The sequence below is a fragment of the Nocardia sp. MDA0666 genome (assembly GCF_003023875.1).
GTDB classification, from domain to species: Bacteria; Actinomycetota; Actinomycetes; order Mycobacteriales; family Mycobacteriaceae; genus Nocardia; species Nocardia aobensis.
This window is the reverse complement of sequence record NZ_PYHT01000009.1, coordinates 114,115-222,516: the sequence shown is the minus strand read 5'-3', so window position 1 is coordinate 222,516 and position 108,402 is coordinate 114,115. Positions and strand designations below refer to the sequence as shown.

The window sequence follows — 108,402 nt, the reverse complement described above, 5'->3', positions numbered from 1 at the left end:
TCAGATGTGTATAAGAGACAGGGCTGATCGTCGATCTGGTGCCCAACCACGTCGGCGTCGGCGATCCGCGGCGCAATCCGTGGTGGTGGGATGTGCTGCGCAACGGCAAGAATTCGAAGTTCGCGCACTTCTTCGACATCGACTGGAGCCCGGGCAACGGCGCGGGCGGGCGGCTCGCGCTGCCGGTCCTGCACAGTGAGAACGATCCGGCGGCACTGACCGTCGACCGCTCGGGCCCCGAACCCGTCCTCGCCCTGCGCGATCTGCGCTTCCCGATCGCCCCGGGCACCGACGGGGAGAACGCGCTGCGCATCCACGACCGCCAGCACTATCGCCTCGTCAGCTGGAAGGCCGGGATCTGCAGCTATCGGCGATTCCTGGCGGTCTCCGAACTGGCGGCCATCCGGCAGGAGGAGCCGGCGGTGTTCGACCTGACCCATCGCGAACTGGCCGCCTGGTGCGAACACGATCTGATCGACGGGGTGCGTGTCGATCATCCCGACGGATTGTCGTATCCGGCCGCCTATCTGGCGAAACTGCGCCGGCTGATCGGTCCGCAGCGGCTGCTGATCGTGGAGAAGGTGCTCGGCCGGAACGAACCGCTCGACGCCACCCTGCCCGTGGACGGCACCACCGGATACGAAGCGCTCGCGGAGGTCGGCGGCATCTTCGTCGATCCGGCCGGGGAGCACGCGCTCACCGAACTGTCGCGACGGATATCTGGGCACGGCAGCGATGCCGCCTGGATGGCCGACACCGAACATCGCATCAAACGCGCGGTGGCCGAACGACTGCTCGTTCCCGAGGTCCGGCGATTGGTCGGCGCGGTGAAGCGCGACGCGGCGGTGAACGGATTCGATTCGGCGGCGATCAGCGATATGGCGCTGACCAATGCCACCATCGAGGTGCTGTCCTATATGCCGGTGTACCGCACCGACTACGCACCCCTGTCCGGTGTGCTCAGCACCGTCGTGGCCGAGGTGCAGCAGCGCAACCGGGAGCTGACCGCGCCGCTGTCGGTCCTGGTGCGGGCGCTGGCCGCCGGCGGAGAAGCGGCGCGGCGGATGCATCAGGTCGGCGGCGCGGTCGCGGCGAAGGCGGTCGACGACACCATGTTCTATCAGGCGGCACGTCTGGTGTCGCTGCAGGAGATAGGCGGTGATCCGAGCCGGTTCGGCCGGTCGGTGCTGGAATTCCATCTGGCCAATGCCGAACGCGCGGTGCGCCGCCCGACCACGCTGACCACGCTGTCGACGCACGACACCAAGCGCGGTGAGGATGTGCGAGCGCGCATCACGGTGCTCTCACAGGTGGCCGACAGCTGGGCGAAGGCGGTGGGCGCGTGGCTGGAACTGGCGCCCGCACCGGACGGGCAGACCGCGATCTTCCTGCTGCAGAACATGTTCGGCGTGTGGCCGGTCGACGGCCGCCGCCCGGCCACGGTGCCGCGGTTTCGCGAACGCCTGCACCTGTTCGCCGAGAAGGCGGTGCGCGAGGCGGGACTGCGTTCCTCGTGGGAGGAGCCCGACGTCGACTTCGAGGCGGAGGTGCATCGCTGGCTGGACACCGTGATCGACGGGCCGGTCGGCGCCGAACTGGGTGAGCTGGCGACCCGGCTCGCACCGCACGCGTGGTCGGATTCGCTGGGGCAGAAGCTGCTTCAGCTGTGCGGCCCCGGCATTCCCGACGTGTATCAGGGGTGCGAGCTGTGGGAGGACTCGCTGGTCGACCCGGACAACCGGCGGCCGGTCGACTTCGGGCATCGCCTGGCGATGCTGCAATCACTCACGGGCACACCGGAATTGGACAACTCCGGGGCGGCGAAGATGTGGATCGTCGCCTACGCCCTGTGGTTGCGGCGGGAGCGGCCGGACTGCTTCGTCGGCGGCTCCTACACACCGCTGTTCGGCAGCGGCGACCGCAGCGAACACCTGGTGGGGTACGCGCGCGGCCGCAGCGGCGAGGCGCCGCAGGTGATCGTGGCCGCGACCCGCTACAGCGTGGCCCTGGCCGAGGGCGGGTGGGCCGATACCGTCCTCGACCTGCCCTCGGGCACCTGGACCGACCGCCTCACCGGCCATACGTTCACCGGCCGCACCCGGCTGGAGAAGCTGTTCGCCCGCCTGCCGGTGGCGCTGCTGGTGCGCTGAGGCCGGAGCGAACCCGGATCAGTACGCCGAGAACACGCTGTCGATCGTGCCGTAGCGGTGCGCGGCGTAGTTGCAGGCGGCGGCGATGTTGGCGACCGGGTCGTAGATGTCACCCGAGGTGCCGTCGACGTGGTAGGCGGCGAAGGTGGGATCGATGACCTGCATCAGGCCCTTGGACGGGATGCCGGCCGCGGCGTTGGAGTCGTAGAGGTTGATGGCACGCGGGTTGCCGCCCGACTCGCGCATGACGTTGCGGTAGATGCCGTCGTAGCTGCCCGGAATGCCGTGCTGACCCATCACGAAGAGCGCGTGCTTGATCCAGCCGTCGAGGTTGTCGGCATAAGTCTGCGGGACCACCTGCTGCAGCGGCTGCGGCAGGTTCTGCAGGAATTGCTGAGCCTGATCCTGCTGCGGCTGCGGCAGTCCCTGCGCCCACTGCTGGGCACTCTGCTGCAGTTGCGGCGGCACAGCCGGGGCGTCGGCGTGGGCCGCGACGGGAACCGTGACGACGGCGGCCAGGACGGCGAGGGGTAACAGTCTTCTGATCTGCATGGCGATACGAGCTCCGGGTATGTCGAACGGCGGTGGGACCATCGCGACGATTCACAGAACAAAAGCCCGCTCGCCGCGGCGAAAACAGACCGTCGGCCTGCTTCCTGGCGAGTCACAGAATGATTGCGGCAAGTTAACGTAAACATAACGCCAAATGAACAGCAGGTTTTATTACGCTGAGAAAAATCAGCTGGACCTGCGGTGATGTGTGTAACGGATCACACGCCGGTTTTATCTCGATCAGATCACGCACCATCGCCGCATGCCGAGCCGAGATCGCTCCACACCCTTAAGCCGCTGAGACACAAGCGAACCCGGGCGCCTACCGAAAGCGCCCGGGACAGGTTTCAGCGGCCGGGGATCGCCCGGCTCGAGACCACTCCACATGCCGGAAAACACCGCCATGCCGCCACCGGGTTCCGAGGCGGCACCCCGCCGAGCGTCGAGAACCGGTCATTTCCGGCAGCAGCAAACGGCAGCTCACCTGAGCCGCGGCACCGCGCCGCCGGCGAACGCGCTGGGCGAACGCCGAAGGCACGCGGTGACTGTCAGGCGGCGGTGCCGGCGACCGAGCCGCTGCCCGCCGGATGCTCTCCGCCCGGCACATGCTGTTCGGCTGCCAGGTGGTGACCGTCGACGCCCTCGTCGTGCTCGCCGACCGGCAGGGTGGGTAGCGGTCCGGCGAGTTCCTCGGCCCAGCGGACGACGTTCGGCGGGCGGTAGGTCGCGCGCGGCGCGGCGCAGTCGGCGAGGTAGACGAGCCGATCACCGGGTGCGCACAGACGGCGCCAGGAATCGGCGTAGAAGCGGGGGTTGCGCGGATGCAATGCCCACCCCACGCGATTGAGGACGCGGTAGAAGACGGTCAGCGAATCATGCGCCCGCGGAGGCGAATTCGGCGTCGAATCCGCCACGGCGACAGTCGAATCCGGCGCGGCGGCCGATTGCGCCGGGGTACCGCGGCTCAGGAGCTGTTCGACGCGCTCGTCGTCGAAACTCAATCCGGCCCTGCGAGCCTGGTCGACCATCCAGCGCAGCGTGATGTCGGAGAGCCGGCTGTCGGCGTAGCCGCCGCCGATATCGGTGTGCACTCCCTCGAACCACACCTGCTGCACCCGGTCGGCAGTGACCGGGCCGCTCTCGGGGTCGTCGTTGACCTCCCACAGGCAGGGTGCGTACATCCGGCGGCGCTCGTCGATCGCCAGCGCTTGCCGCGCGTACCGCACATTGCGCGACAGCCGCACATCGTGGAAGCGGTAGCGCCACGAGGTCAGCAGCGGCACCCCGAGCGCGCCGACGGTGTCGAAGACGCCGACGAAGTGGATCGGCACCGGATAGACGCAATGCCGCTCACGGAATTCGATCCACTCCGGCCGATCCGGTCCGTCGGGATCCAGTTTGCGCTGGCGGTAGATCGCCAACGCCTCCGGATACGTCCGCTCGATCATCGCGTCGGCGGTGAGCAGCCCGAGCCGGTTGACCATCCCGACCAGGCTGCGGGCGGTATAGGCCCCGCGACTGAAGCCGAAGACGTAGATCTCGTCCCCCGGCTCCCAATTCAGGGCGAGCTGCCAGTACATCGTGGACAGATTGGCGTCGAGTCCGAGCCCGAACGCGCCGCCGAGCAGTTTATCGGCCAGATAGCCGCGGGAGCCGGGGCCGTCGACATAGAAAACCCGTTGTCCCACATGGTCGCCCGCGTCGGTGACGGCACTCGACCGCACCGACTCGGCGATCTTCACAACATTGGAGACCGTCGGAGTGCTCTCCGATCCCCACGTGCCGTCACAGCACACAACCAAACGCTTCATACCGGTAATCCTCCCGCCCCGTACCGTGTCGCTCGCGAGTAGCGAACTACTCGAATCATCGCGCAGCGCGAGTGATTACGTTAATGCTCGCTCGCATCGAATGTCGGGGATGCGAGTAGTGGGAGGCCACCCGCTCGCGATCAGCCGGCAACTACCTACGGCGGCGTTCGACGACGAAGAGAACGGTGACGAGGAGAACGGTGACGAGGAGAACGGTGACGGTGAAGGGAATGATGACGGCCGACCGCCCTCGTCTCGGTCGACCGTCATCGGCGAGACGGGGAGCGGCCCGAAGACCGCCGACCGCCGTGACGCACCGATCTGCCCTTGTGGACCGTTCGTCTCTCGCAGCCGGGTTATCGCCGCCGGGCCCGCGCGGCGTTACCGGGGCCACTCGAATCCCTTCCGGGGCTATCGACCGCGGCGGTGAGATTCGCCACGGTGATGCGGGAGGTTGGCGGCGATTCCGGCGGACTCGCCGCGAACCGCCGACCGCGAATTGCACGCATGTAGTTCCCTGGCGCCGGGTGTCGGTCCGGTCGACTAGGATTCCTCGCGTGGCCGACTCGGGATTCGTACATCTGCACAATCACACCGAGTACTCGATGCTCGATGGCGCCGCCAAGATCACGCCCCTGTTCAAGGAGGCGGAGCGGCTCGGGATGACCGCGGTCGGGATGACCGACCACGGCAATATGTACGGCGCCTCGGAGTTCTACAACTCGGCCAAGAAGCAGGGCATCAAGCCGATCATCGGCATCGAGGCGTACATCGCGCCCGAGTCGCGGTTCAACACCAAGCGCGTGCAGTGGGGTGACCCGAGCCAGAAGAGCGACGACGTCTCCGGTTCCGGCGCCTACACGCATATGACGATGGTCGCCGAGAACGCGACCGGTCTGCGGAATCTGTTCAAGCTGTCGAGCCTGGCCTCCATCGAGGGACAGCTCGGCAAGTGGGCGCGTATGGACGCCGAGATCATCGCCCAGTACGCCGAAGGGATCATCGCGACCACCGGCTGCCCGTCCGGCGAGGTGCAGACGCGGTTGCGACTGGGCCACGACCGCGAGGCCCTGGAGGCCGCGGCCAAGTGGCAGGAGATCTTCGGCAAGGACAACTTCTTCCTCGAGCTCATGGACCACGGGCTGTCCATCGAGCGCCGGGTGCGCGAGGGCCTGATCGAGGTCGGCAAGAAGCTGGGCATCCCGCCGCTGGCCACCAACGACTGCCACTACGTGCACGAATCCGACTCCACGAATCACGAAGCGCTGCTGTGCATTCAGACCGGTAAGACGCTCTCGGACCCGACCCGCTTCAAATTCGACGGCAGCGGCTACTACCTGAAGTCGGCCGCGGAGATGCGCGAGATCTGGGACGGCGAGGTCCCCGGCGCCTGCGACAACACCGTGCTGATCGGCGAGCGGGTGCAGTCCTACGAGGACGTGTGGACCCACCGCGACCGGATGCCGAAATTCCCGGTTCCCGAGGGTGAGACCGAGGCGTCGTGGCTGCGCAAGGAAGTCGCGCGCGGCCTCGAGTACCGCTTCCCCGACGGTGTCCCGCAGAAGTACCTCGACCAGGCCGAATACGAGATCAACGTCATTCTCGAGATGGGCTTCCCGGCCTACTTCCTCGTCGTCGGCGACCTGATCAATCACGCTCGCGAGGTCGGGATCCGGGTCGGGCCCGGGCGTGGTTCGGCCGCCGGCTCGCTGGTCGCCTACGCGCTGAAGATCACCAACATCGACCCGCTGCCGCACGGTCTGCTGTTCGAGCGATTCCTCAACCCCGAGCGTGTGTCGATGCCCGATATCGATATCGACTTCGACGATCGCCGCCGCGGTGAGATGGTCCGCTACGCCACCGAGAAGTGGGGCACCGACCGGGTGGCCCAGGTCATCACCTTCGGCACCATCAAAACCAAAGCGGCGCTGAAGGATTCGGCCCGCGTGCTGTTCGGCCAGCCCGGCTTCGCGATCGCCGACCAGATCACCAAGGCGCTGCCGCCGCCGATCATGGCCAAGGACATCTCGGTGTCGGGTATCACCGACCCCGAGCACGAGCGGTACAAGGAGGCCGCCGAGGTCCGCACCCTCATCGAATCCAATCCCGATATCGCCAAGATCTACGACACGGCGAAGGGACTGGAAGGCCTGATCCGCAACGCCGGCGTGCACGCCTGCGCGGTGATCATGTCCTCGGAGCCGCTGACCGACGCGATCCCGGTGTGGAAGCGAGCCCAGGACGGCGCCATCATCACCGGCTGGGACTATCCGTCGTGTGAGGCCATCGGCCTGCTGAAGATGGACTTCCTCGGCTTGCGCAACCTCACCGTGCTCGGTGACGCGATCGACAACGCGAAGGCCAACCGCGGTGTCGACGTCGACCTGGACGCGCTGCCGCTGGACGATCCGAAGACGTTCGAACTGCTCGCCCGTGGTGACACGCTGGGTGTGTTCCAGCTCGACGGTGGGCCCATGCGCGATCTGCTGCGGCGCATGCAGCCCACCGCCTTCGAGGACATCGTGGCCGTCGGCGCGCTGTATCGCCCCGGCCCGATGGGCATGAACGCGCACAACGACTACGCCGACCGCAAGAACGGGCGCCAAGAGGTCAAGCCGATCCATCCGGAGCTGGAGGAACCGCTCAAGGACATCCTCGGTGAGACCTACGGTCTGATCGTCTACCAAGAGCAGATCATGCACGTCGCGCAGAAGGTGGCCGGGTACTCGCTCGGACGAGCCGACATCCTGCGCCGCGCGATGGGTAAGAAGAAGGCCGAGGTGCTGGCCGCGGAGTTCGAGGGCTTCGAGAAGGGCATGCTGGAGAACGGTTTCTCCAAGGCCGCGATCAAGGCGCTGTGGGACACCATCCTCCCCTTCGCCGGTTACGCGTTCAACAAATCGCATGCCGCCGCGTACGGCCTGGTCTCCTACTGGACCGCCTACTTCAAGGCCAACTATCCGGCCGAGTACATGGCCGCCCTGCTCACCAGCGTCGGCGACGACAAGGACAAGGCAGCGGTCTACCTGTCGGACTGCCGCCGCCTGGGCATCACGGTGCTGCCGCCCGACGTCAACGAGTCCGAACAGAACTTCGCGCCGGTCGGCACCGACATCCGTTTCGGTCTGGGCGCGGTGCGCAATGTCGGCACCAACGTGGTGGCCTCGATCATCGCCGCCCGCACCGAGAAGTCGAAGTTCACCGACTTCTCCGACTACCTGAACAAGATCGACACCATCGCCTGCACCAAGAAGGTCACCGAATCCCTCATCAAGGCAGGCGCTTTCGACTCGCTCGGCCATCCGCGCAAGGGCCTGCTGCTGGTGCATTCCGACGCCATCGACGCGGTGATGGCCACCAAGAAGGCCGAGGCGATCGGACAGTTCGACCTGTTCGGCGGTCTCGACGACGGTGACGATTCGATCTCGTCGGTCTTCGACGTCAAGGTGCCCGACGAGGAGTGGGAGTCCAAGCACAAGCTGGCCCTGGAGCGAGAGATGCTGGGACTCTACGTGTCCGGCCATCCGCTCAACGGGGTGGAGCATGTGCTCGCCGCCCAGGCGGATACGCCGATCCCGGCGATTCTGCAGGGCGACGTCAAGGACGGCGCGCAGGTGACCATCGGCGGCATCCTCGCCTCGGTGACCAGGCGCGTCAACAAGAACGGAATGCCCTGGGCCTCAGCGCAATTGGAGGACCTCACCGGTGGTATCGAGGTGCTGTTCTTCCCGCAGGCCTATTCGGTGTACGGGATGGACATCGCCGAGGATGCCGTCGTGCTGGTGAAGGCGCGCGTCTCGGTGCGCGACGACCGGATCTCGCTGATCGCCAACGATCTGGTGGTGCCGGATCTGTCGTCGATCGGCATGGAGAAGCCGCTGGCGGTGACGATCCCGACCCGGCTGTGCACGCCCGACAAGGTGAACGCGCTCAAGCGGGTCCTGTCCAGCCACCCCGGCACCGCCGATGTGCACATCCGCCATGTCGGATCGCGGGAGAAGACCACCCTGCTCAAGGTCGCCGACAACTTGCGGGTGTCGCCGTCCTCGGCGCTGATGGGTGATCTGAAGGCGCTGCTCGGGCCGGGCTGCCTGGCGAGCTGAGGACGGGCGCTGATGGCCCGCGGGGTCAGTCGGTGTGGTGCGGGCGATCCGCCACGACTCCCACGATCCAGCGCAGTGCCGCGAATCCGGCGCCGACCAGTACGGCGAGCTGCGCCGACCCGGTGATCAGGCCCAGCATCAGCGCGAGCAGCAAACCCAGCGCGACGGCCTCGAGTTTGTACACCGGCCACGGCACACCGGCGAGCCGCACCGTATGCGTGGCACGGCGGACCGGGCGAACGATGGGGCTGACCGCTGTCATGTCGTCAGGTTACACGTATCCCGAAGTTCGGACCACCGAACATTTGCGGCGATCCGGTCACGAACGACGCCGGGAACACATCCGCGGGCCTCGAGTGTTATGCCGGGCATGCCACTCACCGGAGAATACGCACCCAGCTCGTCCGACTGGTCCCGCGAGCAGGCCGAGAAGTACGAGGCCTCCAACGGAACACAAGCCAACACCCTGCTCGACCGGGGAATTCCGATCATCCTGGTCACCAGTGTCGGCGCCAAGACCGGCAAACTGCGCAAGACTCCGCTGATGCGCGTCGAGCACAACGGCGAGTACGCGGCGGTCGCTTCCCTCGGCGGCGCCCCGAAGCATCCCGTCTGGTACTACAACCTCAAGGCCAATCCGACCGTCGAACTGCGCGACGGCGATGTGGTCAAGGACTACACCGCGCGCGAGGTGACCGGCGAGGAGAAGGCCGTGTGGTGGGAGCGCGCGGTCGAGGCCTACCCGGACTACGCCGACTATCAGAAGAAGACCGACCGCGAGATCCCGGTCTTCGTCCTGACCCCGAAGTCCTGATTCACCGGTCCGCGATCACCGCTGCGACGCCTGGCCCTCGGTCCGGGCGTCGCCGGTTTCCGGGCGTACCGGACCGCTGGGGAAACTGCCGCGCGCCGCACCTACCGCGACCGATAGCATGTTCGGGTGTCTGAACCGCTGGATGTCGTAGAGAAAGTATCCACTCCGCTGCCCGAACTGAGCGCGGACGAGATCGACGCGGCCGCCAAGCGAATTTCCGACATCGTCGAGCCGACCCCGCTCCAGCGAATCGAGCGGTTGTCGGCGGCCACCGGCGCGAACGTCTACCTCAAGCGTGAGGACCTCACCGCGGTCCGCTCCTACAAGCTGCGCGGGGCCTACAACCTGATCGTGCAACTCGATGCCGGCGAACGCGCGGCCGGCGTCGTCACCGCCAGCGCCGGCAATCACGCCCAGGGTGTGGCCTTCGCCTGCCGCGCGATGGGGATCCAGGGCCGCATCTACGTGCCGACCACCACACCCAAGCAGAAACGCGACCGCATCCGCGCCCACGGCGGCGAATTCGTGGAGTTGATCGCCGTCGGCGACACCTTCGACGCGGCGGCCGCGGCGGCTGCCGACGACGTCGCCCGCACCGGCGCCACCATGGTCCCGCCGTTCGACGACGCCCGCACCGCGGCCGGACAGGGCACCGTGGCGGTGGAGATCCTCGAACAGCTGCCGACCGCCCCCGATCTGGTGATCATCCCCGTCGGCGGCGGCGGTTGCCTGGCCGGTATCGGCACCTATCTGCGCGACCGTTCGCATACCACCGCCATCCTGGGCGTCGAACCGGCGGGCGCGGCCTCGATGACGGCCGCGCTCATCGCGGGCGGCCCGGTCACGCTGCCGCAGATCGATCCGTTCGTCGACGGCGCCGCCGTGCGGCGGGTGGGCGAGCTGCCCTATGCCACGGTGTCGAAGTTCGGTGGGCGCGTGGTGTCACATGCGTCGCTGCCGCTGCTCATCGGCACCGAATCCCCCCGGGGCGCAGGCTCTTTCCGGATGATGCAGGTCGACGAGGGCGCCATCTGCACCGCCATGCTCGAGCTGTATCAGAACGAGGGTGTGATCGCCGAACCGGCGGGTGCGCTGGCGGTGGCCGCGCTGGCCGAGATCGACATCGAGCCGGGGTCGACAGTGGTGTGCCTGCTGTCGGGCGGCAACAACGACATCTCGCGCTACGGCGAGATCATCGAACGCTCGCTGGTGCACCGGGGCCTCAAACACTATTTCCTGGTGAACTTCCCGCAGGAACCCGGTGCGCTGCGCCGCTTCCTCGACGAGGTGCTCGGCCCCGACGACGACATCACCCTGTTCGAATACGTCAAGCGCAACAACCGGGAGACCGGGGCCGCGCTGGTCGGCATCGAACTGGGCGCGCCCTCCGGCTTGGCGGCACTGCTGGCGCGTATGGACGATTCGCCGATCCAATGCCAGCAGCTGGATCCGGACTCCCCCACCTACCAGTACCTCACCTGATCTCTCCCGTCGAACTGCCCTGTGCCGCGGAATATCCTGCGGCACAGGGCAGTTCGACGTTCAGCGTCCGATCACGCGGCGCGGCGCTGCGACGTGCGGCGGCCGTCGCGCATGGCCCGGGCACCGCGCATCACCAGCGGCAGCACCCAGGCCGCGGCCAGCTGATCCCAGACGAACGACTGGGGCGTGAACCGGTTGTGCACGAAGCCGACCGACAGACCCAGGCGCGGTTCCGCCCAGCCGAACGACCCGGCCAGCCCGATATGGCCGAACCCGGAGGAAGCCCCCGGGATCGGGAACGTGTGATACCCCAGATGCCACATCATCGGGAAGTAGAACAGGGCGTGATCGAGCCGGTGGGTCTGCACGCGCCGGATATGGCGCATGGTCTGCGCCGACAGATACCGGCGACCGGCGATCATGCCGTCGTCGGCGAGCACACCGTAGACCGAGGCCAGCGCGCCCGCGGTGAACACGCCGTTTCCGGCGGGCATTTCGGTCGCGAGGATGGACGGCTCGTCACCGTCGAAGAGGGCATGCACGCCCGGCAGGAACAGCGCACGCGTCGCGGCGCCGGCCGGCCCCGGAAAACGCCCGGCCTGCCCGAGGAGCAGAGCGCCGAGTGCAGTGCCGGCCACGGCCAGCCGGGAACCGGCGAGCGCGGCGACGGCGGTGTTCGAGTCGGGCGTCGGGCGCCCGAGATGCAGGCCGTCGATGCCCAGCGGCTCGGAGACTTCGGTACGGAACAGCTCGCGCATACTCGTACCGGTGACCGCGCGCGCCAGTCCCGCCAGCAGCCATCCGTAGGTGAGAGCGTGGTAGGCCGGAACCCCCAGCAACCGGTCCGGCGCGGCGGCGGCCAGGCGGTGTTCCATGAGTTCGTGGTCGAGCACCTCGTCCAGTCCGCCGGCGACACGCGGCAGCGAGGACAGTCCGGCACAGTGAGTGAGCAACTGCGCCACCGTGATTCGCGATTTGCCCGCCGCGCCGAATTCCGGCCAGTATTCGGCCACCGGAGCGGAGTAGTCGATCAGGCCGCGATCGGCCAGGCGATGGATGACGGTGGAGGCGATACCCTTGGTCGCGGAGAACGCGACGCTGCCCGTCTCGCGGGTCCAGGGCGTGGTGAGATCGGAGTAGCCGGTCCACACATCGACCACCGGCTCACCGTGCCGAAGCACGGTCAGACCGCCTCCAGCTCCGGCACGGCCCCCGACAATCCGTGCGAAATTGCGCACCAAGGGTTCGAACTCGACCGCGGCCGAGCCACGCACACCTGCGGGCAGAGCCGCAGAACCTGCGGGTAAAGCGTCGTTGCTCACAAAGCCTACGGTACGGGCGTACCGTTGTGCGGGCAACGGCGTTGTCCGCACGGTGACACCCCCGAGACCGGTTCGACGCGGACCGCACACGGCGCGGATCCGGCCTGTGACCTCCCCGGCCGCTTCGGCATCCCTGTCGTGACCTGCCGAAACAGCCCTGCGCCCACGACGGTGTGTCATGGTTGAGACATGCGATCGTCGCGGTCTGAGAGCTCCGATCTGCCGGGATCCCGCAGCGGGGCAGGGACACCGCCGACATCGCGGCGGCATCGGAACCTGATCGCGGTGGTCGCCACGCTGCTCGCCGTGGCCCTCGTGGCGGCCTGTTCGAGCTCCGACAAGGTGACCGCGACGCCGCGCCCCGCACCGGTGACCGGCGACTGGAACGGGGTGCTGCCGCTGCCGAATCAGCAGCTGCCGATCGGGGTGAGTTTCACCGAAGACGGTGGGAGCGTGATGGTTCCGGCACAGGGCATCTTCGATCTGCCCCTCGAACAGGTCGATATCGCGCCGGATGCGATCGCCTTCACGATCCCCGGACTGCCGGGCGATCCACACTTCAACGGCCGCTACGACCGTCGCACCGATGTCGTCACCGGCACCTTCACCCAATCCGGTCACGATCTGGCGCTCACCCTGCACCGCGGGAAAGCGCCGGCCCCGCCGCGCCCGCAGGAGCCCCGTCCGCCCTGGCCGTACCTCTCCGAGGACATCGGCTACCGCAGCAGCGACGGCACCCACATCGCCGGGACGCTCACCCGGCCGCGAGGTCCGGGACCGTATCCGGCGGTCGTCCTGGTCTCCGGCAGCGGGCCCCAGGACCGCAACGAGGAGATCGCCGGGCACAAACCGTTCCTGCTGCTCGCCGATACGCTCACGCGCGCCGGATACGCCGTCCTGCGCACCGACGATCGAGGCGTGGGCGGCACCGGCGGACAGCTCGACACCTGCAGCTACACCGACCTCACCGACGACATCATGGCCGGGCTGGGCTATCTGCGCAGCCGTCCCGATATCGACGGCAACCACATCGGCCTGCTCGGCCACAGCGAGGGCGGCTATCTGGCACCGCTGGCCGCCACCCGCCCCGACAGCCGGCTCGCCTTCGTGATCATGATGGCCGGGCCCGCGGTGTCGGGCTCGGAGGTGCTGCTCGCACAGAACCAGCTGCTGCTGCGCAGCGAGCACGCCGACGCCGACGCCATCCGCAAACAGGTCGGCTACATCACCACGCTGACGACGTTGATCCGCGCCGGTGACGACGAGCAGGTCCGCCGCTTCGCCACCGAACACAACGACTCGCTGCCGCCGGAGCAGCGACAGCCACAATCGGCGCTCGATCAGCTGACCACGCCGTACTTCCGAGCGCTGGTCGACTACGACCCGGCACCTGCCCTGCAGGCGCTGCGCATTCCGGTGCTGGCCTTCTACGGAACCAAGGACATGCAGGTTCCCGCCGCCCAGAGCGCCCCTGCCGCCCGGGCGAACCTGGCGGGCAACCCGAATGCCGACGTCCACGTCTTCGACGGACTCAACCATCTGATGCAGCCGGCCGACACCGGCAGCCCGAAGGAATACCCGACCATCGAAACGACGATCGCGCCCGAGGTGCTGAACTACATCACCACGTGGCTCGGCAAATACGTCACACCGGTGCCGTGACGGGTCGCGTGGACGCTCAGACGAGGTGGAGATACGTGTCGCCGCTGAACACCGTGCGGTAGATGTCCCAGCCGCCACTGATCTTCTTCCCACCTTCACCGTGTTCCCATGTGGCAGTACCGTCCCGCCAGCCGTCGTGGCGATACCAGTGCAGATCACCGTTCGGCTTGATGCCGTAGATCGCGCCGTCGTAGCCGGCGAACACCGTGTCGTAGATGTCCCAGCCACCACTGATCTTGATCCCGCCGGCACCGGCCGTCCACCTGGCAGTACCGTCCACCCAGCCGTCGTGGCGATACCAGTGCAGATCACCGTTGGGCTTGATGCCATAGATGACGCCGAGGTAGCTGCCGAACACCGTGTCGTAGATGTCCCAGCCACCACTGACCCTGTTACCGCCCGCACCGGCGGTCCACCTGGCAGTACCGTCCACCCAGCCGTCGTGGCGATACCACCGCAGATCACCGTTCGGCTCGAGGCCGTAGATCACGCCGCGACCGATGCTGAATACCGTGCGGTAGATGCCCCAGCCGCCACTGATTCTGTTGCCACCCGCACCGGCGGTCCAGTATGCGCCGCCGTCCTGCCACCCGTCGTGGCGATACCATTGCAGATCACCGTCGGGTTTGACGGCGTAGATCACGCCGCTGTCGCGGCCGCTGAACACCGTGGGGTAGATGTTCCAGCCGCCACTGATCTTCTTCCCGCCCTCACCTGCCGTCCAATAGGCGCCGCCGCTCTGGACGCCGTCGTGGCGGTACCATTGCAGATCGCCATCCGGCTTGATTCCGTACAACGCAGTGCCGACAACCGTGGTCATTTCCGTTCCTACCTTTCTCTGTCACGAGTGAGATTGCTGTCGTCATGTCGACGACGTTGCGGCTGCCCGGCCAACCTTCGGCGATAATTTCAGGACGCCGGGCCGCGAACACCCGTAGTCGACTACTCGTTTTCGGGACATAGCCGACAAATTGCGGCCGTCGGCATACGTCACCCCCGGTGCCCCGGCGGGTAGCGGCGCGCAGAGCGACTTGACACAGTGAGGGGGTGGGAATCTACAGCGAGCGGGTGCTGCCGCGGTTGATCGATCGGGTGTGCGGAGTGGCGGCCAACGAGCGGTTGCGCCGCCGGGTGTGCGCCGGGTTGCGCGGCCGGGTGGTGGAGATCGGCTTCGGCTCGGGACGCAACGTGCCGTTCTATCCGGCCGGGGTGAGTCGTGTCAGCGCCGTGGAACCCGCGGATCTGGGGTGGCGGCTGGCGGCTGACCGGGTCGCGGACGCGCCGGTGCCGGTGGAGCGGGCCGGGCTGGACGGACAGGCATTGCCGTTCGCGGACAACAGTTTCGACTGCGCGCTGTCGACGTGGACGCTGTGCACGATTCCGGATGTCGCCGTCGCGCTGCGGGAGGTGCGGCGAGTGCTGGTGCCCGGCGCCACTTTCCATTTCGTCGAGCACGGTCTGGCACCGGATCCGAACGTGCGCAGCTGGCAGCATCGGCTGGATCCGATCCAGCAGGTGATCGCGGGTGGCTGCCACCTGAACCGCGATATTCGCGGATTACTGGAGGAGGCCGGCTTCGAGATCATCGAGCTGGATCGGTTCTACGATTCCCCGGCACCGAAGACGTTCGCCGCACTGTCGCTGGGTATCGCCGTCTCGCCCTGACAATGCGATATCGGAAAGAGCCGGCGGCCGAAGCGAATTCGGCCGCCGGTGACGCACTACCGGTCTTCGCCGGTCGCCGCGGGCCAACCGCCGTACGGTACGGTCAGCAATTCCATATAGTGACCGCTGGGGTCGAGGAAATAGATTCCGCGACCGCCGTCGTTGTGGTTGATCTCGCCTTCCCGGCTCTGCTGCGGATCGGCCCAGAACGGCAGCCCGCGTTCCCGGATCTTCGCGTAGGCCGCGTCGAATTCGGGTTCGGAGACCAGCAGGGCGTAATGCTGCGGCTGAATCTCGGTGATATGCGGCGGGACTCGGGCGAAGTCGAAGGTGACGCCGTTGTGCACGGTGACCGGTATGAACGGACCCCACGGCGTTCCCACACTCAACCCCAGAATATCGGCCCAGAATTGCGCCGATTCCCGATTGTCACGACAGCCGACAATGGTGTGGTTGAACTGGATGGACAGGATTTCTCCTCTGATAGTGACGATCCCGACCCCGGACCGGTACTCGTCGGCCTACGGGAGCATCGCCACGAATCCGACATTAACCCAGCGCGTCCCGCCGTGCCAAGCGCCGGGATCGCCGCAGCGCGTCCCCGGTGAAGACCGCCAGAGCCGTCCAGATCAGCCCGAATCCGATCCAGCGCGAAGCCGGCATCGGTTCGTGGCCCACCAGCACACCCCACGCCAATTGCAGTGCGGGAGTGAGATATTGCAGAATCCCCATGGTCGACAGCGGCACCCGCGACGCCGCGAAGGCGAACAGCAACAGCGGAATCAGCGTCACCGGTCCGGTGGCGACCATCAGAGCGGTGTGGCCGGCGCCGTGCCCGAACTCGGCGTCCCCGCGCACGCCCAGCGCGATGACGACCGCCAGCGCGAACGGCGCGGACACGACGCCCTCGGCGGCGACGCTGCGCATCGGGTCGAGCCGGATCACCTTCTTCACCAGACCGTAGGTGGCGAACGAACAGGCCAGGACGAGCGCGATGATCGGCGGCTTGCCGTAGTCGACGGTCAGCACGACCACCGCGGCCCCGCCGAGCCCGAGCGCCACCCACTGCGGCCACACCAGCCGCTCCCGGAACAACACCACGCCGAACAGGACGGTGACCAGCGGGTTGATGAAATAGCCGAGCGCGCATTCCACCACGTGCCCCGAGGTCACGCCGTAGACGTAGGTGCCCCAGTTGATCGAGATCGCCGCCGCGGCGACCGCCGCCAAGCGCCACGTGCGGCCGTCGATCGCCCCCAGTTCGCGCAACCGCCCGGCCGCCAGCAGCAACGCCAGCACCACGACCAGGGTCCACAGAATCCGCTGCGCCAGGATCTCCACCGGCCCCGCGAAGTCGAGCAATCCGAAGAAGGCGGGAAACATTCCCCAGATCAGATACGCCCCGGCGCCGACCGCCACCCCGCCACCGGTGAGCGACCGCCCGAGCCGCCGCGCCGAGCCGACCGCGCCGGACATCTCCTCCATACTGCTCACCGCTCCACGCACCCGCACGAGCGGCACGCTACTTCCGTCCGGCAACATCTGTCGAGCAAGTTTTCCGACAGCGCTCGCGTCAGTGCGGAAGGGACAGGGTCTGCTCGTGCGGCAGCCGGACCACGCCGTCGAGGTAGCGGTGGCAGCGGCCGGTCAGCAGCACCCGGGAGCCGCTCACCGTGCACCGCAGGCGGCCGGTGCGGGCGGACAACTGGCGGGCCGACAATTCGCTGCGGCCGAGATCGCGGGCCCACAGCGGTGCCAGCTGGGCATGCGCCGAGCCGGTGACCGGGTCCTCGTCGACGCCGACGCCGGGGGCGAAGAAGCGGGAGACGAAATCGCAGCGGTCGCCGGGCGCGGTGAGGATCACGCCGCGCCGCAGCGCCGGGAAGGCGGCGAAACGGGGGCGAGCCTGGCGCACTTCGGCTTCGGTGGCGACCACGACCACCTCGTCCTGGCCGGTCAGCACCCGCACCGGCCGCACCCCGAGCGCCGCGATCAGATCCGGATCCGGGACGGTGTCCACCGATTCCACCAGCGGCAGGTCGAGCTCGAGCTCCGCGCCGTCGCGTTCGACGCCGAGCCAGCCGCTGCGGGTGAAGAAGTGCAGCCGGTCCGCGGTGGGATGCATATCGTCGAAGATCTGCGCCGCGGTGGCGAGGGTCGCGTGCCCGCACAGGTCGACCTCGGTGGCCGGAGTGAACCAGCGCAGCCAGAACGCCGGGCCGTCACCGGGCGGCAAACCGGCCTCCACCGGCAGCGCCGAGGTGTAGAAGGCCGTCTCGGACAGCCGGTTCTCCTCGGCCAGCCGCTGCAGCAGCTCGTCGGGCAACCAGCCCAGCAGCGGCATCACCGCCGCCGGATTACCCGTGAAGGGCGCATCCGCGAACGCATCGATCTGATGCAGCAGGACCTCCATACTGCCGAAGGTACCCGCGTTGCGAATCGATGCGTGGCACAAGGACGTTCACGGCGCGCCATACCATGTGACCAGTTGACGCGCCGTCGCGGCTCAGTCCTTGTGCCCCAGGGGCTTACGGCCCGGTGAATCCGGGAACAGGTGCCGCTGTTCGCCGGTCACCATCGCGGTGATCCACCACGCCACCTCCACCAGCACGATGCCGACGGCGCCGCAGGCGAATGCCACCCCGGTCAGCTCCGCGTTCGACGGGTCGAGTTTGAAGAAGTGGCGGGTGAACGGCACCGTGAACAGGATCAGATAGCCCGCGACCGAACCGGCGATGAGCAGGATCTTCCACCAGTTCCACGGCCGCGCCACGATCGCCAGCACCCACACCGCGATCACCAGCAGCGTGATCAGCGCCGTCGTGCCGATCTGCACCTCACGTGCCTCGGTCGGCAGGCTCTGGTCCGCACTCCAGTAGGCGATCAGGTAGGCGATGAAGGTCATCACCCCGATCACCGTGCCGGAGGGTATCGCCAGCCGCAGCACGCGCGGCACGAAACCCGTTCGCGCCCTTTCGTTGTTGGGGGCCAGCGAGAGGATGAAGGCCGGGATGCCGATGGTGAACCAGGCGGCGATGGTGACGTGGCGCGGCAGGAACGGATACGACAGCGGGGCGTAATCGAAGATCTGCGATCCGATGCCGGCCACGCCGACCAGGAAGGCCAGCAGGACCGAGTACACGGTCTTGGTGAGGAACAGGTTCGAGACGCGCTCGATATTGCCGATCACCCGCCGGCCCTCCCCCACCACGTACGGCAGGGTGGCGAAACGGTTGTCCAGCAACACGATCTGCGCGACCGCGCGGGTGGCCGGACTACCCGAACCCATCGCGACACCGATATCGGCGTCCTTGAGCGCCAGCACGTCGTTGACGCCGTCGCCGGTCATCGCGACGGTGTGCCCGCGCGACTGCAACGCCCCCACCATGGCCCGCTTCTGATCCGGGCGGACGCGGCCGAAGGTGGTTTCGCGGTCCAGCACATCGGCCAATTCGCCCTGGGCGGTGGGCAATCGGCGCGCGTCGACGGCATGGTCACCGCCGGGCAGGCCGAGCGAGGACGCCACCGCACCCACCGACACCGCGTTGTCGCCGGAGATCACCTTGATCGAGACATCCTGGCCGGCAAAGTAATCCAGTGTCTCGCGCGCATCCGGGCGCACCTTCTGTTCCAGCACCACCAGCGCCTGCGGCGTCACCGTGCCCGGCGCGTCCGGATCGTCGACGGGCCGGTCCGAGGAGGCCAGCAGCAGCACCCGCAGACCCTGCGCGCCGATGTCCTGCGCGGTGGCGGCGATGCCGGAATCGGGATCGAGCAGCACGTCCGGTGCGCCGAGCAGCCAGTTGCCGTGCTCGCCGTAGGAGAGGCCGCTCCACTTCTTGGCCGAACTGAACGGCGCGACCGCGGTGGACGACCAGCCCGGATCCTCCGTCATGGCCTCGGCGATGGCGAGCACGCTGGCGTTGGGACGCGGATCGTCGTGGGCGAGCGCGGCCAGCACCGAGCGCAACCGCTGTTCGGGAACATCGCCGACCACCCGAAGCTCCGACAGCCGCATCCCGTTCTCGGTGAGGGTGCCGGTCTTGTCCGCGCACACCACGTCGACCCGGGCCAGGCCCTCGATCGCGGGCAACTCCTGGACCAGGCATTTGCGCTGACCCAGCCGCACGACGCCGACCGCGAACGCGATCGAGGTCATCAGTACCAGGCCCTCCGGCACCATCGGGACGAGCGCGGCGACCATACCGTTGAGCGCGTGCCGCCAGCTCTGGTGGCTGGAGAACAGCTGGTTGTAGATGGTGACCAACCCCGCCGGAATCAGCAGGTAGGTGATCACCTTGAGGATGGTGTCGATACCGCTGCGCAGTTCCGAGTCGACCAGGGTGAATTTCGACGCCTCGTCGGCCAGTTGCGCCGCGTAGGCATCCTTGCCGACCTTGGTGGCCCGGTAGGCGCCCGATCCGGCGACCACGTAACTACCGGACATCACCTTCGCGCCGACCGTCTTGTCGATCGGATCGGCCTCACCGGTGAGCAGGGATTCGTCGACCTCGAGCAGTTCGCATTCGACGACCTCGCCGTCGACCACGATCTGGTCACCGGGACCCAGTTCGATCAGATCGTCGAGCACCACATCCTTCGGGCCGACCTCGGTGGCGGCGCCGTCGCGGCGCACCACCGGCTTGGCCTGGCCGACGATGGCGAGTTTGTCCAGGGTCTGCTTGGCGCGCAGCTCCTGCACGATGCCGACCACGCTGTTGGCCACGATCAGCAGGCCGAACATGCCGTCGATGATCGATCCGGTGGCCAGGACCAGCACGAACAGGACGCCGAGGATGGCGTTGATCCGGGTGAACACATTGGCCCGGACGATGTCGGCAACCGATCGGCTCGCCCGATCCGGCACGTCGTTGGTCTGCCCGTCACGAACGCGCTGTGCGACCTCGGCCGCGGTCAGACCCGGTGCGCGCGCTTGCTGCTCGGTGATCGACATGTCCGACAGCCTAGAGCGTTTCCGGCGAATCGGACGGCACCGGTCCCGGGCCCCGAGACGGGCAACCATCCGGCATCCGGCGGGCGCGGTGCGCGGTTCAGCGATCGACGATGCGGCGGGTCAGCGCGACCAGATCGTCACCGCGCAGCCGCGGATATCCGTGCAGCAGCGCGACCCACTGCGGCGGGATCGCCGAGGCGCCCCAGCGGGCGCCCAGTAATCCGCCCGCGATGGCGGCGGTGGTATCGGTATCGCCGCCCGCGCGCACGGCCGCTTCGAGCGCGGCCGGCAGGGATTCGGTATGGGTGATCGCCCACCACGCCGTCTGCAGCGCGTGCACCACCCAGCCGTTCTTCGGAAAGTCCGCAGGAGTGCCGGATTCGGCCTCGTCCAGCAGCGCGGCCCAGAAATCGGCGTCCACGAAGGCCAGGCCGCCGCGCACGCCGTCGTAGTCGCCGTAGAGCACGGCATGCCGGATCGCCCACGTCCACAACACGCACGCCTCGCCGGCCCGCACATCGCTGTGGGTGAGTTCGCTCACCGCCCGGGCGGCGCGGGCGCAGTTGTCCGGATCGTCGAGATAGCACAGGGCCACCGGCGCGGTGCGCATCAGCGATCCGTTGCCGCCGGTGAGCCCGTCGAGTTCGAAGGAGCGGCGGCGCATATCGGCCGCGTCCGCACTGCGCCACTGCAGCACCTGACTGGTCTGATAGCCGACGTCCTTGGGGCGGCTGTCCCACCAGCGCACGAACTGGCGGGCGACGGCGTCCAAACCCGCCGGGTGGTGCAGCGCACCGTGTTCGGCCGCCGCGAGCGAGACACCCACCGCCATCGCGGTGTCGTCGGTCCACTCCCCCGGCTCCCACCGCAGTGAACCGCCGCCGCGCATCTCGATCACCGAATCCGCTGCCGGATGGGTGAATTCGTAGCCGGCGCCCAGTGCGTCACCGGCGGCGGTCCCCAGCAGCACCCCCTGCGCCCTGTCCCGCAGCCCCGCGTCTCGATCCACCGGCACATCCTCTCCCCTCGCCTGCCTCGATTATGCCCGGTGGCACCGACAGGGCCGGTCCCGATTCAGTGGTCGGGGATCGGGCCGTCGTCCGGTCCCGGCGCCACGACCTCGACGTGTTCGGGCAGGAGCGGTAAGACCGCGAACGCACCCGCGGAGGCATCCGGCGGCAGCGCCTGCACACTGCGAATCTCGTTGCGGGAGGCCAGACCTCGCAACTGGGCGAGGGTGCCGCGGACCACCAGATTCACCGCGCAGGCGCAGCCGGAGTGCAGGCGCGCGGCCAGCACCGCCGCGAGGCGCCGGGTGCGGTCGTCGTCGGCCCGCACGTGATCCATCGCGCCCGCGGCCGTCGCCTGCGCGGCCCGCAGCGCGTCGGTCCCGGCCGGAACCGGCACCGTGATCACCGGGGTGTACACGCGGTCGATCGGAACGTGGTAGAGGACCTGCGAAATACGCAGTCCCGCGCCGATGTCGACGACGGCGTCGGTGGTCAGCGCGGTGCTCGCGGTCGCCAGGGCCCAGCGGGGCGCGGTATCCGCGCCGGACAGCGACTCGTGCGCGCGCTCGAGATAGCCGGCGACGCGTTCGCCGGAGTCCGGCCCGAGCCGGTCGGTGCCGAGGATCGACACTCGCGGCGGCCGCGCCCAGCCCAACGCGACCACGGCGATCAACAGCACCACCACGACCATGAAACCGGCTGCGGCGCGCCACTTCTCACTCACCGGCCACATCCGTCACACCGTGCGCAGCACATCCAGGGCATGCTCCAGATCGTCGGGATAGTCGCTGGTGATCTCGATCCAGCGGCCGTCGGCGGGATGGGCGAAGCCGAGACTGCGCGCATGCAACCACTGCCGCTGCAGACCCAGCCGCTCGGCCAGCCGCGGATCGGCGCCGTAGGTGAGATCACCGCAGCAGGGGTGGCGGATCGCGGAGAAATGCACGCGGATCTGATGGGTGCGCCCGGTTTCCAAGTGGATGTCGAGCAGGCTCGCGGCCTGGAACGCCTCGACGGTGTCGTAATGGGTGACACTGGGCCGGCCGTCGGCGGTGACCGCGAACTTCCAGTCGTTACCGCGGGCTCGCCCGATCGGGGCGTCGATGGTGCCGCTGGACGGATCCGGATGTCCCTGCACCAGCGCGTGATACCGCTTGTCGACCGTGCGCTGTTTGAAGGCCCGCTTCAACACCGTGTAGGCGTGCTCGGACTGCGCCACGACCATGACCCCGGAGGTGCCGACGTCGAGCCGGTGCACGATGCCCTGGCGTTCGTGTGCGCCGGAGGTGGAGATGCGGTAGCCCATCGCGGCCAGCCCGCCCACCACGGTGGGACCCGACCAGCCGACTCCGGTGTGCGCGGCGACGCCGACCGGTTTGTCGACCGCGACGATGTCGTCGTCGGCGTAGAGGATCTTCATGCCCTCGACCTGCGTGGCCTCGACGGTGAGTTCTCGTTTCGGTTCGGGGAACTCCACTTCCAGCCAGGCTCCGGCCACGAGCCGATCGGACTTCCCGGCCGCGGTGCCGTCGATCTGCACCGAACCGTCCTCGGCCAATGCGGCGACCGCGGTCCGCGACAGGCCCAGCAGCCGCGAGAGTCCGGCGTCGACCCGCATGCCGTCCAGACCGTCGGGGATAGGCATGGCTCGTGTCTCTCTCATTCGCCCGCCTTCCCGTCATCGTCGTGGCCGGCGCGGGTGCCGTCGGGTTCGAAACCGAACACCGTCAGCACCACCAGCAGAATCGCGCCGCACACGATCGAGGAATCGGCGACGTTGAACACCGGCCACCATTTGGTGACGGCGATGAAGTCGATCACATGCCCCTGCAGCGGGCCGGGCGAACGGAACAGCCGGTCCACCAGATTGCCCAGCGCACCACCGAGAACCAGGCCGAGTCCGATCGCCCAGCTCAGCGAGCGCAGGGTGCGGCCGATACGGATCACCCCGATCACGACGGCGACCGCGATCAGGGTCAGCAGCCAGGTCATGCCCGTGGCCATCGAGAACGCCGCGCCGGAATTGCGGATCAGGGTCAACCGCACCACGTCGCCGATGATCGAAATCGGTTCGCCGGGCGTCATCTTCGCCACCACCAGGGCCTTGGTGCCCAGATCCACGGCCAGCACGACGGCCGCGATCAGCAGCAGCCACGGCAGGCGGCGCGGGAAGGCCGCCGGGGCGCCGGACATCCGCGCGGCCGCCGAATCCGCACCGGTTCCAGCGGCGCTCGCGGTCGCGTCTCTGCCGCTGCGGTCCGACGCGGGCCCCTCCTGAGCTGCCGAGTCCGAGCCGCCCGCTGCCGGAGCGGAACCCGCGCCGTTGTCGCGCGCGCCGGATTCGTCGTCGCGATCGGCGCCCCGATCCACCGCGGACTCGCGCGGGGGTTCGTCGGGATCGTCGAGGTGCTGCTCACGCGGCCGGTCCGTATTCACAGCTAGCCATCATTCCTTATCACGTCACCACCGGTTCGCGGTGCCGTCACCCGGCACGTGGCCGGGCCGGAGTCAAAGCTGTTTTTCAGGAACCGGTCGTACCCTGATCGGCGTGACGGTGTTGTCTTCCCACTCCTGCGCCTCGGTAACCGGTCTGCGCCCCGCGGGTGCGTCCGGCCGGGGCCCGAATCCGCGTGCGGCGCGCTCGGGAGTGCTGTTGATGGTACTGGCGGTGACCCTGTCCGCGCTCGGCGTCGGTTGCAGCGACGGGACCGAGGCCACCAGCGACGCCGAGGTGGAGCCGTCGGGTTTCGGCAAGGAGGTCACCCTGCCGATCTCCGCCGCGGTCGCCACCCTGGTCACTCCGGGCGAGGAACCGCACTCTCAGCTGCGCCCGGCCGTCCGGCCCGGCACGTCCCAGCAGGTGACCCTGCGCACCGACCACCACTTGGAGCAGCAGATTTATGATGGGCTCCCCAACGACTTCTCGTCACCAACCATCGAGATCCCGCTCACGGCGCATGCAGGGCGCGACGGTGTCGACCTGACCGTAGGCACAGCCACCTCGCCCGATCCCACACTGGCAGAGCAATTACTCCATGCCGACGGCTCACATGTTGGATTTGTGATGAGCGATGCCGGCGCGATCACCAGGCTCAGTTTGACAACGACACCCGACACTCCCGAGGCCGCCCGGGCGGCCCTGGAGCGCGCATTGGTCCAGGTCGTGTACCACTCCCTGACTTTTCCTGCCGAACCGGTCGGACCGCACGCGGTGTGGACGGTGCACCAGCAGGTGGTGGGAGACCTCCAGCCCAACGAAGCCAATCAAGTGACGACGGCGACACTTACCAGGCGCGAAGGAAACGTGCTGACTATCGCGCTGGATATCACGCAGACACCGAAATCGACTGAGTGGCAGTTGCCCAACAACACAGGCTCGCTGGACATCGTCAACTACGTGATGCGCGGGACGGGCACAATCGTGGTCGACCTCGGCCTTCCCTTGCCGGTTGCCGGTTCGGTGACCATCGACGGCGGTCTGGTTTACCGGGAATCGCACAGCGGTGGACTGCTCCGACAGGACATCAGTACCCGGGTTCAGTGGGGCGGATGAGGCGTACATACTGGGTGCTCCCGCTGGTGTGCCTGTCAGCATGCGCGTCCTCGCACACTGAGGCGACGTCGAATCTCGGTCCTGTGGTCGACCCGCCTCGGGTAACCGCACCGCCCGTCACCGATTCTGCAGAGTTGCAGGCGAAGTTACTCGGCCCCGCAGACCTGCCAGCGGGCTTCACACACCTCGAGGACGGCTCCGGTAGCAATGGAGCGACGACTCCTGATCTTTCCCGAACGGACCCGGCCCAGTGCTCGAATGTCCTACGGCCGGTGGGGGACCAGTTCTCCGGCGCCATCTCGCGAGCGACGACGAGTTACTCGGATCCGAACTTCGCCAGCATCGATATCGACGCCGCAAGCTACGCCGACGATGGTGCGGCGCAAGCTTTCTCGTCGATCCAACAACTCCTCCGGCAGTGCACCGAGTATTCCGGCACCGACGCGGATCGGAACTCGCTGAACTATCGGATCGACAAATTCCAGCAGCCCCCCATCGGTGATGTGTCTGCCGCATTCGAAGTCTGCACCAGCAGTCAAGGTATGTCACTGTACTCGGCGGCGACTTTGATCATGGTGGGTAGCAGCGTCGTGCAGATCGCCGAATCTGCACCACAACCGATCGATCCCAGCGCGTTCCATGACCTGGCCGAAAGACAGGTTCATCGCTTCAAAGGCATCCAAGGCCCGTGACCTTGCTGTCGTAATTCATGACTGCGGTAGAGCTGGTACTCGCTCGCTCCGTACGAGTGAGCGAGTACCAGCGAAACGGTCCCTATCGGCAAAGATCCGGATTGACAAACCCGCCGCGATGCGGCGCCTCTGTTTGAGCCTTGTTCTTTGCGTCTTGCACAGCCTCCGCCGGGGTCCGACCATGACCAGTAGCGGTCAGGGCACCCGCGGGACTGCCGTCGTTCAAGAATACCGGGCATGTGACGGAGACCTCGACGTCTGCTGACGCTGTTCCCACCCCAATGCTTCCCAGGATGCCGACAGCAAGAGCTCCGGTGAGCCCCACGATGCGGGCGGCGCGTCCGAGCACCGTGGTGTTGGCATTAACAGCAACCATGGATCATTCTCCCCTAACAGATCATTTTCTCACCGGTGATGCTGCCGCCGATCGCGATCAACCACCTTCACGGTGACGACGGCGACGCCAACATCGTTACGGCGCAGGCCTTTCTGTTCCTGCGGTCTGTTAGACGCACCGGATGCTGAAGCGGTTCCCTGGTCCGCCTCAGCCCCAGGCGGTGTTGATGTGGCCCGGATTCCACATGCCGCCGTGGGTCTCCCGGGTCACCGTGGGCACCGCGGCGGTCGCGGACGTGTCGCGCGGGGTCAGCCGCTGCAGTTCACCCCAGTCCCGGCGCCAGTCGTCCTTCAGATAGGTGGCCAGAGTTTGCGAGCTCAGCAACTGCTGGCTCCAGCCCAGCGGGCCGCCACCGTCGTGGCTCTCCCACAGTGTGGTGTCGTGTGCGGCGGTGCGGTCGGGCAGGATGCGCCAGTGCGGAACCTGCGCGATCCCGTCGCGGTGGTCGTAGGGCCGCTGGCACGGGAACTGCAGTCCGACCGCCCAGTCCAGCAGTACCGGACTGTGCGAGCCCACCATGTCCTGCAGGGTCGTGGTGCGCGGGACACGTGGCGGTGTCAGCGCCAGCCACTGGTTGGGATCGCGGCTGCTGTCCTGGGCGACGATACGGATCACATCGGCCTGCGGCGGGATCTGACCGAACGGCACCCGCAGGTTGCGCCACGACGGCGTCGGCCCGATATCAACGGGGATCACCGAGCCCAGCGGATGCGCCGCGGTCGGTGAATCGCTGGTGCCGTATTCGATCTCGACCCGCTGGCCGGGGGTGACCACACCGTCCTTGTCGATCGAGCGGATGCGCCCGGCCGCCGTGATCGCCACGATCCCGGTGCGCTCGGCGGCCGGAGGCAGCCGGTACCAGCCGGTGGTGAGTTCGGCCGGATCCTGCTGGCCGGCGGTGCCCAGCTCCGGAGTGGTAGCCGAGTCCAGGCCGTACGGCAGTGGCGCACCGGCGGTCTGGGTGCCGGCCTCGCCCTGGTTCTTCCCGCTGTCGAAGGCGCTGGAGATACTGCTGCTGTTGGTCGGCTCTCCCTCCGGGGTCAGATCGCCGACCCCGTTGGGCACGAATCCGGTGGCGCCGGCGGTGAACGTCGTCTGCGGATCACCGGTCAGCGGCGCCAGCATCGAGGCGTTGGGATCGGTTTCGACGAGTACGTCGTCGGCCAATCCGCACGGTTTACCCAGTACCGCATCCACATTCGAACGGGCCAGCGAGAACGCCGGATACTGGGCGACCGCGCCCTTGGCGAACGAGGCCATCTCGAACACCACCAGCAGCGCCGCGGCCACGGTCAGCGGCGGAATCTTCGCCCAGCGCCACGCCGGTCGCGAAATCCGGTGCGGCGTACCGGGTTCCGGTGCGCGTACATGCCACCATCCGGCCAGTGCCAGCAGTACCACGGCCACGGCGAGGAAGAGCTTGCTCAGCCCGAAGCCGTGGATCGAGGGCGGCTTGTCCCACCACGGAATGCCGTAGCTGGACACGTACCACCATTCGTTGACGCTGGTGAAGATCTGCGCCATCACCAAGGCGACCACGGCGCCGAACAACGCCCGGTTGCGCGGTGAGCGCATCACCCGCGGGCCGACCGCGACCGCGGTCAGCACCGCTACCGCACCCGCGAGTCCGGCGTATACGCCGTTGTGGTGGGTGAATTTGGTGGGCGTGGTCGCCATCAGCAGCATCGACGCGAAGGTGATGCCGAGCAGCCGCCGCGCCGGCCCGCCCGCGGTGGACGGGATCCGCCCGCCCTTGCGCAACAGGACGAACACGCAGACCAGCAGGCCCAGCCACATCGCCACCATGCCGAAGCGGCGTCCGATCGACCCGTCGGCGGTCGGCATGAACAGCCACTGATAGTTCAGGTAGTCGTTGTACCAGGGGTCGGACGGGCCGACCGCGGTGTGCACGCGGCGCATCTCGAACATCGCCGAGAGCGGCTGCACCGAGAACGCGAAGGCCAGCACCAGGGCTCCGGCCGCCGCCAGCGGCGCGAGCAGGGAACCGTAGCCGTACAGCACGGCCCAGCGGGAGCGCTGCTCACCCGTCTGCGGATCGGCGGCCAGCTCGCGCGCCCGGGCGCTGCCGAAGCGGAACACCGATCGCATACCGGCCAGCAGCGGCGCCACACAGATCACGCCCGAGGGCGCCGCGGTGAAACTGAACGCCGCCACCAGAATCGCGATCGCATACGGCAGCAGACGCCGGGTCGCGATGGCACGTTCCACGAAACACCAGGTGAGCAGGACGCAGACCGCGATCACGGGTTCCGGTCGCAGGCCGTTGTTGTAGGGCAGCCAGACCGCCAGGAAGATCAGCGCGCCGGTCCACACCGCCACCCGGTCGTGCCGCACCGCCACACCGAGGCGCGGAATCACCTCCCGGCTCAGCGCCAGCCAGGTCACCACACCGGCCAGCAGCGTCGGAATCCGCATCCACGGACTCGCGGTACTGATCTCGGTCATATGCGCGATGATGTCGTACGGCGGTGTGCCGACCGGATTTTCGGGCACGCCGAAGAACCGGAAGTAGTTCGCCATATATCCCGACACCAGCGACGCGCGCGCCATGCCGAACTGATAGCCGTCGTCGGAGGTGGTCGAGCCGATGAAATGCCAGATCACCAGTCCGCCAAGGACCACGGCGTCGACCGGGCCGAAGCTCCACCACCGCTGCGGCAGCCAGCGCCGGATGCGGCGGCCGTCGAGCCGGTCCAGGCGGAACAGCGCGGCCAGCGCGATGAGGGTGAACGCCACCGCCAGCACGGTCGCGATCCGCTTGAGCACGGTGGGCACCACCGAGAATCGGCTGTCGACCTGGGCGGTGACGCTGGTTCCGGCGGCCCGGGTCAGGTCGCTGTACACACCCACCAGCTGGGGGCGCCAATCCCCCTGCAGCGTTACCGGTTTCACGTCGGCGCCGGTGAAAGTGGCTGTGGTGTGCGAGATTTCGGAATGCACGGTGAAGGCGCAGTCGCCGCCGAGCCGGTCCACCGGCACACTGGCCAGAGACTGGTTGCGCAACACCGCTTCGAACTGGCCGGGCTTACCGTCGGTTCCGGGCCGGACCCGCGCGACGAAACCGTATCGCTCCAGGTCCGGGGCACCGGACGGCATGGTCGCGGTCAGTGTGGAGCCGTCCGCGGGCAGCTGTGCGAGCGCCGCGCACGGGACGGTGGCGTCGAAGGTCAGCGGGGCGTAGGAGACCAGCGGCGCGTCGATGCCGCGGGTGGAGCCCTGCTGCGGCCACGACAGGGTGGTGTGGTCGACCTGCACCGGCAACAGCGGTACCGCGATGGCGCACAGGGCGCCCAGAAGTCCGGCGATCAGCGCGATCGGCTGGGCCCAGCGAGCGAGTCGTGACCGGTCGACCCGGTGTCCCTGTCCTGCCGCGGGCGTGTCGTCCGCCCTCACCATCGTGTCGGTCACGGAGGCAGATGCTAGCGCGGGGCCTCCGGAACGAGCGAAGTCGTCCGACGTTTCTCAGTCTTTGTTCAGTTTCGTTGTGCGTCCGTCACGGCATAGCGCCTAGTCATCGCGCCGCGTCGTCACGCTGGGAACGCCTCGGGCCGGCGTTCCGCTCGGAACGCCGGCCCGGGCCGGTACGACGAGATCTACTCGCACGCGGGCGACTGCTGGCCCAGGTTCTTCAGGCCGGCGCAGGCCCAGCTCTTCTGCAGCTTCCAGCTGTTGTCCTGGGCGACGAACGGCACGTCGGCCTTGGTCGGCGCACCGCCGTTGACGGAGAAGTCCACCTTCGCGGTCAGCGTGTCGCCACCGAGATACGCCACATCGGTGACGTTGATCTTGGCGTTGTTCTGCTGGTACGCGTCGGTCAGCTTCTGCATCATCTCGGGATCCTTGGCCAGGGCGTCCTGACCGTCCTCGAGCCACTGGGCCTTCTGCGCGGCCGGCACGCCCGGGTCCAGCGCCTGCGCCAACTCCGAGTTCAGATCGGCGACCGTGGGCACCGGCGGCACGTTGGCGGCCGAGGTGGCGGCGGCCTTGGTCGTGGTGGACTTGTGGCTCGAGTGCTTGTCACCGCTGCCGCAGGCAGACATGCCGAGCGCAGCCACGACAGCCAGGGTGGCGACCGCGATGCGTCCAGTCATCTGAAGCTTCAATGCTCGTCCTTTGCGTTCGAGTTGGTCTGGTTCCGTTCACGTGACAGCTCCCACCCGACCGGCGGCAGTGCACGAGTGGCCTCACGCTACCCGCCAAATTTCAACGAAGACTAAGGAGCGGATCGGCCGGGGTGAGATCGTCATCGTCGGCAGCGAACGTATACGCCGGGCCCGGCCCTGTCGAGCGGGTCTCGAATCGGACGGTGACCCGCCCGTGCCCGCTGCCCTGTACCCAGCCGTGGCCATACCGGGGATGGCCGACATCGCGTCCCGGATACCAGAACTCGGTGGTGTAGGAGCGGGTCGGCGGCGGCACGACCGGCTCATCCGCCGGCACCGAACCGGCGATCGGTTCCTCGAAGACCGCGTCGCCCACCGCACCAGTGTCGCGATCCAGCTCGGGGAACAGCGATTCCTGCCGCACCGCCGACAAACCACCGAATCCCACGCCCACCAACCGAATCGAGCCCAATTCGACGGGATCGATGGCCGAGCGCTGGGCCGCCGCGGTGAGCGTGGCCGGATCGGTGGTGGCGTAGGGCAGGGTGAGCGAGCGCGTCACGATGCTCATATCGCTCTTCTTCAATTTCAGGACCACCGTGCGAGCCGCGCGGCCGTCGCGCAGCAGCCGCCGGTACGCGGCCTCGGCCATCGCCTCGATCGCCGGACGCAGCTGCGCCAGCGTGACGATGTCGGTCTCGTAGGTGGTTTCGGCGCTGATCTGTTTGGCCTCCGCCCGCTCGGCGACCGGTCGTTCATCGATACCGCGGGCGAGGCGGTGCAGCGCCGCGCCGACACTGCCACCCAGCAGCGACGCCGCCTCCGGTTCGGGCAGGGCCGCGAACGCGCCGACGGTTTCGATGCCCACCGAACGCAGCCGGTGTTCGGCCACCGGGCCGATCCCCCACAATTTGCGCACCGGCAGCCCGGCCAGCAGCGCCTGCTGTTCGGCCGGTGAAATCACCCGCACCCCATCGGGTTTCGCGAGTCCCGACGCGATCTTGGCCAATTGTTTGCCGGTGCCGGCGCCGACGGAGGCCACCAGCCCGGTTCGCTCCCGCACCGATTGCCGCAGCTGCTCGCAGAATTCGCGCACCTGCGCCGCGTTCGCGCCGGCGAGTTCGGCGGGCTCACCGAACGCCTCGTCGAACGACAGCGTCTCGAGCACCGGAATCCACGAGCGCAGGGTCTCGAAGACCTGCCCGCTGACTTCGCCGTAGACCACCCCGCGCGGCGGGATCACCACCGCGGTGACGCCGACCAGCCGGCGCGCCTGATGCATGGGCATCGCCGACCGGGCGCCGAAGACCCGCGCCTCGTAGCTGGCGCCCGCGACCACGCCCCGGCCGCCCATTCCGCCGACGAGTACGGGCCGGCCGCGCAATGTCGGACGGGTCAGCTGTTCGACCGAGGCGAAGAAGGCGTCCATATCGATGTGCAGCACCCAGCGCCGCGCCGCCACCGTGTCGGCTCCGAAATTGCTGTCGGGTTCCTGTGCGTGCAGATGCACTGCCGACCCGCCCCCGGCACCCGCATCGACCCCGGTGGATGCCCGCTGACCAGGCACGAGATTGCCGGTAGCCGCGTCGGGGGCAGAGTGCATACCCGGAAATCTACGCGTGGGGACCGACATATCCGGCAGCGGAAGTGTGTGATGATCGGTTCATGACCATCCGCAAGGCAGTGATCCCAGCCGCCGGCATCGGCTCCCGCCTGCTGCCGCTGACCAAGGCCATCCCCAAGGAGATGCTGCCGGTCGGCGACAAACCGGTGATCGAGCACACCGTGCGGGAGCTGGTAGCCTCCGGCATCACCGATATCACGATCGTGGTGAGCGGCGGGAAGTCCCTGATCCAGGACCATTTCCGTCCCAATCCGGCACTGGTGGCGCAGCTGCGCGCCGACGGTAAAGCCGCCTATGCCGACGCTGTGGAAGAGGTCGGCGAACTCGGCCGGCTCGGCCACATCACCTATCTGGACCAGCACGGCCCCTACGGCAACGGCACGCCGGTGCTCAACGCCGCCCGCGCGCTGGGCGACGAGCCGATGCTGGTGCTGTGGCCCGACGACGTCTTCGTCGCCGAGGTGCCGCGTGCGCAGCAGCTCATCGACGCCTACAACAAGACCGGCTCGCCGGTGCTGGCGTTGATGCCGATGGATCCCGCCGACTCACAGCGCTACGGCGTGCCGGTGGTGGAGGATTCCTACGAGCCCGGCCTGATGCGCATCAGCGGGCTGCGGGAGAAGCCGAAGCCGGAGGACGCGCCCTCGGCCTATGCCGCGATCGGCGGATACGTCGTCACCCCCGGCATCGTCGACGAGCTGCGCAAGCAGGTCGACCAGTGGTACACCCACCACACCGGCGAGGTGTATCTGACGGACGCCATCAACGTGTTCGCCGCCTCGAACCCGGTCTACGGACAGGTGATCCGCGGCCGCTGGTACGACACGGGCAATCCGGCGGACTATCTGGTCGCCCAGTTCGCCTCCGCGCTCAGCCACCCCCAGTACGGGCCGCTGCTGCGCGATCTGTGCAACGAGTGAGGCCCTGAGCGCCGCGACGATTGTCGCGGCGGAGATCCGCACCCGCCGCCTCCGGGGACGGGCGTCGATGACGTGCGGCGTTCAGCCGCCGTCGGCCGCGTTGTAGCGCTCCAGATAGGCGGCGAGCCGGGCGACGTCATGGTCGTCCCAGTCGCGGAAGCGTTCGTTCACCGCGGCACTGCGCGCCCGCTCCGAGTCGGCCGCGACGCGCCGGCCCTCCGGCGTGGCGTGCAGGACGTGGTTGCGGCGGTTGGCCCGGTCGACCTCCTTGACGAGGTAGCCCTGCTTCTCCAGCGCCGCCACCTGTCTGCTCATCGTGGACTTGTCGAGCACGAAATACTCGGCCAGTTCGGCGGCGAGGCAGCCGTCGCGCGCGATCACCAGATCGAGAATGCTGTAGGCCACCAGCGGTAGTTCCGGATGTAGTTCGGCGGCGCGCCCGCGGGCCCGACGGGCGAACGCGGTGAGCTCGCGCTGGATTGTCTGAATCGCCACACTGCGGGACGGGTATGGCTGCGACCCCTTCATGGTTGTATAGTACAACAAACAATAGTTGTATTTACCAACCTTTGGAGTGACGATCATGTCCCTGCACCAGCTTCGGCACATGGCCGGGCATCTGCTGACCCCGTTGCTGATGTGCCTGGGCATGGGGCTGGCCTACCTGGGCGCCTTCCACCAGCCCGAACCCAACCATGTGCAGGTCGCGATCGTCGGCGACAGCCCTCAGGTCAAGGTGATGGCACAGACACTGAAGAACCGGGCCGGTGACGCGCTCGACGTCGTCACGATCGCCGACCGCGCCGACGCCGTGAACCGGTTGCAGCACCGCGATCTGGCCGGCGCCTTCGTCCCCGACGCGCAATCCCCCGAAGTGCTTGTCGCCGAGGCGAATTCGGATACCACCGCCATGGCCGTCGAGACGATGTTCGGCGCCGTGACCGCCCAGCAGAATCTGCCGCTGCGCACGACCGATATCGCGCCCACCACCTCGGGCGACCCGACCGGACAGGGGCTGTTCTTCGTCCTCGTCGCGCTCAGCATCGGCGCCTACGGCAGCGTCGCCGCGATCAGCGTCGCCGGCGCGGGCACCCGCATGGCCGTGCGGGCGCTGACCGCGGTGGTCACCTCGTTCGTCGTGAGTGTGATCGGCATCGTGCTGGCCGGACCGGTCTTCCATGTCGTCGACCACGACTACGCCTCGATCTGGGCGATGGGCTGGTTGTACGCCGCGGGCATCCTCTTCATCGGCATCGGCCTGCACCCGTTCCTGAAGCGCTGGACCACGCTCGCGATGATGGTGCTGTTCGTGATGCTGAACTTCACCACCTCCGGCGGCGTCTACCGCCCCGAACTGCAGAACGGCTTCTTCGGCGCCCTGCACTCGTTCTGGAACGGCGCGGGCTTCGTCGAGGGCGCCCGTAGCCTGCTCTACTTCGACGGCAACGGCGGCCTCGGTGGCCGGATCGCGAGCCTGGCGCTGTGGTTCGCGGCCGGTGCGGTGCTGGTGGTCGTGGGTGGCGCCTACGAACGGCGCCGCGCCGCCGTGCAGTCCACGGCGCATGTTCCGGCGCACGCGGCCACGCCCGGCGCCGCGCACCCGGCGTCACACGGACCCGCCACGCACTCCGCCGTACCGGCCCCCAGCGGAATCCCGGTCGAAGCACCCCGCCCGACCGAGAAGGCCGCCGGAGATGTCGACGAGGACGCCGAGGAGGAGATCGAACAGGCGGTCGGCGTCTGAGCTCGCGTCGCCGCGTGAGCAGGTCCGCAGTCGTTCGCGATTCGGGACGCGTTCACGCCGCCGAGTAGTCGGCAAGTGCCCGGGCCGCGATACGAGAATCCGCAGCCCGGGCACTCGACTCAGAAGAAGCGGCGGATCGCGTAGATGTCGAATTCGCTCAGCGGTGTCAGTCCGATCGGCACGCCGGGCCCGTAGGCGTTGAGCAGCATCCCGCCGCCGGCGTAGATGCCCTCGTGAGAGCCGTCGGTATTCACGATGACCACATCGCCGGGCATCATCGCGCCGAACGGCACGGCACTTCCCGCGGTGGCCTGTTCCCAGGTGGTGCGCGGCAGCATGATGCCGACCTGCCGGAACGCCCACTGCACGAGTCCGGAGCAGTCGTAGGCGTTGGGCCCCGTCCCGCCCCATTCATAGGGCTTGCCCGCCTGTGAGCCGGCAACGCTGAGGGCGATCGACGCCCGCGGGCTGGGCAGCGGTAGCGCCGCCGAACCGCTGGCGCTGCCGGAGGCCGATCCGCTACCCGAACCGGAGCTGCTGCCCGAGTCGAGGGATCCGGAGGAACTGCCGGTGTCGGCCGGTGCGGCGGTGGCCGGACCTGCCCACATCGAGACCGAGGCGGCCGCGGCGATCGCGGCCAGAAGATAGCGGGTGTATCTACGGCGCGAGGATCCGCGCACAGATGACGGTGCCATGTGCTCGCCCTTCGGTATGACATGCATCCACCACGGCACACCGACCGGCGATTACACAGCACACAGCATGGACTTGGGATGGCCGCTTCCCCACGGGCATCTCAGCCGGTCAACTACCTGGTAGTGCAGTTTCAGCGGGGGTCGATCCGGGAAAAACGCCTAAGCTCAACTAAAGAGTGATGGTTGCTGTGACATAGCTGTTTTAGCGCAAGTCACATGCACACCACAAGTACCAATCCGCAACCGTGATCCGTTCCGGCCTCACATGACACATCCCAGGTCATGCCGGGAATCGGCGTACCACACGCCGCGCCCGCACTTGTCGCCACCCTCGAAGGCGGAGTGTAACCCCCGTCTACCTGGGTATACATGTTCCCGACCGGAGAAGGATCGGGCAGTGCCGAAACGAGCCCGGTCCGACGAAGCGGACCGGGCTCGTTTCGGGATTCGGGTGCTCAGGCCTTGGTGATCGCGGCGCGCACACCGCCGACCACATCGGCCGCCTCGGCGCCCGCGGGCGCGAAGCTCAGCTCGGTGGCGAGGATTTCCCCGGCGATGAGGTCGCGGTGCGTGCGTGCCCACTCCGCGCGCTCCTGCGGCACCTCCAGCACCACGGTGATGCGGTCGGAGACGTCGAGGCCCAGCGACTTGCGCGTCTCCTGCAGATCGCGGATCAGGTCGCGGGCCCAGCCCTCGGCCTCGAGTTCCTCGGTGACCTCCGAATTCAGCACCACCAGGCCGGCGTTGCCGGGCAGCGCGGCGGTGGACTCGGGTTCGGCCGCCACCAGACGCTGGGTGTACTCCTCGGGCAGCAGCGCGATGCCGTCGTCGTGGCCGGCCACCAGCGCCGTGACCACCCCGTCGTCCTCGCGCCACTGGCCGGCCTTCACCGCCTTGATCACGCCCTGGACGTCCTTGCCCAGACGCGGACCGGCGGCGCGGGCGTTGACGACCAGTTCGAACCGGCCGTGCGCGGCCACATCGGTGGTCAGGTCCACCTTTTTGACGTTGACCTCGTCGGCGACGAGATCGGCGAACGGACGCAGCCGTTCCGCGTCGGGCGCGGCGATGGTGACCTCGGACAGCGGCAGCCGCACCCGCAGGTTCTGCGCCTTGCGCAGGCTCAGCACGGTCGAGCACACCGACCGCACCTCGTCCATCGCCGACACCAGCTCCGGATCGCGCGGCAGTTCGGTCTCGCCCGGCCAGTCGGTCAGATGCACCGACCGCTCCCCCGTCAGCCCGCGCCAGATCACCTCGGTGATCAGCGGCAGCAGCGGGGCGGCCAGCCGGCAGGTGACCTCCAGCACGGTGTGCAGGGTGTCGATCGCGTCGCGGTCCTCCTCCCAGAACCGCGAACGTGACCGGCGCACATACCAATTGGTGAGCGCGTCGGCGAACGACCGCAGTTCGTCGCAGGCGGTGGCGATGTCGTAGACCTCGAGCGCCTCGGTCATCACATCGCGGGCCGCGGCCAGTTTGGCGAGGATGTAGCGATCCAGCACATTCGCCGAATCCGTTCGCCACACACCGGGTTTCGAGGCGTAGAGCTGCAGGAACGTCCACGCGTTCCACAGCGGCCGCAGCGCGTGGCTCACCCCTTCGCGGATCCCGCGTTCGGTGACGATCAGGTTGCCGCCGCGCAGCACCGGCGACGCCATGAGGAACCAGCGCATGGCATCGGAGCCGTCGCGGTCGAACACCTCGTTGACGTCGGGATAGTTGCCCTTCGACTTGGACATCTTCAATCCGTCGTCGCCGAGCACGATGCCGTGCGCCACAACGGATTTGAACGCCGGCCGGTCGAACAGCGCGGTCGAGAGGACATGCAGGTTGTAGAACCATCCCCGCGTCTGCCCGTTGTACTCGACGATGAAGTCACCCGGGCTGTGCGCCGGGCGGTCGGGGGTGCCCTCGAACCATTCCTTGTTCTCGAACGGGTAGTGCACCTGCGCGTACGGCATCGACCCCGACTCGAACCAGCAGTCGAGCACCTCGGGGGTACGCCGCATCATCGACTTCCCGGTGGGGTCGTCGGGATTCGGGCGCACCAGCTCGTCGATGCCCGGGCGGTGCAGATCCGCCGGACGCACGCCGAAGTCGCGTTCCAGCTCGTCCAGCGAGCCGTACACGTCGACGCGCGGGTAGGCCGGATCGTCGGAGATCCACACCGGGATCGGCGCGCCCCAGTACCGGTTGCGGCTGATGTTCCAGTCGCGCGCGTTCTCCAGCCACTTGCCGAACTGACCGTCGCGGATGTGCTCGGGCACCCAGGTGATCTGCTGGTTCAGCTCCACCATGCGGTCGCGGAACTTCGTGACCGCCACGAACCACGAGGGCACCGCCATGTAGATCAGCGGCTGGCCGGAACGCCAGCTGTGCGGGTAGGAGTGCTCGATCGTCTCGTGCCGCAACAGCTTTCCGGCGGCCTTGAGGTCCTTGATGATGACCGGATTGGCGTCGAACACCATCAGGCCCTCGTACGGCGGCACCATCGAGGTGAACTTGCCGCCGGCGTCGAGCGGCTGCACCACCTCGATGCCGTTGGCCGACGCGACGTCCATATCCTCCTCACCGAACGCGGGCGCCAGATGCACCACGCCGGTTCCGGAGTCGGTGGTCACGTAGTCGGCGTTCAGCACGCGATGCGCGTTGGGGTGGCCGAGGAAGAAGTCGAACGGCGGCCGATAGCGCAGGCCCGCGAGCGCCGCGCCCGCATGCTCCGAGAGGACCTCGAGTCCGTCGTCGGCGGTGCCGAGTTCGCGGGCGTAGTGCGAGACCCGCTCGGCGGCCAGCACGTACCGCTTGCCGTCCTTGCCGCGCACGTGGGCATAGGTGATGTCCGGGTGAACCGCGATCGCCAGGTTCGACGGGAGCGTCCACGGCGTGGTGGTCCAGATCAACGCGTTGGCGCCGTCGAGTTCGCGCAGCGGATGATCGGGGGCGACCTCGAGCAGCATGTCGACGGTGACCGCCGGATCCTGGCGCATCCGGTAGGCGTCGTCGAGACGCGCTTCCTGATTCGACAGCGGCGTCTGCTCGTACCAGCTGTAGGGCAGCACCCGGAAGCCTTGGTAGACAAGCCCTTTGTCGTGCAGCGACTTGAACGCCCACATCACCGACTCCATGAAGTCGAGATCGAGGGTCTTGTAGTCGTTGTCGAAGTCGACCCACCGTGCTTGGCGTGTCACATAGTCACGCCACTCATTGGTGTAACGAAGCACAGAGGATTTACACGCGGCATTGAATTCCGCGAGGCCCATCGCGTCGATCTGTGATTTGTCCGTGATACCGAGTTGCTTCTCCGCTTCGATTTCCGCGGGCAATCCGTGTGTGTCCCAACCGAAGCGCCGTTCCACGCGCTTACCGCGCATCGTCTGGAACCGCGGAACCAAATCCTTCACATATCCGGTGAGCAGATGTCCGTAATGCGGCAAACCATTGGCGAACGGCGGGCCGTCGTAGAAGACGAACTCGTCGCACTTCTCCCCACGGTTGTCGATGCTGGCACGGAAGGTGTCGTCGGCGGCCCAGTAGTCCAGCACCCGGCGCTCGAGCTCCGGGAACGACACGCTCGCGCCCTGCCGCGAGCCGGCATCCGCATCGGTGAAGTCGACGCGGGGATAGGCGTTGCGGGTGGATGTCTCGTCCGCCATGGCGGCGTGGTCTCCCTCGTGCCAGTGCGCGCATGCGGCGCAGTCGGTGGGCACGGGGACGACCTCGGCGCCTGTGCGCCGCTGCCGCGGTACCACCCCGCTTGTCCGGGCCGGATGTTCCGGCGTGGCGGACCTCTCGTTGCGAGCTGTGACGGGCTCACCCGTTCGGTTCTACTGGGCGCCTGTGGCGCCGTTCTTCCGAAGGCTCCCCGGTGATGGCCGGATCACTGCCGATCTACAGGTTTGATTGTAGCCAGTGCGGGCAACGTTATTTCCGTGCCCTGTTCACCGTGCCCGCTCAGCGTTTGGCGTGACGGCCGGGACGTGATTGCGGGCCTTCCTCGGGTTCACGCATGGCCAGCGCGCTGACCAGCAGCAGGACCGCACCGATCACGCAGACGACGATGCAACCCCACGCCCAGATCACCGATCCGGTGGTCAACGCCGTCACCAGCAGGGCGAAGCCGATCGCGGCCAGGACGAGCGTCAGAACGAGCATGGTCACCCCCTAGGCGGGCAGGGCGGGCCGCATCGCCCCGGAGGGGCCGGGCGGCTCGGCAGAACTACGACCACACAGCGGCATGCGGCGCCGGACCCCGTCGTATCGGCGGGGTGGCGGGCACCCGGGACGAGCTATTTGCCACCCTTGGCGAACGATGCCGGACCATGGCTGTTCGATATCGCCTCGAAGGCCTCGCCACCGTCGACCGGCACGGCCGAACCGCGGTTCTCCAGCTCCTCGAGCTGCGATTCCAGGTAGGACTTCAGCCGCACCCGGTACTCGCGCTCGAAGGTCTTCAGCTGCTCGATGCGGCTCTCCAGCACGCTGCGCTGCTGGGTGATGGTGGCCATGATCTCGGTGTGCTTGCGCTCGGCGTCGGCCTGCAGGGCGTCGGCCTTCTCCTTCGCCTGGCGAAGCTGGCTGTCGGAACGGGTCTGCGCGTCCGAGAGCAGCGAGTCGGCCTTCTGCCGCGCCTCGCCGACCATCGCGTCCGAGCGGGTCTGCGCTTCGCTGACCATTCGCTCGGAATTCGCCCGGGCGTTGGAGAGCAGCTGTTCGGCCTCTGCCTTGGCGTCGGTGGTGAGCCGGTCGGCCATCTCCTGCGCCAGGCTCAGCACCTTCGCGGCCTGCAGGTTCGCATCCGCGGCGGAGTTGTCCTTGGGGGCCACCGGCGCGGGGGCCGGCACCGGCACGGGCGGCGCCACGGGCGCGGGCTTCGGTGGTTCCGGTTGCGGCGGAGCGGGTTTCACCGCCTGCGGGGCGGGACGCGACTTCTTGGCATCCGCCAATTCGGCATCCAGCTCAGCAACCCGCTGGCGCAGGTCCGCATTCTCCTCGATGAGGCGCGAGAGCTCCTGTTCGACCAAGTCGAGGAAGGCGTCGACTTCATCCTCGTTGTAGCCGCGCTTCCCGATCGGCGGTTTGCTGAACGCGACGTTGTGCACATCGGCTGGAGTCAGCGGCATGGAAGGATCCCTTCGCGCTTCGTACGGAGATCTAGCGTAGATCTTCTAGCAAGCTCTTCTTCTCGGCCCATTCTGTCACACCGGAGCTATCGGCTGCCCGAGCCTGCTGACGATGGACATCAGAATGAACACGATGAAAAGCAGGACCATAATCGACAGATCCAGGCGAATTCCTCCCAAGTTCACGGGAGGTATCAGGCGCCTCAACAGTTTCACCGGCGGATCGGTGATCGTGAAGATCGCCTCCAGAACGACGGCGACGAACCCCCGCGGATGCCAGTCGCGCGCAAAGCTGCGGATGAACTCGACGATCACTCGGCTGATCAGCAACAGCCAGAAGAGGAAGAGGAGTACATACAGCACCTGAAACAAGGCCACCTGTCCACTTTGCCTCAGATTCGGTGTCCTGCAAACTCCCCGCGCCGTGCATTCGGCGTCATTTCCCCCCGTCGCGGCTCACCCGACCGGGGCCGCCGCCGCGCGCGGCACCCGGTTCGGGGTTATTTCTGGTTGTAGAAGCCGTTTTCGGCGATGCGGCGGCGCTCCTCGGCCGATACATCGACATCCGACGGTGAGAGCAGGAACACCTTGGTGGCCACCTTGTCGAACGAACCGCGCAGCGCGAACGCCAGTCCGGCGGCGAAATCCACCAGGCGGCGCGCGTCGGCGTTGCTCATCTCGACCAGGTCCATGATCACGGGCGTACCGTCACGGAAACGCTCGCCGATGATCGCGGCCTCGGCATAGGTGCGCGGACGCAGTGTCGTGATCTTGGACAACGGACCTCCGTCCTCGAAGACGGGGGTGCGGCGCGGGGCCGGCTCGAACCGGGCGCGCTCCTCCATCCGCCGCTCTTCCATCCGGCGTTCGGCCTCGGGATCGACCGCCAGCGCACCGTGCGTGGTGCCACGCACCATCGGAGTGCCACCGCCGAGTCCGCGCGAGCGGCCCGAGGGTGCGGATTCGATCCGGGTCGGGCGGCGCAGGGGCTCGTAGCGGTCGTCGGAGTAGGACTCGTCGGCGAACTCCGAGCGGCGCGGCACCGTGTAGCCGGGCTGATAGGGCGCCTTGTAGGCCGGCTCCGGGTAGCCCGGATCGTCGGCGAAGCGGTCGTCGCCGAAACGCGAGCGTCCGGCGTCGTACGGATCGTCGTCGAAACGCGAGCGGCGCACCCCGCGGTCGTCCGCACCCAGCGGGCCACGGTCGTCGATCCCCCGAGGGCCACGGTCGTCGACGTAGTCGTCCTCGTATTCCTCGAGCGGGACCATGCCGAAGTAGGCCTTGAACCTGTGCAGCGTACTCATGCTCCCACCTCACTAACGCTGGGCTCCAGCACGAGCATGCTCGTGGCTGCGCTGATGTCTCGCTCGCTACGCTCGCTCATCCTGGTCGACCTTCCTACGGCCCCGACTGACCTGGGGTGTTGAAGTCCTGCTCAGTCCTCGTCAGCCCCAAGCATATGTTTCGAATGTGACTGATGAGGTTTCTTTGCTACTGCGAGGTTATCGGTCGGTCGCCCATGAGAGCAGTACCGACACGCACGCAGGTAGACCCGTGTCGAATGGCGACCTCGAGGTCGCCCGACATGCCCGCCGACAATTCGGTCGCGCCCGGATGCGCGGCCAGCAGCGTGCGATGCAGACCGGCCAGTTCGGCGAACGCCGCATCCGGCTCCGCGCCCAGCGGCGGAATCGCCATCAGGCCCGCGAGCTGCAGATTCTCGGATTTCGCGACCTGATCGGCCAGCATCGGGAGATCATCCGGGACGACGCCGCCGCGCGCCGGATCGCGATCCAGGCTCACCTGCAGTAGCACGCGCAGCGGATCCGCGCGCGCTCCCTCCTCGCGTGCGGCCGCCGTGGCGGTGTCAAGGGCCCTCACCAGACGCTCCGAATCCACCGAGTGCACCGTATCGGCCCAGCGCACAACCGATTTCGCCTTGTTGCGCTGCAATCGGCCGATCATGTGCCAGCGCATCTGCGCCAGATGTCCTAATGAGGCCACCTTGGCGGAGGCCTCCTGTTCCCGCGATTCACCGAATTCCCGGCGCCCGAGCCGATACAGGATCTCCACGTCGGAGGCCGGGAAGTATTTGGTCACCGGCAGCAACCGGACGGTGTCACGATCGCGCCCGGCAGCGCGGCACGCGGCGTCGATGCGATGTTCCAGCTGGGTGAGCGCGGCGGCGAGTCCCGCCTCACGGGACTGCGGCGCGCCCGCCCCGGATTCGGTTGCGCCGAGCCCGGATTCGGCGTGGTTCACCGGTTCTCCTCCATCCAGATCACTCCGGCGATGCGGCCGGTGGGCGCGCCGCGACGGTGGCTGAACAGGGTGGCGTCGGAGATGGTGGAGCGCGGATCGACCGCGACCGCGCCGACCCCGGCCGCTTCCAGCTGACGGCGGATTCCGGCTCGCAGATCCAGCCCCGGTGTACCGCGCCGGGTCGTGGTGGCGCTGCCGGGCAGATGGGCCTCGACGTCGTCGCGCATGGCGGCGGGCACCTCGTAATCCTCGCCACCGGCGGCCGGGCCGAGGAAGGCGCCGATGCGGTGCGGATGGGCGCCGACCGAGATCATCGCCTCGAGGACCTTCGGCACGATTCCGATGCGGGCGCCGACGCGGCCGGCGTGTACGGCCGCGATGACCCCGGCCTCGTCGTCGGACATCAGCAGGGGGACGCAATCGGCGGTGAGCACCACCAGCGCGAGATTCGGCACGGTGGTGACGAGCGCGTCGGTCACCGGCACCGGTTCGGCGCGGGGGCCGTCGACGATCTCGACGTTGCGGCTGTGCACCTGTTCCATCCAGACCAAGCGGCCGGGTGGCAGGCCGATGCCTTCGGCGAGACGTATCCTGTTGCGCCGCACCGCTTCCGGATCGTCGCCGACGTGATCGCCCAGGTTGAACGAGTCGTAGGGCGCCGCCGAGAACCCACCGGCCCGCGTGGTCGTCACCCGTCGCGTCCGAACCGAAGCCTGTGTCATGTCTCCGAGATTAATAGGCCGTACCGGTCCGGAGTCGAGCGTGCCGCCGAGTGATCCGGAACGTAGGTGGCGGGGCGGCGGAACGGGGCACAGCGCGAGCATGCCCCGCGAAGTACCCACGGCGTGCGAGTTCATGCACACGACATTGCCGCCACCCACGGTGCCGCGTTCGCCACTGCCCGGCGCGACGCTTCCGCTCGCGGTGTTCGTTCTCACACGCCGCTGCCCCGGAGACCGGCGACGACGCCCCCGGAGATCGACATCACACGGCCGCCCGGCACCGGTCCGCCGGAATTCCGGTGGCACAGGGGGTTTCGACCGCCCCCACGACCCGCACACGCCGCTGCCCCCTCCGCGACGTCGGAGAGGGCAGCGAGATCGGCGTGCTTACCGGCGCATGAAATCGGGGACGTCGACGTCGTCGGTGTCCTCGTCCGGCATCTGAATGTGCGAGCGGTTGTTGTGCGCGATGGTCGGCTCCGTGGCCGGGCGCGGTTCGTAGGACGGGGCCGGGCCGCGGGCCGGCGTCGGATCGGCCGGGCGCTCGGGCTCGGACTGTCGGGTGCTGCCGAAATCACGGCGAGTGGTGGACTGGCCGATGTCACCGGCCCGGCCGGCGCCGATATTCGTTCTGCCCGCCGGTTCGATGCGCCGGGCCGGGGTGCCCCCGTCGAAGCCGGCGGCGATCACCGTGACCCGGACCTCGTCGCCGAGCGAATCGTCGATCACCGTACCGAAGATGATGTTGGCCTCGATGTGCGCGGCCTCCTGCACCAGCGAGGCGGCCTCGTTGATCTCGAACAGACCGAGATCCGATCCACCGGCGATCGACAGCAGCACGCCGTGCGCACCGTCCATCGACGCCTCCAGCAGCGGCGAATTGATCGCCGCCTCCGCGGCTTTCACGGATCGTCCCTCGCCGCGCGAGGAGCCGATGCCCATCAACGCCGAACCGGCGCCGGACATGACGCTCTTGACGTCGGCGAAGTCGACGTTGATCAGACCCGGGGTGGTGATCAGGTCGGTGATGCCCTGAACACCGTTGAGCAGCACCTCGTCGGCGGAGCGGAAGGCGTCCATCAGGCTCACCGCCGCGTCGCCGAGCTGCAGCAGCCGGTCGTTCGGGATGACGATGAGGGTGTCGCAGGATTCGCGCAGCGCCTGGATACCGGCTTCGGCCTGGTTGCTGCGGCGTTTGCCCTCGAACGAGAACGGCCGCGTCACCACTCCTATGGTCAAGGCGCCCAGCTTGCGGGCGATCGAGGCCACCACGGGCGCGCCACCGGTACCGGTGCCGCCGCCCTCACCCGCCGTCACGAAGACCATGTCGGCGCCCTTGAGCACCTCTTCGATCTCGTCCTTGTGGTCCTCGGCCGCCTTGCGGCCCACCTCGGGATCCGCGCCGGCGCCGAGACCGCGGGTGAGTTCGCGGCCGACGTCGAGCTTGACGTCCGCATCACTCATCAGCAGTGCCTGGGCGTCGGTGTTGACGGCGATGAACTCGACTCCCTTGAGTCCCTGTTCGATCATTCGGTTGACGGCGTTCACGCCGCCGCCGCCGATACCGACGACCTTGATCACTGCAAGGTAGTTGTGCGGGGGCGTCATGGGCTCTCGCCTTCCTTCGATCCAAAGCCTGTCGTTTTCGGATTCTCGGCAGAGCGCCGATTCGAGGTCCCCGGTCCGCCCGGGGTTTCACTCGGACAAACCCTAAACCTGAACCATAGGGTTGGCGTTATGTCAAGTATCCGACTGGTGCGGAACGCTATTCGCACCCGTCGCGATCCGTGCGCAGGCGCGCCGACACGAGGGTCAGAATCTTGTGCGATCCGTCTCGTCCGAGCCCGTCGGGCATGGTACCGCGAACGGCCGCCACAGACATCGAGATCGGGCCTCGATCTCCGCGGGACCGCGGATTCACCGGCCCCGCCCGCGACCGCGGCACCCGGACGGGCCCAGGTGCCACGGCCATCACGCACGGCCATCGACTCCCGGCCGCCGGTCGAAAACCGCAACGGCACAACGAGTGTCACTATCTTACCGTTACCAGATCGGGACTCGAAACGTCGAATACCGTTCCCGGGCGCGTCAGCACCGGAAGGACCACCGCGGCTTTGCGTTCGGAGTCGTCGGGACCGCCCCAGACCACCGTACGGTCGTCGCGCAGCTTCAGTTCGATATCCGAAACCGTCCGCGCCACAACCTCTCCCACCTGGGCTCGAAGCGCCGGCGGCGCGGCGTCGAGGACCGCGACCGCGGCCCGGGTCACCGGGTCGGCGCTGCCGGGATGGTCGGTGACCAGCTTCGCGACGCCGGGCGGCGGTGGTTCGATCGCGAATTCGACGCTGTCGGCGTCGAGCAGATGCGGTCCCTGCGGGCTGTCGAAGAACACCACGGCGGAGCGCTCGTCCACCGTGACCCGCACCGTGGACGGAAACACCCGCTGCACCCGTGCCGACCGCACCTTCGGCAGCGACGCCACCCGGCGCGCGATCGCGTCGGTATCGATACGCAGCATGGAGCGGCCGTCGGGGATCTGCAGCACCGCGCGCACATCCTGTTCGGGCACCGTCGACACCCCCTCGACCTGCACGGAGCGCACCGACAGCGCGGGGGTGAAGTAGGCGACCACCAGCAGCACGATCACCACGACCACGATCGGCGCGCCCCACAACAGAATCCGCCGCCACCGGCCGTCGAAGGGCAGCCGTGCGCGGGCCCCGCCCCGGTGGAGGCGATCGTCGCCCTCGTCGCCGTCCGCGGCGAATTCGGCCTCGGCGTCCGGATCGACGTCCTCGATCGTCTCGCGGCGTGTCATCTCCACCTCCCTCTCCGGCCGGCACCGCCGGGCGGGGGTGCCGTGCTCACCGACCCGTCGACGGGCGCACCCGCAGTCCGTCCAGAATCTGCCCGCCGAGCATCGTCACGTCGCCGGCGCCCATGGTGATCACCACATCGCCCGCGCGGGCCAGGCTCGCGGCCTGCCGGCCCACCCGCGACATATCCGGTTGGTAGTGCACGGGTTTGGTGACCGCCTGCGCCACCAGCGCGCCGTTGACGCCGGGCAGCGGCTTCTCGCGCGCGCCGTAGACGTCGAGGACCACGACCTCGTCGGCCAGCGACAGCGCCGCGCCGAATTCCTCGGCGAAGGTCGCCGTGCGGCTGTACAAGTGCGGCTGGAACACCACGATCACCCGGCCCTGGCGGGAGCGGGCGCCGTCGGCCGCCTCCTGGCGGACCAATTCGGCCGCGGCCCCCAGTACGGCACGCACCTCGGTCGGGTGGTGGGCGTAGTCGTCGAAGACCCGCACCCCGTTCTCGCGGCCCACGAACTGGAAGCGGCGGTGCACACCACCGAAACCCTCCAGGCCCTGCAGGATTTCGTCCACATCGGCCCCGGCATCGCGGGCGGCGAGCAGCGCCGCGAGGGCGTTGAGGGCCATATGGCGGCCGGGCACCGACAGGCGCAGCGTGCGCGGCGCGGGTTCGTCGCCCAGTTGCACCGTGGCGACACCGCCCACGTCGCGCGGCTCCCAGCTCACCAGCCGGGCCTGCATCGGCACCGGCGCGTCGGCCGTCTCCGTCGAGCCGTAACCGGCCACCCGGATGTCGAGTTCCCCGGCCGCGACCCGGTCGGCGACCCGGCGGGCCAGCGCCAGCGAACCGGGATCGTCCAGGCAGACCACGAGCAGTCCGCCGGAGACCAGCCGCGCCACGAAGTCGTCGAACACCTGGACGTAGGCCTCGTCGGAGCCGAAGAAATCCAGATGATCGGATTCGATGTTGGTGACCACCGCGACGTCCGGATCGTATTGCAGCAGTGAGCCGTCCGACTCGTCGGCCTCTGCCACGAAATAACCGCCGGTGCCGTGATGCGCGTTCGTCCCGGCCTCGTTCAGTTCACCGCCGACGGCGAACGAGGGATCGAAGCCGCAGTGCTGCAACGCCACCACCAGCATCGAGGTGGTGGAGGTCTTGCCGTGGGTGCCCGACACGAGCAGGGTGTGGTGGCCGCGCATCAGTTCGGCGAGCACCGTGGGACGCATCAGCACCGGCACACCGCGCCGATTCGCCTCGACCAGTTCGGGATTCGTCTTCGGGATGGCGGCGTAGGTGGTCACGACCGCGCTCGGGCCGCCCTCCAGCAGATCCAGCGCACTCGCGTCGTGGCCGATGCGGACCTGGGCCCCGCGCGCCCGCAACGCCAGTACGCCGCGGCTCTCCTTGGCGTCCGAGCCCGACACCTCGCCCCCGCGGGCGAGCAGAATCCGCGCGATCCCCGACATGCCGGCACCGCCGATGCCGACCATGTGGACCCGCCGCAACAACTCCGGCAGTTCGGTGGGGGCCTGCCCGGTGTGGTTCACCGGGTCCGCGGCTCCCACTTCGGCCGTCTCGTTTCCTCCGGTCACCGTCCGGTCACCTCCAGCACGATTCGCGCCACCGTGTCCGCGGCGTCGCGATGTCCGGCACCGGCGGCGGCGACCGACATGTTCGTCAGCGCGGCCGGGTCGGTGAGCAGCGCGATCACCTCGTCCATCACGTACTTCGGCGTCATCTCCGCATCCGCGACGATTCTGCCACCGCCCTGCGCGACGATCGGGCGGGCGTTGAACTCCTGTTCGCCGTTGCCGTGCGGCAGCGGCACGTAGAACGCCGGCAGACCGACCGCCGACACCTCGGCCACGGTCATCGCGCCCGAGCGGCACACCGTGGCGTCGGCGGCGGCATAGGCCAGATCCATCCGCGACAGATATGGCACCGCAACGTATTTCGCGCCGTCCCGGCCGGATTCGGTGTCGATGCCGTCCAGATCGAGCGTGTTCTTGGGACCATGCGCGTGCAGTACCGAGATACCCGCCGCCAGCAGTTGCGCGGCCGCGCCGGACACCGCCTCGTTCAACCGGCGCGCGCCCTGGGAGCCGCCGAAGACCAGCAGAACCGGGCCCTGCTGCGGCAGACCGAAGTGCTCCCGCGCCTGCGCCCGCAGTCCGGCCCGGTCCAAGGTGGCGATCGAGGCGCGCACCGGAATCCCGACCACCTCGGCATCGGCGCGCCCGCGCGCGTGCACACCCGAATTCGGCACGGCCGCGAGCACCCGCGCCGCACGCCGGGCGCCGACCTTGTTCGCGATCCCCGCCTTCACATTGGCCTCGTGCACCACCAGCGGCACCCGGCGCGAGCGCCGCAGCACTCCCCCGCCGGCCGCGAGATAGGCGGGCACCGAGACGTAGCCGCCGAATCCGATGATCACGTCGGCCTCGACCGCGTCGATCACCGCGCGGGTCCGCGCCACCGCGGCGCGGACCCGGCCGGGCAGGCGCAGCAGATCGGCGGTGGGTTTACGTGGCAGCGGGACCGGCGGAATCAGCTCCAGCGGATAGCCGCGTTCGGGAATCAGCGTCGTCTCCAGCCCGCGCTGGGTGCCCAGTGCGGTGATCCGGATCGAGGGATCCAGCCGGCGCAGTGCGTCCGCGACCGCCATCGCGGGTTCGATATGCCCGGCCGTGCCCCCGCCGGCGACGATCACCGAGAGCGTCCGTTGCCCGGAACCCGTCGTGCCGCCGCTCTCGCCGGTTGTCACCTCGAATTACCTCGTTCTCTCGCATGTGTCATCGGATAGCTGGGCTCCCAGGCCCGGGTGGTGCGCCACGACGACGCTCCGCGCGCCTCCCGCCGTCCGGCGTCGGCGCTGCGTCGTCGTGCCGAATCCGAATCTATCGACCGCCGCGGTATCGCCGCACTCCCACCCCGCGTCTGCGCGGCCCCGCGGGTCCCGCCCGCGCCGCGCGACCGACCGGATTTGTCCGACCGCTTGCGCGCGGGCGGCAGTTCCCGCCGTCGCGGGCCGGACACCGCGCGGGCCCGCCCCGCACGGGCGGGCGCGTAGGTTTCCGGGATCGGCAGCCGCAGCAAGCGGCTGAACCGCCCGTCCTGACCGCCCTTCAGCGCCGCGATCGCCTCGGGTTCGTGCCGGGCCGCGCTCGCGATCAGGCCGAACATCATCAACGTGATCGCCAGCGACGAACCACCGGCCGATACCAGCGGCAACTGCAGACCCGTCACCGGCAGCAGGCCCACGACATAGCCGATGTTGATCAGCGCCTGCCCGGTGATCCAGGTGGTCGCGGCCGCGGTCAGCAATCGCAGGAACGGATCGGCCGAGCGGGCGGCGATGCGCAGTCCGACGAAGACGAACAGCGCGAAAAGCCCCAGTACGAGGGCACATCCGAGAAATCCGAGTTCCTCGCCGATGATGGCGAAGATGAAGTCGTTGTGCGCGTTGGGCAGATAACTCCACTTGGCCCGGCTCTGGCCGAGTCCGCGCCCCCAGATCCCGCCGTCGGCGAGGGAGAACAGCGCTTGGCGCGCCTGGTAGCCGATGCCCTGCGGATCGTCGCCGGGATTGAAGAACGCGCGCATGCGATCGGATCGATAGCCGGCCGACAGCGCCAGAATTCCCGCCGCGACCGCACCCGAGACCGCGATGGTCACGAACAGCCGCACCGGCAACCCGCCGAACCACAGCAGCGCGACCAGCACCAGGCCGACCGCGATGGTCGTCGACAGATTCGGTTCCAGCACGATCAGCAGACAGGTCAGCAGACCGGCCGGCACCAGCGGCACCAGAATGTCCTTGTACCCGGCCTGGTCGCTGCGGCGGGTCGCCAGCAGATGCGCGCCCCACAGGATCAGGGTGACCTTCACGATCTCCGACGGCTGCACCGAGACGAAGCCGAGGTCGAACCACCGGCGCGAACCCTGGACCTGCGAACCGATTCCGGGAATCAGCACCAGTACCAGCAGCAGCACCGACGCCGCGAACAGCGGGAACGACAGCTGCCGCAGCACCCGCATCGGAATACGCAGCGCCACATAGAACAGCGCCGCGCCCAGGCCCGCGAAGAACGCCTGCTGCATGAACAGCGAATAGGCCGAACCGCCGTCGGCGTAGGCCTCCACACTGGAGGCCGACAGCACCATCACCAGCCCGAGCACGGTGAGCAGGGTGGCGATGGTGACGACCAGGTGGAAATCGGCCAGCGGGCGCGCCAGCCAGGCACCGAACCAGGTGCCCACGGGCTTGCGCGCCGGTTTCGTCACTGCTGGCTCCCGATATCTCTCTCGTCCAGGGCCTGCACCGCCGCGACGAAACTGCGGCCGCGATGGGTGTAGTCGGCGAACATGTCCAGGGAGGCCGCGGCGGGGGCGAGCAGGACGGTGTCGCCGCGCCCGGCATATCCGGCCGCGATGCGTACCGCGCGGGCCATCACCGCGTCGGCGCCGTCGATCTCGGCGACCAGAGATGCCGTGGAGGGTTCCCCGCTCATCTGTGCATCGTCACCCGAACCGAGCTCGACCACCGGGACATCCGGCGCGTGTCGCGCCATTGCCGCCGCGATGATCGGCGCGTCCTGACCGAAGACCACCGCCGCGACGAGACGCTCGGCGACCTCCTCGACCAGATCGTCGATATGGGCGCCCTTGAGCTGGCCCCCGGCGATCCACACCACCTGCGGATGCGCCAGGATCGAGGACCGCGCGGCATGCGGATTGGTGGCCTTCGAATCGTCGACGAAGCCGACCCCGCCGAGTTCCCGCACGAAGGCGGCGCGGTGCGGGCCCACCTTGTGTTCGGCCAAGCCCTCCTTGACGAACTGCGGGGCCACGTCGATGGCACGGGTCAGCGCGGCCGCGGCCAGCGCGTCGGCGACACCGGCGGGGCCGGGCGGGCTGATATCGCCGACCTCGGCGAGGATCGCGGCCTTGGTGAAGGCGCGGTCCAGCAATTTGCCGTCGACCACACCGAGTTCACCGTCCGCCGGCACGCCGATCCGGAAGCCGACGGTGCGGCGCGCCTTGGACTTTCGCGCCAGCGCGGCGGCCACGGCGTCGTCGAGGCCGACCACGCCCACCCGGCCGGTGAGCGCCCGCGCCTTCGCGGCGGCATAGGCGTCGAGGCCGCCGTGCCAGTCCAGATGATCCTCGGCCACGTTCAGCACCACACCGGCCTCCGGGCGCACCGACGGCGCCCAGTGCAGCTGGAACGACGACAGCTCGACCGCGAGGATCTGCGGACCCGGGGTGCGCCGCAGCGCGTCCAGGATCGGCAGCCCGATATTGCCGCACGCGACGCTGGGCAGACCGGCCGCGCGCAGGATGGCGTGGGTCATCTGGGTGGTGGTGGTCTTGCCGTTGGTCCCGGTGATCACCAGCCATTTGCGCACCGGACCGTAGAGCCGCGCCTGATCCACCCACCAGGCGAATTCCACATCGCCCCAGACCGGAATGCCCTCGGTGACCGCGGAGACCAGGACCGGTGAACCCGGTCGCCAGCCCGGGCTGGTGATGACGAGCGCGAACCGTTCCAGCGCACCGGGTTCGAGCAGCGCGGCACCGGTGGCGGTGTCGAGGCCGAGTTCGGCGGCCTCGGCCATCGCCTTCTCCCCGGCGTCGGTGACCACCGGACGGGCGCCGATATCGCGCAGCGGCTCGATCAGCGAGCGCCCCGACACCCCCCATCCCGCGACGAGAACGTCACGGCCACGCAGGAATTCGAGCATGGGACCCGGTGATCGCAGGGCCCGCGGAGTATGTTCGACCATCGCTGCTTACCCGACCTGAGAGAGGTATTCGCTGTAGAACAAGCCCAGACCGACCGCCGCCGCGATTCCGGCGAGCAGCCAGAACCGGATGATGACCGTCGTCTCCGCCCATTTGCTCAGCTCGAAATGGTGATGGAACGGCGCCATCTTGAACAACCGGTTGCGGGTGGTCCGGAACACCGCCACCTGCAACACCACCGACACGGTCTCGGCGACGAACAGCGCGCCGATCACGACCATGAGCAGTTCGGTGCGGGTGGTGATCGACAATCCGGCGAGCAGGCCACCGAGGGCCAGCGAACCGGTATCGCCCATGAAGATCTTGGCGGGTGCCGCATTCCACCACAGGAATCCGACACACGCCGCAGCGCCGGCCGCACACACCAGCGCCAGATCCAGCGGATCGCGCACGTTGTAACAGCCGGCCTCGGCCTTGAATTCGCAGGCGTGGTAGTACTGCCAGAACGTGATGATCACGTAGGCGCCCAGCACGAGGCTCATCGATCCCGCGGCCAGCCCGTCCAGGCCGTCGGTGAGATTCACCGCGTTCGACCACGCGACCACGACCAGGCAGACGAACGCCAGGAAGATGATCACGCTCATCGAGACGGTGTTGATCTCGCGCACGTACGACAGGTGCCGGCTGGCGGGGGTCCGCCCGCCCGCGCCGCGGAACTGCAGCGCGAGCACCCCGAAGATCACCGCCGAACCGAGCTGGCCGATGTACTTACCGGCCGCGGTCAGGCCCAGATTGCGCTGCTTGCGCAGTTTGATGAAGTCGTCGATGAAGCCGACCACGCCCAGCGCGGTAGCCAGGCCGAGGACCAGCAGGCCCGAGACCGACGGCCCGTCGGCGTGATAGCCGATGCCGATCAGATGCGAGCCCAGATATCCGGCCCACATGCCGATGAGGATCGCGACACCGCCCATGGTCGGGGTGCCGCGCTTGGCCTGATGACTCTCGGGGCCGTCGATACGGATCTCCTGGCCGAATCCGCGCCGCGCGAACATGCGGATCAGCAGCGGCGTCAGCAGGATCGATACCGCCAGCGCGATCCCCGCCGCGAACAGAATCTGCCTCATCCAGCTGCCTCCGTGCCCTGCTCACCCGATGCGAGCACGTGTTGCGCCACCGCCCACAGACCGGCGGAGTTCGACGCCTTGACCAGCACCACATCACCGGCCGCGATCTCGTTGTCCAGCAGGGCGATCGCGGATTCGATATCGGGTACGAGGATGGATTCCTCGCCCCACGAGCCTTCCATGACCGCACCCTGGTGCAGCGCGCGGGCCGGGCGCCCGGTGCCGACCACGATCAGCCGGTCGACGTCCAGCCGCACCGCGAGCCGGCCGATGCTGTCGTGTTCGACGACCGATTCCTCGCCCAGTTCCGCCATTTCGCCCAGGACCGCCCAGCTGCGCCGGCCGCGCGGCGCGGCCGGCGTACCGCCGGCGCGCGACATCGACACCAGCGCCTTGAGAGCGGCGCGCATGGAATCCGGATTGGCGTTGTAGGAGTCGTCGACGACGGTGACCCCATCGGGCCGGGTCCGCACATCCATCCGGTGCGCCGAATCGACTGTCGCACCGGCCAGAGCACGGGCCACGGTGTCGAGATCCGCACCGCATTCGAGCGCTACGGCGGCCGCGGCCAGCGCGTTCGAGATCTGGTGTTCGCCGTACACCGCCAGATGCACCTCGGCGTGAGAACCATTGGCGTGCAAGGTGAATCGCGCCCGCGCGTCGGAGTCGAGCACGATGTCGGCGGCCCGCACATCGGCACCGGACGCCTGACCGAAGGTCACCACGCGGGCCCGCGTCCGGGCGGCCATCGCCGCCACCCGCGGGTCGTCGGCGTTGAGCACCGCGACGCCGGTCGGCGGAAGCGCTTCCACCAGTTCGCCTTTGGCCTGCGCGATGGCGTCGCGGCCGCCGAACTCACCCAGGTGCGCGGTGCCGACGTTGAGAACCACACCGATCCGCGGGGGCGCGATATCGGTGAGCGCCTTGATATGGCCCGGGCCGCGTGCGGACAGTTCCAGCACCAGGAAGCGGGAGTCGGCTCCCGCGCGCAGCGCCGTCCACGGATGGCCCAGTTCGTTGTTGAACGATCCGGGCGGGGCGACCACGGCACCCAGCGGCGCGAGCACACGCGCCAGCAGGTCCTTGGTGGAGGTCTTCCCGGCCGAACCGGTCACCCCGACCACGTTCAGGCCGGCCGCGGCCAGCCGGTCCACGCTCGCGCGCGCCAGTTTGGCCAGCGCCGCCAGCACGGCGGCGCCGGAGCCGTCGGTGTCGTGCGCCAGCACGTAGGAGCGGTTCGCCGCCGCGTCGGCCGCGGGGGCGAACGGTTCGACCACGATCGCCGGCACGCCGACCGGACGCGCCGCCAGCACCGCCACCGCCCCGGAGGCCACGGCCTTGCCGGCGTAGTCGTGCCCGTCGACGTGCTCGCCCGGCAGCGCCAGGAACAGGTCGCCGGAATTGATTCGGCGGGAATCGAATTCGACCGCACCGGTCACCGTCACCGCGGGATCGCTCACGTCGTGCAGCGTGCCGCCGACGATCTCGGCGATCTCCCGCAGAGTCATTTCGATCATGAAACCGTCAGGTCTTTCGTTTTACGTTCCAGGGCCTGTCCCAGCACCTCACGGTCGTCGAACGGATACTTCACACCCGCAATCTCCTGCCCGGTCTCGTGTCCCTTACCTGCCACCAGCACCACATCCCCCGGCCGTGCCCAATCCACGGCCGCGGCGATGGCGGCGGCCCGATCGCCGATCTCGCGCACCTCACCGCGCTCGGCCTCGGCGATACCCAGCGCGCCCGCACGGATCGCGGCGCGGATCTCGGCCGGATCCTCGGTGCGCGGATTGTCGTCGGTGATGACCAGCAGTTCCGCGCCGCGCGCCGCGGTGGCGCCCATCAGCGGCCGCTTACCGGCGTCGCGGTCGCCACCGGCGCCCACGACCACGGCCAGGCGGCCACCGGTGTCGCGCAGATGCCGGCGCAGCGTCGCGATCACCGATTCCACCGCGGCCGGCTTGTGCGCGTAGTCGACGAGGGCGAGGAAATCCTGCCCCGCGTTCACCCGCTGCATCCGGCCGGGCACATCCACCTCGCCCAGTGCCGCGGCCGCCACCGCCGCGTCGACACCCGCCGCGGCGCACACCGCGATCGCGAGCAGGCCGTTGGCGATGTTGTAGCGCCCGGGCAGTCGCAGCCGGGCCGGAATCTCACCGTCCGGGCCGACCGCGGTGAACTGCTGCCCGCCGTCGGCCAACGCGGCGGCGCCGGTCACCGTCCATTCCGGTTCGGTCTCCCCGGTCGGGCAGTCCGTGGTCGCCACGGTGACGACCCGGGCACGCCCGCTCGCCTCCCGCGCCAGCCGCCGGCCCCAGGCGTCGTCCACGCAGATCACGCAGGTATCGGCCGCGACCTGCCGCTGCGGCGACCCCGGATCCGGGACGAACAACCGGCGCTTGGCGGCGAAATAGTCCTCGAAATCGGCGTGGAAGTCCAGGTGGTCCTGCGACAGGTTCGTGAACGCGCCGACGGAGAAGTGCACACCGTCCACGCGGCCCAGCGCCAGCGCGTGGCTGGACACCTCCATCACCACGGCCTGCACACCCTGTTCCACCATCAACGCGAACATCGCGTGCAGTTGCGGAGCCTCCGGCGTGGTCAGCGCGCTGGGCACCCGGCGGTACTCGACGGCGCCGCTCGTCCCGGCAGCGCCCTCTTCCGGGTTCGCATCGACGCGCCGCGCGATCCGCGTCTCGATCGTGCCGATCAGGGCGGTCGACAGGCCGGCCGCGGTCAGTGCGGCCTCCACCAGATAGGAGGTGGTGGTCTTGCCCGATGTGCCGGTGATGCCGATGACCTGCAGTTGTCGCGACGGATGACCATAGATCGCCGCCGACAGTTCACCCAGCACCGCACGCGGGTCGTCGTGCACGAGGACCGGCACATCCAGTTCGCCGATCAGTTCGGCACCGGCCGCGTCGGTGAACACCGCGACCGCGCCGCGTGCCACGGCATCGGCGGCGAAGCGGGCGCCGTGGGCCTTGGCACCGGCCAGACCGGCGAACAGATCACCGGGCTGGACGGCGTTCGAGCGCTGTTCGATGCCGGTGATCTCGATCCCGGCCGGGTCGCCGGAGTTCAGCCGCGCACCGGTCAGTTCGGCAACGGCCTGCACCGGCGTCGGCAACGCAACGGCGGGGCGAAGCACCTGCGGGCTGGGCTGCACGGGCACCAGGCTCCTTTCGTGGGCGCACATCTGTGCATCGGGTCGAGATTCGGGGTCGGGGAGTCAGGTTACCTGTGGGCGATCGGCGGCCACGCAGCGTGGCCGCCTCGCGCGCACCGGCTCCCCGGCCTCACCGCGCCCGCACCCGCCCGTGCGGCGGGCCGCACACGGACACCCACGCTCCCGAAACCGGACATTCAGCCGCACACACCACTACATCGCCTGGAGCACAAGCTGTTTCGGCGGCACGGTCGACGGCGGAACGCGATCGCGCTGCAGCGCCCAGGAGGCGATGCTGTGGAACAGCGGCGCCGCCGACTGCCCACCGCTGCCGTCTGTGCTGCGCACGGGTGCGTTCAACATGATGCCGATGACGTAGCGCGGATTGTCGGCCGGGGCGATTCCGGCGAAGGTGATCCAATAACGGTCGGCGGAATAGCACTGGCATTTGTCGTCGATCTGCTGCGCGGTTCCGGTCTTCCCGGCGATCTGATAGCCCTCGACCGCCGCGGGAGCGCCCGTGCCCTGCTGGTATCCCATCGGATCGCGCTGCACCACGGCCTGGAACATCTGCCGCAGCGTACTCGCGGTCTGCGGGCTCACCACCCGCACGCCGTCCGGCTGCGGTTCGCTGCTGCGGTGCCCGTCGGGACCGATCACATCCTTGACGATGCGCGGCGGGATCCGCACCCCATCGTTGGCGATGGCCTGGTACATCCCGGTCATCTGCAGTAGGGTCATCGAAAGACCCTGCCCGATGGGCAGATTCGCGAATGTCGAACCGGACCACTGGTCGCGCGGCGGCACGATGCCACCACTTTCACCCGGCAGCCCGACACCGGTGCGCTGTCCCAGCCCGAAACGCTTGACCATATCCGCGAAGCGATCCTCGCCTACCCGCTGGGCGAGCATCAGCGTGCCCACGTTCGACGACTTACCGAAGATGCCGGTGGTGGTGTAGGGCATGACGCCGTGCGACCACGCGTCGTGGACGACGACCCCGCCCATGTGGATCTCCCCCGGGACCTGATGAACCTCGTCCGGGTTGGTCAGGCCGTATTCGATGGAAGCCGCCGCGGTGATGATCTTGTTCACCGAACCGGGCTCGTAGGCATTGGTCACCGACGGATTGCCGATATCGGCCGAGGCCCAGAACTTCGGATCCTGCGCCGGATTGAAGGTGTTGTCGTTGGCCATGGCCAGCACCTGGCCGGTGTGGGCGTCCAGCACCACCGCCGAGGCGTCCTGGGCGCCGGATTTGTCCTTGGCCTCCTGCACCTGCTGCTGCACGTAGTACTGCAGGTCGGAATCGAGGGTCAGTTCGACATTGGAGCCGTTGACCGCGGGCACCTTGTCGCGCTCGCTGCCGGGGATGACCGCCCCGTCGGAGCCGCGATCGTAGGTGTGCGAACCGTCGGTGCCGGCCAGCGTCGCGTCCATCGACGCCTCGAGTCCCACCTGGCCGTGCCCGTCCCAGCCGGTCGCGCCCACCACATTGGCCGCCAGCGCGCCGCCCGGATAGACCGGTGTGTCCTGACGTTCGGTCCCCACCTCGGGGAACTTCTCGGTGATCTCGTCGGCGACCCGGGAGTCGACGTTGTAGGCCAGGTAGGTGAACTGGTCGTCGCTGCGCAGTTTGGCGAGCAGCTCCGCTTCCGGGGGCGCGTCCTTGCCCAGCTTCTCGTGAATCGTCTTGGCGATCGCTTCCAGCCGTTTGTCGACCTCGGGCGCCTTGTCGCTCTTCGCCCGTGCGTCGGCCAGATCCTTGCGCACGGCGATCGGCCGGAAGCTGAGCTTCTTCGTCACGACGGTGAACGCGAGCGCGCGGCCGTCGCGATCGAGGATGGCGCCGCGTTGCGCCCAGTCGGTCTGATGCACCGTGCGCTGGCTCGCCGCCTCGGCCGACAGATTGGGCGCGGAAAATGTTTGCAGCCACAGCAATTGCATCGCGACGACGAGCAGTGCCACCAGCATCAGGACCCGTCCGACTCCGAACCGCAGCCGCGTGGAGGCATCCGCGGGCGAGCCCGCCCGCGGCCGGGGAGCGCGACGCGGCCGGGCGGGTGTGGATCGCATACCCGCCCGGCCGCGTCCGGTGGCACCCCCGCCGGTTCTGCCTCCACCGCGGCCGGTCATCGATCGGCCCCCTCGGGTGCCGCCTGGACCACCGGCTGGGTGCCGGCCGGCTGCGCGGCGGGTGCGACGGGTGCGGGCGGAGCTGTCTGTGCCGCCGGTTGCGTCCCGGCGGGCGCGACCGGAGCTGCCTGCGCCGCGGGCTCCGGCTCGGCGGCCGGTGCGGCCGGAGCCGCCTGGGCCGCCGGTTGCGTACCGGCCGGTGGTGCGGCCGGCGCTGCCGGTGCGGCCTGCACCGGCGCGGGCACCTGCGGCGGCTGGGCCGGCGGTTGCGGCGCGGTGGTGGTCGGGGCCTGGTTCTGCTGGGCCGGACCGGGAGCGGGAGCCGGCGTGGTGGTCACCGGGACCAGCCGTTCGCCCTGAGCCTGAGCGAGTTTCGGCGGCAGCGCCCCCGGTTTGGCGGGAGTCGTGTTGAGCGGCGGCACCGGCGCACCCTCGGCCGGTGTCTCCTTACCGATCACCGTGACCGAACCGTCGGGCGCCACGAGCAGGCGGGCGGGATCCTTGGCCGGGATCATGCCCAGTTCGCGCGCGCGGTTGGCCAGTTCGGGCGCCGAGTCGGCGGCCTCGACCTCGCGCTGCAGGGCCGCGCGCTCGTCGAGCAGCTGCCGGTTGATGCGGCGGGCGTCGCTGAGCTGATAGCTGTCCTCGGCGGCATGCGTGGTCAACACCAGGGTCGCGAGCAGACCGCAGCCGAGCAGGGCCAGGATCGCCGCCACGAACGGCAGCCGCCCGGCCATCATCGACCCGGCGCGCCCGGGTAGCGGCGGAAGTACGCGCTCGCCCGCCCGATTGCGCCGACGCGCATACGCGCGTTGGGCCGCACCGGATTTCACGCGGTCGGCGCTGTGCGCTCGCCGCGGCGCGGACCGCTGCGTCCGCTGTGGTGCGTCCACCCGTGTCCGCACGCTCATATTCCTGCCTCCCCTACCGATTTCCTCTGGGACTGCCCGTCGTAGTGCTGCCGCACCGGCAATACCCCCGTAGCCGGATCGCTGTCACCCGGCCGCCTGTATTCGCTCCGCGGCCCGCATACGCACCGGCGCCGCGCGTGGGTTCTCCTCGATCTCCGTTTCGCTCGCCTTCTCCGCGCCCCTGGTCAGAATCGCGAATTCCGGTCCCATACCGGGCAATTCGACGGGCAGGTCCAATGGTGTGCGCGAGGCCGAGGCCTGCGCGAAGATCTGTTTGACGACCTTGTCCTCCAGCGACTGGTAGGACATGACGACGATCCGCCCGCCGACCTCCAGCGCGGCCAGAGCCGCCGGCACCGCGGCCTCCAGCGACTCGAGTTCGCGATTGACCTCGATCCGCAAAGCCTGGAAGGTGCGTTTGGCCGGGTGCCCGCCGGTACGCCGGGTCGCCGCCGGGATCGCGTCGTAGAGCAGCTCCACCAGTTGCGCACTGGTCGTGAACGGCCGCTGCGCGCGCCGGCGGAGGATCTCGCTCGCGATCCGGCCCGCAAAGCGTTCCTCGCCATAGGTTTTCAGGATCCGGGCCAGGTCGCCGTGGCTGTAGGTGTTGAGCACATCGGCCGCGGTGAGGTCGGCGGTCGGATCCATCCGCATGTCCAGCGGAGCGTCCACCGAATAGGCGAATCCCCGCTCGGCCTCGTCGAGTTGCATCGAGGACACACCGAGGTCCATCAGCACCGCGCGCACCGAACCGCGTTCCGGCAGCCCGGCCTGCCGCAGCGCGCCGGGCAGGCCGTCATATCTGGTGTGCACCAGCGTGATTCGGTCGGCGAAGGGCTCGAGCCGCTCGCCGGCCAGGCGCAGCGCCTCGGTATCACGGTCCAGCCCGATCAGGTGGATCGCGGGATAGGTCCGCAGAAAATGTTCGGCATGCCCGCCCAAACCGAGCGTGGCGTCGACCAGGACACCGCCGGATTCCAATGCGGGGCCGAGGATTTCGTCGGCACGACGCAAGAGGACCGGAACATGGCGGGGGCGGTCGCTGTCATGATTCACCTCGACCTCCCGGATCCTGGCTCACGGTGCTTGCGACGGGTGGATGGCCTAACGAGTGGACAGCCAATGCCCCGGGGTCTCTGACCGAACACGGCACCTGGCGTTGGGGAAGTACGTCAGGGTCCGTGCCGGGCAGAGGCCGCAGGGCACTCGCCTGTCTCGGATCAGAAAATTCCGCCCAGCGACTCGTCTCCTGCCAGCGAGTAGTCCTCCTCGTGCTCGGCGAGGTAGGAATCCCACGCCTGTTTGTCCCAGATCTCGAGGAAATCGACCGAGCCGATCACCACGCAGTCCTTGGACAGGTTCGCGTAGCGGCGATGTTCGGCCGACAACGTGATCCGGCCCTGCCCATCGGGACGTTGTTCGTCCGTGGACGCCGCCAAGGCACGAACGAAAGCCCTTGCCTGCGGGTTGCTTCGGGACGCCGCCGCGGCTCGCCGCGCCAGGGCGGTGAACTCTTCTTTGGGATAGACGGCAAGGCTGTGGTCCTGACCTTTCGTGACCATCAACCCTCCCGCCAGCTCGTCGCGAAACTTCGCAGGCAACGTCAGTCGCCCTTTGTCGTCCAGCCGAGGCGTGTAGGTACCGAGAAACACAGTCTCGACACCTCCCGCTCGATCACCTCGTCTGATCGGCTCTTATCAGTGCGCGCTCCACATTACCCCACTTTCCCCCACTTTCAATCGAAAGCCGCGGTGATCTCGGTCCCCGGTTCGGGGATCCAGCAGGTCAGCTCAGCTATCACCGCGGTGGGGAGATTTCGTCGAGTTCCCCCGACACGCGCCGCCGGCGGGGCGGGCCGCCCGACAACCATCAGCAAACCCGCAGCTGGGAGCCGCCCCGGCACGCGGTGGGTGAGAGTGGGGGCCGGGCGTGGGGCAAGGTGGGGAAATGCGGGGGCGACGAATCCGGCGCAGCGTGAACGCGATCCGGATCACTCCGCGAAAAGAAAACGACACGCCGCACATCACGGCGTGTCGTTCGAGGTTGTTCCGTTGTCGGCTACTTGGTACCGGGCACGGCAATCATCGCGCAACCACATTCGATCGCTCGCCGCCGCCTCGGGGCGCGAGCGGAGGCTCAGCTGTCCTGTTCGAAGCGGCGCCTGAACCGATCTTCCATGCGAGCGGAGAAGCCACCGGCCTTGCGTTGCTTACTCTTTGCCGCACGGCCGGGAATACCACCGGGGCCGGAGGAGGCGTCGTCGCCGCCTCGGCCGCTCTTGGTCATACCCGAGCCGCCCAGCAACAACAACACACCCGCGCCGAACATCACGATGAAGCCGAGCAGGCTGATGATGGGGAATCCGCCAGGCTTGACGGGCAGGGCGATTCCCGCGATGAGAAGAACGAGGCCGAGGACGAAGAGCGCGGCCGCCTGAAGTCTGCGTCTTCCGGTGGCAGAGCGAAGCCGACCACCACGCACGGTCGAGGCGAATTTAGGGTCCTCAGCATAGAGCGCGCTCTCGATCTGTTCGAGCATGCGCTGCTCGTGCTCGGAGAGTGGCACGGTACCTCCCCCGGCACTAGGTCCTGGTTGTCGCCTCCGGGTAGACGACAAGTAGCCGACCTTGGCGGCTACTGCCACCAATGATACGAGTTCGATCAGTGCACTACCACCTACTCGCCGATGTTCACGCCGTGCCGTCGGTGAGCCAGCCCGGCGCGGGACGCAACCGGGCCGCGGTAATCGCCAGCGCATCCTCCACATCGCGCAGGAATGCCTCCACCCGCGAGGCGAACTCGTCGGCCTGGGTATCGCTGATCGCGCGGTCCAGTCCGGCCTCGAGCGCCGCCCTGGTTTCGGAGAAGGAACTGAAGTAGTCCGACCACATGACGAATTCCGGAGCGGCCTGTTGCATCAGCACCCACGCGTTGCGGGAGCGAGCCCGCGGCGCCCGGTCGGCTCCGGTCGCGGCCAGCACCGCCCCGGCGCCGCGCAGGGCCGCCAGATACGCGCTGCGCAGCCGCTCGCTCGGGTCGGGTTCGGCCCAGGCCTGCTGCACCATCGTGTCCGCCCGGTCGAGCAGACCGCCCGCCCGGCCGGCACGTCGCGGATCGTCCATCCGACCAGCCATCTCGACACCTCCACATTTCGCATACCGGGCCCGGTCGACCGCGCCGAACCGAACAGGTATTCGAACGTTTCAATTGAATGTGAATATAGAGACGACCACCGACAGACTTTCGCGCCGAACGAGAGCCGCGCACCCTGGATGGGGACCCCGCACCCCGTCCGACCCCGCATCCGACGTCCGCCCCAGACCCCAGACACCTTCGACAGACAGAGACGGCCCCGAAGATATGGCTCCCCGCACATGACCGCCGTCAGGCCCCGCCACACCCCCGCGCCCGTCGTCGTCGACCTCTCGGCCGCGATGTTGCGCCACCGGTTGAACGACGCCCTCGCCGTGTACGTCGCGGCGATGGACTATCCACGCGGCACCGAACATCACCGCGCCCCGATGTGGGCCGAGCACACCACCCGGCCGGGCTGGCAGGCCGTCGCCGCGGTGGTCCCCGACGACAGCGGCCAGGTCGACCTGCGCACCGCGCCGATCGTCGCGATCGCCTACGGATATCGCGGTGCGCCGCACCAGTGGTGGCATCAGCAGGTGCACACCGGAATGCGCCGCTCGGGCTGGCCGGAGCAGACCGCGCGCGCTCTGCTGTCGGACTATTTCGAACTGACCGAATTGCACGTCCATCCGTCCGCCCAGGGTCGCGGCATCGGCGAGACCCTGTTGGTGCGGCTGCTCGAGCAGCGCACGGAGGCGGCGGTACTGCTGTCCACACCGGAGGTCGACCGCGAGGCCAACCGCGCCTGGCGGCTGTATCGCCGGCAGGGATTCACCGATGTGGTCCGGCATTTCGTCTTCTCCGGCGATACCCGGCGCTTCGCAGTACTCGGCCGCCGGCTACCGCTGCGGACGCCCGAGCAGTGACGACGCTGATCCTCGGCTCCGGCCACAACGCACTGGTCGCGGCCTGCTATCTGGCACGGGCGGGGCATCCGGTGGAGGTTCTCGAGCGCGACGAGGTGCTCGGTGGCGCGGTGTCGACGGTCGAGCGCTTCCCTGGGCATCTCGTGGACCGCGGTTCCTCGGCGCACATCATGATCCGCCACACCGGCATCATCGAGGAACTCGAGCTGGAGAAGTTCGGGCTGCGCTACATCGACTGCGATCCTTGGGCTTTCGCGCCCGCGCCGGCGGGTTCCGGCGCCGAGCCGATCGTCTTCCACCGCGATGTCGACCGCACCTGCGCCTCGATCGAACGGGCCTGCGGCGCCCGCGACGCCGAGGCCTACCGGCGGTTCGTCCGCACCTGGGGGCCCCGGGCCCAGCGGGTGATGCGGGCGTTCGGCGGCGCGCCGACGCCGGGCCGGTTCCTGCGCGCGTTCTGGGGCCTGGACGCCCGGGGCGGCGGCAGCGCGCTGTCGCGGGAATTCCTGCAGTCCGGAGACGCCCTGCTGGACAGCTGGTTCGACGACGAGCGATTGAAGGCGGCGCTGGCTTGGTTCGGCGCGCAGTCCGGGCCGCCGATGTCGGAACCCGGCACCGCGCCGATGGCCGGTTTCGCCGCATTGATGCACACGTTGCCGCCCGGCCGCGCGGTCGGTGGCAGCGGCGCGCTCACCACGGCACTCGTGGCGCGGTTGCGCGCCGACGGCGGAACCGTCTGCGCCGGTGACGAGGTGACCGAGCTGCGCCGCTCCGGCGACGGCTGGCGGGTGCGCACGGCAGGCGGCCGCGACCTGTTCGCCCGCACCGTGATTTCCGGCACACACGTGCTCACCACCCTGGAGTTGTTGCGGCGCGGCGGATTCGACGACACCGTCCTCGCCGACTGGCGGCGCCGCATCCGGGTCGGGCCCGGTATCGGCATGGTGGTGCGGGCCGCCACCACCGCACTTCCGGCGTATCCGGGCGCCGAACAACAGGTGTCGACCCGCGGACTGCAACTGCTGGTGTCCGATCGACGGCAGTTGCGCCTGGCCCACGCCGCCGCGCTGGCCGGGGAACTGCCGCCGCGTCCGGTGGTGCTGGCGATGAGCTTCAGCGCCCTCGACCCCACGATCGCGCCACCCGGCGAACATCAGCTGTCGCTGTGGGCGCAGTGGCATCCACACCGGCTCGCCGACGGCAGCGACTGGCACGCGCACGGTGAGCGCGAAGCCGACCGCATCATCGCCGAAGTCGATTCCTACGCACCGGGTTTCGCAGCTTCGGTGCGGCAGCGGTACGTGCAGACCCCCGCCGATCTGGAGAGCGAACTGGGGCTGATCGGCGGCAACGTCATGCATGTCGAGATGTCGCTGGATCAGATGTTCTTCTGGCGGCCCATTCCGGAATTGTCCGGACAGAAGGTGCCGGGTGCGCCCGGGCTGTTTCTGACCGGGGCCTCCACCCATCCCGGCGGTGGGGTGTCGGGAGCCAGCGGGCGTACCGCGGCGGGTCTGGTGCTGCGCTCGCTGCGTCGCGGCCGTTTCGCGCGGCGATGACGGCGCGGCAGTGGCCGGCGGTGACCGCCGTGGCCTGGGTCGCGGCGCAGATCGCCTATCCCCTCACCGACGGCTCCGCGCGTGATCGGGTGACGGTCCTGATCGTCGCGCTGTCGGCGGCCACCGCGCTGCTGCACGCCTGGGTGGCCCGGGGCATCGGCTGGGCGGCCGGGTATGCGGTGATCGTCGGCGGCGTCGGCGCGGTCGCCGAAATGATCGGTACCGCACGCGGTTTCCCGTTCGACTGCTATCACTACGCGCATGGCCGGATCGGGCCCGACCTCGCCCAGGTGCCACTGGTCGTGCCGGTGGCCTGGGTCGGCGGCCTCTATCCGATCTGGGTGGCGACCGGGCTGCTGTGCCGCCGCACCGTCACCCGCATCCTGGCGACCGCGGTGGGCGCGGTGGGCTGGGATCTCTACCTCGATCCGCAGATGGTGGCCGACGGGCAGTGGACCTGGTGTTCGGCCCATCCGGGCCTGCCCGGAATCGGCGATATCCCGTATACGAACTACCTGGGCTGGTTCGCGGTCGGCGCCCTGATGGCGACCCTGCTCGCGGCACTCGAACGCCGCTGCGCCCCGCGTGGCGCCGGACCCGCGGTACCGATCGCGGTGCTGCTGTGGACCTGGTTCGGATCGGCGCTGGCCCATGCGGTGTTCCTGGATCTGCCCGCATCCGCGGGGTACGGCCTGATCGGCCTCGGAGTGGTGGCCGTACCCACGGCGGTGTGGGTCCTGCGGGAGGCTCGACACCGCGACCGGCTGCCCGCGCCGCCGTAAACGCCCGTCGCGTGCCGACGATCACAGCGGCTCATGGCACGATGTGTGCCGTGCAGCCGAGTCCGACACCATCGATGCCAGAGTCGACCCACACGCCGCGGCGAACCCGGCGTCGTCGCCTCTGGTCCGTAGCCTTGCTGGCGCTGCTGCTGGCACCGTTGCTGACCGGCTGCCTGCGGGTCCAGGTGTCGATGGGCGTGTCCTCGAACGACCGCGTGTCCGGGCACCTGGTGGCCGCGGTGATCCCGGCCAACGACAAGGACAAGGGCCCCGAGCTGAAGGCGCCGGAGACGCTGGCCGCGAAGATCCGGGTGGAGCCCTACAGCCAGGACGGCTACGTCGGCAGTCAGGTCTACTTCGACGACCTGACCTTCGGCGAGGTGCAGCAGCTGGGCGCGCTGTCGGATCAGACGCAGGGCATGTTCAACCTGCAGTTCATCCGCACCGGCGACAAGGTGACGCTCACCGGCCGGGTCGACCTGAAATCCGTTCCGCCGCAAGGTTCCGACGTGCAGTTCACCGTCGCGTTCCCGGCCCGGGTGGGAACCACCAACGGCACCCGCCAGGGCGATTCGACGGTCTCGTGGAAGCTTCCGGCCGGCGATGTGAGCACCGTGAAGGCCGAGGTCAGCTACGCCGATCCGAACACCCGTTCATTCGCCGGCTGGGCCGGAATCGTCGGCGGCATCACCCTCGCGGTGGCCGCCATGGTCGCGGTGCTGGCGTATCTGAATCGCAACCCCACGCCGCCGTGGCGTCCGCGGGTGAAACAGGACGCCTGAGCCGGACCACGATGGGCGCCGCGAGCACCGTCCCCGCCGCCTCGGCGCAGCCGCCGGGAGAGGCAATATGACGCCGCGCGGCGCGCGGTCGGTAGTCGAGACGATCGTCACGGCGGGCGCGATCGTGGCCGGTACGGGATGTGCGGTGGCGTCGGTGAACCTGATCGCGATGCGGCGGCTGCGGGCCGGCGCCACACCGGTGATCGAACCGGTGATCATCGCGATCCCGGCCCGCGACGAAGCCACCCGCCTCCCGCGGTTGATCGCGGATCTGCGTGCCCAGCAAGGTGTTTCGCGTATGCGGATCTGGATCCTCGACGACGGATCCACCGACGGCACCTTCCCGGCCGCCGTCGAGGCGATCGGTGACGACGACCGCTTCACCGTGGTCGCGGCCGACACCGACCCCGAACCCGGATGGACCGGCAAGACCGCCGCCTGCGCGCGCCTGGCCGAACTCGCGGGCGTCACCGCCGACCCGCCGCCCGGTGCCCTGATCTTCCTCGACGCCGACGTGCGGCTGCGCCCGCAGGCCGTCGCCGCGGCGGTGAGCGAATTGCGCCGCAGCGGTGCGGGTTCGGTGTCGCCGTGGCCGTATCAGCGGGCCGGATCGCTCGCGGAGGCGCTGGTGCAGCCGCTGCTGTGCTGGTCGTGGGCCACGACGCTGCCGGTGCGGCTGGCCGATCGCAGCCTGCGGCCCTCGACCGCGGTGGCGTGCGGGCAGTTCCTCGTCTTCGACGCCGCGGTCTATCGCGCGGTGGGCGGGCATGCGGCGGTGGCCGGTTCGATCACCGAGGATCTGGCGCTGGCGCGGGCGCTGCGCCGCGCCGGACACCGCACCGTGCTGGCGGCGGCGGGGACGCTGGCGAGCACTCGAATGTACCGGGGCGCAGCCGAAGTCGACGGCGGCTACACCCGCTGGCTGTGGTCGGCCTACGGCGGCCCGGCCGGTGCGGTAGCGGTGGATACCGTCGCCGCGGTCGCGTACGTGCTCCCCGCACTCGCGGCGCTGTTCGGCCGCGGCCGGATCCGGCGGACAGGTGTCACCGGCTACGGATTGGGTGTCGCGAGCCGGCTGCTGGCCCGCTCACTGGAATCCGGGACGGGCCCGCGCGGCGCCGATATCGGTGCGGCGCTGGCACATCCGGTGTCGATCGGCGCGTATCTGCGGCTGTCGGGCCGGTCGTGGCTGCTGCACCGGCGCGGCGCACTGAGCTGGAAGGGGCGCCCGGTACCGGACGGCCCGGGCCGCTCCCGGCCCGGGCGCGCCGAACTCAGGGCACCGAGGTAACGCCGACCGTCGGCAGGAACATGCAGGTGTTGGCGCCGTTGCGGACCGTGCCGAACACCGCCGCCAGCACCGTTCCGGAGCCGGTGTCCACCGGCACCGCGCGCACCCCGCCGACCGGCAGCGACGCCAGGAAGAAGTTGCGGATCGCCTGTTCGAACGCCGGGCGCACCTCGGGCGGCAGATTCGGCGGCACCATCGAGCCGATGACCTGGGACAGCGGGCCCATGGCGGCGAATCCGCCGCGGCCATTGGACACGTTCAACCAGGCCACCTGCATCCCGGTGGTGTCGGCGCCGTCGGGACCCATGCCGTAGGGGACGAAGGCGAACATCGTCTGGCCCGCCTTCACCGCGGACAGGTCCAGACCGGGTACCGGCACCGCCAGTTTGGGCCACGGCCCGGGCACCGCACCGGCCAGCGCCGGAACGAGCCCGAGGGTGCTGCCGTCCTGGCAGAACGCCGACCCGGACGGATACAGGAACGGCTGGATACCCAGCTGTTTCAGCGAGTCGACCGCCGACTGATACGCGCTCAGCAAATCCGTCGCCGCCGCCGGGTTCTGGCCCAGGGCGGCGATGGTGGCGGCGGGGTCGGGCGGGGCGGCGGTCGCGGCGGCGGCGCCGGCGAAGGTCAGCGCACCGGTCACGGTGAGCGCTGCGGAAAGACGGACGAGACTGGTCACCACGGCCATCGGGGTTCTCCTGAGTTCGGCGGAACATCCGCACCAGGGTCGGTCCGCCGGGCCGCACAGCATGACTCGGGGACCTCCGCGTCGTCACGGTGCACGAGAGGGTACCGCCGGTGGAGGCGAATGCGTGGCAACACGCCCGCGAAACGCCGATCAGGCGCTGACGGCCGCCGGAGTCACCGTATAGCCGAGGTTGGTGAGCACCTCGGTGGTCGCCTTGGCGAAGTTCAGGGTGATGAAATGCAGGCAGGGCGCGCCCTCGTCGATCAGTCGCTGCCCGATCTCCGTGGCGATCTCGATGCCCACCGCGCGCACCGCGTTGCGATTGGCCTCCGGGTCGTTACCGGCCGCCTGCTCGAGCCGCTGCATGACCCGCGCGGGCAGCGGCCGGCCCGACAGTTCCTCGGCGCGCTGCACCGTGCGCAGGGAGGTGATCGGCATCAACTCGGGAATGATGGGCTTGGCGCCCTGTTCGGCGTCGTAGGCCGCGACCCGATCGCGCAGGCGCAGATAGTGTTCCACGTCGAAGAACATCTGCGTGATCGAATATTCCGCTCCCGCACGCAGTTTCGCGGTCAGATAGCGCGTGTCGTGGTCCAGGTCGGGAGATCGGTAGTGGCCCTGCGGAAACGACGCCACGCCCACGTGGAAGTCGCCGAGTTCGCACACCATGCGCACCAGTTCCTCGGCGTATTCGACACCGTCGGGATGTTTGCGCCACTCCCCCAGCGGATCGCCCGGCGGGTCGCCACGCAGTACGAGCATGTTGCGAATGCCGGCGTCGGCGTAGCTGCCGACGATGGATCGCAGTTCGGCGACGCTGTGCCCGACCGCGGTCAGATGCGCGACGGTGAGCAGTGTGGTTTCGCGGGCCAGCTGCCCGGTGATGCGCGCGGTGCGATCGCGGGTGGATCCGCCCGCACCGTAGGTCATCGACACGAACGCCGGATGCATCCGCTCGAATTCACGGGCGGCGCGCCACAGCCGTGCCTCGGCGGCGGCGTCGCGGGGCGGGTTGAATTCCACCGAGAACGGAATGGTGCCGTCGGGGCGGCGGCCCAGCTGCCCCACCACGGAGGGAGTTCCGGACGGCGTCCGGGAAGGTCGGCCTGGGGTCGATCGTCCCCGTACGTTGTCGAAACTCACCGGTCCAGTGTAGTAGGACACCCTCGCTCGACGGGCCGCCCGGTCCGGATCCGTGCCGGTCCAGCCGCTGGTGCGCCTCGGGCCGGGCCTGTGCATCGCCCGCGCGGCCCACCGTCCGCCCAGCCGACTCCGCGACGGCGTCCCCACCCGCTTGCGATCTGTCGACCGGCCGCCCCCGAGCGCCACGTGACGGTCGCGCACGGACCGGCCGACCGGCCTCGATCTCCCCGGTCCGGTGCGGTGCGGTGCCGGTCACGTGCCGGCTACGGCGCTGTCGGGCGGTGGAACCGACGCAGTAAGGTTCACGGTGGTCCGGCAGGCGCCGCGACGCGAACCCGTTCGCGATGGCCTGCCGGAGGGAATCGGCGGGACCGCCGCAGCCGTCGCCGGTGCAGAAGCAGGGTCTCGCCGGCCACATTCTCGGCACGCCGGAAACGCCCCGGCGTGCCCGGTATCGGCTCGCCGATACGACGAACTATCTGGAGGTTGCGTTGTCCGTTGGTCCGGCCAGCCCGGCACGTCCGGCACGTCCGGCGCCGAACGACTCCGCGGCGCTGGTGCGCGCGGTCGAACAGGCGCTGACCGGATTCTTCGCCGGCCGCCGCGAACTGGTCGCCGAACTGGGGCCGGTCGTCATCTCCGCCACGGCCGCCCTCGAGGATTTCGTGCTGCGCGGCGGCAAGCGGACCCGGCCGTCGTTCGCCTGGACCGGATGGCTCGGGGCGGGCGGCGACCCGACCGGTGACCAGGCCGAATCGGTCCTGACCGCATGCGCGGCGCTGGAACTGGTGCAGGCGTGCGCGCTGATCCACGACGACATCATCGACTCCTCCCGCACCCGGCGCGGCTTCCCGACCGTGCACGTGGACTTCGAACATCGCCACCGCGACCGCGCCTGGGGTGGCGATTCGGCGCATTTCGGCGTGAGCGTCGCGATCCTGATCGGCGATCTGGCGCTGACGTGGGCCGACGACATGGTCGCCGCGGCCGGGCTGGATGCCGCGGCCCGGGCCCGGTTCGCCCCGGTCTGGGCGGCGATGCGCACCGAGGTGATGGGCGGTCAGCTGCTCGACGTGCACGGTGAGGCCGGCGCCGACGATTCGGTGTCCGCCGCGCTGCGGATCAACCGGTACAAGACCGCCGCCTACACCGTGGAGCGGCCGCTGCACCTGGGCGCGGCACTGGCCGGGGCCGATCCGGAACTGATCGCCGCCTACCGCGAGTTCGGCACCGATATCGGCATCGCCTTCCAGCTGCGCGACGACCTGCTCGGCGTCTTCGGCGACCCGGCCGTCACCGGTAAACCGTCCGGTGACGATCTGCGCGAGGGCAAGCGCACGGTCCTGGTCGCCGAGGCGCTGCGCCGCGCCGACGCCACCGATCCCGCGGCCGCGCGGCTGCTTCGCTCCGCGCTGGGCACCGACCTCGCCCCCGAACAGGTCACCGAGTTGCGCAACCTCATCACCGGACTCGGCGCCGTCGACGATGTGGAGCGCCGCATCACCGAACTCACCGACCGCGGCCTCGGCGCGCTGGCGGCCAGTTCGGTCACGCCCGAGGCCGGCGATCGGCTGCGCGCGATGGCGCTGGCCGCGACCAGGCGGGTGGCATGAAAACCGTTGCCGGACAGTGTGATCGGATCGTCGTCGTGGGCGCCGGACTGTCCGGGCTGGCCGCGGCGCTCTATCTGACCGGAGCGGGACGCCGGGTCACCCTGCTCGAACGCGCCGATCATCCGGGTGGGCGGGTCGGCGTGTACCGCGGTCCGGATTACGAGATCGACTCCGGGGCAACGGTTCTCACCCTGCCCGGGCTGATCGACGAGGCGCTGGCCGCGGTCGGCACCGATGCCGCGGCCCACGGACTGCGGATCCACCGCCTCGATCCCGCCTATCAGGCGCGCTTCGCCGACGACAGTGTGATCGGCGTGTACGCGGATCCGGAGCGGATGGCCGCCGAGGTGCGGCGCGCGTGCGGTGCCACGCACGCGCAACGCTATCTGGACCTGCGGGACTGGCTGGCCCGGATCTACGCCGGCGCCTACGACCAGTTCATGGACACCAATTTCGATTCCCCGCTCGACATGGTCCGCATCCCCGAGAAGCGCGCGGCCCTGTGGGAACTGGTGCGCCTCGGCGCCTTCGGCCGGCTCGGCCCGCGCGTCCAGCGCATCCTGGGCGATCCGAAGTTGGCGCGGCTGTTCACCTTTCAGGCCCTCTACGCCGGGACCGCACCCGCGCAGGCATTGGCCGTCTACGGCGCCATTCCGCATATGGACACCTCGCTGGGCGTCTATTTCCCGATCGGCGGCATGCGGGCGATCACCGCGACACTGGCGGCCGCGTTCACCGGCGCCGGCGGGCAGCTGGAACTGAACTGCGAGGTCAGCGGTATCGAGTATCACGCCGGACGCGCCCGGCGGGTCCGCACGACGGACGGGCGCGGCTTCGACTGCGACGCGGTGGTCCTGACCGCCGACCTCGGCTCGCTGAGCCGCTTCGGCATTCGCCGGCGCCGCCCGCTACGTGCGGCCCCTTCCGCCGTGGTTGCCCACGGCACCATCCCGGCCGAGGTGGCCGCGCGGTGGCCCCTACAGGCCCACCACACCATCGATTTCGGCCGGTCCTGGAACGAGACCTTCGCCGAAATCGCCGCCCGGCGCGGCCGCGGGCGGCTGATGAGCGATCCGTCGCTGCTGATCACCCGGCCCGCGCTCAGCGACGCCGGTCAGTTCGTCGAACGGCCCACCGGCCGCTACGAACCGCTGTCCGTGCTGGCACCGTGCCCGAATCTCGATGCCGCGCCGCTGGATTGGCCGCGTCTGGGATCGGCGTACCTGGGAGAACTACTCGCCGTGCTGGAACAGCGCGGCTACCGGGGTATCGTCGAGCATTTCACCGTCGATCACCTCGACACGCCGCAGACGTGGTACGAGCAGGGCATGATCGCCGGAACGCCGTTCTCGGCGGCGCACCTGTTCCGCCAGACCGGACCGTTCCGCACCCGCAACCTCGCCCGCACCCCGGCCAACGTGGTGCTGGCCGGATGCGGCACCACACCGGGGGTCGGCGTGCCGACCGCGCTGCTGTCGGGAAAACTGGCCGCCGAACGCATTACCGGCACCTTCCGGCACGCCGAGGACGCCACGGCGCCGACCGGCGCGCCAGGGTTGCCGGCAAACCGTTAAACTGGCCCGCGAACTGACCACTCCCGCGGTTCCGCACCGCACGACATTCCCGGGGGGAAGACGACCCATGCCGACCCCCGATATGGACACTGCCCCGGTGACAGCGCCGGTGACCAGCACGGTTACCACGGTGCCGGTGACCGTCGTGCCGGTTCCCGAGCCGGCCGTGCACACCGTGCGCTGGTGGGTCCGCTGGGCCGGTGACTTCTTCCGCAGCCCCGAGGGACACGCCGCCCTGCTCGGCTTCTGGGGTGCGGTCCTGATCACCTTCGGTGGCCTGGGCGCCGGCGCGGTGCGCCGCAGCGATCCGCTGCTGGAGGCGGCACATCTTTCCTGGCTGCGATTCGGGCACGGCTACGCGCTGGCCACCATCGTGGTGTGGCTGGGTGTGCTGTCGATGATCATCGCCTGGGTCCGCTTGGGGCGCATCACCATCGGCACCGGCGCGCGCCGCGGTCCCGGCAGCACCGTGACGCTGAACGAACTGCGGGTGATCGTCGGCATCTGGATCCTGCCGCTGCTGTTCGCGGTGCCCATGTTCAGCCAGGACGTGTACTCGTATCTGGCGCAGGGCGCACTGCTGCGCGACGGTTTCGACCCCTACAAGGTCGGCCCGGTGGTCAATCCCGGTGTGCTGCTGGACAACGTGAGCCCGGTGTGGACCACCACCACCGCGCCCTACGGTCCGATCTTCCTGCTCATGGGGCAGGCCATCACCAGCATCACCGGTGACAACGTGGTGGCCGGCACCATCGCGATGCGCCTGGTCATGCTGCCGGGCCTGGCCCTGATGATGTGGGCCGTCCCGCATATGACCAAACACCTCGGTGGCAAGCCGACGGTGGCGCTGTGGCTGGCGGTGCTCAACCCGCTGGTGCTGATCCACCTGATCGGCGGCGTGCACAACGAGATGCTCATGGTCGGCCTGATGGCCGCCGGCATCGCCCTGGTGCTGGAGCGGCATCACGCGGCCGGCATCGTGGTGGTCGCGATCGGTGTCGCGATCAAGGCGACGGCCGGTGTGGCGCTGCCGTTCCTGGTGTGGATCTGGATGATTCACGAGCGCGAGCGGCGAGCCGCGGAGAACAAGGGACCGCTGCCGCATCCGATTCGCACCTTCGCCAAGATCGCCGGCCTCGGCGTGTCGGTGTTCGCGGTGGTCTTCGTGGCCGCCTCCGCAGCCGCGGGTGTCGGTATCGGCTGGCTGACCGCGCTGTCTGGATCGAAGAAGATCATCAACTGGCTCTCGCTGCCGACGGTCATGGCGCACATGGTCACCTGGGTGACGCCGCTGAATCTGGGTGAGGTGCTGGTGTGGACGCGCGGACTCTGCGCGCTCGCGCTGGTCGCGATCCTGGCGTGGACCTGGTGGCGCTACAAGAGTTCCGAACGCGATGCGGTGATGGGCATTCTCATCGCCTTCGTCGCGATCGTGATCCTCTCTCCAGCCGCGCTGCCCTGGTACTACTCGTGGCCGCTGGCGCTGGCCGCCGGATTCGCCATGTCCACCACCACGTTGATGATCCTCGTCGGGTTGTGCACCTGGTTGATGCTGGTGTTCCAGCCGGGCGGATCGATCGGCCTGTACAACGTCTGGCACGTCGCGGCGGCCACCTTCGTCGCGGTCGTGGCGGCACTGTCGCTGCGCAAGGTGGATCCGCTGCGGCTGCGCGCCGATTCGGGCAGACCCAAGCAATGACCGGCCGCGGCGCCGACGCCGACCTGGCGGCCGCATACCGGCACTGCAGGGCCATCGCGGCGGAACACGGCCGCACCTACTTCCTGGCCACCCGCCTGCTGACCCCACCGCAACGGGCCGCGGTGCACGCGCTCTACGCGTTCGCGCGGGTGGTCGACGACGTCGTGGATCTCGCCGAAAGCACCTGGGATGCGGCCGGTTTCGACGGGCCCGGTCTCGGGCGGCCGAGGGCATGCGACGTCGCCTCCGCAGACCTCGATCGCGAGAGCAGCCAGGTCGCACCCCTTTCCGGAATCACCGACCACACAGCGGCGTTGCGGCTGGACCGCATCGAAACGCAACTTCATACCGCGCTGTGCGAGACGGGCATTTCCGGAACAGACGACCACACCCGCGAGTTGGGCCCCCATGCGAGCGCGGGGTGCGGGTGTGGCGCACGGTGCGTTGGGGCCCGCGAGGGTGACTCGGCGGCTCTGGACACCGGCGGAAACGAGCTGAATACGGACTCGGATCGCTCGCATTCGAGCGCGGGCACGCGGCGGAGCTGTGAACGAGCCGAGGACGTCGTGCCGGTGGGCGTCGTCCACTCCTCCGCCACGGCGGACCGCGGTACCACGGCAGCACGCGTCGTAAGCACCATAGGACCGGCCACGAGCAGTGTCGCGACCGCCGGCCGGGCCGTGACCGGCACGACGGAGGCGGAGTGCCGTCTGCCCGGGGGCGCGGAGATCGACGGCCGGGTCCTCGCCGCACTCGTCGACACCATCGCCCGGTATCGCATTGCGCCCGAACACTTCCGGGTGTTCCTCGATGCGATGCGGATGGATGTGCCGGGGAGCGCGCTGTTCCGGAGTCGGTATGCGGATATGGGCGAACTGCGGGAGTACATGCGCGGTTCGGCGGCGGCGATCGGGCTGCAATTGCTGCCGGTACTCGGCACGGTGGTACCGGTGGCCGAGGCCGAACCGAAGGCCGCGGCGCTGGGTGAGGCATTCCAGCTCACGAACTTTCTGCGTGATGTCGCCGAAGACCTCGACCGCGGGCGCGTCTATCTGCCGGGTGACGAACTTGCCGCCTTCGGCGTCGACGCGGATCTACTCGCCCACTGCCGGCGCACCGGCCGGACCGATCCGCGGGTCCGGCGCGCCCTGGCACATCTGATCGCGGTCAACCGCGCGGTCTATCGCACCGCCGCCCCGGGTATCGATCTGCTCCGGCCGCGGGTACGACCGGCCATTCGCACCGCGGCCGTGTTGTACGGCGAAATCCTCGACGAGATCGAGCGCCACGACTACGCCGTATTCGACCGCCGCGCAACGGTTCCCACCTCGCGGCGGCTTCGGGTCGCGATCACCGAAGTCGGTGCCGGGCTGCGCCGGCCGAGGAATCCGGCGCCGTCTCTCCCCACCGCAGCCTCCTGGGCTTTCCGCACAGCACAGCCGAACGGGCCACACACCTGACACCGCGCTCAGGCCCACAGCCCTCGGTGAGATCGTCGGCGCGATCCGCGAGCGCGCCACCACCGGCGTCACCGCGGTCGGCCTGCCCGGCGCCGAGCGGCACACCGCCTGCGCGGCGGAGGCCTGGACGGACGGCTTCCACCGTCCGACCGCCGACGATCCGGCCCGGGTGATCAGCTCGTATCACCCGAATCTCGCAGGCGTGGCCGCCACGGCCGACTCCCTCACGCGGCAATCGCGTCGCTGAACGACAGGGCTCCCGCCGACGCCGCCCGGCTCAGAACGGTTCGGCGGCGGCCCGGCGAACGACCTCGCGGGCGAGCGGCCCGTGGATGGCGTCGATCGGACGGCCCGGCAGGGTGTCGTCCTCGGCGTACATCCACTCGAGAATTTCCTCGTTCGTATATTTCGCATCCCGCATCACCGTGATGAGGCCGGTCAGGGGTTTGACGACCGCGCCCGAGGAGTCGAAGAAGTCCTTCGGGATCCCGGCGATACCGCCGCGGCGGATCGCGAGCAATTGATGATCGCGCAGCATCTGATGCACTCTGGTCACCGCGATGCCGAGTTGTTCGGCCACATCCGGCAACGGAAGCAGGGTCACCGATTCGGGAACGACATCGTCGCTGCAGGGAAATGCACTCACCTGCACAACGGTAGTCCGTCGGTTCCCGGATACGGCGTACGCCCGCTTTCCGCGGGGGCATGAGCACGTCATCGGCGACCGTGACGGCGCGCGCCTATACGATCGGGGGTGCCGTCACGGGGCGGCAACCGCTAGGTGAAATTCGGAGGACAGCAGTTGATCGGCCAGATGCTGGACGGGCGCTACCGCATCGACGCGCCGATTGCGCGCGGTGGGATGTCGATGGTGTTCCGGGGAGTCGACACCCGGCTGGACCGGCCCGTGGCGATCAAGGTGATGGACCCCAAGTTCGCCGGTGACCCGCAGTTTCTGACCCGCTTCGAATTCGAGGCCCGCTCGGTGGCCAAGTTGAAGCATCCCTCGCTGGTGGCGGTCTACGACCAGGGCATCGACGGGGAGTATCCGTTCCTCATCATGGAGCTCGTCGAGGGCGGCACCCTGCGCGAACTACTGCGCGAACGCGGGCCGATGCCGCCGCACGCGGTGCGTGCCGTCGCCGAACCGGTGCTGCGCGCGATCGGTGTCGCACACGCCGCCGGACTCGTGCACCGCGACGTCAAACCGGAGAACGTGCTGATCTCCGATGCCGGTGAGGTGAAGATCGCAGACTTCGGCCTGGTGCGCGCGGTGGCCGGGTCGAATATGACCTCGGCCAGCGTCATCCTCGGCACCGCGGCATATCTGTCGCCGGAACAGGTCACCGCCGGTAATGCCGACGCCCGCAGCGATGTCTACTCCTTCGGCATCCTGATCTTCGAAATGCTCACCGGCCGTGCGCCGTTCACCGGTGACACCTCGCTGTCGATCGCGTATCAGCGGGTCGAGAAGGATGTGCCGAGCCCGAGCCGGTTCATCGAGGGCGTACCACCGGAATTCGACGAACTGGTCGCGCACGCCACCGCCCGCGAACCCGCGCACCGCTTCGCCGACGCCACCGACATGGCCACCGAACTGCATCGCATCGCCACCGCGCTGCACCTGCCCGACTACCGGGTTCCGGCGCCGCGGGAATCGGCGGAGCACCTGTCCGCGCGATACCGCGTCGTCCAGACCCCCGCCGCCGGGCCCACCCACACCCCGCAGCCGGTCACCGAGGCGACGACCCGGCTCGCGGCCGAACCGTCCCACACCCGGGTGATGACCGCGGCCCATCCGATGCCCGATCCCGAACCGGAGCGCCCGCATCAGCCGCCGCCTCCGCCGCATCGGCCGGAGTTCGTCCCCGATCGCGGCAGATCCCGGCGCCGGGTGCTGATCTGGGCGGCCGTGGTGGTGGTCCTCGCGCTGCTGCTGGGTATCGGCGGGTGGTGGCTGGGTGTCGGCCGCTATTCGTCGGTGCCGGCGATCGCCGGGATGACCACCGAACAGGCGACCACGAAGCTGAAGGACGCCGGATTCGGGACGACCGTACGTGACAGGGCGTCCGACATCATTCCGGTCGGCGGGGTGGTCGGCACCGACCCTTCCGCCGGGGCGAAGGTGCTGAAGGGGTCGACGGTCGCCGTCCTGGTGTCCAGTGGACAGCCGCACGTGCCGCAGTTTCAGCCCGGCCAGGACACGAAGACGGTGAACCAGCTCATCCGCGATGCCGGGCTCACCCCCGTCGACGCCGGCGAGAAACCCAGCACCGCACCGAAAGGGTCGGTGGCGCAACTGGATCCGGCGCCCGGCACGGTCCTGCCGACCGGTGCGCAGGTGAAGGTCTATCGCAGTAAGGGTTCACAGCCGGTGAAGCTGCCCGATGTGCGCGGCAAGACCGTCGAGGAGGCGAAGGCGACGCTGCAGAACGCCGGACTCACCGTCGGTGACACCCGCACCGATTTCGACGCGAAGATCAAGCCGGGGCAGGTCGCGGGCACCGATCCGTCCGCCGGCACCCAGGTGCTCTCCGGTGCGACGGTGACGCTTATCGTCTCCGACGCCATCCAGGTTCCCGATGTCATCGGCAAGAACGCCGCCGCGGCCCGCTCCGAACTCGAGGGAATGGGCCTCAAGGTCGTGCTGAACCAGGTGTTCAGCGGCGACCGCGGCACCGTCCGGGTGCAGTCCCCGTTCGGCGGCGCGAATGTGGCGCCCGGATCGACGGTCACCCTCACCGTCCTGCCGTTCTGAACCGGGGCTCAGCCGAGTACACCGCCCACATCCGCGCCGCCGAGCAGTTCGGCCTCGCTGATGCCCAGCCGCCGACCGGCCAGATCGAGCGCCTGCCGCAGCACCGCGCTGGCACTGGCGCCGACCACCTGGGACAGTTCGAGCCGGCCGTTGCCGCGCACCACCCGCACCCGGCAGCGCCACGCGATGCCGGCGCGGTCGACCTCCGGGCGTTCGATCACGATCGTGACCGGGACGCCGTCGATCTCGAGCACATGTTCGGCGAGGGCGGCGATCGGCCTGCCCGCAGTTTGCAATCCCCTGGCTACCGATGCGCTCTGCATAGCGATCCTCTCAGCACATATCCCGCACAGCCTGTTGCCGCTGCAGTGTCACGCCTGGAAACCTAGTGCAGGTTCCGGCGTTCAGCAACCGGGCAGCTAACTTTTGCGGATCATGTCACGATCGCTGATCCCCGGACGGCAGTTCAGCCGACCGCCAGCAACGGGTCACCGGTTTCCGGATCGTTGACCGCGACCACCGCGGCGGTGGTGAACACCTCCACCGGCACCCCGCCGATACTCGGGCTGATGTTGGTGGTGATCTGTGCGGCGGCCGCGGCGGGCGCGTAGCCCTGAGCCACGTCGAACCCCCAGGAGATCTCGTAACCCCAGCAGATGTTGAAGATCAGCAGGCGACTGCCGTCGCGCAGCACGACCTCCGACGGAATTCCGTCGCGGTCGCGGTCGCGCAGCAACCGCAGGATGGTGCGATCGGCGTTGCCGATCCGCAGCGCGCTCTGCGCGCTGGCCGGACCTTCCCCACGCGGGCGGCCGTCACCGCGCGAGGGGCCCTCGTCATTGCGAAATACGACGTCCACTACGGCCGATCCGTCACCGCAGCATCTCGGCGACCAGGAATGCCAATTCCAAGGACTGCTGCGTATTGAGGCGCGGATCGCAGGCCGTCTCGTAGCGGTCCTCGAGATCCAGATCCGAGATGTCCTGCGCGCCACCGAGGCATTCGGTGACGTTCTCGCCGGTGAGCTCGATGTGCAGGCCGCCCGGATGCGTGCCCAGGGCGTGATGGACCTCGAAGAAGCCCTGCACCTCGTCGACGATGCGATCGAAGTGGCGGGTCTTGTACCCGGTGGACGATTCGTGGGTGTTGCCGTGCATGGGATCGCACTGCCAGATCACCTGATGCCCGGTGGCCTGTACCTTCTCGATGATCGGCGGCAGCACGTCGCGGACCTTGGTGTTGCTCATCCGGGCGACGAGGGTGAGCCGGCCGGGCTCGTTGGTGGGGTCGAGCCGCTCGACGTATTCCACGGCCTGATCCGGCGTGGTGGTCGGGCCGATCTTGATGCCGATCGGATTGGCCAGCAGTTCGGCGAAGGCGATGTGGGCGCCGTCGAGCTGGCGGGTCCGCTCACCGATCCACAGGAAATGCGCGGACAGGTCGTAGAGCACCGGATCGCCCGCGGCGTTGTGGGACAGGCGCAGCATGGCCCGCTCGTAGTCGAGCACCAGCGCCTCGTGGCTGCAGTAGATCTTGGCCGACTGCAGGCTGGGGTCCTGCACCCGGCAGGCGTTCATGAACGCCAGGCCGCGGTCGATCTCGGAGGCCATCTGCTCGTAGCGGGCTCCGGCCGGCGACTGCGCGACGAAATCGCGGTTCCAGTCGTGCACCTTGTGCAGATCGGCCATCCCCGCGCCGGTGAGCGCGCGCACGAGGTTCATCGCGGCGCTGGCGTTGGCGTAGGCGCGCACCAGCCGCGAGGGGTCGTGTTCACGCTGCGCCGCATCGGCGACCAGCGCGTTGACCATGTCGCCGCGGTAGGACTTGAGGCCGAGCGCGTCGACATCGGCCGAACGGGGTTTGGCGTACTGGCCCGCGATCCGGGCCACCTTCACCACCGGCAGGCTCGCACCGTAGGTCAGCACCACCGCCATCTGCAGCAGGGTGCGGATATTGCCGCGGATATGCGGCTCGGTGTTGTCGGCGAAGGTTTCCGCGCAGTCGCCGCCCTGCATCAGGAAGGCTTCGCCGCGGGCCACCTCGGCCAGATGCAGCCGCAACTCCTCGACCTCGGCGGGCACGCACAGCGGCGGCACGCTCTCGAGAACGGTGCGCATGGTGGCGGCCTGCTCGGGATCCCACGACGGCTGCTGCAGGGCGGGACGGGCGAGGGCGGCGTCGAGTCGCCGACGGAGCTCGGCAGGCAACGGTGGCAGTTCCGGCAAGCGATCGATCGGTACGTCGACGGTCCAGTTCACCAGATCAGAATACGGACCTTCCGCAATCTCGGGGTAACCCGGAGGGTAGGGGGCGATGAATACGCCCGCCCGGGCGGGGCCGTAACCTCGAGCGCGGGGCCGGGTCGGGCGGTTCGGCCGAGATATCACCGCGAGCGCCGGTGTACGCCGAATCGGAAAGGGCACGACCGCGTGAAATATTTTTATGACTGCGAATTCATCGAGGACGGGGTGACGATCGATCTGATTTCGATCGGCGTGGTCTGCGAGGACGGTCGGGAATATTACGCGGTGTCAACGGAATTCGACCCCGAGCGGGCCGGGCAGTGGGTGCGGCGCAATGTATTGCCGAAACTTCCCTCCCCCTCCTCGCCGCTGTGGCGCAGCCGGCAGCGCATTCGCGACGACCTCTATCAATTCCTGGTGCCGCGTCCCACCGTGCGGCCGGAATTGTGGGCATGGGTGGGCGCCTACGACCATGTGGCGTTCTGCCAGCTGTGGGGTTCGATGGTCGATCTGCCGGCGGCCCTGCCGCGCTACACCAACGAGCTGCGCCAGCACTGGGATCACCACGGCCGGCCGGACCTGCCCCCTGTTCCGGCCGACGCGCACGACGCGCTGGCCGACGCCCGGCACAATCTCGCCAAGTACGAGGCCATCGAGGCGTTCCGCCGCAGCGGCGCGATCACCGGAATCGATCGGCGGTAGGCCGCGGCGACGTCTCCCGCGACAGACTCGGACTGAAACGAAACTCGGCCCCCGGACAACCGTCCGGGGGCCGAGAACGTAGGTAGCGCGCTGGCGGTCAGCTCGCCAGGGTCTCCGGGATCCGCTCGGCCTCGGGCCGGCTGCCGGAGGGCACGCCCTTCTTCAGGCTGGCGGCGTAGACGTCCACGTACTCCTGGCCCGACATCCGCATCAGCTCGTACATGATCTCGTCGGTGACGGCCCGCTCGACGAAGCGGTTACCGCCCATGCCCTCGTAGCGGGAGAAGTCGATCGGCGCACCGAATTTCACGGTGACGCGGCGGCGGCGCCACCGGAACGGGCCGGGAGGGCACACCTCGTCGGTCCCGATCAGTGCCACCGGGATCACCGGCACACCGGTCTCCAGGGCGAGGCGTGCCACACCGGTCTTGCCCTTGTACAGGCGGCCGTCGGGCGAGCGGGTGCCTTCCGGGTACAGGCCCACCATGCGGCCCTCGCTCAGCAGTTTGCGAGCGGTGTTGAGCGCGTCCTCGGCGGCGCTGGCGCCGCTGCGGTCGATCGGATACTGGCCGGTGCCGGAGAAGAAGAACTTCTGCAGCCGGCCCTTGAGTCCGGGCGTGGTGAAGTATTCGGCCTTGGCCAGATAGGTGATGCGACGCGGGCTCAGCAACGGGGTGAACAACCAGTCGGTGAACGACAGATGATTGCCGGCGAGGATGACTGCTCCGTCGGCGGGGATATTCTCCACGCCCTCGACCTTCGGCCGGTTGTAGATGTGCATGAAGGGCCCGACCAGCACGAATTTGAGCAGCCAGTAGAACATTGCGTCCTTTCGCCTGTGATTGTCGAACGGGACCGGCCTCGTCGCAGGCACCTCCGTCGGAACCGACTCTACCGTCGCCGACCTGCTGCGACCAACCCCACACGAGGTATTTCACATGCCGGCAATCACATCGGTGAAATCGGGTACGCATTAGGTGCTTCCGCCGCGCGAAACCGACCGCGCGTCGAGCGAATCGGCGAGATGTGCGACGCCGCGGATCATTTGCTCCCCACCCGTATGCCTCGCCCGTCGAACAAGTACGACGGGAGTGGCCGATTCCCGCGGAGGACTATTCCCGGCCCGCCGTGGAGCGGGCTCGCCGCACGGCCGCCGAATCGGCGCCGCGACCGGTTGCCGGCGCGTGCCCCTCGGCAGGCCCGGTCTCCAGGGCCGTGCGCGCGAGTTCGGCGGCGCCGATCATGCCCGCCGCCTCCCCCAGTTGCGTGGTGCGGATGCGGGGCAGCGGACGATGGCGGCCGCCGGTGATCGCGGCGGCATAATGCTCGCGGGCGTCGTCGAGGAACAGCGGCGCCGAGGAGCTGACGCCGCCCGCGATGACGATCAGGTCCGGATCGAAGATATCGCTGACGAAGGCCAGTCCCAGCCCGAGCCAGCGGGCGAAATCGGCCATCACGTGCAACGCCACCGGATCACCGTCGTGGGCCGCGCCCGCGACCCGCCGCCCGGTCAGCGATCCCGGATCGCCGACCACCTCCCGCGCCAGGATCGTCGACGGCATCGGATCGGTGGCGAGCATTTCGATCGCGGTGTCGACCAGTGCCGTCCCGCTGCAGTAGCGCTCCCAGCAGCCGCGTTTGCCGCACGGGCAGATCCGGCCGTGCGGCACCACCTGCAGATGCCCCAATTCCGGTGCGACACCGTAACTTCCGCGATACAGCCGCCCCTCCACCAGCAGCGCCGCGCCGATTCCGGTGCCGATCGCGACCAGGACGCCGTTGTGCGCGCCGGCGGCCGCGCCGAACCGGTATTCGGCCCACATCGCGGCATTGGCATCGTGTTCGAGGATCACCGGTAACCCGAGCCGGCGTTCGAGCCGCCCGGCGACCGCGGTGTCCTCCCACGGCAGATGCGGCGCGAAGCGCACCGAGGACCGGGATTCGTCGACGAAGCCGGCGACCGCCAGCCCGACCGCCCCGATGTCGTGACGCGCGCACAGTTCCCGCACCGCGCGGTCGAGACCGTCCTCGAGCGCGTGCGCCGAATGCGGGGTCGGCGCCTGGACGGTGTCGAGCACCTCCCCGTCCCCGTCGACCACCGACGCCCGGATATTCGTCCCGCCGACATCGATGCCGACGGTGAGCGGAGCCTCTCGTCCGACCCGAGTGGTCATTTCTTGATCCGCACCGGGATGGGAACGTACCCGGGTCGCTCGACCGAATCCCGCCCCCGCCCAGCACGTTTGGTGGTACGCCGGCCACCCCGCCGGGCTTCGCTCTCCGGCTCGTCGCGCACCGCGTTCGCTCCCGGCCCGTCGGCCGTCTGCGCGGCGTCGTCCCGGGTAGGTCCGGGCGCGTTCACATCTCGCCGGACGGCGCCGCTCGCGCGACGGTCGCCTGCGCGGCCACCGCCGCCCGCGTCCGCACCACCATCGTGCGCGCTGCCGGCCGCACCGCCCGCGATCCACCCGTCGTGCTCGGTGCGCTCCGAACTCGGGTCGGCACCGACTTCCGTTGCCGCGGAATCGGCTTCGTCCGATGCGTCGTCGCCATCCGGAAGGTCGTCCGGGAGCAGCGGTTCGACCGGCACGCCGGCCAGCGCCTCACGCAGCACCGTCACGATCGCCGTGCCGTGGTCGGCGATCGCGGCGACCACTTCGTGATGCTCACCGCGGACCAGTGCCGCGGTCGCGCAGAGCGGGCACCAGCTGCAACTGTCCCATTCGCGGCCGTCGGCGGCCGCGCGGCGCAGGGCGGGTTCGACGCGTTCGAGCAGGGTTTCGGCGAGGGCGCGCAGTTCCTGGGCGAATTCGCCGAAACTGTCGTCGTGGGCGTGGGTCATTGCGGCCATACCCCCGGGTCGGGCCGGAAACGCACGACCAGTTGCTCACCGTCGAGTTCGGCGCCGTCGACCGTGCACCGCCGCAATACCGGCGCCAGTCGTAGCCGCCGCCGGACCCCGTCCGCTCCCACGATCACATCGTCCTCCACTCGTCCCAGTCGCAGCGTGCCCGGGTCGACCACCGGCAGACGCATCCGCAGCGTGAATACCGATTCCAGCCCGGTGCCCGACTCCCACCGCACCTCCGGCTCCCCCGTCGCGCTACCGGGCTCCGGCGTCGTGTCGCTCAGCATAGGGTCTGGTTCGGCCGCGGGCGGGTTGCCACGAACGGGCAACGCCTGTGCCAGCGCCGACAACGCTCGCGGCCCGACCGGTTCCGGCCCGCTGTGATGGGCGATCACCACGGGCACATCCGGCATCCGGCGGCGCAGATCCGCGATCACGTCGAGCTGTTCCGCGCGACGCTGCAGATACCACTGCACCGCGGGGTGAGCACCACCGTCGGCCGGCGGCACCGGCGGCAGCACTTTGTTCACCACCACCGCGTCCAGACGTATACCCAGAAGCGCCGCCGCCGAACGCACCCGCGCCGATTCCGCCAGCGCGACCCGTTCGGCGCCGGTGATGAGCCGAGCCCCGGTGCGCTGCGAATCGGCCAGCAGATCCCGAATCGCCGTGACCGCGGCCGCGATCCGCTCCACCGTCGCCGCCACCACCGCGCGCCGCATATCCGTACCGGTCGCGCTCATCACCCGGGCATGGGTGGGCCAGATCCGTTCGAGGTAGCCGAGCAGGGTGTCGGGGGCGGTGACGATGCGCAGCATGTCCGCCGAGGGCGGGCAGTCCACGATGATCAGATCCCAGTCGTCCTCGCCCGCGAACTGCGCGATCTCGGTCAATGCCAGCAGTTCCTGCACACCCGGCAGTCCGGTGAGTTCGGCCGGATCGAGCGCGGCGAGATCGATGCCGTGATCGTGGCCCGCGCCGGACAGCATCCGCGCCACATCGCGGAACCGATCCTCCAGCAGCGCAAGCGAATCGATCTCGATGACGTCGAATCCGGGGGCGACGGTCACCACTCCGGCGACCGTGCCGGGATCGTGGGCGAAGCGGAAACCCAGTGCGTCACCGAGCGAATGGGCCTGGTCCACCGAGGCGACCAGCACGCGCTGTCCGGCCTGCACCGCGGCGATGGCCGCCGCGCAGGCGAGCGTGGTCTTACCGACTCCGCCCTTGCCGATGAACAGTTCGAGACGGGTCGTGACGGCACCACGACCGCGCTGCGGAGGCCGGGTCAGCCTTCGACCCGTTTCTTGAGTTCCTTGAGGGCCGTATCGGTGATCACCTTCTCGGCCTTGCGTTTGAACATCCCGATCATCGGGATGGTGAGGTCCACGGTCAGCTCGTACACCACCTGGGTGGTGCCGTCGGGCTGGTCGATGAGCTCGTAGGTGCCGTCCTGCGCCTTCTGCAGTTCGCCGCTGACCAGCTTCCAGCTCACCGCCCGGCCGTCGGCCCGCCAGGTGTAGGACAGCACGTAGGTGTCCTTGACGACGCCCGCGTCCAGCACGAATTTCGCCGTGCGGGCCCGCCCGTCGGGGAAGGTCTCCAGTACGTCCACCGATCGTGCCGCCGACACCCATTCCGGATACGACTGCAGATCGGCGATGACGGCCATCACCCGATCCGAGGGGGCATCGATGGTGATCGACCTCTGGGTCCGGTCGGCCATGACTGACAGCGTTTCCTTTCGACCTAGCGTGACGGCGCCACACCGGCCGGACGGCCGGCCTCCAGCCGCGATTTCACCTCGAACGACATCTTCTTGCCGGCGACCCGCCGGGAACGGTTGGCGGCCATCAGGGTTCGGGGCGAGAGCGCGGCCGCGCCCGGCGGTTCGGCATGCATGAAGTAGTGCAGGATCACCCCGTCCAGCGACGGCTCCAGCCAGACCTCCATGGTGCCGGTCAGCGGACCGCTGACCGACCAGCGAATTCCCTTGTCACCCCGGTCTTCTCGCACCTCGAGGGTGAGGTCGGGCCACCAGCGGTGCCACCGTGACCGGTCGGCCAGGACCTCGGCGACTGCGGCGCCGGACGCGGCGACGAAGGTCTGGTCGGCCACCTGGATGCTGCTCACGGTTGGGGCTCGCTGCTGCGCTCGCTCATGAAACCCGAGCCTACTGGGTCGGAGCCCGGAGGCGGTAACGCAGTGCCGGGCACGCGCGACCCGCCCGCCGCGCCCGGCCGCGGCACCGGCTCGCTCACCGGCCGGCGCCGTCGGATCCCACCGCGCCGGAATGCGCGCCGGGATCGAGCAGCGTCCGCAGCCGACCGCCCAGAACATCCCAGCGCCACTGGTCGGCGACCCATTCGCGACCGGCGGCGCCCATCCGCGCCGCGGCATCGCGGTCGGAGAGGATGCCGACGACGGCGTCGGCCACGGCTCGCTCGTCGCGCCCGTCGACCACCGTCCCGGTGCGGCCCTCGAGCACGGTTTCCGGTGCGCCACCGGAATTTCCGGCCACCACGGGCACACCCGTCGCCGAGGCCTCCAGATAGACGATGCCGAGTCCTTCCACATCCAGTCCGGCGCCGCGGGTGCGCGAGGGCATCGCGAAGACGTCGGCGACGGTGTGGTGGGCGGCCAGTTCGGCGGCGGGGACGCGACCGGTGAACACCACGTCCGCGTCCAGGTCCAGCGAGCGCACCAGCGCGCGCAACTTGTCCTCGTACGGGCCGCCACCAGCGATGACCAGCACCGCGCCGTCGATACGGCGGCGGATCTCGCGCATCGCCAGGATCAGCATGTCCTGGCCCTTGCGCGGGACCAGCCGCGACAGGCACAACACCGTCGGCCGCTCACCCAGGCCGTACTGGGCGCGCAGTTCCGCGCGCGCGGCGGGATCGGGGTGGAAGACGGTGCTGTCCACCCCCGGCGGCAGATATTCCAGGGCCGCCTGGGCGCCGAATGCCGCGGCGAAGCGCCGGCGGGTGTATTTGCTGACGTAGGTGACGACATCGGTGTGGTCGCCGATCACCCGCAGCACCTGCCGGGCGCCGGGCAGCATGGACCAGCCGACCTCGTGTCCGTGGGTGCTGGCCACGATCCGGTCCGCACCGAGGCGGCGCAGCGCCGGCGACATCAGGGCCAGCGGCGCGGCGGCACCGAACCAGACGGTGTCGCATCGATGCTCGCGCAGCAGTTTCCCGGCGCGGCGCAGCACCAGCGGCGTCGGCAGCATCAACGTGGTCGGGTGGCGCACGACCTCGAACGGCTGCTGGGCATCGAACCGCTGATGGGAGTCGCCGCGCCAGCGGGGCGCGTAGACGACCAGATCCTCCGGCGGCATCCGCAGCGCGAGCGAATGAACATACGACTGGATGCCACCCGGCCGAGGCGGAAAGTCGTTGGTGATCAACAGCGTGCGGCCCATGGGGGCGAGTCTATGGGTGTCCCCGCCGCGGCCGGTGCCACGGGTGCAGCCCCCGCACGGGCGCTCTCGAGTGGCCGCCGCGGCCGAGCGGGTCCTCAGGCCGCGACGCGGGCCTTGATCCAGTCACGCCAGGCGGCGACGAATTCGGTATGACCGAGCCCCAGGGTGTCGCGCAGGCCCCGGTCCAGCGCGGCCTGGTCCTGCGGGCCGGTGGCCAGCCGGCGGTAGAGCGCGACGAGTTTCGGCTCTCCGAATCGGTCGGCGACGAATGCGTTGGCCGACCATGCCTGTTCGTAGGCGAGGGCGGCGTCGCTGCCCGGGCCCGGCGCGAAGGCGGTGTCACCGGGCAGGTCCGCGGGCAGGTCGCCGGAGCGGGCGCGGGTGGAGACGGTCGGCGCCACCTGGGCGAAACGCTGCTGGTCCCCGCGGTGGCCGCAGTATTCGGCGAACCCTTCCAGCACCCACTGCGGGGAGCCGTCGACGGTCCGGGCGCGGGCGGCGATGTGGGTGAGTTCGTGGCGCAAGGTTTCGCGCAGGCCGTCCGGACCGAGCCGGCGTCCGGCATCGGGTGCGAAGACGATCCGCTGACCGGCGGGCTGGGTGCCGGGCACGAACGGATCCGATACCGAGGCCGCGGCGACCTCGCCGGACACCAGACCGGTGGCGTTGGTCAACGCCGCGAATTCGGAACTGCTCGAGGCGACGGTCACCACGGCTTCGTGGGCCCACTCGGTACCCCACACCTCGGAGACGGCCGTGACCGCCGGGCCGACCTCGCGGGCGAGCTGATCGACGTCACCGCGCTGGTACGGATGTCCCAGCACCACCGACAGCTTGCCGTCGTCACCCGAAACCTGTTGCGCGACAACGGGTCCGTACGAACTCATGACGCGGCGCAACTCGGGCAGCTGGGGATCGGCGTGCGCCGGGGCGTTATCGGACTCCGCGGCGGCGGGCACGGTGTGCAGGCCTGTCTTCGGCAGCAGCAGCAAGGCGCCGCCGGCCGCGGTCAGCGCCACCACCACGGCGAGGGTGGCGACGAACTCGAAGCGCCCACGATGGGCCAGCCATGTCCGGACCCGCAACAATCCGCTCATACGACACGATCCTCACGTCGGTGTGATGACTCGCCGCCAGATTCTCGCAGTGTTTACGGCATTCCGATCCAGTATCGGCGCGCGGAATGGAAAGGCGTATTACCCATCGGCGCCACCGCGACGGGCACACCGAAGGTGGAGGCGTGCAGGATCATGCCATTCCCGGCGTAGATGCCGACGTGGGAGGCGTCCGAATAGAAGAACACCACGTCGCCGGGCTGCAACGAGTCGCGCGACACCGGCGTGCCGACCGTGGCCTGCGCCTGGCTGGTACGCGGCAGATCGATGCCCACGTGATGGAAGGCCCACTGCACCAGGCCGGAGCAGTCGAACTGATCGGGGCCGGTGGCACCCCAGACGTACGGGTCGCCGACGCGGGTCAATCCCGCGGCCAGCGCACTGGTTCCGCTACCGGGAACCAGGCCGCGCAGCAGGGTGTCGCGGTCGAAGCCGGGCGGGAACAGCGATCCGGCGAGGCTGGATTTCTCCCCGGCCGAGAGCGCACCCCAGGCCTGAATGACCTGGGCCATCGCACCCTGCAGATCGGCGCGCTTGTGTTCGAGGTCCGCACGCACCTGATCGGCCTTCTGCGCGGCGGCCTGCGCGGCGTCGGAGGCGGATTTGGCGGCGGTTTCGGCGGCGGTGGCCGAATCGGTGGCCTTGGAGAACTGCGCCAGTTGATCGGCGGTCTGCGTGGACAGCACGTCCAGCGTCGACATCTGGTCGAGCAACTGCTGCGGGGAATCGGAGACCAGCACCGAGAACAGCCGGTTGGTCCGGGCGCCCTGATAGGCGGCGATCGCGGTCCGGTCCACGGCCGGTTGATATTTGCGCACCTCGGCCTTGGCGGCGTCGAGGGCCTGGGTCGCGGTCGTGAGTGTGGCGTCGGCGTCGCGGGCCACGCCCTGTTTGGCTTCGAGATCGCCTTGCGCGGCCAGCGCCTGCTGATTGAGCTGTTCGGACTGATGCGACAACTCGATGAGCCGCTGCACCGCGTCACCGGCCGTGGCCGGTTGTTCCGCGGGCGCCGGATCGGCCGTCGCCAGGCCGCCGGATGACGCTCCGAACACGAGCGCACCCACCGCTAGTGAGCCGCCGACCAGGCGTCTGGTTCTGTTGTTGCGTTGCGCGTTGCCCTTGTGCGCTGTCACGGCCTGCCGTGCCCCGTTCTCTCGTCCCGAGCTGGAAACCACGAAGGTCTCGATAAGGTTACGGAACGGCGACCGTCCATGTCCAGCAGGGCACGAAACGATCACGCCGTATTCCCCGAATGCCCGGATCGGCGGTCCGAACTGTGCGGAATGCGCCGATCCGGGCGGGGCGAATCAGTAGCGGCGAGCGCCCGCGACCGGCATCGAGGAGATCGGGGCGACCTTCACCGGCTCACCGGCGGTCGAGGCGTGCACCACGTTGCCGTCGCCGACATAGAGCGCGGAGTGGCTGCCGCCGTAGAAGGACACCACGTCACCGGGCTGCAGCGCGTCGATCGAGACGGGGGCGCCTTCCTCGAGCTGTTCGTAGCTGGTGCGCGGCACCTCCCGACCGGCCTGCCCGTAGGCCCACTTCACCAGGCCCGAGCAGTCGAAGGCGTTCGGGCCGGCGGCGCCGTACGAGTAGGGGGCACCGACCTTGGACAGGGCGGCGTCGGCCGCGCGCTGGCCGACGGTCTGCTGCGGTGCGAACGGCGCGGGAACGCCGGGGATCTGGATGCCCGGGACCTGGATGCCCGGCGGGACGGCGCCGAGGACCTGATCCGGAACATCGACGGTGCCGACGCCCGGTACGGTGACCGGCGCGGCCGCGGCGGTGGTCGCCGGGAGCAGCAGAACGCTGAGGGTTGCTGCGCCAACGGCTCCGGCCGCAACGGCCCGGCGGGCGGTACGAGGCAGCCCCTGAACCTGTCGCTTGATCGCCATGATGCGGTACTCCTCATCTGCCCCACGACGCCGCACCCGGTGGTGCGTCGGACTCCGTGAGGTCTCGAAAAGGTTACGAGGCCATAACGGTGCGTTGTAAAGCCCTGACGCTCCGACGCGGGTTCAGGTAGGAGCTCCCGCTCGACCACATGCGAGATAGCTCACAGTAATCACGAAACGATAACGACGAAGGGTGCGAGTTGCGTTTACCCAGGTGCACTCCCCCTCGCATGCAAGCATGCCGACCCGAGACCCGAGATACGCCCCAAGCGGCAAACCGCAAGTAGCGCAGAGCATGCCCTGCGGAAACCAACCGAACAGTCCGCAGGTTTTGCGGGTAAACGCCGAGTAGTCAAATCCGGCCTCGCCGGCGACCTCGAAGACATCGACCGTCCGGCGCTATTCATAGCAATACCGAATTACCATGACCCTGATCACTTTTCGGCATACTCGTGCAAACCGAACCTCGCACATCGCAAACCTCGCGCCGGCTCGACCGCGGGCGCGCAGCCGGACCGATCCTGTCGGACCCTGCGCCTACGCTGCTCGCCGTGCCCTCCCCCGTTCCGCGACCGGCCCAACTGGCCCTCGAACTCCCCGGTCACGGCGGTGATGAGCCCGAACTCGCACTACGAGACGTCACCTTCGTCGTGGTGGACCTCGAGACCACCGGAACCCGGCCCGAGGGGGACGCCATCACCGAGATCGGCGCGGTGAAGGTACGCGGCGGCGAAGTCCTCGGCGAATTCGCGACGCTGGTCGACCCCGGCTGCGCCATCCCACCGCAGATCGTGCGGGTCACCGGCATCACGACCGCGATGGTGTCGGCGGCGCCGCGGATCGACGCGGTGCTGCCCGGCTTTCTCGAATTCGCCTCGGGCGCCGTGCTCGTCGCCCACAACGCCCGCTTCGACATGTCGTTTCTGAAGGCGGCCGCCCAGCGCTGCGACACCGCGTGGCCGGCCTTCCAGGTGCTGTGCACGGTCCAGCTGGCGCGGCGCATCCTCGACCGCGACGAGGCGCCGACGGTGCGGCTCTCGGCGCTGGCTCAGCTGCTCGGCGCCTCCACCCGGCCCACGCATCGCGCCCTCGACGATGCCCGCGCCACCGTGGACGTGCTGCACGCACTGTTCGAGCGGGTCGGCAATCTCGGCGTCCAGACCCTGCCCGAATTGATCGACTATCTGCCCGAGGTCACGCGCCGCCAGCGCTCCAAACGCATCCTCGCCGCCGATCTGCCCGCCGCCCCCGGGGTGTATCTGTTCCGCGGCCCCTCGGAGGAGGTCCTCTATATAGGGACTGCGGTGAATCTGCGCCGGCGCGTGCGCAATTACTTCACCGGCTCCGAAACCCGCACGCGGATGCGGGAAATGGTCATGCTCGCCACCCGCGTCGACCACGTCCGCTGCGCGCACGGCCTGGAAGCCGGAGTCCGCGAGCTGCGGCTGCTGGTGGCGCACACACCGCCCTACAACCGGCGCTCGAAATTCCCCAAGCGCGCGTGGTGGCTGACCGTGACCGACGAGCCGTTCCCCCGGTTCGCGGTCAGCCGGACTCCGACCGCAGATGCCCTGGGGCCCTTCGGTTCCCGCACCGATGCCACCGAGGTCGCGGCGACCCTCGCGGAATACAGCGGCCTGCGCACCTGCACGACGCGCATCCCCCGCGGCGGTGTGCACGGCGGCGACTGTCCGCCCGCGGCCGTGGGCGGGTGCCCGGCGGCGATCTTCGGCGAACGCGTACCGGCCGCACAGTACGCGCCCGCCCCGCGGGCGGTGCGGGATCTGTTCACCGGCCGCGACGACGCACCCTTGCGTGCCATCGCCGCCCGCATCGACGAGTACGTCGCCGCGGAGCATTTCGAGGCCGCCGCCCGGCTGCGCGATCGCACCTGCGCCGTGGTTCGGGCGCTGCGGCGCACGCAGCGCCTAGCGGCCCTCGCCCGGATCGCCGAGCTGATCGCGGCCCGGCCCGACGGCAGCGGCGGCTGGGAATTCGCGGTGATCCGCTACGGCCGCCTCGCCGCCGCCGGAACCGCCGCGCGTGGTATTCCACCGATGCCGGTGGTCGACAGTCTGGTGGCCGCCGCCGAGACGGTCCGCCCGACCACGATCACAGCGAACCCGTCCCCGGAGCCGCGCATCCCCACCGACATGGATGATCTGCACGATCCCGACCACCCGCCGCTGCGCGGCGCCCCACCCGAGGAGACGGGCGTGATCGCCCGTTGGCTCGAACAACCCGGGACCCGCATCGTCCGTACCAGCGAGGGCTACCGGGAACCACGGCTGGGCGCGGGTCCCTGGCTCGCCTGGGTCGAACGTGCCGAGGCGGCCACCCAGGTGGAATCGGCTGCGAGCGAATACCTCACGCGTACCAGCGCGTAGTGGGCCGCGGCCGACGCCACGTACGACCGCACGAAACTGGTGCGGCATTCACTCCCCCAGCGAAAACCCCGCCTCCACATCCGCACTCGAATACGACTTGAAGGCGATGTGGGTCGTCGTGCGCAGGACTCCGGCCGTCTTGTTCACCCGGCCGGTCACCACCTCGGCGATCTGTTCGTGATCGCGCACCCGCACCACCGCGATCAGGTCGACGTCTCCCGCGCACGAGTAGACCTCGGCGACGCCGTCGAGATCGGCCAGTGCCTGCGCGGTTTCGGGAATCCGGGCCGCCTCGGCGTGGATCAGAACGATCGCGGTAATCATGAGCGCGAGTCTAATTGCGCGCCCGCCACGCACCCGCAGCGCGGCCGTGCCGGCGCCGGGATGCGAGCGACTGCCCGTACCCGGCCGCAGACGCGACGAAGCCCCGAGCCGATTGATCGACTCGGGGCTCCGCTGCTGCGAACTCAGTGGCTGTGCTTGCCGCCGCTGCCGCTGGTCTGCTCCTGGTAGGTGGCCAGGACCTCCAGCTGCTTGTGCTCGGCCTCGTGCTCGCTCGCGGTGAGCGCCTCGGCCTCGGCCGGCGGATCGGCCCGCAGGAACGAACCCGGACCCGGCTTGCCGGCCCAGCCCAGCTTGTTCATCTTCTTCGGCACCGGCGCGCCCTGGTATTCCAGCGGAATCGGGTGGCCGTGCGAGTCGACCGGGCCCAGCGGCTGGTGCACCTCGATGTACTCACCGTGCGGCAGGCGCTTGATCACACCGGTCTCGATGCCGTGCTCGAGGACTGTGCGGTCGGCGCGCTGCAGGCCCAGGCACAACCGGTACGCCAGGAAGTAGGCGATCGGCGGCGCGACGAGCAGGGCGATACGGAAGAACCAGGTGGTCGCGTTCAGCGACACATCGAACTTCAGCGCGATGATGTCGTTGACACAGGCCAGGGTCAGCACCAGGTAGAAGGCGATGGCCATGGCGCCGATCGCGGTCCGCACCGGCACGTCGCGCGGACGCTGCAGGATGTTGTGGTTCACGGTGTCGCCGGTGAGGCGCTTCTCGATCCACGGGTAGGCGATCAGCACCGCGAACACCAGACCCATGATCAGCGCGACCCAGAACGGAGCCGGAACGGTGTAGCGGCCCAGATACAGCTCCCACGGCGGCATCAGACGGGCCATACCGTCGGTCCACATCATGTAGAAGTCGGGCTGCGAACCGGCCGACACCTGTGACGGGTTGTAGGGACCCAGGTTCCAGATCGGGTTGATCTGCAGCACGCCACCCATGACGGCGAGCACGCCCAGGGTGAACATGAAGAACGCGCCCTGGTCGGCGGCGAACACCGGCACGATGCGGGCACCGACCACGTTGTTCTCGGTACGGCCCGGTCCGGGGAACTGGGTGTGCTTCTGGTACCAGACGATCGCCACGTGCGCCGCGATCAGCGCCAGCATGATGCCAGGGAACAGCAGCACGTGCGCGATGTAGAGACGCGGGATGATGATCGTGCCCGGGAAGTCACCGCCGAAGATCAGCCAGTGCATCCAGGTGCCGACCAGCGGAATACCCATGGTGATACCACCGAAGGCGGCCCGCAGACCGGTACCCGACAGCAGGTCGTCGGGCAGCGAGTAACCGAAGAAGCCCTCGAACATCGCCAGGATCAGCAGCAGCGAGCCGATCACCCAGTTCGCCTCACGCGGCTTGCGGAACGCGCCGGTGAAGAAGATGCGGAACAGGTGGATGATGATCGAGCACGCGAACAGCAGCGCCGCCCAGTGGTGCACCTGGCGGACGAACAGGCCGCCGCGCACCTCGAAGGAGATGTTCAGCGCCGTCTCGTACGCCCGCGACATGGTGACGCCGCGCAGCGGCTGGTAGGCGCCGTGGTAGACGACCTCACTCATCGACGGATCGAAGAACAGCGTCAGGTAGATACCCGACAGGATCAGGATGATGAAGGCGTAGAGCGCGATCTCACCCAGCAGGAACGACCAGTGGGTCGGGAAGACCTTGTTGATCGACCGTTTCACGAACGCCGCGGCACGATACCGCTCGTCCATCTCGTTGGCCTGTGCGACCACTTTGCTCGGACTCATGAACGACGCTCCCAGAAGGCCGGACCGAGCGGCTCGATGAAGTCGCCGTTGGCGACCAGGTAGCCGTCGGTGTTGACGGTGATGGGCAGCTGCGGCAGCGCGCGGGCGGCGGGACCGAAGATCGGCTTACCCCACTCGGTCGCCGAGAACTGCGACTGATGGCACGGGCACAGGATCCGGTTGGTCTGCTGCTCGAACAGCGACGTCGGGCAGCCCAGGTGAGTGCAGATCTTCGAGTACGCCCAGTAGTCACCGAAGTTGAAGCTCTCCTGGCCCCTGCGCTTGATCGCCTTCTGCCCGTCCTCCGGGCGCAGGCGGATCAACATGACCGCGTTGCGGATGCCACGCAGCGACTGGAGGGTCTCCTCCTCGTTGCCGCGCCATTCCTCTTTCCAGGGGAACACGGTCTCCATGGCGCCGCCGTCGAGGTCCTCCGGCCGCACCAGCACGATGTCCTCGGGCCGGCCGGTGTCCTTGCGCAGGTAGATGGTCTGGCCCGGGAAGTCCGGAGTCCAGCCCGACACCCACAGCGGGGACTTCATGCCCTTGGCCCACGGGTTCTTGATCATGCCGCCGACGAACAGGAACAGTGCGCCGATACCCAGCACACCCACGCCCAGTCCGGCGGTACGGGTCATCATCTTGCGACGACCCAGCGTCGAGGTCTCCAGCGCGTCCGACAGCTGCGCGCCCAGCGTGCGGCGGTCGACCTCGTCGGAGGGACCGTCGTGGCGGGTCTGGATGGAGATCTCGTTCGGGATGAACTTCTTGCGGATGATGACCGCGGCGACGCCGATGGCCAGCACCGCGATACCCAGCAGCAGGCCGTAGAGCGGCGTGGCCAGCGAGTACAGGCCGTTGCCGTCCTCGTTGCGGCCCTTGTACTCCCAGGGCCAGAACAGAAAGACGCCGATCAGCCCGGCCGCCGCGAGGGCGGAGATGGCGAACCAGAACGTCACGTGCCGCTCGGCCCGCTTCTCCGCGCGTGTGCCCGGAACCGGCCAGCGCGGAGCGCGGTAGACGACGTCGACGCCGTCGCGTGCGGTACCGAGTTCGACCAGCTCGGCGGTCGACATCGCGTCGAGCTGCTCCTCGGTGGGGTTCAGGTTCACGCCCTTACCGCCGCCATCCTCAGGCCGGCTCATCTCGTTTCGCTCCTGTTCGCTCATGATCGCGATCCGATCCACATCGCGGCGCCGACCAGCACGATGATGCCGGCGACCCAGATGGCGATGGCCTCGGTCGCGGGACCGAAACCGCCCAGGCCGTATCCGGCCTCCGGCGTGGTCTCGGTGCGGTCCTTCACATAGGCCACGATGTCACGCTTCTCCTCCGGAGACAGCTGCCGGTCGGAGAATTTCGGCATGTTCTGCGGGCCGGTGAGCATCGCGGTGTAGATCTGCTGCGCGTTGGCCGGTTCCAGCGGCGGCGCGAACTTGCCGGAGGACAGCGCACCGCCCTTACCGGTGAAGTTGTGGCAGGACGCGCAGTTGAGGCGGAACAACTCGCCACCGCGGCCCAGGTCGGCCCCCTTGATCAGGGAATCCTGCGCGATCTCGCCGTTCGGGTCGCGGACCACGGTCGGGCCGCCGCCGTTGGCCGCCACGTACGCGCCCAGCGCGTCGGTCTGGCGGGCGTCGAACTTCGGGGGCTTGCGCTGGATCTGCGCGCCGTTGCCCGCGGCGGGCATGCGACCGGTGGACACCTGGAAGTAGACCGCCGCCTCGCCGACACCGATCAGGCTGGGGCCGCGGTCCTGCACACCCTGCAGGTTGGCGCCGTGACAGGTAATGCAGGAGGTCTCGTAGATCTGCTTACCCTCGCGTATCAGCGCCGACTGATCCTCGTTGGCCGTCGCGACCTGTGCGTGCGGGGTGAGCGCCGATGCCGCGAAGCCGGCTCCGACGAGGCCCATCAGAAGAACCAGACCGCCGGCGAGCTTGCGGCGCATCCGGCGCTGCTTGCGGGTCTTGATGGCCTGGTTGTTCTCAGCGCTGCCGATCCCGCTCGTGGGATCTGGCGCTGACGGGGGAGATGAACTCATCTGTGTCCCTTTGGAGTAGACGGAACCGACTTGTGCAAAGTGTGTATTTGTCGCGGACCGCGCGTGACGGCCGCCGCCCGGCTAGCGGACGAAGTAGATCGTGGCGAACAGCCCGATCCAGACGATGTCGACGAAGTGCCAGTAGTAGGAGACGACGATGGCCGCGGTGGCCTGGGCCGGCGTGAACTTACTGACCTTGGTGCGAATCAGCAGGAAGATGAACGCGATGAGACCGCCGATGACGTGCAGACCGTGGAAGCCGGTGGTGATGAAGAACACCGAGCCGTAGATGCTGCTCGAGATGGTGGTGCCCTCTTGGTACAGCGCGTGGTACTCGGTGCCCTGACCGGCCACGAAGAACGCGCCCATGAAGAAGGTGACCAGGTACCAGCGGCGCAGGCCGAAGACATCGCCGCGCTCGGCCGAGAACACACCCATCTGGCAGGTGAACGAGGAGGCGATCAGCACGGCCGTGACCGGCACGGCGAGCTTGAGGTTCAGCTCGGTCGGTTCCGGCGGCCAGTTGCCATGAGCCTGGGCACGAGCGACGAAGTACATGGCGAAGAGGCCGGCGAAGAACATCAGCTCGCTCGACAGCCAGATGATGGTTCCGACGCTGACCATGTTGGGCCGGTTCAGCGAATGCACACGCTGAGTAATGGCCGATCCTGGGGTCCCTACTGCGGTCGTCACGCCGGTAAGTATGACTCGTCGTAGTACGACAGGCGTAGCCGGGTGCGAATTCGGGGTGTCGGCCTCGGAATCGGCAGCGCGCGTGCGGGTCTGGGGGCCGGTTCGGCGTGTCCGGGGAATTCCCGGGTCGGGCACCGATGTCACCATGGTGACCAGCGAATATCGCGGGTATGCGATGCTGCGTCCGGGCGCGGAAGAAGGCGGGTGGAATGGGAATTCGATCGGTGTGGCAGCGGCTGTCGGGCCGGGGCGCGGCGACGGAATTGGATCCGGCACGAACGGATCTGGTGGTCGTTGTGTCCAGTTTCGACGATGCCGAAGCCTGCTCGAGCGCGCTGGACCGCGCGACCGCCTGGCGCGCCGACGAGCAGGCCCTGCTGCGTCATCATCTGCGCATCCCGGCCGCGGCCCGGGACGAGGTGGTGGACATCGCCGCCCAGGACGGCTACTCCCCCGCCGCACCGTCGGCGGCCGAGGCCGAGACCGATGACCCGACGGGCGATGCGGCCGACAGTCATATCGAATTGGTATTACAGCGGGTGCAGATCCTGGATGCACTGCACTGTTCACAGGAACGTTCGCGGATGGCGGGATTGGCCCAGCGGCACGAGGGCACCGCGACGGGCTGGGACGCGCTTCAGCCGAGCGGATACAAAGAAATTGCCTCCGCCGATTAGGCTGCTAGCCGGGCGGCCGCCGGCAATCCACGGCCTGCCCCCGCCCGCGCGGACGGCCGATGCGGGTGTCCGATCGCGAACGGGAGATGTGATGAGCGCGCGCAGCTGGCCCGAGATTCTCGGTGCCCTGACCGACGGGGTCGATCTGACCGCGGAGGAGGCGGCGTGGGCGATCGACGAGATCTTCTCCGACAACGCCACTCAGGCGCAGATCGCGGCCTTCGGCGTGGCCATCAAGATGAAAGGCCCCACCGCGATCGAGCTGTCCGGCCTCGCGACCGGCATGTTGAGCCATGCCCGGCGGGTCTCGCTCGAGCTGGGCGCGGTCGACATCGTCGGCACCGGCGGCGACCGGTCCGGCACGGTCAATATCTCCACCATGTCCTCGATCGTGGTGTCCGCGGCGGGCATTCCGGTGGTGAAGCACGGTAACCGGGCGGCCTCGTCGAAGAGCGGCGGCGCGGACGTGCTCGAGGCGCTGGGGGTGCGGATCGCGTTGAGCCCGGAGTCGGTGGCTCGGTGTGTGCGCGAGGTGGGCATCGGTTTCTGCTTCGCCCCGCTGTTTCATCCGGCGCTGCGGTTCGCCGGTCCGGCGCGCAAGGAGATCGGCATTCCGACGGTCTTCAACGTGCTGGGCCCGCTGACCAATCCGGCGCAGCCGAGCGCGGGCCTGATCGGCTGCGCCTTCGCCGAGCTCGTCCCGGTGATCGCCGGGGCATTCGCGGAACGCGGCGCCAACGCGCTGGTGGTGCGCGGTAACGACGGCCTCGACGAGATCACCACCGCCGATACCACCGACGTGTGGGTCGTCGCCGCGGGTGAGAAGTACGAGACCGTCATCGACCCGACGCGCCTGGGCATCCCGCGCGTGGATCCGGCGGCGCTGCGCGGCGGCGACGCGACGGTCAACGCCGCGATCGCCCGCGACATGTTCGACGGCGCCCCGGGGCCGGTCCGCGACGCGGTCCTGCTCAATTCGGCCGCCGCGATCGTCGCCTTCGAGCTGACCCCCGAGACCGCCCGCGCCGATATCCACGAGCTGCTGCGCCCGGCCCTGGAGCGGGCGGCCGCCTCGGTCGATTCGGGCGCCGCCACGCAACTCCTGGACCGCTGGGTGAAGGTGAGCAACGAACTCGGCGAGTGAGAGCCGCACGCGACAATCCGGCGCGGCCTCACACCGTTGCCTCCCTGGCGACGTTGACGCCGCGACGGGAGCGGACGAATTCCGCCCCGCCGCGGCCCACGCTCACCTCAGGTAGCGCACGATGCTTTCCGCGACGCATGCGGGCTTGTCCGCACCTTCCAGTTCGATGGTGACCGTCCGCACCGCCTGGATGCCGCCGGGGATCTCGGAGACCGAGTCCAGATGGACGCGGGCACGGATGCGGCCGCCGGACGGGACCGGCGTGATGAAGCGGACCTTGTTGAGCCCGTAGTTGATTCCCATCGTGATGCCGCCCACTGTGGTCGCCTGGTTGGTCAGCGGCACCAGCAGCGACAGCGTGAGGAATCCGTGCGCGATGGTGTGTCCGTAGGGGCCCTGCGCGGCCTGCTCGGCGTCGACGTGGATCCACTGGTGGTCGCCGGTGGCGTCGGCGAAGGTATCGATGCGGTCCTGGTCGACCTGCAACCAGTCGCTGACACCGAGTTCGGTGCCCACGGCCGCGGCTAGGGCGTCCAGATCGGCGAAATCGGTCATATCTCGTCCCTTTCGTGCTGCCGGGGCGCAAGCCGCCGGGTCACATGAAACGTTGCTTCAGTTCGCGTTTGAGCACCTTGTGGGTGGGCCCCAGCGGTAGCTCGGAGACGAACTCCACCCGCCGCGGATATTTGTACCGTGCCACATGCTCGCGGCCGTAGGTGATGACCTCTTCGGCGCTGATCTCACCGGCGGGCACGACGACCGCCACGATCTCCTCGCCGTAGTTCTCATCCGGCACCCCGATCACCGCCACCTGCGCGATCTTCGGATGCCGCAGCAGCGCCTCCTCCACTTCGGTGGGATAGACGTTGAATCCGCCGCGGATGATCATCTCCTTGATCCGGTCGACGATCCGCAGATAACCCTGCTCGTCGCGCACGCCGAGGTCGCCGGTGCGGAACCAGCCGTCGACCACGGCCCGCGCGCTCGCCTCCGGATTGCCGGTGTAGCCGCTGAACACGTTGTGCCCGCGCACCACCACCTCGCCGACGCTGCCGGTCGGCAGCAATTCGATGCGGTCGCTGACGCCGGGATCTGCGATCTCCACGTCCACACCCCAGACCGGATGTCCGACGGTGCCGGGCCGCGGTCCGAAGACCGGCTGATTCACCGCGGCCGTCGGTGAGGTCTCCGACAGCCCGTATCCCTCGAGGATCTGCGCGTCGAACACCTCCTCGAACCGTTCCAGCACCGGCAGCGGCAGTGCCGCGCCACCGGAGATACACAGCCGCAGCGCGGGTAGTTCGCCGACGTCGGGGGCCGCCTCGATCAGTCCGTGATACATCGTCGGGACGCCGTGGAAGGTGTTCACCCGTTCGGTCACCATCAGCCGAATCGCCTCGGGCGCGGTGAATCTCGGCATCAGTACGAGCGTCGCACCGGCCCGCCAGGTGGAGTTCATCGAGACCGTCTGCCCGAACACGTGGAACAGCGGCAGTGCACCGAGGGCAATGTCGTCGCGGTGCACATCGTTGGCATCGAAGCTGTTCACGGTGGCGCACATGACCATATTGAGATGGCTCAGCTCCGCCCCCTTGGGCCGGCCGGTGGTCCCGCTGGTGTAGAACACCACCGCCGTATCCAGTGGGGAACGCGGCACGAACAGCGCAATGGCCTCGCCCACAAGGCTTTCCGGGCGCAGGCAAGCGATTCCGACCCGCCGGGCCGCTTCCGCGCCGACCGATTCCACCTGCGGATGGCAGATCAGCAGCGTCGCCCCGCTGTCGCGCAGGACGAATTCGGCCTCGTCGGCGGTGAGCAGCAGATGCACCGGCACCACCGTCGCCCCGGCCGCGAGGATCGCGTAGTAGGCGCGGGGGAATTCTGCCGTATTCGGGCACATGAGCGCGACCCGGTCCCCCGGCCGGATGCCGCGCTCGATCAGCGCGCCGGCCTGTTCCCTTGCCGCACGCCACAATTCGGCGAAGGTCAATCGCCGGTCGCCCTCGACGAGCGCGATGTGATCGGGCCGGCGCCGCGCCGGTTCGGCGAGGATGCTCGCCAGCGACAGCGTCGCGTTCACAGCCCCATATCCTTGGCGATGATCATCTTCATGACCTCGTTCGTCCCGCCGTAGATGCGATTGACCCGGTTGTCGGCATACAGCCGGGCGATCGGATATTCGTTGATGAATCCGTAGCCGCCGTGTAGCTGCAGACAGCGGTCGATGACCCGCGCGGCGACCTCGGTGCAGAACAGCTTCGCCGAGGCGGCGTCGGCGGCGCTCAGTTCACCGGCGTCGAGGGCGTCGAGGGCCCGATCCACCACGGCCTCGGCCGCGTCGACCTCGGCCTTGCAGGCGGCGAGCTCGAATTTGGTGTTCTGGAACGAGGCGACGGGTTTGCCGAAGACGTTGCGCTGCTGGGTGTATTCCTGCGCGAACCGCACCGCGGCCGCGGCCTGGGCGTAGGCGCCGGCGGCGATGGAGAACCGCTCCTGCGGCAGATTCTGGCCGAGATAGGAGAAGCCTTTGTTCTCCTCGCCCAGCAGGTCCTCGACGGGCACCCGGACGTCGGTGAAGTTCAGCTCGGCGGTATCGGAGCTCCGCAGGCCCAGCTTGTCGAGTTTGCGGCCGATCGTGTAGCCCGGCGACGTAGTGTCGACCACGAGCAGGGAGATGCCGAAGCGACGGTCGTCCTCCCGTGGCGGGGCAGTGCGGGCGCAGACGATCACCCGGTCGGCGTTGACACCGCCGGTGATGAACGTCTTGGCGCCGTTGAGCACATAGTGCGTGCCGTCCTCGGAAAGCTTGGCGGTGGTGCGCATTCCGGCCAGATCCGAGCCGGTGCCGGGTTCGGTCATGGCGATGGCGAACATGATCTCACCGGCGGCGAATCCGGGCAGCCAGCGCTTTTTCTGCTCCTCGGTGGCGAGCTTCTTCAGATACGGCAGGCACAGCCCGACGTGCACACTGGAGCCGCCGAACGACACACCCGCCCGTGCCGTTTCCTCCATGAGGATCGCCTGGAATCGGAACGACTCGATGCCGGCGCCGCCGTATTCCTCGGGCACCTCGATACCGAAGACGCCCAATTCGGCCAGCTTGTAATAGAACTCGCGGGGCACGATGCCCGCCTCCAACCACGTGTCGTAGACGTGGACGACCTCGGTCTCGACGAATTTGCGGATGGTGCCGCGGAAGGCGTCGTGGTCGGCGGTGAAGCCTGTTCTGCGCATGATGTTCTCCTGGAGAGGTTTCAGAGCCGACGGCCGCCGTCGACATAAATGGTCTGGCCGGTGATGAAGGACGCCTCGTCGGAGGCGAGGAAGGCCACGGTGTTGGCGATGTCCTCGGGGCGGCCGACCCGGCGCACCGGCGTGATCTCGGCCGATTTCGCTTGCCACTCTTCGACACTCACGCCGACGCGGGCCGCGGTGGCGGCGGTCATCTCGGTGACGATGAAGCCGGGGGCCACCGCGTTGACGGTGATGCCGTAGGGGCCCAGTTCGATCGCCAGGGTGCGGGTGAGTCCCTGGATGCCCATCTTGGCGGCCGAGTAGTTGGCCTGACCGCGGTTGCCGAGCGCCGAGACGCTGGAGGTGTTGACGATCTTGCCGTACCGGTGGGTGACCATATGCCGTTGCGCCGCACGCGAACACAGGAACGCGCCGCGCAGGTGGACCGACATCACGGTGTCCCAGTCGTCGGCCGACATCTTGAACAGCAGATTGTCGCGCAGCACGCCGGCGTTGTTGACCAGGATGTCGAGCGACCCCAGTTCCGCGGCGACACGATCGAAGGCGGAATCGACGCTCGCCTCGTCGGTGACATCGCAGGCCAGCGGGACGGCCACCCCGCCTGCGGCGACGATCTCGTCCGCGGTTGTCTTGCAGGCGTTCTCGTCGAGGTCGGCGATGGCGACAGCCGCCCCGTCGGAGGCCAGCCGGGCCGCGGTGGCCGCGCCGATGCCCCGGGCGGCCCCGGTCACCACGGCCACTCTGCGCTGATCTGTCATCGAATTCTCTCCTCGAAATCGGTTGTCACACGAAGGCGTTCACGCCCGTGAGGGCGCGGCCGATGAGTAGTTTCTGGATCTGGCTGGTGCCTTCGTAGAGGGTGAGCACCCGCGCGTCGCGCAGATACTTCGACACCGGGTATTCGTCGATGTAGCCGTACCCGCCGAAGACCTGGATGGCGTTGTTCGCCGCCTTCACCGCGGCCTCGCTGGCGAACAGCTTCGCCACCGACGCCTCGGTGCCGAACGGCCGGCCGCGGTCGACCAGGTCGGCGACCCGCCAGGCCAGCAGCCGCGCGGCCTCCACGTCCACGGCGATATCGGCGATCAACTCCTGGACCAGCTGATAGGAGGCGATCGGTTTGCCGAACTGTTCGCGTTCTCCGGCGTAGCGCACGGCGGCCTCGAGGCAGGCGCGGGCCACACCGACACATCCGGCGGCCACGCCCATGCGCCCCTTGTCGAGGGCGGCCATCGCGATCCGGAAGCCTTGCCCCTCGCCGCCGAGTCGCGCCGAGTCCGGCACCCGCACTCCGTCGAGCACGATTTCCGCGGTGGCCTGGCCCCGCAGGCCGAGCTTGCCCTTGATCTCCGTGCGGCCGAAACCCGCTGCGTCCGTCGGCACGAGGAATGCGGTGACCCCCTTGGGCCCCGGTTGGCCGGTGCGGGCGAAGATCAGCGCGATATCGGCCCAGGTGCCGTTGGTGATGAACATCTTGGTGCCGGTGAGCACCCAATCCTCGCCGTCGCGGACCGCGCGGGTGGTCAGATTCGCCGCGTCGGATCCGGTGCCCGGTTCGGTGAGGCCGAAGCAACCCAGTGACTCCCCCGCGCACAGGCGCGGCAGCCAGTCCTGTTTCTGCTGTTCGCTGCCGTAGGTCCCGAGCGATTTGCCGACCAGGCCGAGTGAGACCGAGACGATGCCGCGCACCGAGCTGTCGCCGCGGCCGAGTTCTTCGAGCAGCAGGCAGTACGACAGCGCGTCGCCGCCCGAACCGCCGTATTCCTCCGGGATCTCGATGCCGAGAAAGCCCATGTCACCGAGCTTGCGCACGATCGCGGTATCCACCGATTCGGCGCGATCCCAGGCCGCGGCATAGGGCACGACCTCCTTGTCGACCCACGCGCGGGCGACCTCGCGCAGCTCGCGGTGGGCATCGCCGAGTTCCAGATCCATGACGGGAAAACTCCTAACCGAACGTTGTTAGGTATCTACCGCCACGATAAACTAACACTGTTCGGATGTTCAAGGCCCCGGTCCCGGACGGTGTAGGTTGACTCGGCACGGATCGGTGTCGCGGCGAAGGAGGTGGCGAGGATGCCCCGGCCACGGGTACCGCTACTGAGTCGCGAACGCATCCGCGAGACGGCACTGGAATTGATCGACCGCGACGGACTACCCGAGCTCTCGATGCGGAAACTGGCCGCCGAACTGGGCGTTCAGGCGGCCTCGCTGTACGGCCACTACCCCACCAAGGACGATCTGCTCGACGATATCGCCGCCGGCATCATGTCCCACGTGGACGCCTCCGCCTTCGAAACCGCCGACTGGCGCACCGGCCTCGTCTCGTGGGCGCGTTCCTACCGCGCGGCCCTGGTCCGCCACCCCAACTTCGTCCCCTACCTGGCCTCCGGCCCCGGTAAGCGCGAGGAGAATCTGCGCGCGGCCGACGCCGTGCACGGCGGCCTGGTCGGCGCCGGCTGGCCACCCCGCCAGGCCACCATGATCGGCGCGGCCACCCGCTATGTGGTGATGGGCTCAACGATCGGGTCGTTCTCCCGCGGCTTCGTCGACGACGTCCAGGTCTATCGCGACCGCTATCCCCATCTCGAGCAGGCGCACCTGCTGCGTGCCAAGGCCGACGAAATCGATTCGGAGAGTTTCGAATTGGCGCTGGAATCGTTTGTCACCGGGCTGGAGATCCGCTTCGCCGCCATCCAGCAGCGCCGCGCCCGCCGGCGCGAGAAATCCACCGAGGGCTGACACGGCTCAGGCGGCAGAACACCGCGGGCCGGCTCGGACAATGATTCCGAGCCGGCCCGCGGCGGGCACAGCGATCTCAGAGGTCGGCGAAGACCGACCTGACCTCGTCCTCGGTCAGCCCGTAGTCGGCCAGCGAGTACTTGTGGGCGGGTTTGCGATCGCCTGATTTACTCTCCTCGTCGAGCGCCTGCATGGCATTGCGGGCGGGTTCGGTGTAATCCAGCCCGAAGGTCGAATAGATCTTCTCGACCGTGCCGAACGGGTCCGCCCGCAGATCCTCGAATTGAACGTCGAGGAACTGGTCGGGGTTGTAACGCTTACGCGCGGAATTGAATTCGCGCAGTCCCCGTGACCACAACTCCAGCTGGGTGCGGCCGATCGTCTCACCGGCGAAGGTGTTCGACCAGCCCTTGGTGGCCTGTTCGGACAGGCTGCACGAGGAACCGACGATGGTCACCGGGTCACGGTGGGTCTGGATGATCAGCGCGTCGGGGTAGACCTGCATCAGCGCGTCCAGTGCGAACAGGTGGCTGGGGTTCTTCAGCACCCAGCCCCTGGAATCACCGAGGCCGATCAACTGCAGATTGCGCTTGTGCCGCTCATAGGCGTTGGTCCAGTCCTGTTTCTGCAACCACTGCGAGTAGGTCGGCAGGTAGGCCAGCGATTCGTAGGCGATGGACTTCACGGTCTGGCGCAGCAGCTGCCAGCATTCCTCGACCTCGGCGGCACTCATGTAGTGCAGGCCCATGAATTCCGGATTGTCGATGTGATGCTGTGCGAAACCGGCGTCGATCTGCTGGAACACCGGATTGTCGGCCCAGGTCTCACGCGGCGGGCGCGGCTGCGGCAATTCGGCCAGCCACATCTCCAGCGCCTGATGCTGCGGGTCGGCGGCCAGCAGCCGGTGCAACGCGGTGGTGCCGGTGCGGGGCAGGCCGGTGACAAAGATCGGCCGCTGGATCGCGGTTTCGGCGTACCCGGGGTTCGCCTTCCAGGACGCCTCGCTCAGCGCCCGCGCGACCAGTGCGCCGCGCAGGAAATAGCGGTTCATCTTGGAACCGAGTTCGGTGAGGTCGGCGTCGCGCCGATACGAGTCGAGCAGCACACCGAGCGCCTCGGTGTAGTCGTCGGGGCCGAAATCGGTGAGGCCGCACGCCTTGGTAGCGGATGCGTGCAGATCCTCGACGGTGCCGACGTTGGTACGAGCGGTCATGAAATTCTGTTCCTCACACGTGGTATTCGCCGCAGTTGACGTCCAGGGTCTGGCCGGTGATGGCACTGGCCCAGTCGGACGCGAGAAACACCACGGCTTTGGCGATCTCGTCCGGTTCCGGCAGTCGCTTCAGATCCGACCGGGAGGCGGTCTGCTCGTACACCTGGTCGACGGTGATGCCGTATTTCTTGGCGACCTCACCGAAATACCACTTCAGCTGATCGGCCCAGATGTAGCCGGGCGCCACGCTGTTGACCCGAATCCCCTTGGCGCCCAGTTCGGTTGCCAGCGTCTGCGACATCGCCAGCAGCGCCGATTTGGCGACCTTGTAGCTGCCGTAGCGCGGTTCGGAGTGCCGCAGCACCGACGAATTGATCATCACCACCGCGCCGCGGGTCTTGGCGAGTTCGTCGGTGAAGGCCTGGGTCGCGCGCAGCGTGCCCAGTACGGTCAGCTCGAGACTGTCGCTGATCTGCTGAAAGTCCGTGCGCGCCAGCGATTTCATCGACGGTATCGCGAACGCGTTGTTGACCAGCGCGTCGACCCGGCCGAAGGTCTCGACCGTGCGCTCGACCAGATTCGCCACCGCGGCATCGTCGGTGATGTCGGTCGGCACGATCAGGCTCGTCCCGCCCGCGCCGTCGATCTCGTCGGCCACCTCCCGCAGCCGCGATTCGGTGCGTGCGGCCAGCACCACCTTCGCACCGGCCGCGGCCGCCTGGACGCACAGGGCGCGGCCCAGCCCGGGGCCGACGCCGCTGATCACGACCACCTTGTCGGCCAGCAGGCCCGCTGCGGCGCTCATCCGAGCATCCGATCGGCGAAACCGCGCTGGCGGTCGGCGATGCGGGCCCGCCAGCCCTGCTCATCGATGCGGTTGAGGTCGTAATGCGGCAGCTGCGCCGCCACCTCGTCGAACGGCACCAGCGCGAACTGCGGTCCGTCCGCCGGGGTCATCTCGCGGGCGACCCGCTGCCAGCGGAACTGCAGGATGCCGCGGCGGCGTCCGGTGGTCTCGATCCAATTGGCGATGCCCGGATTGCGGGCCGAGACCACCATGCGGATCATCCCGTCCGGATCGACCTGGGCCTGCGCGCTGTTGAGGCTGGTCTGATGGTTGACGTAGTCGAGGGAGATGTACCACCGGCTGCCGAGCTGGAATCCCTGATACGGCGCATCGGATTTCGGCACCGTGATCACCAGCGCCTGGTCGTCGTCGAGATCGAAATGGCCGACCGAGGAGTACTGCGTGCTGAGCCCGCCCGGGGTCAGCCGCG

92 protein-coding genes and 3 pseudogenes (1 of these 95 only partly in view) are annotated in these 108,402 nt (G+C 68.8%); 26 read left to right on the top strand and 69 right to left on the bottom strand.

The features are described 5' to 3' along the window. Positions 1-20 precede the first annotated feature (20 nt). Positions 21-2,150 (top strand): annotated as a pseudogene (gene treY / locus C8258_RS15895) (malto-oligosyltrehalose synthase); the annotation flags it as partial. Between the two features lie 18 nt (positions 2,151-2,168). Here treY and C8258_RS15890 read toward each other — a convergent pair. Next, positions 2,169-2,702 (bottom strand): transglycosylase SLT domain-containing protein, encoded by a 534-nt coding sequence (locus tag C8258_RS15890; RefSeq protein ID WP_233225120.1) that lies wholly within the window; start codon positions 2,700-2,702, stop codon positions 2,169-2,171. Positions 2,703-3,250: 548 nt separating this feature from the next. Continuing rightward, positions 3,251-4,513, bottom strand: coding sequence for a DUF2235 domain-containing protein (locus tag C8258_RS15885; protein ID WP_106955822.1), 1,263 nt, complete (start codon positions 4,511-4,513; stop codon positions 3,251-3,253). Between the two features lie 557 nt (positions 4,514-5,070). On the opposite strand from C8258_RS15885, the gene dnaE reads away from it, so the two are divergent. Then, complete coding sequence (gene dnaE, locus C8258_RS15880) at positions 5,071-8,616, top strand: DNA polymerase III subunit alpha (protein WP_106955821.1); 3,546 nt, start codon at positions 5,071-5,073, stop codon at positions 8,614-8,616. A 25-nt stretch (positions 8,617-8,641) separates the two neighbouring features. On the opposite strand, the gene C8258_RS15875 is transcribed toward dnaE, so the two are convergent. Further along, entirely contained in the window at positions 8,642-8,878 is a 237-nt protein-coding gene (locus C8258_RS15875; protein WP_036500438.1) for a hypothetical protein, read from the bottom strand. 108 nt (positions 8,879-8,986) lie between these two features. On the opposite strand from C8258_RS15875, the gene C8258_RS15870 reads away from it, so the two are divergent. Together C8258_RS15870 and ilvA are read left to right on the top strand one after the other, a co-directional pair. Then, positions 8,987-9,430 (top strand): nitroreductase family deazaflavin-dependent oxidoreductase, encoded by a 444-nt coding sequence (locus C8258_RS15870; protein WP_063064763.1) that lies wholly within the window; start codon positions 8,987-8,989, stop codon positions 9,428-9,430. A 126-nt stretch (positions 9,431-9,556) separates the two neighbouring features. Then, a complete protein-coding gene (gene ilvA, locus C8258_RS15865; protein WP_106955820.1) occupies positions 9,557-10,912 on the top strand; it encodes a threonine ammonia-lyase IlvA in 1,356 nt (451 codons plus the stop codon). A gap of 71 nt (positions 10,913-10,983) precedes the next feature. Here the strand turns inward: ilvA and C8258_RS15860 are convergent, their stop codons facing one another. Continuing rightward, on the bottom strand, positions 10,984-12,150 hold the full coding sequence (locus tag C8258_RS15860; RefSeq protein WP_369974760.1) for a serine hydrolase domain-containing protein: 1,167 nt from the start codon (positions 12,148-12,150) through the stop codon (positions 10,984-10,986). A 369-nt stretch (positions 12,151-12,519) separates the two neighbouring features. On the opposite strand from C8258_RS15860, the gene C8258_RS15855 reads away from it, so the two are divergent. After that, positions 12,520-13,896, top strand: a complete 1,377-nt coding sequence (locus C8258_RS15855; protein WP_233225118.1) for a S9 family peptidase — start codon at positions 12,520-12,522, stop codon at positions 13,894-13,896. 16 nt (positions 13,897-13,912) lie between these two features. Here C8258_RS15855 and C8258_RS15850 read toward each other — a convergent pair whose 3' ends face one another. Further along, complete coding sequence (locus tag C8258_RS15850; RefSeq protein ID WP_106955817.1) at positions 13,913-14,716, bottom strand: tachylectin-related carbohydrate-binding protein; 804 nt, start codon at positions 14,714-14,716, stop codon at positions 13,913-13,915. A 227-nt stretch (positions 14,717-14,943) separates the two neighbouring features. On the opposite strand from C8258_RS15850, the gene C8258_RS15845 reads away from it, so the two are divergent. Continuing rightward, positions 14,944-15,561 carry a class I SAM-dependent methyltransferase gene (locus tag C8258_RS15845; RefSeq protein ID WP_106955816.1) on the top strand — a complete coding sequence of 206 codons (618 nt, stop codon included), beginning with the start codon at positions 14,944-14,946 and terminating at the stop codon, positions 15,559-15,561. A 56-nt stretch (positions 15,562-15,617) separates the two neighbouring features. Here the strand turns inward: C8258_RS15845 and C8258_RS15840 are convergent, their stop codons facing one another. From C8258_RS15840 to lspA, 8 genes are all read right to left on the bottom strand, one after another. Continuing rightward, positions 15,618-16,031 carry a VOC family protein gene (locus tag C8258_RS15840; protein WP_106955815.1) on the bottom strand — a complete coding sequence of 138 codons (414 nt, stop codon included), beginning with the start codon at positions 16,029-16,031 and terminating at the stop codon, positions 15,618-15,620. A gap of 79 nt (positions 16,032-16,110) precedes the next feature. Then, positions 16,111-17,037: an EamA family transporter RarD gene (gene rarD, locus C8258_RS15835; RefSeq protein WP_106955852.1), complete on the bottom strand. Its 927-nt coding sequence runs from the start codon at positions 17,035-17,037 to the stop codon at positions 16,111-16,113. Between the two features lie 97 nt (positions 17,038-17,134). Then, positions 17,135-17,974, bottom strand: coding sequence for a PhzF family phenazine biosynthesis protein (locus C8258_RS15830; RefSeq protein ID WP_106955814.1), 840 nt, complete (start codon positions 17,972-17,974; stop codon positions 17,135-17,137). 93 nt (positions 17,975-18,067) lie between these two features. Continuing rightward, positions 18,068-20,515 carry an HAD-IC family P-type ATPase gene (locus C8258_RS15825; protein WP_063064735.1) on the bottom strand — a complete coding sequence of 816 codons (2,448 nt, stop codon included), beginning with the start codon at positions 20,513-20,515 and terminating at the stop codon, positions 18,068-18,070. A 97-nt stretch (positions 20,516-20,612) separates the two neighbouring features. After that, positions 20,613-21,524, bottom strand: a complete 912-nt coding sequence (locus C8258_RS15820; protein ID WP_233225117.1) for an ADP-ribosylglycohydrolase family protein — start codon at positions 21,522-21,524, stop codon at positions 20,613-20,615. Between the two features lie 65 nt (positions 21,525-21,589). After that, positions 21,590-22,249, bottom strand: a complete 660-nt coding sequence (locus tag C8258_RS15815) for a hypothetical protein (RefSeq protein WP_233225116.1) — start codon at positions 22,247-22,249, stop codon at positions 21,590-21,592. A 12-nt stretch (positions 22,250-22,261) separates the two neighbouring features. Next, positions 22,262-23,188 (bottom strand): RluA family pseudouridine synthase, encoded by a 927-nt coding sequence (locus C8258_RS15810; protein ID WP_106955812.1) that lies wholly within the window; start codon positions 23,186-23,188, stop codon positions 22,262-22,264. Continuing rightward, positions 23,185-23,718, bottom strand: coding sequence for a signal peptidase II (gene lspA / locus C8258_RS15805; protein ID WP_063820352.1), 534 nt, complete (start codon positions 23,716-23,718; stop codon positions 23,185-23,187). Before lspA ends, C8258_RS15810 begins: the two co-directional genes overlap by 4 nt. Before the next feature lie 355 nt (positions 23,719-24,073). Between lspA and C8258_RS15800 the strand changes: the two genes are divergently transcribed. Together C8258_RS15800 and C8258_RS15795 are read left to right on the top strand one after the other, a co-directional pair. Next, a complete protein-coding gene (locus tag C8258_RS15800) occupies positions 24,074-25,078 on the top strand; it encodes a hypothetical protein (RefSeq protein ID WP_233225115.1) in 1,005 nt (334 codons plus the stop codon). A 272-nt stretch (positions 25,079-25,350) separates the two neighbouring features. Then, positions 25,351-25,770, top strand: coding sequence for a hypothetical protein (locus C8258_RS15795; RefSeq protein ID WP_233225114.1), 420 nt, complete (start codon positions 25,351-25,353; stop codon positions 25,768-25,770). A 544-nt stretch (positions 25,771-26,314) separates the two neighbouring features. Here C8258_RS15795 and C8258_RS15790 read toward each other — a convergent pair. The 3 genes from C8258_RS15790 to C8258_RS15780 form a co-directional block, all read right to left on the bottom strand. After that, complete coding sequence (locus tag C8258_RS15790; RefSeq protein WP_106955849.1) at positions 26,315-29,584, bottom strand: arabinosyltransferase domain-containing protein; 3,270 nt, start codon at positions 29,582-29,584, stop codon at positions 26,315-26,317. A 197-nt stretch (positions 29,585-29,781) separates the two neighbouring features. Then, a complete protein-coding gene (locus C8258_RS15785) occupies positions 29,782-30,279 on the bottom strand; it encodes a hypothetical protein (protein WP_104363133.1) in 498 nt (165 codons plus the stop codon). Positions 30,280-30,391: 112 nt separating this feature from the next. Further along, on the bottom strand, positions 30,392-31,720 hold the full coding sequence (locus tag C8258_RS15780) for a DNA polymerase IV (RefSeq protein ID WP_233225127.1): 1,329 nt from the start codon (positions 31,718-31,720) through the stop codon (positions 30,392-30,394). A gap of 236 nt (positions 31,721-31,956) precedes the next feature. Between C8258_RS15780 and C8258_RS15775 the strand changes: the two genes are divergently transcribed. After that, complete coding sequence (locus C8258_RS15775) at positions 31,957-32,835, top strand: UTP--glucose-1-phosphate uridylyltransferase (protein WP_036500395.1); 879 nt, start codon at positions 31,957-31,959, stop codon at positions 32,833-32,835. A gap of 81 nt (positions 32,836-32,916) precedes the next feature. Here C8258_RS15775 and C8258_RS15770 read toward each other — a convergent pair whose 3' ends face one another. Beyond that, positions 32,917-33,363, bottom strand: a complete 447-nt coding sequence (locus C8258_RS15770) for a MarR family winged helix-turn-helix transcriptional regulator (RefSeq protein ID WP_106955809.1) — start codon at positions 33,361-33,363, stop codon at positions 32,917-32,919. Between the two features lie 55 nt (positions 33,364-33,418). On the opposite strand from C8258_RS15770, the gene C8258_RS15765 reads away from it, so the two are divergent. Beyond that, a complete protein-coding gene (locus tag C8258_RS15765) occupies positions 33,419-34,579 on the top strand; it encodes an ABC transporter permease (RefSeq protein WP_106955848.1) in 1,161 nt (386 codons plus the stop codon). 119 nt (positions 34,580-34,698) lie between these two features. Here the strand turns inward: C8258_RS15765 and C8258_RS15760 are convergent, their stop codons facing one another. From C8258_RS15760 to C8258_RS15650, 23 genes are all read right to left on the bottom strand, one after another. Further along, on the bottom strand, positions 34,699-35,274 hold the full coding sequence (locus tag C8258_RS15760) for an NlpC/P60 family protein (RefSeq protein ID WP_199195715.1): 576 nt from the start codon (positions 35,272-35,274) through the stop codon (positions 34,699-34,701). A 455-nt stretch (positions 35,275-35,729) separates the two neighbouring features. After that, positions 35,730-38,930 carry an isoleucine--tRNA ligase gene (ileS, locus tag C8258_RS15755; protein WP_106955846.1) on the bottom strand — a complete coding sequence of 1,067 codons (3,201 nt, stop codon included), beginning with the start codon at positions 38,928-38,930 and terminating at the stop codon, positions 35,730-35,732. Positions 38,931-39,228: 298 nt separating this feature from the next. Next, positions 39,229-39,429 carry a hypothetical protein gene (locus tag C8258_RS15750; RefSeq protein ID WP_036500385.1) on the bottom strand — a complete coding sequence of 67 codons (201 nt, stop codon included), beginning with the start codon at positions 39,427-39,429 and terminating at the stop codon, positions 39,229-39,231. Positions 39,430-39,563: 134 nt separating this feature from the next. Then, entirely contained in the window at positions 39,564-40,397 is an 834-nt protein-coding gene (locus tag C8258_RS15745) for a DivIVA domain-containing protein (protein ID WP_106955808.1), read from the bottom strand. Positions 40,398-40,472: 75 nt separating this feature from the next. Next, positions 40,473-40,775, bottom strand: coding sequence for a YggT family protein (locus tag C8258_RS15740; protein ID WP_025348651.1), 303 nt, complete (start codon positions 40,773-40,775; stop codon positions 40,473-40,475). A 122-nt stretch (positions 40,776-40,897) separates the two neighbouring features. Then, a complete protein-coding gene (locus tag C8258_RS15735) occupies positions 40,898-41,701 on the bottom strand; it encodes a cell division protein SepF (RefSeq protein ID WP_036500371.1) in 804 nt (267 codons plus the stop codon). A 187-nt stretch (positions 41,702-41,888) separates the two neighbouring features. Further along, complete coding sequence (locus C8258_RS15730) at positions 41,889-42,659, bottom strand: YggS family pyridoxal phosphate-dependent enzyme (protein WP_106955807.1); 771 nt, start codon at positions 42,657-42,659, stop codon at positions 41,889-41,891. After that, a complete protein-coding gene (gene pgeF, locus C8258_RS15725; RefSeq protein WP_106955806.1) occupies positions 42,656-43,381 on the bottom strand; it encodes a peptidoglycan editing factor PgeF in 726 nt (241 codons plus the stop codon). The genes C8258_RS15730 and pgeF overlap by 4 nt, the downstream gene beginning before the upstream one ends. 387 nt (positions 43,382-43,768) lie before the next feature. After that, positions 43,769-44,989: a cell division protein FtsZ gene (gene ftsZ / locus C8258_RS15720; RefSeq protein WP_036500364.1), complete on the bottom strand. Its 1,221-nt coding sequence runs from the start codon at positions 44,987-44,989 to the stop codon at positions 43,769-43,771. 424 nt (positions 44,990-45,413) lie between these two features. Then, positions 45,414-46,199, bottom strand: coding sequence for a cell division protein FtsQ/DivIB (locus C8258_RS15715; RefSeq protein WP_106955805.1), 786 nt, complete (start codon positions 46,197-46,199; stop codon positions 45,414-45,416). Positions 46,200-46,245: 46 nt separating this feature from the next. Then, the gene (murC, locus tag C8258_RS15710; protein WP_106955845.1) at positions 46,246-47,691 is read right to left on the bottom strand and encodes a UDP-N-acetylmuramate--L-alanine ligase; all 1,446 of its coding nucleotides are present in this window, start codon (positions 47,689-47,691) and stop codon (positions 46,246-46,248) included. 98 nt (positions 47,692-47,789) lie between these two features. Beyond that, positions 47,790-48,965, bottom strand: coding sequence for an undecaprenyldiphospho-muramoylpentapeptide beta-N-acetylglucosaminyltransferase (gene murG / locus C8258_RS15705; RefSeq protein WP_051024504.1), 1,176 nt, complete (start codon positions 48,963-48,965; stop codon positions 47,790-47,792). Continuing rightward, on the bottom strand, positions 48,962-50,485 hold the full coding sequence (gene ftsW, locus C8258_RS15700; RefSeq protein WP_233225112.1) for a putative lipid II flippase FtsW: 1,524 nt from the start codon (positions 50,483-50,485) through the stop codon (positions 48,962-48,964). The genes murG and ftsW overlap by 4 nt, the downstream gene beginning before the upstream one ends. Beyond that, positions 50,482-51,945 carry a UDP-N-acetylmuramoyl-L-alanine--D-glutamate ligase gene (murD, locus tag C8258_RS15695; RefSeq protein ID WP_106955804.1) on the bottom strand — a complete coding sequence of 488 codons (1,464 nt, stop codon included), beginning with the start codon at positions 51,943-51,945 and terminating at the stop codon, positions 50,482-50,484. The genes ftsW and murD overlap by 4 nt, the downstream gene beginning before the upstream one ends. A gap of 48 nt (positions 51,946-51,993) precedes the next feature. Continuing rightward, positions 51,994-53,070 (bottom strand): phospho-N-acetylmuramoyl-pentapeptide-transferase, encoded by a 1,077-nt coding sequence (gene mraY, locus C8258_RS15690; RefSeq protein ID WP_062966230.1) that lies wholly within the window; start codon positions 53,068-53,070, stop codon positions 51,994-51,996. After that, positions 53,067-54,587, bottom strand: coding sequence for a UDP-N-acetylmuramoyl-tripeptide--D-alanyl-D-alanine ligase (gene murF / locus C8258_RS15685; protein ID WP_106955803.1), 1,521 nt, complete (start codon positions 54,585-54,587; stop codon positions 53,067-53,069). Before murF ends, mraY begins: the two co-directional genes overlap by 4 nt. Then, positions 54,584-56,269, bottom strand: a complete 1,686-nt coding sequence (locus C8258_RS15680; RefSeq protein ID WP_106955802.1) for a UDP-N-acetylmuramoyl-L-alanyl-D-glutamate--2,6-diaminopimelate ligase — start codon at positions 56,267-56,269, stop codon at positions 54,584-54,586. Before C8258_RS15680 ends, murF begins: the two co-directional genes overlap by 4 nt. 183 nt (positions 56,270-56,452) lie before the next feature. Then, positions 56,453-58,315, bottom strand: coding sequence for a penicillin-binding protein 2 (locus C8258_RS15675; protein WP_158271262.1), 1,863 nt, complete (start codon positions 58,313-58,315; stop codon positions 56,453-56,455). Between the two features lie 56 nt (positions 58,316-58,371). Beyond that, positions 58,372-59,286: a hypothetical protein gene (locus C8258_RS33215; RefSeq protein ID WP_233225111.1), complete on the bottom strand. Its 915-nt coding sequence runs from the start codon at positions 59,284-59,286 to the stop codon at positions 58,372-58,374. 84 nt (positions 59,287-59,370) lie between these two features. Beyond that, positions 59,371-60,342, bottom strand: a complete 972-nt coding sequence (rsmH, locus tag C8258_RS15665; RefSeq protein ID WP_039777399.1) for a 16S rRNA (cytosine(1402)-N(4))-methyltransferase RsmH — start codon at positions 60,340-60,342, stop codon at positions 59,371-59,373. A 164-nt stretch (positions 60,343-60,506) separates the two neighbouring features. Next, complete coding sequence (gene mraZ, locus C8258_RS15660) at positions 60,507-60,938, bottom strand: division/cell wall cluster transcriptional repressor MraZ (protein ID WP_030514722.1); 432 nt, start codon at positions 60,936-60,938, stop codon at positions 60,507-60,509. Between the two features lie 484 nt (positions 60,939-61,422). Then, a complete protein-coding gene (locus C8258_RS15655) occupies positions 61,423-61,851 on the bottom strand; it encodes a DUF3040 domain-containing protein (protein WP_106955800.1) in 429 nt (142 codons plus the stop codon). 124 nt (positions 61,852-61,975) lie between these two features. Then, positions 61,976-62,419, bottom strand: coding sequence for an SAV_6107 family HEPN domain-containing protein (locus tag C8258_RS15650; protein WP_232329463.1), 444 nt, complete (start codon positions 62,417-62,419; stop codon positions 61,976-61,978). A 240-nt stretch (positions 62,420-62,659) separates the two neighbouring features. Here C8258_RS15650 and C8258_RS15645 point away from each other — a divergent pair, with 240 nt between their 5' ends. From C8258_RS15645 to C8258_RS15625, 5 genes are all read left to right on the top strand, one after another. Then, on the top strand, positions 62,660-63,286 hold the full coding sequence (locus C8258_RS15645; RefSeq protein WP_106955799.1) for an N-acetyltransferase: 627 nt from the start codon (positions 62,660-62,662) through the stop codon (positions 63,284-63,286). Then, positions 63,283-64,845, top strand: coding sequence for an NAD(P)/FAD-dependent oxidoreductase (locus tag C8258_RS15640; RefSeq protein ID WP_106955798.1), 1,563 nt, complete (start codon positions 63,283-63,285; stop codon positions 64,843-64,845). The genes C8258_RS15645 and C8258_RS15640 overlap by 4 nt, the downstream gene beginning before the upstream one ends. Continuing rightward, positions 64,842-65,627, top strand: a complete 786-nt coding sequence (locus C8258_RS15635) for a carotenoid biosynthesis protein (protein WP_106955797.1) — start codon at positions 64,842-64,844, stop codon at positions 65,625-65,627. Before C8258_RS15640 ends, C8258_RS15635 begins: the two co-directional genes overlap by 4 nt. Positions 65,628-65,701: 74 nt before the next feature. After that, the gene (locus C8258_RS15630) at positions 65,702-66,409 is read left to right on the top strand and encodes a DUF3153 domain-containing protein (RefSeq protein ID WP_106955796.1); all 708 of its coding nucleotides are present in this window, start codon (positions 65,702-65,704) and stop codon (positions 66,407-66,409) included. A 67-nt stretch (positions 66,410-66,476) separates the two neighbouring features. Next, a complete protein-coding gene (locus tag C8258_RS15625; protein WP_106955795.1) occupies positions 66,477-67,700 on the top strand; it encodes a glycosyltransferase family 2 protein in 1,224 nt (407 codons plus the stop codon). Here the strand turns inward: C8258_RS15625 and C8258_RS15620 are convergent. Further along, on the bottom strand, positions 67,684-68,391 hold the full coding sequence (locus C8258_RS15620; RefSeq protein WP_106955794.1) for a hypothetical protein: 708 nt from the start codon (positions 68,389-68,391) through the stop codon (positions 67,684-67,686). The two genes, C8258_RS15625 and C8258_RS15620, sit on opposite strands and share 17 nt — an antisense overlap. A gap of 150 nt (positions 68,392-68,541) precedes the next feature. Continuing rightward, complete coding sequence (locus C8258_RS15615) at positions 68,542-69,534, bottom strand: methylenetetrahydrofolate reductase (RefSeq protein ID WP_083870699.1); 993 nt, start codon at positions 69,532-69,534, stop codon at positions 68,542-68,544. Between the two features lie 479 nt (positions 69,535-70,013). On the opposite strand from C8258_RS15615, the gene C8258_RS15610 reads away from it, so the two are divergent. The 5 genes and pseudogenes from C8258_RS15610 to C8258_RS15590 all read left to right on the top strand — a co-directional run. Further along, positions 70,014-71,147, top strand: a complete 1,134-nt coding sequence (locus C8258_RS15610; RefSeq protein ID WP_106955843.1) for a polyprenyl synthetase family protein — start codon at positions 70,014-70,016, stop codon at positions 71,145-71,147. Next, complete coding sequence (gene crtI / locus C8258_RS15605; RefSeq protein WP_106955793.1) at positions 71,144-72,721, top strand: phytoene desaturase family protein; 1,578 nt, start codon at positions 71,144-71,146, stop codon at positions 72,719-72,721. Before C8258_RS15610 ends, crtI begins: the two co-directional genes overlap by 4 nt. An 82-nt stretch (positions 72,722-72,803) precedes the next feature. Next, positions 72,804-74,420 (top strand): alpha-(1->6)-mannopyranosyltransferase A, encoded by a 1,617-nt coding sequence (locus C8258_RS15600; RefSeq protein WP_106955842.1) that lies wholly within the window; start codon positions 72,804-72,806, stop codon positions 74,418-74,420. Beyond that, a pseudogene (locus C8258_RS15595) lies at positions 74,417-74,587 on the top strand (squalene/phytoene synthase family protein); the annotation flags it as partial. The gene C8258_RS15600 and the pseudogene C8258_RS15595, both read left to right, overlap by 4 nt. Positions 74,588-75,151: 564 nt before the next feature. Then, positions 75,152-75,880, top strand: a pseudogene (locus tag C8258_RS15590) (phytoene/squalene synthase family protein); the annotation flags it as partial. A 277-nt stretch (positions 75,881-76,157) separates the two neighbouring features. Here C8258_RS15590 and C8258_RS15585 read toward each other — a convergent pair. After that, entirely contained in the window at positions 76,158-76,526 is a 369-nt protein-coding gene (locus tag C8258_RS15585; RefSeq protein ID WP_036500318.1) for an Rv2175c family DNA-binding protein, read from the bottom strand. Between the two features lie 135 nt (positions 76,527-76,661). On the opposite strand from C8258_RS15585, the gene pknB reads away from it, so the two are divergent. After that, entirely contained in the window at positions 76,662-78,638 is a 1,977-nt protein-coding gene (gene pknB / locus C8258_RS15580) for a Stk1 family PASTA domain-containing Ser/Thr kinase (RefSeq protein WP_106955792.1), read from the top strand. An 8-nt stretch (positions 78,639-78,646) separates the two neighbouring features. Here the strand turns inward: pknB and C8258_RS15575 are convergent, their stop codons facing one another. The 3 genes from C8258_RS15575 to C8258_RS15565 form a co-directional block, all read right to left on the bottom strand. Next, on the bottom strand, positions 78,647-78,961 hold the full coding sequence (locus C8258_RS15575) for a hypothetical protein (protein WP_143860046.1): 315 nt from the start codon (positions 78,959-78,961) through the stop codon (positions 78,647-78,649). Between the two features lie 143 nt (positions 78,962-79,104). Then, positions 79,105-79,497 carry a hypothetical protein gene (locus tag C8258_RS15570; protein WP_106955791.1) on the bottom strand — a complete coding sequence of 131 codons (393 nt, stop codon included), beginning with the start codon at positions 79,495-79,497 and terminating at the stop codon, positions 79,105-79,107. 13 nt (positions 79,498-79,510) lie between these two features. Further along, complete coding sequence (locus C8258_RS15565; protein WP_036500245.1) at positions 79,511-80,896, bottom strand: class II 3-deoxy-7-phosphoheptulonate synthase; 1,386 nt, start codon at positions 80,894-80,896, stop codon at positions 79,511-79,513. A gap of 171 nt (positions 80,897-81,067) precedes the next feature. On the opposite strand from C8258_RS15565, the gene C8258_RS15560 reads away from it, so the two are divergent. Further along, complete coding sequence (locus C8258_RS15560) at positions 81,068-81,583, top strand: polyadenylate-specific 3'-exoribonuclease AS (protein WP_036500243.1); 516 nt, start codon at positions 81,068-81,070, stop codon at positions 81,581-81,583. A gap of 97 nt (positions 81,584-81,680) precedes the next feature. On the opposite strand, the gene C8258_RS15555 is transcribed toward C8258_RS15560, so the two are convergent. The 10 genes from C8258_RS15555 to C8258_RS15510 all read right to left on the bottom strand — a co-directional run bounded on the left by C8258_RS15555 (position 81,681) and on the right by C8258_RS15510 (position 90,874). Further along, on the bottom strand, positions 81,681-82,406 hold the full coding sequence (locus C8258_RS15555; RefSeq protein ID WP_030514742.1) for a 1-acyl-sn-glycerol-3-phosphate acyltransferase: 726 nt from the start codon (positions 82,404-82,406) through the stop codon (positions 81,681-81,683). A 289-nt stretch (positions 82,407-82,695) separates the two neighbouring features. Further along, entirely contained in the window at positions 82,696-83,757 is a 1,062-nt protein-coding gene (locus C8258_RS15550) for an ROK family protein (RefSeq protein WP_106955790.1), read from the bottom strand. After that, the gene (locus tag C8258_RS33210) at positions 83,754-84,425 is read right to left on the bottom strand and encodes a hypothetical protein (RefSeq protein WP_233225110.1); all 672 of its coding nucleotides are present in this window, start codon (positions 84,423-84,425) and stop codon (positions 83,754-83,756) included. The genes C8258_RS15550 and C8258_RS33210 overlap by 4 nt, the downstream gene beginning before the upstream one ends. Then, a complete protein-coding gene (locus tag C8258_RS15540; RefSeq protein ID WP_369974759.1) occupies positions 84,422-85,666 on the bottom strand; it encodes an ArsA family ATPase in 1,245 nt (414 codons plus the stop codon). Before C8258_RS15540 ends, C8258_RS33210 begins: the two co-directional genes overlap by 4 nt. A 53-nt stretch (positions 85,667-85,719) precedes the next feature. Further along, positions 85,720-86,157: an SRPBCC family protein gene (locus C8258_RS15535; RefSeq protein WP_036500238.1), complete on the bottom strand. Its 438-nt coding sequence runs from the start codon at positions 86,155-86,157 to the stop codon at positions 85,720-85,722. 23 nt (positions 86,158-86,180) lie between these two features. Further along, positions 86,181-86,564, bottom strand: a complete 384-nt coding sequence (locus C8258_RS15530) for a hypothetical protein (RefSeq protein ID WP_036500236.1) — start codon at positions 86,562-86,564, stop codon at positions 86,181-86,183. 124 nt (positions 86,565-86,688) lie between these two features. Next, on the bottom strand, positions 86,689-87,861 hold the full coding sequence (locus tag C8258_RS15525) for a glycosyltransferase family 4 protein (RefSeq protein ID WP_106955789.1): 1,173 nt from the start codon (positions 87,859-87,861) through the stop codon (positions 86,689-86,691). A 95-nt stretch (positions 87,862-87,956) separates the two neighbouring features. Continuing rightward, a complete protein-coding gene (locus C8258_RS15520; protein ID WP_106955788.1) occupies positions 87,957-88,958 on the bottom strand; it encodes a hypothetical protein in 1,002 nt (333 codons plus the stop codon). 53 nt (positions 88,959-89,011) lie between these two features. Beyond that, a complete protein-coding gene (locus C8258_RS15515) occupies positions 89,012-90,109 on the bottom strand; it encodes a C40 family peptidase (protein ID WP_036500230.1) in 1,098 nt (365 codons plus the stop codon). Positions 90,110-90,283: 174 nt separating this feature from the next. Continuing rightward, the gene (locus C8258_RS15510; RefSeq protein WP_106955787.1) at positions 90,284-90,874 is read right to left on the bottom strand and encodes a C40 family peptidase; all 591 of its coding nucleotides are present in this window, start codon (positions 90,872-90,874) and stop codon (positions 90,284-90,286) included. 551 nt (positions 90,875-91,425) lie between these two features. Between C8258_RS15510 and C8258_RS15505 the strand changes: the two genes are divergently transcribed. Beyond that, on the top strand, positions 91,426-93,261 hold the full coding sequence (locus tag C8258_RS15505; RefSeq protein ID WP_106955786.1) for a DEDD exonuclease domain-containing protein: 1,836 nt from the start codon (positions 91,426-91,428) through the stop codon (positions 93,259-93,261). Positions 93,262-93,309: 48 nt separating this feature from the next. Here the strand turns inward: C8258_RS15505 and C8258_RS15500 are convergent, their stop codons facing one another. From C8258_RS15500 to C8258_RS15480, 5 genes are all read right to left on the bottom strand, one after another. Next, positions 93,310-93,585: an Lrp/AsnC family transcriptional regulator gene (locus C8258_RS15500; RefSeq protein ID WP_036500227.1), complete on the bottom strand. Its 276-nt coding sequence runs from the start codon at positions 93,583-93,585 to the stop codon at positions 93,310-93,312. A 143-nt stretch (positions 93,586-93,728) separates the two neighbouring features. Continuing rightward, the gene (locus C8258_RS15495; RefSeq protein ID WP_106955785.1) at positions 93,729-95,357 is read right to left on the bottom strand and encodes a cytochrome bc complex cytochrome b subunit; all 1,629 of its coding nucleotides are present in this window, start codon (positions 95,355-95,357) and stop codon (positions 93,729-93,731) included. Further along, a complete protein-coding gene (locus tag C8258_RS15490; protein ID WP_051024499.1) occupies positions 95,354-96,502 on the bottom strand; it encodes a ubiquinol-cytochrome c reductase iron-sulfur subunit in 1,149 nt (382 codons plus the stop codon). The genes C8258_RS15495 and C8258_RS15490 overlap by 4 nt, the downstream gene beginning before the upstream one ends. 20 nt (positions 96,503-96,522) lie before the next feature. Continuing rightward, on the bottom strand, positions 96,523-97,401 hold the full coding sequence (locus C8258_RS15485) for a cytochrome c (protein ID WP_083870697.1): 879 nt from the start codon (positions 97,399-97,401) through the stop codon (positions 96,523-96,525). Between the two features lie 81 nt (positions 97,402-97,482). Beyond that, positions 97,483-98,094, bottom strand: a complete 612-nt coding sequence (locus C8258_RS15480; protein WP_062999114.1) for a heme-copper oxidase subunit III — start codon at positions 98,092-98,094, stop codon at positions 97,483-97,485. Positions 98,095-98,303: 209 nt separating this feature from the next. Between C8258_RS15480 and C8258_RS15475 the strand changes: the two genes are divergently transcribed. Both C8258_RS15475 and trpD read left to right on the top strand, forming a co-directional pair. After that, positions 98,304-98,771, top strand: coding sequence for a hypothetical protein (locus C8258_RS15475; protein ID WP_106955784.1), 468 nt, complete (start codon positions 98,304-98,306; stop codon positions 98,769-98,771). A gap of 91 nt (positions 98,772-98,862) precedes the next feature. Next, positions 98,863-99,915, top strand: a complete 1,053-nt coding sequence (gene trpD, locus C8258_RS15470; RefSeq protein WP_106955783.1) for an anthranilate phosphoribosyltransferase — start codon at positions 98,863-98,865, stop codon at positions 99,913-99,915. A 102-nt stretch (positions 99,916-100,017) separates the two neighbouring features. Here the strand turns inward: trpD and C8258_RS15465 are convergent, their stop codons facing one another. The 5 genes from C8258_RS15465 to C8258_RS15445 are packed head-to-tail and all read right to left on the bottom strand — an operon-like array spanning position 100,018 to position 105,105. Beyond that, a complete protein-coding gene (locus tag C8258_RS15465; protein WP_106955782.1) occupies positions 100,018-100,470 on the bottom strand; it encodes a MaoC family dehydratase in 453 nt (150 codons plus the stop codon). Between the two features lie 40 nt (positions 100,471-100,510). Continuing rightward, positions 100,511-101,995, bottom strand: a complete 1,485-nt coding sequence (locus C8258_RS15460) for a long-chain fatty acid--CoA ligase (protein WP_106955781.1) — start codon at positions 101,993-101,995, stop codon at positions 100,511-100,513. After that, positions 101,992-103,149 carry an acyl-CoA dehydrogenase family protein gene (locus tag C8258_RS15455; protein ID WP_106955780.1) on the bottom strand — a complete coding sequence of 386 codons (1,158 nt, stop codon included), beginning with the start codon at positions 103,147-103,149 and terminating at the stop codon, positions 101,992-101,994. The genes C8258_RS15460 and C8258_RS15455 overlap by 4 nt, the downstream gene beginning before the upstream one ends. Positions 103,150-103,169: 20 nt before the next feature. Beyond that, positions 103,170-103,928, bottom strand: coding sequence for an SDR family NAD(P)-dependent oxidoreductase (locus C8258_RS15450; RefSeq protein ID WP_106955779.1), 759 nt, complete (start codon positions 103,926-103,928; stop codon positions 103,170-103,172). A 25-nt stretch (positions 103,929-103,953) separates the two neighbouring features. Further along, positions 103,954-105,105, bottom strand: coding sequence for an acyl-CoA dehydrogenase family protein (locus tag C8258_RS15445; RefSeq protein ID WP_106955778.1), 1,152 nt, complete (start codon positions 105,103-105,105; stop codon positions 103,954-103,956). A gap of 141 nt (positions 105,106-105,246) precedes the next feature. Between C8258_RS15445 and C8258_RS15440 the strand changes: the two genes are divergently transcribed. Next, positions 105,247-105,912, top strand: coding sequence for a TetR/AcrR family transcriptional regulator (locus tag C8258_RS15440; protein ID WP_036500199.1), 666 nt, complete (start codon positions 105,247-105,249; stop codon positions 105,910-105,912). A gap of 76 nt (positions 105,913-105,988) precedes the next feature. Here C8258_RS15440 and C8258_RS15435 read toward each other — a convergent pair whose 3' ends face one another. The 3 genes in view from C8258_RS15435 to C8258_RS15425 are tightly spaced (at most 13 nt apart) and all read right to left on the bottom strand, a layout consistent with a single transcriptional unit that may run on beyond the window. Further along, positions 105,989-107,125 carry a sulfotransferase gene (locus C8258_RS15435; RefSeq protein WP_106955777.1) on the bottom strand — a complete coding sequence of 379 codons (1,137 nt, stop codon included), beginning with the start codon at positions 107,123-107,125 and terminating at the stop codon, positions 105,989-105,991. A 13-nt stretch (positions 107,126-107,138) separates the two neighbouring features. Then, entirely contained in the window at positions 107,139-107,930 is a 792-nt protein-coding gene (locus C8258_RS15430; RefSeq protein WP_106955776.1) for an SDR family oxidoreductase, read from the bottom strand. Then, a protein-coding gene (locus C8258_RS15425; protein ID WP_233225109.1) for a hypothetical protein crosses the window boundary here: on the bottom strand, positions 107,927-108,402 show its 3' end. The gene runs 766 nt beyond the window's last position; the window shows 476 of its 1,242 coding nt (coding positions 767-1,242); its start codon lies beyond the right edge, outside the window; it ends in the stop codon at positions 107,927-107,929. The genes C8258_RS15430 and C8258_RS15425 overlap by 4 nt, the downstream gene beginning before the upstream one ends.

Bases quoted from the DNA above. Each gene is read 5' to 3' on its own strand.
- C8258_RS15890 (WP_233225120.1), bottom strand. From the start codon at position 2,702: ATGCAGATCAGAAGACTGTTACCCCTCGCCGTCCTGGCCGCCGTCGTC.
- C8258_RS15885 (WP_106955822.1), bottom strand. From the start codon at position 4,513: ATGAAGCGTTTGGTTGTGTGCTGTGACGGCACGTGGGGATCGGAGAGC.
- C8258_RS15875 (WP_036500438.1), bottom strand. From the start codon at position 8,878: ATGACAGCGGTCAGCCCCATCGTTCGCCCGGTCCGCCGTGCCACGCAT.
- C8258_RS15870 (WP_063064763.1), top strand. From the start codon at position 8,987: ATGCCACTCACCGGAGAATACGCACCCAGCTCGTCCGACTGGTCCCGC.
- C8258_RS15850 (WP_106955817.1), bottom strand. From the start codon at position 14,716: ATGACCACGGTTGTCGGCACTGCGTTGTACGGAATCAAGCCGGATGGC.
- rarD (WP_106955852.1), bottom strand. From the start codon at position 17,037: ATGTCCGGCGCGGTCGGCTCGGCGCGGCGGCTCGGGCGGTCGCTCACC.
- C8258_RS15830 (WP_106955814.1), bottom strand. From the start codon at position 17,974: ATGGAGGTCCTGCTGCATCAGATCGATGCGTTCGCGGATGCGCCCTTC.
- C8258_RS15825 (WP_063064735.1), bottom strand. From the start codon at position 20,515: ATGTCGATCACCGAGCAGCAAGCGCGCGCACCGGGTCTGACCGCGGCC.
- C8258_RS15810 (WP_106955812.1), bottom strand. From the start codon at position 23,188: ATGAGAGAGACACGAGCCATGCCTATCCCCGACGGTCTGGACGGCATG.
- lspA (WP_063820352.1), bottom strand. From the start codon at position 23,718: ATGTCCGGCGCCCCGGCGGCCTTCCCGCGCCGCCTGCCGTGGCTGCTG.
- C8258_RS15790 (WP_106955849.1), bottom strand. From the start codon at position 29,584: ATGGTGAGGGCGGACGACACGCCCGCGGCAGGACAGGGACACCGGGTC.
- C8258_RS15785 (WP_104363133.1), bottom strand. From the start codon at position 30,279: ATGACTGGACGCATCGCGGTCGCCACCCTGGCTGTCGTGGCTGCGCTC.
- C8258_RS15780 (WP_233225127.1), bottom strand. From the start codon at position 31,720: ATGGACGCCTTCTTCGCCTCGGTCGAACAGCTGACCCGTCCGACATTG.
- C8258_RS15775 (WP_036500395.1), top strand. From the start codon at position 31,957: ATGACCATCCGCAAGGCAGTGATCCCAGCCGCCGGCATCGGCTCCCGC.
- C8258_RS15770 (WP_106955809.1), bottom strand. From the start codon at position 33,363: ATGAAGGGGTCGCAGCCATACCCGTCCCGCAGTGTGGCGATTCAGACA.
- C8258_RS15765 (WP_106955848.1), top strand. From the start codon at position 33,419: ATGTCCCTGCACCAGCTTCGGCACATGGCCGGGCATCTGCTGACCCCG.
- C8258_RS15760 (WP_199195715.1), bottom strand. From the start codon at position 35,274: ATGGCACCGTCATCTGTGCGCGGATCCTCGCGCCGTAGATACACCCGC.
- ileS (WP_106955846.1), bottom strand. From the start codon at position 38,930: ATGGCGGACGAGACATCCACCCGCAACGCCTATCCCCGCGTCGACTTC.
- C8258_RS15750 (WP_036500385.1), bottom strand. From the start codon at position 39,429: ATGCTCGTTCTGACGCTCGTCCTGGCCGCGATCGGCTTCGCCCTGCTG.
- C8258_RS15745 (WP_106955808.1), bottom strand. From the start codon at position 40,397: ATGCCGCTGACTCCAGCCGATGTGCACAACGTCGCGTTCAGCAAACCG.
- C8258_RS15735 (WP_036500371.1), bottom strand. From the start codon at position 41,701: ATGAGTACGCTGCACAGGTTCAAGGCCTACTTCGGCATGGTCCCGCTC.
- pgeF (WP_106955806.1), bottom strand. From the start codon at position 43,381: ATGACACAGGCTTCGGTTCGGACGCGACGGGTGACGACCACGCGGGCC.
- ftsZ (WP_036500364.1), bottom strand. From the start codon at position 44,989: ATGACGCCCCCGCACAACTACCTTGCAGTGATCAAGGTCGTCGGTATC.
- C8258_RS15715 (WP_106955805.1), bottom strand. From the start codon at position 46,199: ATGACACGCCGCGAGACGATCGAGGACGTCGATCCGGACGCCGAGGCC.
- murC (WP_106955845.1), bottom strand. From the start codon at position 47,691: ATGGTCGGCATCGGCGGTGCCGGCATGTCGGGGATCGCGCGGATTCTG.
- murD (WP_106955804.1), bottom strand. From the start codon at position 51,945: ATGCTCGAATTCCTGCGTGGCCGTGACGTTCTCGTCGCGGGATGGGGG.
- mraY (WP_062966230.1), bottom strand. From the start codon at position 53,070: ATGAGGCAGATTCTGTTCGCGGCGGGGATCGCGCTGGCGGTATCGATC.
- murF (WP_106955803.1), bottom strand. From the start codon at position 54,587: ATGATCGAAATGACTCTGCGGGAGATCGCCGAGATCGTCGGCGGCACG.
- C8258_RS15680 (WP_106955802.1), bottom strand. From the start codon at position 56,269: ATGTGCGCCCACGAAAGGAGCCTGGTGCCCGTGCAGCCCAGCCCGCAG.
- C8258_RS15675 (WP_158271262.1), bottom strand. From the start codon at position 58,315: ATGCGATCCACACCCGCCCGGCCGCGTCGCGCTCCCCGGCCGCGGGCG.
- C8258_RS33215 (WP_233225111.1), bottom strand. From the start codon at position 59,286: ATGAGCGTGCGGACACGGGTGGACGCACCACAGCGGACGCAGCGGTCC.
- C8258_RS15650 (WP_232329463.1), bottom strand. From the start codon at position 62,419: ATGGCTGGTCGGATGGACGATCCGCGACGTGCCGGCCGGGCGGGCGGT.
- C8258_RS15645 (WP_106955799.1), top strand. From the start codon at position 62,660: ATGACCGCCGTCAGGCCCCGCCACACCCCCGCGCCCGTCGTCGTCGAC.
- C8258_RS15635 (WP_106955797.1), top strand. From the start codon at position 64,842: ATGACGGCGCGGCAGTGGCCGGCGGTGACCGCCGTGGCCTGGGTCGCG.
- C8258_RS15630 (WP_106955796.1), top strand. From the start codon at position 65,702: ATGCCAGAGTCGACCCACACGCCGCGGCGAACCCGGCGTCGTCGCCTC.
- C8258_RS15625 (WP_106955795.1), top strand. From the start codon at position 66,477: ATGACGCCGCGCGGCGCGCGGTCGGTAGTCGAGACGATCGTCACGGCG.
- C8258_RS15620 (WP_106955794.1), bottom strand. From the start codon at position 68,391: ATGGCCGTGGTGACCAGTCTCGTCCGTCTTTCCGCAGCGCTCACCGTG.
- crtI (WP_106955793.1), top strand. From the start codon at position 71,144: ATGAAAACCGTTGCCGGACAGTGTGATCGGATCGTCGTCGTGGGCGCC.
- C8258_RS15600 (WP_106955842.1), top strand. From the start codon at position 72,804: ATGGACACTGCCCCGGTGACAGCGCCGGTGACCAGCACGGTTACCACG.
- C8258_RS15575 (WP_143860046.1), bottom strand. From the start codon at position 78,961: ATGCAGAGCGCATCGGTAGCCAGGGGATTGCAAACTGCGGGCAGGCCG.
- C8258_RS15555 (WP_030514742.1), bottom strand. From the start codon at position 82,406: ATGTTCTACTGGCTGCTCAAATTCGTGCTGGTCGGGCCCTTCATGCAC.
- C8258_RS15550 (WP_106955790.1), bottom strand. From the start codon at position 83,757: ATGACCACTCGGGTCGGACGAGAGGCTCCGCTCACCGTCGGCATCGAT.
- C8258_RS33210 (WP_233225110.1), bottom strand. From the start codon at position 84,425: ATGACCCACGCCCACGACGACAGTTTCGGCGAATTCGCCCAGGAACTG.
- C8258_RS15535 (WP_036500238.1), bottom strand. From the start codon at position 86,157: ATGGCCGACCGGACCCAGAGGTCGATCACCATCGATGCCCCCTCGGAT.
- C8258_RS15525 (WP_106955789.1), bottom strand. From the start codon at position 87,861: ATGGGCCGCACGCTGTTGATCACCAACGACTTTCCGCCTCGGCCGGGT.
- C8258_RS15520 (WP_106955788.1), bottom strand. From the start codon at position 88,958: ATGAGCGGATTGTTGCGGGTCCGGACATGGCTGGCCCATCGTGGGCGC.
- C8258_RS15510 (WP_106955787.1), bottom strand. From the start codon at position 90,874: ATGGCGATCAAGCGACAGGTTCAGGGGCTGCCTCGTACCGCCCGCCGG.
- C8258_RS15500 (WP_036500227.1), bottom strand. From the start codon at position 93,585: ATGATTACCGCGATCGTTCTGATCCACGCCGAGGCGGCCCGGATTCCC.
- C8258_RS15495 (WP_106955785.1), bottom strand. From the start codon at position 95,357: ATGAGTCCGAGCAAAGTGGTCGCACAGGCCAACGAGATGGACGAGCGG.
- C8258_RS15490 (WP_051024499.1), bottom strand. From the start codon at position 96,502: ATGAGCCGGCCTGAGGATGGCGGCGGTAAGGGCGTGAACCTGAACCCC.
- C8258_RS15485 (WP_083870697.1), bottom strand. From the start codon at position 97,401: ATGAGTTCATCTCCCCCGTCAGCGCCAGATCCCACGAGCGGGATCGGC.
- C8258_RS15475 (WP_106955784.1), top strand. From the start codon at position 98,304: ATGGGAATTCGATCGGTGTGGCAGCGGCTGTCGGGCCGGGGCGCGGCG.
- trpD (WP_106955783.1), top strand. From the start codon at position 98,863: ATGAGCGCGCGCAGCTGGCCCGAGATTCTCGGTGCCCTGACCGACGGG.
- C8258_RS15465 (WP_106955782.1), bottom strand. From the start codon at position 100,470: ATGACCGATTTCGCCGATCTGGACGCCCTAGCCGCGGCCGTGGGCACC.
- C8258_RS15455 (WP_106955780.1), bottom strand. From the start codon at position 103,149: ATGCGCAGAACAGGCTTCACCGCCGACCACGACGCCTTCCGCGGCACC.
- C8258_RS15450 (WP_106955779.1), bottom strand. From the start codon at position 103,928: ATGACAGATCAGCGCAGAGTGGCCGTGGTGACCGGGGCCGCCCGGGGC.
- C8258_RS15445 (WP_106955778.1), bottom strand. From the start codon at position 105,105: ATGGATCTGGAACTCGGCGATGCCCACCGCGAGCTGCGCGAGGTCGCC.
- C8258_RS15440 (WP_036500199.1), top strand. From the start codon at position 105,247: ATGCCCCGGCCACGGGTACCGCTACTGAGTCGCGAACGCATCCGCGAG.
- C8258_RS15435 (WP_106955777.1), bottom strand. From the start codon at position 107,125: ATGACCGCTCGTACCAACGTCGGCACCGTCGAGGATCTGCACGCATCC.
- C8258_RS15430 (WP_106955776.1), bottom strand. From the start codon at position 107,930: ATGAGCGCCGCAGCGGGCCTGCTGGCCGACAAGGTGGTCGTGATCAGC.